General features: G+C 71.8%; 87 protein-coding genes (1 of these 87 running past the window's edge). 44 read left to right on the forward strand and 43 right to left on the reverse strand.

Features of this window, described 5'->3' with window-relative positions:
• Positions 1-269 precede the first annotated feature (269 nt).
• The 9 genes from mdlC (at position 270) to ACH4S7_RS32200 (ending at position 12861) form a co-directional block, all read left to right on the forward strand.
• Positions 270-1892 carry a benzoylformate decarboxylase gene (gene mdlC, locus ACH4S7_RS32160; RefSeq protein WP_398524897.1) on the forward strand — a complete coding sequence of 541 codons (1623 nt, stop codon included), beginning with the start codon at positions 270-272 and terminating at the stop codon, positions 1890-1892.
• 55 nt (positions 1893-1947) lie between these two features.
• Positions 1948-3357, forward strand: a complete 1410-nt coding sequence (locus ACH4S7_RS32165) for an FAD-binding oxidoreductase (protein WP_398524898.1) — start codon at positions 1948-1950, stop codon at positions 3355-3357.
• Positions 3354-4709 (forward strand): cytochrome P450, encoded by a 1356-nt coding sequence (locus ACH4S7_RS32170; protein WP_398524899.1) that lies wholly within the window; start codon positions 3354-3356, stop codon positions 4707-4709. The genes ACH4S7_RS32165 and ACH4S7_RS32170 overlap by 4 nt, the downstream gene beginning before the upstream one ends.
• Positions 4710-4844: 135 nt before the next feature.
• Positions 4845-6209, forward strand: a complete 1365-nt coding sequence (locus ACH4S7_RS32175) for an alpha/beta fold hydrolase (protein ID WP_398524900.1) — start codon at positions 4845-4847, stop codon at positions 6207-6209.
• A gap of 9 nt (positions 6210-6218) precedes the next feature.
• Positions 6219-8114: a peroxidase family protein gene (locus tag ACH4S7_RS32180; RefSeq protein ID WP_398524901.1), complete on the forward strand. Its 1896-nt coding sequence runs from the start codon at positions 6219-6221 to the stop codon at positions 8112-8114.
• A 63-nt stretch (positions 8115-8177) separates the two neighbouring features.
• A complete protein-coding gene (locus tag ACH4S7_RS32185) occupies positions 8178-8426 on the forward strand; it encodes a hypothetical protein (RefSeq protein ID WP_398524902.1) in 249 nt (82 codons plus the stop codon).
• 11 nt (positions 8427-8437) lie between these two features.
• Positions 8438-9211 carry a hypothetical protein gene (locus ACH4S7_RS32190; protein WP_398524903.1) on the forward strand — a complete coding sequence of 258 codons (774 nt, stop codon included), beginning with the start codon at positions 8438-8440 and terminating at the stop codon, positions 9209-9211.
• A gap of 446 nt (positions 9212-9657) precedes the next feature.
• Entirely contained in the window at positions 9658-12291 is a 2634-nt protein-coding gene (locus ACH4S7_RS32195) for a flippase-like domain-containing protein (protein WP_398524904.1), read from the forward strand.
• 225 nt (positions 12292-12516) lie between these two features.
• Positions 12517-12861 carry a hypothetical protein gene (locus ACH4S7_RS32200; protein ID WP_398524905.1) on the forward strand — a complete coding sequence of 115 codons (345 nt, stop codon included), beginning with the start codon at positions 12517-12519 and terminating at the stop codon, positions 12859-12861.
• Positions 12862-12951: 90 nt separating this feature from the next.
• Here the strand turns inward: ACH4S7_RS32200 and ACH4S7_RS32205 are convergent, their stop codons facing one another.
• Positions 12952-13746: an SAM-dependent methyltransferase gene (locus ACH4S7_RS32205; RefSeq protein WP_398524906.1), complete on the reverse strand. Its 795-nt coding sequence runs from the start codon at positions 13744-13746 to the stop codon at positions 12952-12954.
• A gap of 544 nt (positions 13747-14290) precedes the next feature.
• A complete protein-coding gene (locus ACH4S7_RS32210) occupies positions 14291-16090 on the reverse strand; it encodes a PucR family transcriptional regulator (protein WP_398524907.1) in 1800 nt (599 codons plus the stop codon).
• Between the two features lie 275 nt (positions 16091-16365).
• Here ACH4S7_RS32210 and dnaK point away from each other — a divergent pair, with 275 nt between their 5' ends.
• From dnaK to ACH4S7_RS32240, 6 genes are all read left to right on the forward strand, one after another.
• Entirely contained in the window at positions 16366-18249 is a 1884-nt protein-coding gene (gene dnaK, locus ACH4S7_RS32215; protein WP_398524908.1) for a molecular chaperone DnaK, read from the forward strand.
• A 9-nt stretch (positions 18250-18258) separates the two neighbouring features.
• On the forward strand, positions 18259-18843 hold the full coding sequence (locus tag ACH4S7_RS32220; RefSeq protein WP_398524909.1) for a nucleotide exchange factor GrpE: 585 nt from the start codon (positions 18259-18261) through the stop codon (positions 18841-18843).
• Between the two features lie 7 nt (positions 18844-18850).
• Complete coding sequence (locus ACH4S7_RS32225) at positions 18851-19894, forward strand: DnaJ C-terminal domain-containing protein (protein ID WP_398524910.1); 1044 nt, start codon at positions 18851-18853, stop codon at positions 19892-19894.
• A complete protein-coding gene (locus tag ACH4S7_RS32230; protein ID WP_398524911.1) occupies positions 19891-20277 on the forward strand; it encodes a chaperone modulator CbpM in 387 nt (128 codons plus the stop codon). The genes ACH4S7_RS32225 and ACH4S7_RS32230 overlap by 4 nt, the downstream gene beginning before the upstream one ends.
• Positions 20268-22919, forward strand: coding sequence for an ATP-dependent chaperone ClpB (gene clpB / locus ACH4S7_RS32235; RefSeq protein ID WP_398524912.1), 2652 nt, complete (start codon positions 20268-20270; stop codon positions 22917-22919). The genes ACH4S7_RS32230 and clpB overlap by 10 nt, the downstream gene beginning before the upstream one ends.
• Before the next feature lie 201 nt (positions 22920-23120).
• Positions 23121-23384, forward strand: coding sequence for a UBP-type zinc finger domain-containing protein (locus ACH4S7_RS32240; protein WP_398524913.1), 264 nt, complete (start codon positions 23121-23123; stop codon positions 23382-23384).
• A gap of 23 nt (positions 23385-23407) precedes the next feature.
• On the opposite strand, the gene ACH4S7_RS32245 is transcribed toward ACH4S7_RS32240, so the two are convergent.
• The 3 genes from ACH4S7_RS32245 to ACH4S7_RS32255 all read right to left on the reverse strand — a co-directional run bounded on the left by ACH4S7_RS32245 (position 23408) and on the right by ACH4S7_RS32255 (position 28205).
• A complete protein-coding gene (locus tag ACH4S7_RS32245) occupies positions 23408-24706 on the reverse strand; it encodes a lanthionine synthetase C family protein (protein WP_398524914.1) in 1299 nt (432 codons plus the stop codon).
• Positions 24703-27894 (reverse strand): lantibiotic dehydratase, encoded by a 3192-nt coding sequence (locus ACH4S7_RS32250; RefSeq protein WP_398524915.1) that lies wholly within the window; start codon positions 27892-27894, stop codon positions 24703-24705. The genes ACH4S7_RS32245 and ACH4S7_RS32250 overlap by 4 nt, the downstream gene beginning before the upstream one ends.
• Positions 27895-28028: 134 nt before the next feature.
• Entirely contained in the window at positions 28029-28205 is a 177-nt protein-coding gene (locus tag ACH4S7_RS32255) for a hypothetical protein (RefSeq protein ID WP_398524916.1), read from the reverse strand.
• 182 nt (positions 28206-28387) lie between these two features.
• Here ACH4S7_RS32255 and ACH4S7_RS32260 point away from each other — a divergent pair, with 182 nt between their 5' ends.
• Positions 28388-32236, forward strand: coding sequence for a hypothetical protein (locus ACH4S7_RS32260; protein WP_398524917.1), 3849 nt, complete (start codon positions 28388-28390; stop codon positions 32234-32236).
• A 367-nt stretch (positions 32237-32603) separates the two neighbouring features.
• On the opposite strand, the gene ACH4S7_RS32265 is transcribed toward ACH4S7_RS32260, so the two are convergent.
• The 4 genes from ACH4S7_RS32265 to ACH4S7_RS32280 all read right to left on the reverse strand — a co-directional run bounded on the left by ACH4S7_RS32265 (position 32604) and on the right by ACH4S7_RS32280 (position 37842).
• Positions 32604-33419, reverse strand: coding sequence for a hypothetical protein (locus ACH4S7_RS32265; RefSeq protein WP_398524918.1), 816 nt, complete (start codon positions 33417-33419; stop codon positions 32604-32606).
• 442 nt (positions 33420-33861) lie between these two features.
• The gene (locus tag ACH4S7_RS32270; RefSeq protein ID WP_398524919.1) at positions 33862-35670 is read right to left on the reverse strand and encodes a glycoside hydrolase family 3 protein; all 1809 of its coding nucleotides are present in this window, start codon (positions 35668-35670) and stop codon (positions 33862-33864) included.
• A gap of 55 nt (positions 35671-35725) precedes the next feature.
• A complete protein-coding gene (locus ACH4S7_RS32275; RefSeq protein WP_398524920.1) occupies positions 35726-37039 on the reverse strand; it encodes an MFS transporter in 1314 nt (437 codons plus the stop codon).
• 41 nt (positions 37040-37080) lie between these two features.
• Positions 37081-37842 (reverse strand): tyrosine-protein phosphatase, encoded by a 762-nt coding sequence (locus ACH4S7_RS32280; RefSeq protein ID WP_398524921.1) that lies wholly within the window; start codon positions 37840-37842, stop codon positions 37081-37083.
• Positions 37843-38019: 177 nt separating this feature from the next.
• Here ACH4S7_RS32280 and ACH4S7_RS32285 point away from each other — a divergent pair, with 177 nt between their 5' ends.
• Positions 38020-38826: a GntR family transcriptional regulator gene (locus tag ACH4S7_RS32285; protein ID WP_398524922.1), complete on the forward strand. Its 807-nt coding sequence runs from the start codon at positions 38020-38022 to the stop codon at positions 38824-38826.
• Between the two features lie 335 nt (positions 38827-39161).
• On the opposite strand, the gene ACH4S7_RS32290 is transcribed toward ACH4S7_RS32285, so the two are convergent.
• Positions 39162-39938, reverse strand: a complete 777-nt coding sequence (locus ACH4S7_RS32290; RefSeq protein WP_398524923.1) for a sulfite exporter TauE/SafE family protein — start codon at positions 39936-39938, stop codon at positions 39162-39164.
• 736 nt (positions 39939-40674) lie between these two features.
• Here ACH4S7_RS32290 and ACH4S7_RS32295 point away from each other — a divergent pair.
• Together ACH4S7_RS32295 and ACH4S7_RS32300 are read left to right on the forward strand one after the other, a co-directional pair.
• Positions 40675-44055, forward strand: coding sequence for a hypothetical protein (locus ACH4S7_RS32295; RefSeq protein ID WP_398524924.1), 3381 nt, complete (start codon positions 40675-40677; stop codon positions 44053-44055).
• 43 nt (positions 44056-44098) lie between these two features.
• On the forward strand, positions 44099-44533 hold the full coding sequence (locus ACH4S7_RS32300) for a hypothetical protein (protein WP_398524925.1): 435 nt from the start codon (positions 44099-44101) through the stop codon (positions 44531-44533).
• A 34-nt stretch (positions 44534-44567) separates the two neighbouring features.
• Here ACH4S7_RS32300 and ACH4S7_RS32305 read toward each other — a convergent pair whose 3' ends face one another.
• The 20 genes from ACH4S7_RS32305 to ACH4S7_RS32400 are packed head-to-tail and all read right to left on the reverse strand — an operon-like array spanning position 44568 to position 68867.
• Positions 44568-46673, reverse strand: a complete 2106-nt coding sequence (locus tag ACH4S7_RS32305) for an ATP-binding protein (protein WP_398524926.1) — start codon at positions 46671-46673, stop codon at positions 44568-44570.
• Between the two features lie 6 nt (positions 46674-46679).
• Positions 46680-48671 carry a hypothetical protein gene (locus tag ACH4S7_RS32310; RefSeq protein ID WP_398524927.1) on the reverse strand — a complete coding sequence of 664 codons (1992 nt, stop codon included), beginning with the start codon at positions 48669-48671 and terminating at the stop codon, positions 46680-46682.
• Positions 48668-49198 (reverse strand): hypothetical protein, encoded by a 531-nt coding sequence (locus ACH4S7_RS32315; protein WP_398524928.1) that lies wholly within the window; start codon positions 49196-49198, stop codon positions 48668-48670. The genes ACH4S7_RS32310 and ACH4S7_RS32315 overlap by 4 nt, the downstream gene beginning before the upstream one ends.
• A gap of 2 nt (positions 49199-49200) precedes the next feature.
• Positions 49201-50340 carry a hypothetical protein gene (locus ACH4S7_RS32320; protein WP_398524929.1) on the reverse strand — a complete coding sequence of 380 codons (1140 nt, stop codon included), beginning with the start codon at positions 50338-50340 and terminating at the stop codon, positions 49201-49203.
• Complete coding sequence (locus ACH4S7_RS32325; RefSeq protein ID WP_398524930.1) at positions 50337-52379, reverse strand: hypothetical protein; 2043 nt, start codon at positions 52377-52379, stop codon at positions 50337-50339. Before ACH4S7_RS32325 ends, ACH4S7_RS32320 begins: the two co-directional genes overlap by 4 nt.
• 2 nt (positions 52380-52381) lie before the next feature.
• Complete coding sequence (locus ACH4S7_RS32330) at positions 52382-53716, reverse strand: hypothetical protein (RefSeq protein ID WP_398524931.1); 1335 nt, start codon at positions 53714-53716, stop codon at positions 52382-52384.
• 12 nt (positions 53717-53728) lie between these two features.
• The gene (locus ACH4S7_RS32335; RefSeq protein WP_398524932.1) at positions 53729-55678 is read right to left on the reverse strand and encodes a phage tail protein; all 1950 of its coding nucleotides are present in this window, start codon (positions 55676-55678) and stop codon (positions 53729-53731) included.
• Entirely contained in the window at positions 55675-57705 is a 2031-nt protein-coding gene (locus ACH4S7_RS32340) for a putative baseplate assembly protein (protein ID WP_398524933.1), read from the reverse strand. Before ACH4S7_RS32340 ends, ACH4S7_RS32335 begins: the two co-directional genes overlap by 4 nt.
• A complete protein-coding gene (locus ACH4S7_RS32345; protein WP_398524934.1) occupies positions 57702-59648 on the reverse strand; it encodes a putative baseplate assembly protein in 1947 nt (648 codons plus the stop codon). The genes ACH4S7_RS32340 and ACH4S7_RS32345 overlap by 4 nt, the downstream gene beginning before the upstream one ends.
• Entirely contained in the window at positions 59645-60049 is a 405-nt protein-coding gene (locus tag ACH4S7_RS32350) for a GPW/gp25 family protein (RefSeq protein WP_398524935.1), read from the reverse strand. Before ACH4S7_RS32350 ends, ACH4S7_RS32345 begins: the two co-directional genes overlap by 4 nt.
• A complete protein-coding gene (locus ACH4S7_RS32355; RefSeq protein WP_398524936.1) occupies positions 60046-60747 on the reverse strand; it encodes a phage baseplate assembly protein V in 702 nt (233 codons plus the stop codon). The genes ACH4S7_RS32350 and ACH4S7_RS32355 overlap by 4 nt, the downstream gene beginning before the upstream one ends.
• Positions 60744-61925, reverse strand: coding sequence for a phage late control D family protein (locus tag ACH4S7_RS32360; protein WP_398524937.1), 1182 nt, complete (start codon positions 61923-61925; stop codon positions 60744-60746). The genes ACH4S7_RS32355 and ACH4S7_RS32360 overlap by 4 nt, the downstream gene beginning before the upstream one ends.
• Before the next feature lie 10 nt (positions 61926-61935).
• Entirely contained in the window at positions 61936-62607 is a 672-nt protein-coding gene (locus ACH4S7_RS32365; protein ID WP_398524938.1) for a LysM peptidoglycan-binding domain-containing protein, read from the reverse strand.
• A complete protein-coding gene (locus tag ACH4S7_RS32370; protein WP_398524939.1) occupies positions 62604-62789 on the reverse strand; it encodes a putative phage tail protein in 186 nt (61 codons plus the stop codon). Before ACH4S7_RS32370 ends, ACH4S7_RS32365 begins: the two co-directional genes overlap by 4 nt.
• Positions 62790-62794: 5 nt before the next feature.
• Complete coding sequence (locus tag ACH4S7_RS32375) at positions 62795-63313, reverse strand: phage tail protein (protein WP_398524940.1); 519 nt, start codon at positions 63311-63313, stop codon at positions 62795-62797.
• Entirely contained in the window at positions 63310-64803 is a 1494-nt protein-coding gene (locus tag ACH4S7_RS32380; RefSeq protein ID WP_398524941.1) for a phage tail sheath family protein, read from the reverse strand. Before ACH4S7_RS32380 ends, ACH4S7_RS32375 begins: the two co-directional genes overlap by 4 nt.
• A 1-nt stretch (position 64804) precedes the next feature.
• Positions 64805-65260, reverse strand: a complete 456-nt coding sequence (locus ACH4S7_RS32385; RefSeq protein WP_398524942.1) for a phage tail protein — start codon at positions 65258-65260, stop codon at positions 64805-64807.
• 19 nt (positions 65261-65279) lie between these two features.
• Positions 65280-67541, reverse strand: coding sequence for a phage tail sheath family protein (locus ACH4S7_RS32390; RefSeq protein WP_398524943.1), 2262 nt, complete (start codon positions 67539-67541; stop codon positions 65280-65282).
• A 10-nt stretch (positions 67542-67551) separates the two neighbouring features.
• Positions 67552-68292 carry a carboxypeptidase regulatory-like domain-containing protein gene (locus ACH4S7_RS32395; RefSeq protein WP_398524944.1) on the reverse strand — a complete coding sequence of 247 codons (741 nt, stop codon included), beginning with the start codon at positions 68290-68292 and terminating at the stop codon, positions 67552-67554.
• The gene (locus ACH4S7_RS32400) at positions 68289-68867 is read right to left on the reverse strand and encodes a DUF4255 domain-containing protein (RefSeq protein ID WP_398524945.1); all 579 of its coding nucleotides are present in this window, start codon (positions 68865-68867) and stop codon (positions 68289-68291) included. Before ACH4S7_RS32400 ends, ACH4S7_RS32395 begins: the two co-directional genes overlap by 4 nt.
• Before the next feature lie 184 nt (positions 68868-69051).
• On the opposite strand from ACH4S7_RS32400, the gene ACH4S7_RS32405 reads away from it, so the two are divergent.
• Positions 69052-69249, forward strand: coding sequence for a hypothetical protein (locus ACH4S7_RS32405; RefSeq protein WP_398524946.1), 198 nt, complete (start codon positions 69052-69054; stop codon positions 69247-69249).
• 157 nt (positions 69250-69406) lie between these two features.
• Entirely contained in the window at positions 69407-70174 is a 768-nt protein-coding gene (locus ACH4S7_RS32410; protein WP_398524947.1) for a BTAD domain-containing putative transcriptional regulator, read from the forward strand.
• 118 nt (positions 70175-70292) lie between these two features.
• On the opposite strand, the gene ACH4S7_RS32415 is transcribed toward ACH4S7_RS32410, so the two are convergent.
• The gene (locus ACH4S7_RS32415) at positions 70293-71987 is read right to left on the reverse strand and encodes a VanW family protein (RefSeq protein WP_398524948.1); all 1695 of its coding nucleotides are present in this window, start codon (positions 71985-71987) and stop codon (positions 70293-70295) included.
• Positions 71988-72383: 396 nt separating this feature from the next.
• Positions 72384-72764, reverse strand: coding sequence for a VOC family protein (locus tag ACH4S7_RS32420; protein ID WP_398524949.1), 381 nt, complete (start codon positions 72762-72764; stop codon positions 72384-72386).
• A gap of 199 nt (positions 72765-72963) precedes the next feature.
• Between ACH4S7_RS32420 and ACH4S7_RS32425 the strand changes: the two genes are divergently transcribed.
• Positions 72964-73827, forward strand: a complete 864-nt coding sequence (locus tag ACH4S7_RS32425; RefSeq protein ID WP_398524950.1) for a PhzF family phenazine biosynthesis protein — start codon at positions 72964-72966, stop codon at positions 73825-73827.
• A gap of 40 nt (positions 73828-73867) precedes the next feature.
• On the opposite strand, the gene ACH4S7_RS32430 is transcribed toward ACH4S7_RS32425, so the two are convergent.
• The 4 genes from ACH4S7_RS32430 to ACH4S7_RS32445 all read right to left on the reverse strand — a co-directional run bounded on the left by ACH4S7_RS32430 (position 73868) and on the right by ACH4S7_RS32445 (position 77668).
• Complete coding sequence (locus tag ACH4S7_RS32430) at positions 73868-74083, reverse strand: DUF5988 family protein (protein ID WP_398524951.1); 216 nt, start codon at positions 74081-74083, stop codon at positions 73868-73870.
• A gap of 269 nt (positions 74084-74352) precedes the next feature.
• Positions 74353-75321, reverse strand: a complete 969-nt coding sequence (locus tag ACH4S7_RS32435) for a carbon-nitrogen hydrolase family protein (RefSeq protein ID WP_398524952.1) — start codon at positions 75319-75321, stop codon at positions 74353-74355.
• Positions 75318-76223 (reverse strand): nitrilase family protein, encoded by a 906-nt coding sequence (locus ACH4S7_RS32440; protein WP_398524953.1) that lies wholly within the window; start codon positions 76221-76223, stop codon positions 75318-75320. Before ACH4S7_RS32440 ends, ACH4S7_RS32435 begins: the two co-directional genes overlap by 4 nt.
• A complete protein-coding gene (locus tag ACH4S7_RS32445; RefSeq protein ID WP_398524954.1) occupies positions 76220-77668 on the reverse strand; it encodes a purine-cytosine permease family protein in 1449 nt (482 codons plus the stop codon). The genes ACH4S7_RS32440 and ACH4S7_RS32445 overlap by 4 nt, the downstream gene beginning before the upstream one ends.
• A gap of 712 nt (positions 77669-78380) precedes the next feature.
• Between ACH4S7_RS32445 and ACH4S7_RS32450 the strand changes: the two genes are divergently transcribed.
• From ACH4S7_RS32450 to helR, 5 genes are all read left to right on the forward strand, one after another.
• Entirely contained in the window at positions 78381-79001 is a 621-nt protein-coding gene (locus tag ACH4S7_RS32450) for a helix-turn-helix domain-containing protein (RefSeq protein WP_398524955.1), read from the forward strand.
• A gap of 72 nt (positions 79002-79073) precedes the next feature.
• A complete protein-coding gene (locus ACH4S7_RS32455) occupies positions 79074-79415 on the forward strand; it encodes a DUF427 domain-containing protein (RefSeq protein ID WP_398524956.1) in 342 nt (113 codons plus the stop codon).
• 857 nt (positions 79416-80272) lie between these two features.
• Positions 80273-81742, forward strand: coding sequence for a diacylglycerol/lipid kinase family protein (locus tag ACH4S7_RS32460; protein WP_398525015.1), 1470 nt, complete (start codon positions 80273-80275; stop codon positions 81740-81742).
• A gap of 225 nt (positions 81743-81967) precedes the next feature.
• Entirely contained in the window at positions 81968-82549 is a 582-nt protein-coding gene (locus ACH4S7_RS32465) for a hypothetical protein (RefSeq protein ID WP_398524957.1), read from the forward strand.
• A 495-nt stretch (positions 82550-83044) separates the two neighbouring features.
• Positions 83045-85186 (forward strand): RNA polymerase recycling motor ATPase HelR, encoded by a 2142-nt coding sequence (gene helR, locus ACH4S7_RS32470; RefSeq protein ID WP_398524958.1) that lies wholly within the window; start codon positions 83045-83047, stop codon positions 85184-85186.
• Positions 85187-85739: 553 nt separating this feature from the next.
• On the opposite strand, the gene ACH4S7_RS32475 is transcribed toward helR, so the two are convergent.
• The 4 genes from ACH4S7_RS32475 to ACH4S7_RS32490 all read right to left on the reverse strand — a co-directional run bounded on the left by ACH4S7_RS32475 (position 85740) and on the right by ACH4S7_RS32490 (position 93172).
• Positions 85740-87887, reverse strand: coding sequence for an MMPL family transporter (locus ACH4S7_RS32475; RefSeq protein WP_398524959.1), 2148 nt, complete (start codon positions 87885-87887; stop codon positions 85740-85742).
• Positions 87888-88075: 188 nt separating this feature from the next.
• Entirely contained in the window at positions 88076-89320 is a 1245-nt protein-coding gene (locus tag ACH4S7_RS32480) for an NAD(P)/FAD-dependent oxidoreductase (RefSeq protein WP_398524960.1), read from the reverse strand.
• Between the two features lie 234 nt (positions 89321-89554).
• Complete coding sequence (locus ACH4S7_RS32485) at positions 89555-91405, reverse strand: bifunctional serine/threonine-protein kinase/glutamate ABC transporter substrate-binding protein (protein WP_398525016.1); 1851 nt, start codon at positions 91403-91405, stop codon at positions 89555-89557.
• A gap of 384 nt (positions 91406-91789) precedes the next feature.
• Positions 91790-93172: an MFS transporter gene (locus tag ACH4S7_RS32490; RefSeq protein ID WP_398524961.1), complete on the reverse strand. Its 1383-nt coding sequence runs from the start codon at positions 93170-93172 to the stop codon at positions 91790-91792.
• A 96-nt stretch (positions 93173-93268) separates the two neighbouring features.
• Between ACH4S7_RS32490 and ACH4S7_RS32495 the strand changes: the two genes are divergently transcribed.
• The 15 genes from ACH4S7_RS32495 (at position 93269) to ACH4S7_RS32565 (ending at position 110920) form a co-directional block, all read left to right on the forward strand.
• Positions 93269-94192, forward strand: coding sequence for a LysR family transcriptional regulator (locus tag ACH4S7_RS32495; protein WP_398524962.1), 924 nt, complete (start codon positions 93269-93271; stop codon positions 94190-94192).
• 562 nt (positions 94193-94754) lie between these two features.
• A complete protein-coding gene (locus ACH4S7_RS32500) occupies positions 94755-95060 on the forward strand; it encodes a hypothetical protein (RefSeq protein ID WP_398524963.1) in 306 nt (101 codons plus the stop codon).
• A gap of 181 nt (positions 95061-95241) precedes the next feature.
• On the forward strand, positions 95242-97101 hold the full coding sequence (gene asnB, locus ACH4S7_RS32505) for an asparagine synthase (glutamine-hydrolyzing) (RefSeq protein ID WP_398524964.1): 1860 nt from the start codon (positions 95242-95244) through the stop codon (positions 97099-97101).
• 183 nt (positions 97102-97284) lie between these two features.
• Positions 97285-98655 carry an aspartate aminotransferase family protein gene (locus ACH4S7_RS32510; RefSeq protein ID WP_398524965.1) on the forward strand — a complete coding sequence of 457 codons (1371 nt, stop codon included), beginning with the start codon at positions 97285-97287 and terminating at the stop codon, positions 98653-98655.
• Positions 98656-98716: 61 nt separating this feature from the next.
• Positions 98717-99685 (forward strand): ABC transporter permease, encoded by a 969-nt coding sequence (locus tag ACH4S7_RS32515; protein ID WP_398524966.1) that lies wholly within the window; start codon positions 98717-98719, stop codon positions 99683-99685.
• Positions 99682-100518, forward strand: a complete 837-nt coding sequence (locus ACH4S7_RS32520; protein WP_398524967.1) for an ABC transporter permease — start codon at positions 99682-99684, stop codon at positions 100516-100518. Before ACH4S7_RS32515 ends, ACH4S7_RS32520 begins: the two co-directional genes overlap by 4 nt.
• On the forward strand, positions 100515-102194 hold the full coding sequence (locus ACH4S7_RS32525) for an ABC transporter ATP-binding protein (protein WP_398524968.1): 1680 nt from the start codon (positions 100515-100517) through the stop codon (positions 102192-102194). The genes ACH4S7_RS32520 and ACH4S7_RS32525 overlap by 4 nt, the downstream gene beginning before the upstream one ends.
• Complete coding sequence (locus ACH4S7_RS32530) at positions 102191-103786, forward strand: ABC transporter substrate-binding protein (protein ID WP_398524969.1); 1596 nt, start codon at positions 102191-102193, stop codon at positions 103784-103786. The genes ACH4S7_RS32525 and ACH4S7_RS32530 overlap by 4 nt, the downstream gene beginning before the upstream one ends.
• A 120-nt stretch (positions 103787-103906) precedes the next feature.
• Positions 103907-105259 (forward strand): LLM class flavin-dependent oxidoreductase, encoded by a 1353-nt coding sequence (locus tag ACH4S7_RS32535; protein WP_398524970.1) that lies wholly within the window; start codon positions 103907-103909, stop codon positions 105257-105259.
• A gap of 253 nt (positions 105260-105512) precedes the next feature.
• On the forward strand, positions 105513-106214 hold the full coding sequence (locus ACH4S7_RS32540; protein WP_398524971.1) for a hypothetical protein: 702 nt from the start codon (positions 105513-105515) through the stop codon (positions 106212-106214).
• A complete protein-coding gene (locus ACH4S7_RS32545; protein ID WP_398524972.1) occupies positions 106214-107413 on the forward strand; it encodes a 3-deoxy-7-phosphoheptulonate synthase in 1200 nt (399 codons plus the stop codon). The genes ACH4S7_RS32540 and ACH4S7_RS32545 overlap by 1 nt, the downstream gene beginning before the upstream one ends.
• A 30-nt stretch (positions 107414-107443) precedes the next feature.
• The gene (locus ACH4S7_RS32550; protein WP_398524973.1) at positions 107444-108520 is read left to right on the forward strand and encodes an AMP-binding protein; all 1077 of its coding nucleotides are present in this window, start codon (positions 107444-107446) and stop codon (positions 108518-108520) included.
• A complete protein-coding gene (locus tag ACH4S7_RS32555) occupies positions 108520-109923 on the forward strand; it encodes an aldehyde dehydrogenase family protein (protein ID WP_398524974.1) in 1404 nt (467 codons plus the stop codon). The genes ACH4S7_RS32550 and ACH4S7_RS32555 overlap by 1 nt, the downstream gene beginning before the upstream one ends.
• A gap of 143 nt (positions 109924-110066) precedes the next feature.
• Complete coding sequence (locus ACH4S7_RS32560; protein ID WP_398524975.1) at positions 110067-110681, forward strand: GNAT family N-acetyltransferase; 615 nt, start codon at positions 110067-110069, stop codon at positions 110679-110681.
• Between the two features lie 32 nt (positions 110682-110713).
• Positions 110714-110920: a hypothetical protein gene (locus tag ACH4S7_RS32565; protein WP_398524976.1), complete on the forward strand. Its 207-nt coding sequence runs from the start codon at positions 110714-110716 to the stop codon at positions 110918-110920.
• A 185-nt stretch (positions 110921-111105) separates the two neighbouring features.
• Here ACH4S7_RS32565 and ACH4S7_RS32570 read toward each other — a convergent pair whose 3' ends face one another.
• Together ACH4S7_RS32570 and ACH4S7_RS32575 are read right to left on the reverse strand one after the other, a co-directional pair.
• Positions 111106-111654 carry an FABP family protein gene (locus tag ACH4S7_RS32570; RefSeq protein WP_398524977.1) on the reverse strand — a complete coding sequence of 183 codons (549 nt, stop codon included), beginning with the start codon at positions 111652-111654 and terminating at the stop codon, positions 111106-111108.
• Positions 111655-111869: 215 nt separating this feature from the next.
• On the reverse strand, positions 111870-112358 hold the full coding sequence (locus ACH4S7_RS32575) for a hypothetical protein (protein WP_398524978.1): 489 nt from the start codon (positions 112356-112358) through the stop codon (positions 111870-111872).
• Between the two features lie 266 nt (positions 112359-112624).
• Between ACH4S7_RS32575 and ACH4S7_RS32580 the strand changes: the two genes are divergently transcribed.
• Together ACH4S7_RS32580 and ACH4S7_RS32585 are read left to right on the forward strand one after the other, a co-directional pair.
• Positions 112625-113857 carry an MFS transporter gene (locus ACH4S7_RS32580; protein WP_398524979.1) on the forward strand — a complete coding sequence of 411 codons (1233 nt, stop codon included), beginning with the start codon at positions 112625-112627 and terminating at the stop codon, positions 113855-113857.
• Positions 113844-114776: a hypothetical protein gene (locus tag ACH4S7_RS32585; protein ID WP_398524980.1), complete on the forward strand. Its 933-nt coding sequence runs from the start codon at positions 113844-113846 to the stop codon at positions 114774-114776. The genes ACH4S7_RS32580 and ACH4S7_RS32585 overlap by 14 nt, the downstream gene beginning before the upstream one ends.
• A gap of 29 nt (positions 114777-114805) precedes the next feature.
• Here ACH4S7_RS32585 and ACH4S7_RS32590 read toward each other — a convergent pair whose 3' ends face one another.
• Positions 114806-115343: the final stretch of a prolyl oligopeptidase family serine peptidase gene (locus ACH4S7_RS32590; RefSeq protein WP_398524981.1), read on the reverse strand. It continues 1589 nt past the right edge of the window; 538 of the gene's 2127 nt are visible here — the last part of the coding sequence; the start codon falls outside the window, past its right edge; the stop codon is at positions 114806-114808.

Below are 115343 nucleotides of genomic sequence, written 5' to 3' on the forward strand. Positions count from 1 at the left end.
TTCCTCCGGCCCCCCCCCGGTGCGGGGCCCCCTAACCTCTTCTGGCGGCGGCCCCCGCCTTTTATTCCCCCCCCCCCGGGGGGGCCGGGGGGGCGGGGGCCCCCCCCCCCCCCCCCCCCCCCGCGCTGGGGTAGTTGGGGCGGTTCATCACCCGAACGACTGATTATCGGCTGAGATCTCCCCGAAAGGATCATCGGGATTTCACCTCGATGAACCCAATGTGATCAATTGCGCACGCACGGTTTCATCGATTTCGCGAAGGGGCCTCTATGCGTACGGTCCGACAGTCGGTGCTGGATGTTCTACGAGCGCGCGGAATGACCACCCTGTTCGGCAATCCGGGGTCCACCGAACTGCCCATGCTCAAACAGTTCCCGGACGACTTCCGCTACGTGCTCGGACTCCAGGAGGCCGTCGTCGTCGGCATGGCCGACGGATTCGCCCTCGCCTCCGGGACCACCGCCCTGGTCAATCTGCACACCGGGCCCGGCACCGGCAACGCCATGGGCGCCATCCTCAACGCCCGCGCCAACCGCACCCCCATGGTCGTCACCGCCGGCCAGCAGGTACGTGCCATGCTCACCATGGAGGCGCTGCTCACCAACCCGCAGTCCACTCTGCTGCCCCAGCCCGCGGTGAAGTGGGCGTACGAACCGCCGCGTCCCGCCGACATCGCGCCGGCCCTGGCCCGCGCGGCCCAGATCGCCGAGACCCCGCCGCGCGGGCCCGTCTTCCTCTCGCTACCGATGGACGACTTCGACGTCGTGCTCGACGAGGAAGAGGACCGGCGGGCGGCACGGACCGCGGCGCGGGTCGTCACCCATGCCGCCGCCCCCTCAGCCGATGTGGTCCGGGAACTGGCCGGCCGGCTGACGGCCGCCCGGAACGCCGTGCTCGTCGTCGGCAACGACGTGGACGCCGCCGGGGCCTGGGACCCGGTCGTCGAACTGGCCGAGCGCACCGGGCTGCCCGTCTGGTCGGCCCCCACCGAGGGCCGGGTCGCCTTCCCCAAGACGCACCCCCAGTACCGGGGGACGCTGCCCCCGGCCATCGCACCGCTCGCCCAGCGTCTGGCGGGACACGATCTGGTCCTCGTCATCGGCGCTCCGGTGTTCTGCTACTACCCCTACGTCCCCGGCGACTACCTGCCCGAGGGCGCCGAGCTGGTCCAGTTGACCCGGGACGCGGACGAAGCGGCCCGCGCCCCGGTCGGGGAGGCCGTGGTCGCCGATCTCGCCCTGACCGTACGGGCCCTGCTCACCGAGGTGCCCGGCCGCCCTGGGACTCCCGCCGCGCCGGCCGCCGCGCGCCCCGCCGTGCAGACCGGGTCCGCCGACGAGGCCGACGGGGCGCTCACTCCGCTCGCTGCGATGACCGCCATCGCGAAGGGGGCCCCGGAGAACACCCTCTGGATCAACGAATCCCCGTCCAATCTGGAGCAGTTCCACGAGGCGACCCGGATCAGCACCCCCGGCTCCTTCCTCTTCACCGCGGGCGGCGGCCTCGGCTTCGGCCTCGCCGCCGCCGTCGGCGCCCAGCTCGGCGCCCCCGGACGGCCGGTGGTCTGTGTCATCGGCGACGGATCGACCCACTACGCCGTCCAGGCGCTGTGGACCGCGGCCACCTACCGGATCCCGGTCACCTTCGTCGTGCTGAGCAACCAGCGCTACGCGATCCTCCAGTGGTTCGCCGAGGTGGAGCGGGCCCAGGGCGCCCCCGGGCTCGACATCCCCGGCCTGGACATCACCTCGATCGCCACCGGCTACGGCGTCCGCTCCCACCGGGCGTCCGGCGCGGGCGAACTCACCAAGCTCGTAAGGGAGTCGGCGCTCCAGCAGGACGGACCGGTCCTCATCGACGTGCCCATCACGACCGAGCTGCCCACCCTGTGACCATCGCGAGCCGCCGCCACCCTCCGTATCACAGCACCGCTTCGGAAGGCCGAGGATGACCCTCACCACCGACACCCCCCTCCTGCTCAGCCGGCTCGGCGCCGAACTCCCCGCCGACCGGCTGCTCACCGATCCCGCGACGCTCGCCGCGCACTCCCGGGACTCCGCGCCCTTCTCCGAGTGCGGAACCCCCGCCGCCGTCGCCGTCCCCCGTACCGCCGATCAGGTCGCGTTCGTCCTGCGCACCGCCTACGAACTAGGTATCCCCGTCGTCCCGCAGGGGGCCCGCACCGGACTCGCCGGCGCGGCGAACGCCGTCGACGGCTGTGTGATCCTCTCGACCGTCGCCATGGACCGCATTCTCTCCGTCGACCCCGCCAACCGGCTGGTGCGCTGCGAACCAGGTGTCACCACCCGGCGACTGGGCGAGGCGGTCGCCCACCACGGACTGACCTATCCGCCCGACCCGGCGTCCTGGGAGAGCTGCACCATCGGCGGCAATATCGCCACCGGAGCGGGCGGCATCTGCTGTGTGAAGTACGGCGTCACCGCCGACTACGTCCTCGGTCTCGACCTGGTGCTCCCCGACGGCCGGCGGATGCGGACCGGCCGTGACACCGCCAAGGGCGTCGCCGGATACGACCTGACCCGGCTGATCGTGGGGTCGGAGGGCACGCTCGCGGTCGTCGTCGGCGCCACCCTCGCGCTGCGGCCCGCCCGCCGGCCCGCGCTCTCCCTGCTCGCCCAGTTCCCCAGCCTGACCGCCGCCGGGGACGCGGTCGCCGCGATCACCGGAGCGGGCCACACCCCGTCCGCCCTCGAACTCCTCGACCGGGCCACCACCCAGGCCATCGTGGACCTCGGCCATCCCTTGCTGCGCCCCGGCAGTGCCGCCACCCTCATCGTGGAGAGCGACGCCGCCGACCCCGCGGCCGACCTCACCGCCATGAGACTCCTCTGCGAGACCGCTGGAGCCGGCCATGTGGCCACCGCGGCCACCAGCACGGAGGCCCGGCAGATCATCGAGGCGCGCCGGCTGGTCAGCCCCGCGCTCGGCGCCTACATGGCCTCCCGGGGCGGCGGACTCACCGCCTTCATCGAGGACGTGGCGGTGCCCCGCTCCGAACTCCCCCGATTCATCGGCCTCATCGAGGAGATCGCCGAACGCCACCGACTCAAGATCTTCACCCTCGGCCACGCCGGGGACGGCAATCTGCACCCCACGGTCGTCTTCGACGAGTCCGACCCGGACGAATACGCCCGGGCGCGGACCGCCTACGACGACATCATGGCCGCCGGGCTCGACCTGGGCGGCACGACCACCGGGGAGCACGGCATCGGCACCCTGAAGCGGGACTGGCTGGAACGCGAACTGGGCCCCGTCTCGCTGGAACTCCAACGTGGCCTCAAGCGGCTCTTCGACCCGAAGAACCTGCTCAACCCCGGAAAGGTGGTCACGGCATGACCCAGTCCACCCAGTCGCGGGACACCCGGGGGGACGAGGCACCCGGCGCGCCACCCGCCCGCGCGGGCCGGGCGGAGACCATCCGCTTCGTCGCCACCCACACCCTGCCCGTCTTCGTCCGCGGGGTCGCCAACCCCCGGTTCGGGGTCGTGGCCCTGTACGCGCGCGTCAACCAGCCCCGCTGGTCGACCGCGACCCTGCGCGCCATGAAGCTCCGGCACGGCGGCGCCCCCGTCCAGGTGCGCGCGCTCTCCGGCGAGATGCTCGTCCTGTTCGACCAGGCGGACATCAAGCGGTTCTTCGCGGAGCCCGTACCGACCCTCGCCATGGACGCGCCCGACAAGTACCGGAGCCTGGCCGTCTTCGAGCCCACCGGGGTCATCTGTTCGCACGGCACCCTGCGCGAGGAACGGCGCCGGATCAACGACGAGGCCCTCGCCGCCGATCAGCCGGTGCATCCGTGCCGGGCCTCGTACCAGCGGATCATCGAGGAGGAGTGCCGCACGCTCACCACGGGTGACACCCTGGACTACCCCCGGCTGCGCCAGGTCCTGAGCCGTATCTCGCGCCGGGTGGTCCTGGGTGACCGGGCGGCCGGCGACGAGGAGTTGGCCGGCTGGCTGACGACCCTGCGCGGCCAGGGCAACTGGATGGGCCGGAGCAGGGTCAAGCAGAACCAGGCGCTCTACGCGAAGGCGGAGGCCAGGATCGCCCGGTACGCGTCCGACGCACCCGAACACACCCTCGCCGCGCGGGCCCTGAGCCGCCCTTCGCCGGAGGAGACCGACCCGCTCGGCCAGACCCACCACTGGCTGCTCGCCATCGACGTCTGCGCGCCGATCATCGCCCGTACCCTTCTCCTCCTCGCGGCACACCGCGCCGAACAGGACGCGGCGCACGCCGAGGCCGCGTCCGCCGAGGCCGCGCACCTGCCCCGGCTGCGGGCCTGCGTCCAGGAGTCGGTACGGCTGTACCCGATCGTGCCCGATCTCGTCCGGGTCACCCGCGCCGAGACCGTATGGCGGGGTGTCACCTATCCGGCGGGCACCAGCGTCCTGGTCCCGATCGGATACCACCAGCGCGATCCGGACCAGGTCCCCGGCGGTCATCTCTTCGTCCCCTCGCGCTGGCAGGAGGACGGGGCCGACCAGGACACCCGGATGGCACCCTTCGGCCAGGGCGGCGCCCGCTGCCCGGGGGACCGGCTGGGCCTGCTGCTGTCGGCCGCCGTCTGCGCCGAGGTGCTGCGCGGCCACCGCCTCACCGGAGGGCGGCCGGCCCTCGACGTGGGGCGCCCGCTGCCCGGGGTCGTGGACACGGCCGGTATCCGGCTCCGCCTGGCCCCCCGCTGACCCGTGCCGTCGAGGTCCCGGCCGGGACCTCGACGGCACCACCCGAACCGCTTTCCCCCCGCCAGGGGGAAGCCCGTCCGGCCCCGGCCCACTCCCGCAGAACCCTGTCCCACGCCCGCCCCCGGAGGATCACCCATGCCCGAAGCCGTCAGGTCCGCCACCGAACCGGACGTCGCCTCCCTCCACCACATGTGCCGTGAACTCGGCGAGGCCGCCGACGCCGTGCGGGAGGCCGCGCGGTACGCCTCGGAGATCGCGCTCGGCCCCCGACTGCCGCTCGCCGCGGCCGGTTCCCGGCGCACCAGGACCGCCCATCTCACCCTGCTCAGAACCCTGATGGACCCCGAGGGGCTCGGCTGGGCCCCGCACGGGCGCACCCCGCTCGCCGGGGCCGTCTGGCTCGCCGGCGTCCTCACCAGCCGGGAGAGCCTCGCCGTCAGTCTGGCCGTCACCGGCCTCAAGGCGCGGATCAGGGCCGCGTCGGTGAGCCACCCCGAACTGCTCGACAACCCCACCACCTCCAAGGTGCTGCGCGCGATCGAGGAGGACCGGCAGACCGAGGCGGTGCGGGCCTTCAAACGCCTGCTCACCGAGAAGGGTGCCGAGTACGCGCTGGCCCTGCTCGCGCCGTCCTTCGCCGACATCATGGCCTGGAACGCGCTCACCGACGAGAATCCCTTCAATGACACCGCCGGCTGGCAGATCGCCACCGGGCGGGCGCTGACCTCGGAGTATCTGGTCGGCATCAGCGGCACGGTCTGGTCCTTCCTGGACCGCGGACCCGGCCGCGCCGAACCGCACACCCCGCCGGCCGGCCTGCTCGACGCGCTGGACACCTCCGGCACCGTCGTCGGCTACGTCCGCAACATCGACCTCATCGGCACCGGCGGCCTGCTGCTCGTCCAGGAGGTCGACGGACCGGACGGCGTACGCCGGTACGTCGTCCAGTTGGCGGGAATGTCGCGCGGGTTCAACGAGGAGAGCCCGCAGGACCTCGTCGGCGCGATCAGCGGAGTGGCCGGCACGGACACGACGTACACCCGGGCCGTGACCAAGGCGCTGCGGCACCTCATCCCCTCCGGGACGGAGATCGCGCTGGTCGGCCACAGCCAGGGCGGCATCACCGCCATGAACCTGGCCGCGAGCCGGGACTTCACCGCCCTCTACACGGTCACCCATGTCGTCGCGATCGGCTCCCCGATCGACCAGAAACGGCCCGCCGATCCGCGGATCAAGGTGATCTCGCTGGTCAACGAGCACGACATCGTGCCGAGTCTGGAGGGCCGCTCGGCGATCTCCCCGTACTCGCTCTCCGCCGAGTTCACCGAGTTCACCTGGACCGACGACAGCCATGCGTTCCCGCTCTGCCACGCGGCCGAGCGGTACGCGCACAACCTCCAGCACGACGTGCCCGACGTGCGCGCGCACGTCGACTCCGCACTCGCCGCGTTCCGCGGCCGGGTGTCCAGTACCCGCCTCTTCACCCTCCATGACCGCTGAGGACGACGTATGACCGACACCACCTCCCCCCGCACCTCGCCGAACGACGTCCCACCGCCGGAGCCGTCACCCGCGCCGGCGACCCCCCGCACCAAGGCGCCCGAGCCGTACGACCCTCCCGGGCTCGTCGAGCGTCTGGAGTCCGCGGCCTTCGCCAGGATCAACCGCAGCCGTGAGTGGTGGGAACTGCCCACCATCGTCGGACTGATGAATCTCAAGGTGCTCCGGGCGGACCTGCGCCGCGAGAACCTGCACGACACCTTCGGCGCGGGCGGCGAGCGTACCCGGCGCCCCACTCCCCGGCCGGCGCCGCACCGCTCGTACGACGGCTCCGGCAACGACCCGCACGATGTGGACATGGGCCGGGTCGGCACCCGGCTGGACCGCAACGCCCCGCTGGACATGGCCTTCCCGGACGCGGAGGCGGCGCTGATGGCGCCGAGCCCGCGCGAAGTGAGCCGGCGCCTGCTGGCCCGGCGCGAGTTCATCCCGGCGACCTCGCTGAATCTGCTCGCAGCGGCCTGGATCCAGTTCCAGAACCACGGCTGGGCCAATCACGGTGACAACGAGGAGGCGGAGCCCTTCACCGTCCCGCTCGCCGCCGACGACGACTGGGCGCAGTGCCCGATGCGGGTGAACCGCACCCGCCCCGACCCGGTGTCGCACACCACCCCCGACGCCCCGCCGACCTACGAGAACACCGTCACCCATTGGTGGGACGGGTCGCAGATCTACGGTTCGAACGAGGAGCGCTGCCGCTCGCTGCGCGCGGGCGAACGCGGCCATCTGCGGATGGAGGACGGCCGGCTGCCCGCGGACGCCCGCCCCGGGCTGGCCTGTCTGGACGCGACCGGTTTCAACAGCGACTACTGGACCGGGCTGTCCCTGCTGCACACGCTCTTCGCCAAGGAGCACAACGCGATCTGTGACCTGATCGCGGCGCGGCACCCCACCTGGGACGACGAGCGGCTGTTCCACACCGCGCGGCTGGTGAACACCGCGCTCATGGCCAAGATCCATACGGTGGAGTGGACTCCGGGGATCCTCGACACCCCGGTCGCCCGGCACTCCATGAACGCCAACTGGTACGGACTGCTGCCCCGCTGGGTCGGCAAGCGCTTCGGTCGCGTCTCCCGCAGTGAGGCGCTCAGCGGCATCCTGGGTTCGCCGACGGACCACCATGCCGCGCCCTTCTCCATGACGGAGGAGTTCGTCTCGGCGTACCGGCTGCACCCGCTGATCCCGGACGAGATCACGATCCGCGACCACCGGCGGGGCACCGCCCGCGAGGTCATCGGCTTCAACGACATGCAGGGCGCCACCACCCGCGGCGCCATCGACACGTACGGCATGAGTGATCTGTTCCACACCTTCGGCACCGAACACCCCGGCGCCCTCGTGCTGCACAACCACCCGGACGCGCTCCGCGATCTCGTCCGGCTCTCCGGCGAACACATCGACCTCGGCACCGTGGACATCCTGCGCGACCGTGAGCGCGGCATTCCCCGCTACAACGCCTACCGGCAGATGCTCCGCAAGCGCCCGGTCGACTCGTTCGAGGAGCTGACCGGGGGCCACCCGGAGGACACCTCACTGCTGCGGGAGGTCTACGAGGGGAAGGTCGACCGGGTCGACACCCTGGTCGGCAATCTGGCCGAGCCCCGGCCGGCCGGCTTCGGGTTCAGCGACACCCTCTTCCGGATCTTCGTCCTGATGGCCAGCCGACGTCTCAAGAGCGACCGGTTCTTCACCACCGACTACCGCCCCGAGATCTACACCGCCGAGGGGCTGCGCTGGATCGATGCCAACTCGATGACCACCGTGCTGCTGCGGCACCACCCCGAACTGGCCACCTCCCTCGACGGGGTGACCAACGCCTTCGCCCCCTGGCGGGGACGGTCCTGACCGCCACCGCCCCCCGCTGAGGGGGGCGTACCCCCCGCCGGACCCCATACGAGGAGATTCGAGATGAGCGAGTACCCCACCACCGCCGAACGGCGCCGGCCGGGAACGGCGAACGGCCTGCGAACCCATGCCACCGCGCTGCGCGAACGCGCCGAACGGCTCCGTACCGCCGCCGCGGACGTCGTCTGGAACGGCCCACAGGCCGACGCCTTCCGCTCCCGCGTCGAGGAACTCGCCCGGCGCTGTGACACGGCGGCCGACGGACTCGCCCGCTCGGCCGTCCGGTTCGACGACCGCCCGGGACGCCGATGATGCTTCCGGACATGCCGGCCAGCTTCGTCGTCATCCCCGCGGTGGGACTGCTCACCGTGGGGGGCATGGTCTGGCCCGGCCGTCCGCTCAAGGCGCGCTGGGGCGTCCGGCGCGGATCGGACGGCCCCAGCGTCGTCGAGTACGTGACCGCGATGATCGGGGTCATCTACGCCGTGGTGCTGGGTCTCGCGGTCATCACCGTCTGGGATTCGCTCAAGGAGGCGGAGAAGACCGTGTCGGCGGAGGCCAGTGCCCTGCGGGACGTGTTCCTGCTCTCGGCGGCGCTGGACGACCCGGAGGCCGTGTCGCGGGTGCAGACCATGGCGCACACCTACGCCCGCGAAGTGGTCGCCGTCGAGTGGCCGATGATGCGGGAGGGCGCCGGACTCGACCCGGCCGGCTGGCACCAGCTCGACCTCATGCGGAGTGACCTCGTCGCCGCGAAGGTGGAGACCGCCAAATCCACGGAGATCTTCGGGCAGGCGCTGGACAGTATGCAGACGGTGTACGAGTCACGCCGGGAGCGCGATATGCAGGCCGGTGTCAGGATGCCCGGACTGCTGTGGCTGGGGCTGGTACTGGGCGGTGTCATCTCGGTGGCCGTCGCCATACTGCTGGCCGAGTCGTTCTCCCGTTCCCATATGCTCCTGACGGCGGTCCTGGCGATCCTCATCGCCTTCCAACTCGTCCTCATCTACGAGCTGGACGTGCCGTACGGACACGGCATCCGCGTCTCGTCGGCGCCGTTCGACCGGGCCATCGACCGTTTCGACCGGCTGTCCTGAGGGCGGGGTCACCCACCGGCCCGTTCCGGTGCGACGGCATCCGTCGTCGCACCGGAACGGGCACCGTCACTCCCGGCCGGTTCCCCGTCGAGCCAGGTCCTGTCCCGATCACGTGACGCGCCCGCTGGCGCGGGGACCCCCGGCACCGGAGCGAACGCGCCTGAGATCATGGAGCCCATGACGAACCGGGGGCCCATCGCCGACGACCAGCGGGTGGCGCGCCGCACCGCGCGCCGCCCGCGGCGGGGGGCGGCGCCGCCCCCCGCCGCGCCCATCCTGACTGTGCGGTACGCGGCCGAACCCGGCAGCGTTCCCAGCGGGGGGCCGCCCGCCCCCGGTACCCGCCGCGCCGGCGCTGACCGGCGGGCCCGGGAGAAGGGCATCACCACCCCTGCGCCCAGGCCCGAACGCTGCCCGCCCTTCATCGGACCTCTCCTGTGACCCGTATGCCCCTTGCCCCGCCGCCGGCACCGACCGGGGGGCCGCTCGACGACCGACTGCTGCCGGCCCGGGCGCGTCGACCCGAAGCCGTCGTACGACTCCTCGCCGGACTGGCCCTGATCGGCCTCGTCCTGCTGACGGCGGGGGCGGGACTTGAGACCACCGGCGGGCTCGATGCCGATGTGGCCGAGGGCGTCGACGGCGCGCCACGACTGTTGCTGGGGGCGGCGGGCTCCGCGGGGGCGCTCGCGCTCGTCGTGCTGCCGGTGCTCTTCGCCGTACAGCGACTGGCGCACCGTCAGGAACGGCAGGTCCTGGACGGTCTGGTGGCGGCGCTGCTGACGCACGGCGCGGGAATCGCCCTCGGTCACGGCGGCTTCTCCGTCGCGCCCCTCGGGTACGCGGCCTGCGTCGTCGCCTTCATGACCGCGGGCGCCATGCCCGAGCGGAGTTGGCGTCCGGCGATGGCCGTCGCCCTCGCGCTGTACACACCGCTCCCGCTGGCGGACGGGCGGAGCGGGGTGACCGCCGTCGCGCTGGCCCTGCTGACCGGCTGGACCCTCGCCCACGGCACGATCTGCGTACTCGGCTCCCCCACGGACGCCCCCACCGTGCGGCAGTTGTTCGCGAGCCTGCGCCGAGTGGGATTCGCGCCCGCCTCCGCCCATGCGGTGCCCGAACCCGCGCGGGCGCGCCACCGTTTCCTGGTGCGGCAGCGGGACGGCGGGCCCGACCTGGATGTGTTCGTCCTCGACGGCACGGCGCGGGCGTTCGGTCTGCTGGGCCGGGCCTGGCGGTGGCTGCGGCTGCGGATCGGGCCCGGCGACCGCGACCGGCGTTCGCCGCGCGTGCGCGCCTCGTACGAGGCGCTGCTCGCCCACGCAGCGGCCGGGACCGGCGCGCGCACCCGGCGGCTGCTGGCCACCGCGGACCTCGGCGCTGACGCGGCCATCGCGGTGTACGAGCCCCTGGCCGGTCGGCGGCTGGACGAACTGGCCGACGCGGAGGTGACGGACGCGCTGTTGGCGGATGCCTGGCGACAGGTCGGGCTGCTGCACCGGCGCCGCACCGCGCATCGCGCGCTGGGGGCGAGCGCGCTGCTGGTGGACGGGGCCGGGCGGGTGCATGTGACGGAGCTGGCCGGCGGCGACATCGCGGCCAGCGACCTGGCGCTCCGCATCGACGTGGCCCAGTTGCTGACGACGACGGCGCTGCGGGTGGGGCCGCGCCGCGCGGTCGCGGCGGCGCTCGCGTCCCTGGGTCCGCACCGCACCACGTCGGCCGTGGCGCTGCTCCAGCCCCTGGCGCTGCCCCGGGCCACCCGTCGGAAGTTGCGCCGTCACGAGCGGCGGACCAGGGCGGACGAGGCCGGCGCGGGCGCGTCGCCGGGGGGTCCCGCGCCGGAACCGGCGCCGACCGGGGTGGTGCCGTCCGAAGGGGTGCCGTACGGGTCGGTGCCGTCGCGCAGGGCCGGTAGCCGAACCCCCCGGGCGGGCTCCGCCGCGACCACCGGCCTCTCGACGCTCCGTCAGACCCAGCAGGTCCCGGGCCCCGATAAAGCCTCGCAGCTCTCGCAGATTCCGCGCCAACCGGAGCACGGCGACGGCACCACGCCCGCCCCCGAACCCGGCGATCTCCTCGCCGAGATACGGGAGGAGATCCTCAGCACCACCGGCCTCCGTGCCCCGGTGCGCCCGGTCCGGTTGGAGCGGCTACGGCCCCGCACCCTCATCACCGTCATCGGGGGCGCGGTCGCCGGATATCTGCTGCTGCTCCAACTCTTCGGTGACAACGGCAACCCCCTCACGGCCATCGCACGGGCGGAGCCCGGCTGGGTCGGGCTCGCCGCGCTCCTGTCGGCCAGCCGCTACGGCGCGGCCACCCTGGGGTTCATCGGTTTCGTTCCCGAGCGGCTCAAGGTCCGGCGCGTCGCCCTCGTCCAGGTGGCCGGGTCCTTCGTCAATCTCGTCTCGCCCAGCGGGGTGGGCGGAGTCGCCGTCAATGTGCGGTTCCTGCAGCGTTCGGGCATCCCGCTGCGCCAGGCCATGGCGAGTGTGGGCGTCGCCCAGGCGGTCGGGCTCATCTTGCACGCCCTGCTCGTCCTGGTCTTCGGGCTGCTGGTCAGTACCCGGTACGACTCCTCGCTCACCCTCTCCCCCGCCGTGACCACCGCCCTGCTGACCGTGGCCGTCGCCGCGCTGACCATCACCGCCGTCCCCACGATCCGGCGCTGGCTCGGCGCCCGGCTGCAACCCCTGCTCGCCGGGGTGCTGCCCCGGCTGCTGGGCCTGCTGCGCCAGCCGTCCAAGCTCGCCGCCGGAGTCACCGGTCAGCTCTTCATCTCCCTCACCTCGGTGGCCTGTCTCTACTCCTGTGCCCGCGCCTTCGGTGAACAGCCCGGTTTCATGGAGGTCGCCGTCGCCGCACTCGTCGGTACCGCGCTCGGTTCGGCCGTGCCCACTCCGGGTGGTGTGGGCGGTGTCGAAGTGGCCCTCGCGGTGGCCCTGGAGCAGGCCGCGGGGATGGCGGAGGGCAGCGCCATCGCACCCGTACTGCTGTACCGGCTGCTGACGTTCTGGCTGCCCGTGCTCCCCGGGTGGTTGGCCTTCGCCCGGCTCCAGCGGCAGCGGGCGATCTGACACCGCGGCGGCGTCCGGGGCCGCGGGCGGAGGCGGAGGCGACGCACCGTCGGGCGGAGGCTCCGCGCCGATCCGCAACCGGCCGGCCGGGATTCTGGTATCTCTCCCGGAGGCGGTTCCCCGGGGCTGCCGTCACCGGCCGGTCCCGTGATCCGCTGGGGGGCGAAAGTGCCAGGCGGAGTGGTCGTCCCGCGGCCACTCCATCGTCTTACGGAGGGCCGCGTCATGAGATTCCCGCGTCACCGACTCACCGCCGCCGCGGCGGGCGTCCTGCTGGCCGGAGCCGGTCTTACGGCGGCCCCGTCGGCCGCGGCCGGGACACCAGTAGCGGCACCGGCACCGGTCACCAACGACTGGACCTGCGACACCACCACCCGGGTGGTCTACCCCTGGATCGGGCCGGTCGTCACCGGGCGGGACAACTGCGTGGGCGTGCACGGCCAGCCGGCCGGGACCGGCGGCGCGGGCACCATCCACGACCGGGGCACGGGGAAGTCCTATGTGTGTCTCCAGGACGTGCACACCGCCGACGCGCCCGCCCTGGTCACCGGCGCCCGTTGCGTCGGCTGATCGACGCGCTCACCCCCGCCGGTGAACGGTGGCTGCCCGGACCCCGCGCGCCCCGGCCCACCGGGCGGGGGCGCGCTGGAGCTGTCGGGCTCACGGAATGCGTGCGACGGCTCCCCAGCCGGCTCGCACCGTGGCGTTGCCGGTGGTGGCGTCGGGCTTCCAGTTGGGCCACGACACGAGCCCCGGTTCGACCAGTTCGAGCCCGGTGAAGAAGAGCGGGATCTCCTTGACGGGGTCACGGAAGATGTACGGCACGGCGCCGCTGGCGTTGTAGGCGTTCTGCGCGCGGGCGTGCTCGGGGCTGTCGGCGGTCGAGTGGCTGAGGGCGAGGAAGCTGCCCGCCGGAAGCCGGTTGACCAGGCGTTCGACCAGGCCGAGGGCCTCGTCGAAATCGACGATGTGGCCCAGCACGTCGGAGCTGATCAACGCGATCGGTCGGGTCATGTCCAGCGTTTCGGCGGCACGCGCGAGGACGGTCTCCGTGTCCTGCATGTCCGCCTCGATATACGCGGTGGCCCCCTCAGGGGTGCTGTCGAGGAGCGCCTGGACGTGGAGCAGGACCAGCGGGTCGTGGTCCACGTAGACGATCCGGGAGTCCGGAGCGATGCGCTGGGCGACCTCGTGCGTGTTGTCGGTGGTCGGCAGCCCGGCGCCCAGGTCCAGGAACTGCCGCACCCCCTCCTCGGCCGCCAGATAGGTGACGGTGCGCCGCAGGAAGGCACGCGATTCCCTCGCCATGACCTCGATGCGGGGGAATGCCTCGCGGTAGGCGTCACCGGCGACCTGGTCGGCGATGTAGTTGTCCTTGCCGCCGAGCCAGTAGTTCCACACCCGGGCGGAATGGGCGACCGACGTGTCGATGCGCCGTCTCGGGTTGTCCGTCATAACGGGTTCTTCTCCTCTGATCCAGTACGGGTGGTGGTGGGGAGCGGTCGCTCCGGGGACGGGGCGGCCGGGGACGCGCCGTCGGGGCGGGTGCGGTGCGCGGCCGGTGCGCGGGGCCGGCCAGGGCGGGAGGGCCAGGAGGCCGGGAGGCGGAAATCATCAACGGAGCTCGTGGGGCCGGGTGTTGGCTGCACGGCGCCCGAGCAGGGCGGCGTCCGCGAGCCGGCGCGGGCACGGCGCTCACCGGATCGCGCGGCCACCGGGGGGCGTCGGGTCCCCGCCGGGGGTGCCGGCGGCTCAGCGCGGCCGCGACGGCCGACCGACCGGCTCACCCGGCGATCCCCCGGGTGCGGAGCCGTACGGCTCCCGGCGACGGGGCTCCCGGCCTGTCCCGCGTCCAGCGTCGTCTCCCCTTCTCGGTCCCCGCGCCGGGATGAACGGTGACGGAGTACGTTCCCCCCGCGTCCGGAGGCCCCTGCGTTGGCGCACACCGGGGCGGTTTTATCACTCGGTCGGCCCAACGATGGTCAGCAACCTACCGCCTTCAACGGGCCTCGTCCGCCGGATCCGGGATCACCGGCTCCCTCCCGCCGGGAGACGGTCCCCGGGGACGGTCGAGCACATGGTGGATCCGGCTGGCCACATGGAGGTTGAGCCGGGTGTCGACATCGCCGAGGTCGTGACCGGTGACCGCGCGGATGCGCTGGAGCCGGTAGCGCACGGTGCTCCGGTGGACGCGCAGGGCCGCTGACGTCGCGTCGTAACTGCCGCCGTTCTCCAGGTAGTACGAGAGGGTCGCGGCCAGCTCGGTGCGGTGGCGGGCGTCGTAGTCCAGCAGCGCGCCGAGCCACTCGCGGACGAATCGATCGGTCTCCCGCTCGCCGTCACCGATGCCCATCACCCGGCAGAGGCCGAGTTCCTCGAATCCGGTGCCACCGTGCGGCTCATGGGATCTGCGCCGTACGGCGAGGGCGCGAACGGCCTCCTCGTACGAGTGCGGTAGCTCCGCGAAGCCGTCGCAGGGGCCGCCGACCCCGACGGCCCCTGAGTCGGTGCCGAGTTCGGCCGAGACCGCCCGGTACAGGGCGTCGCCCGCCGTCTCCCGGCCCGCCAACAGGGCGACGGCGGTCGGACCGCGTGAGCCGGTGAGGACGGCCAGCCGCAGCCGCCGGGCCGCCCGCTCGACGGCGTCGCAGACCGCTGGCCCATCGGGGGTGCCGGACCACCGCAGGACGGCGACCCGGTGCGGACGGTGCAGGTCATGGCCGAGCACGGCCGCCTGGCCGAACACGTCGTCGGTCGCCGTGCCGGAGATCAGCCGCTCGACCAGATCATGGCGCAGCCGGGGTTCCAGCTCGGCGAGTCTGCGCTCGTGCGCGAGGTGCGGAGCCAGGACCAGCGCGGTCTGTTCGAGCGCGGCGGCGTCCGCGTCCGTCGCCCGCCGATCGGGGTCGACCAGGGCGACCAGCCCGAGCGGGTCACCGGCCATCGCGACGGGGACGATCAGCCGGTCGTGATCGCGGACGGCCCCGGGCGCGCGGTGCGCCCCCGGCTGCCGCGCGCCCGGCGCGGGGCGTGGTCCGGACGGGCCGGGACCGGCGCGGGCGCGCGGGTTACCGAAGAGGTCCTCGGTGAGCGCGGGGAGTCCCGTGTGCTCGTACAGGATCCTGAGGATGCCCCGCTCGCCCTCGCCGGAGGCGGCGGCGCGGGCGAGGGCCTCGTGGAACGCGCTGCGGGCGGCGAGGCGGACGACGGTGGTGTCGAGGTCGGCGCCGGGTGCGGCCGGCCCGGTGCCCCGGGTGCTCCCCCGCTCCTCCCGCCCCGCCCGCATCCCCCGCTCGGGGGTATCCCGGTGCCGGGCGAGGGCCGCGCCGGCTCGCCGGGCGATCAGGTCGGCGTCGGCGGTCTCCCGGTCCGACGGGGTGGCCAGGAGTCGGACGGCGAGGTAGCCGAGACAGTGGTCGCGGTGACGCAGGGCGATGGCCCGTATCCGGGTGCCGTCCGGTTCGTCGAAGTACCGGCTGTACCCGTCCAAGGCGCTGATCAGCGGAGTGAGGGGGTCGGCCGGGACGGTCGCTCCGGCGCTGTTCGCGGACCCCGCCGTACCGCCGGACGGGTGAGGTGGTGGGCACCGTCGTGGGGGGCCGTGGCCGCCCGTCGTGTAGGCCGCTTCGGCGGCGAACGGTCCGCTGGCGGCGACCGCCGCCATGGCCGTCCACAGCGTCCCGCGCTCGTCACAGCGGTCGAGTATCGCCGCGACGAGGCGGGGATAAGCGGGCCGCGCGGCTGCGGGCCGCGATACCGGACCGGACGGCGCGGCCGTTCCGGAGGGGGCAGCGTCCATCGGTATCCGTTCGGGGTTTCGTGGCTCGTCCGACTCCGCCTCCCACGCTACGCCGACCGGCACCTGCCCTCATCAGCGAGCCCGGCCGCTGTCCTGACCTGGTGGACCGGATGGCCACCGTGGATTTGGTCCTGCCGGGCCGAAGAATCGGGACGGGTTCCACGTGACCCTCGGGAGAGGTGTGGCCGCTGTGGTCCGTGCTCTCCCCCCGGCGGTCCCGGCCGGATGCCGTCCGGCCGTGCCGTTCGGTTCGCGTCGCGACGGAGGAGATTCCCATGGCCAAGGCAGTCGGTATTGACCTCGGCACCACCAACTCGGTCATCGCGGCCTGGGAGGGGGGCGAGCCGGCCGTGATCCCGAACGCCGAGGGAGCCAGAACGACTCCTTCGGTGGTCGCCTTCTCCGAGACGGGCGAGCGGTTGGTCGGGCAGCTCGCGCGCCGGCAGTCGATCCTCAATCCCCAGTCCACCATCACCTCCGCGAAGCGATTCATCGGCCGCCGCTACGACGAGGTCTCCGACGAGTCCAAGGCGGTCGCCTTCGATGTGGTGGAGGGCCCCGGAGGGGTGGCCCGCTTCGATGTGAACGGCAAGCAGTACGCACCGGAAGAGATCAGCGCGCAGGTGCTGCGCAAACTGGCCGACGACGCCGGGAAGTCGCTCGGCGAACGGGTGACCGAGGCCGTCATCACGGTCCCCGCCTACTTCAATGACGCACAGCGTCAGGCCACCAAGGACGCGGGGAAGATCGCGGGTCTGGAGGTGCTGCGGATCATCAACGAGCCGACCGCCGCGGCGCTGGCGTACGGCCTGGACAAGAAGGGCCATGAAACCGTCCTGGTCTTCGACCTCGGCGGCGGCACCTTCGACGTCAGCATTCTGGACGTCGGTGACGGCGTGGTGGAGGTCCGTTCCTCGGCCGGCGACTCACATCTGGGCGGCGACGACTTCGACCGGCGGCTGGTGGACCATCTGGCGGACGGGTTCCAGCGGGCCGAGGGGATCGATCTCCGCAAGGATCCGCAGGCCCTGCAACGACTCTTCGAGGCGGCCGAGAAGGCGAAGACCGAATTGAGTTCGGTCACCCAGACCCAGGTGAGCCTGCCGTTCGTCACCGCCGACGCCGCCGGGCCGAAGCATCTGACGGAGACGGTCCGCCGCTCGACCTTCGACGAGATCACGGCCGATCTGGTGGAGCGCTGTCTGGGGCCGGTCAAGCAGGCCATGGGCGACGCGAAGATCACCGAGAACGATATCGACGAGGTCATCCTGGTCGGCGGTTCGACCCGGATCCCCGCCGTACAGGCGCTGGTGCGGCGGCTGACGGGTGGCAAGGACCCCAATATGAGCGTCAATCCGGACGAGGTGGTGGCGCTGGGCGCGGCCGTGCAGGCCGGGGTGCTCAAGGGTGAGGTCAAGGACGTCCTCCTGCTGGATGTCACTCCGCTCTCGCTGGGGGTGGAGACGGCGGGTGGCGTGATGACCAGGATCATCGAGCGGAACACCACCATCCCCGCCCGGCGTTCCGAGGTCTTCTCCACGGCGGAGGACAACCAGCCGGCCGTGGACATCGTGGTCCTCCAGGGCGAACGCGAACTGGCCGCCGACAACCGGGTCCTGGGCCGGTTCCGGCTGGCGGACCTGCCGGCCGCGCCGCGCGGCGAGACCCGGATCGAGGTCACCTTCGACATCGACGCCAACGGCATCCTCAAGGTCGGCGCCAAGGACAAGGAGACGGCGGCCGAACAGTCGATCACGATCAGCGAAGGCTCCAACCTCGACCCGGCCGACGTCGAGCGGATGATCGACGAGGCCACCCGCAACCGCGATTCCGACCTGGCCCTGCGTGCGGCCGTCGACGCCCGGAACGAACTCGACGCGGTCGCGTACCAGGTGGAGCGCCGGCTGGGTGAACTCGGCGACGCCGCTCCCGCGCACGAGCGGGCCCGCGCGGAACTCCTCACCGGTGAGGCGCGTACCGCCGTCGAGGAGGAGGCGCCGCTGGACCGCGTACGCCCCCTGACCTCCGAGCTCCAGCAGATTCACGCGTCGCTCGCCGCCCACTCCGCAGGGCCGGACCAGGCCGCCGGTGCGGACCGGCCGGGCGACCCGCCCGGTGGCGACGACGATGTCATCGACGCCGAGTTCGACCGGAGCTGAGGGGGCGCCATGTCGGACGACAACCGGGACCGTCCCGCCGGAGGCACGCCCCCGCACGGCCCCCCGCCGACGTCATCTCCGGAGGCAGCGCCGGAGTCACCGCCCGAGCTGTGGCGGGACACACCGGAATCCACCGCACCCGCGGCACCGCCCGTACCGCCGGAGTACGACCCGGCGGAGCTGACGGACCGGTGGCGGCGCGCCCTCGCCGATCTCGACAACCTCCGCAAGCGCCACGCGCGCGACCTGCCGCGGGAGCTGGCGGCCGAGCGCGCCAGGGTCGCCGCCGCCTGGCTCCCGGTCGTCGACAACCTCGAACTGGCCCTCGCGCACGCCGACGCGGAGCCCGGGGCGGTCGTCAGCGGGGTGCGGGCCGTCCGCGACCAGGCCGTGGACGTGTTGAAGGGCCTCGGGTATCCGCGCGACGACGAGACCGGCATCCCGTTCGACCCGCAGCGGCACGATGTCGTCTCCGTGGTCGACTCCGCCGACACCGCGCCGGGCACCGTCGTCCAGATGATGCGCCCCGGCTATGGCGAGCCGGGGCGGCAGCTACGGCCCGCCACCGTGACCGTGAGCCGGAAGCCCGAGTGAGCCCGCCGTGGCACGCGACTACTACGAGGTGCTCGGCGTCCCCCGCACCGCCGACGCCGCCGAGATTCAGCAGGCGTTCCGCACCCTGGCCCGCCGCCACCACCCGGACATCAACCGCGATCCGGCCGCCGAGGAACGCTTCAAGGAGATCAACGAGGCGTACGGGGTCCTCTCCGACCCGGACACCCGGCAGCGGTACGACCGGTTCGGCCCCGACTTCCGGCAGATTCCGGAGGATTACGACGAACGTGTCGCCGCCGCCCAGGGCTTCGGCGGCGGTACGTACGGCGGCGGCCCGTTCGGGGGGAGCGGCGGGCGCCGGGGACCGGCCGGCGGCGGTACCGGCGGGTGGTCGGACGTCGGTTTCGACGCTTCCGGCTTCGACACCTCCGGCATCGACTTCGAAGACCTCTTCGGCGGCGTGTTCGGCGGCCGGGCGGCCCGGGGCGGCGGACCGGCACCCGGCGCGGACCAGGAGGCCGAACTCACGCTCACCGTCGAGGACGCGTACCACGGTGGTCGCCGGAAGATCACCCTCGGTGGCCCCGGCGGCGAGCGCGGCTATGACGTGAACATCCCGGCCGGGGTGGTCGACGGCCAGCGTGTCCGGCTCGCCGGGGAGGGCGGCCGGGGCCGGGGCCGGGGTTCGGCGGGTGATCTCTACCTCGTGGTCCGGGTCGCCCCGCACCCCCGCTACCGGCTCACCGGCCGGGACCTCCACGTCGATCTGCCGGTGACGCCCTGGGAGGCGGCACTGGGCGCGACCGTGCCGGTCACCGCCCCCGGCGGGACCGTCAAGGTGCGGGTGCCCCCGGGCAGCTCCACCGGCCGCCGACTGCGGTTGCGCGGCGAGGGGATGCCCCACCCCAAGGGGACCGCCGGCGACCTCTACGCCGAGATCCAGGTGGCGGTGCCCTCCTCGCCGAGCCCGCGCGAACGCGAGCTGTTCGAGGAACTGGCCGCCGCCTCGTCCTTCGACCCGAGAACCCCGAGCGACCCGAGAACCCCGGGCAACCCTGGCGACCCGGAGAATCCGAGGAAGCAGCCATGAGAGCCGATGAGCCGTTCCCGGCCGACGAGGCCGGCCGGGGCGATCCCGCCGCCCGCCGGTACCCGCTCGTACGGATCCACCGGTCCACCCCCTACCTGCTGCCCCTCAGCGGTGTCGCCCGGCGCAGTGGTCTGCCGCCCGACATGGTCCGCCGGTTCGTCGCCCTCGGACTGGTCGACGCCGAACGGGACGCCGCCGGGCGGCTGTGGTTCCGTACGACCGCCCCGTCGGCCGTCGCCCGGGTGCAGCGGCTGCGCAGCGGACTCTTCCTCAACTACGCCGCCGTCGGGGTCGTCCTCGATCTGCTCGACCGCATCGAACGTCTCGAAACCGCGCTGCGGCAGAGCGAACGCGCCGCCGAGGAGCGAACGCCATGGACATGAACCGCCTCACCCAGAAGTCCCAGGAGGCTCTGCAGGAAGCACGGAGCCTGGCAGTGCGGTCGGGACAGAACGAGGTCGACGGGGAGCACCTGCTGCTGGCCCTGCTCGATCAGCGGGACGGCCTCACCACCCGGCTGCTGGCCGGCGCGGGCGCCGACCCGGTCGCGCTGCGGGACGCCGTCGAGGGCGATCTCGCCGGGCGCCCGCGCACCACAGGACCCGGGGCGACCCCCGGACAGCTGATGGTCACGCAGCGCCTCGCCCGGGTGCTGGACACGGCGGAGCGGGAGGCCAGGCGGCTCAAGGACGAGTACGTCTCCACCGAACACCTGGTCCTCGCCCTGCTGGACGAGGGGCCGGCCACCGCCGCCGGCCGGCGGCTCGCCGAGCAGCACGTCACCAAGGACGGCTTCCTCGCCGCGCTCACCGGGGTGCGCGGGAACCAGCGGGTCACCTCGGCCACCCCGGAGGCCGCCTACGAGGCCCTGGAGAAGTACGGGCGCGATCTGGTCGTGGAGGCCCGTACCGGCAGGCTCGACCCCGTGATCGGCCGGGACGCCGAGATCCGGCGGGTCATCCAGATCCTCAGCCGCAAGACCAAGAACAACCCCGTGCTCATCGGTGAGCCCGGGGTCGGCAAGACCGCCGTCGTGGAGGGGCTGGCCCAACGGATCGTGCGCGGCGACGTACCGGAGGGGCTGCGGGACCGGACGGTGTTCTCGCTCGACATGGGCTCCCTGGTGGCCGGGGCGAAGTACCGGGGGGAGTTCGAGGAGCGCCTCAAGGCCGTCCTGGCGGAGGTCAAGGGGGCCGAGGGCGCGATCCTGCTCTTCGTGGACGAACTGCACACCGTGGTCGGGGCCGGGGCCGCCGAGGGCGCCATGGACGCCGGCAACATGCTCAAACCGATGCTGGCCCGTGGCGAGCTGCATATGATCGGCGCCACCACGCTCGACGAGTACCGCAAGCACATCGAGGCCGACGCCGCCCTCGAACGCCGCTTCCAGACCGTCCTGGTGGACGAACCGACCGTCGAGGACGCGATCTCCATCCTGCGCGGCATCCGCGAGCGGCTGGAGATCTTCCACGGTGTCAAGATCCAGGACGGCGCGCTGGTCGCCGCCGCCACCCTCAGCCACCGCTACATCACCGACCGCTTCCTGCCCGACAAGGCCATCGACCTGGTGGACGAGGCGTGCGCCCGGCTGCGCACCGAGATCGACTCCATGCCGGCCGAACTCGATGAACTCACCCGCCGGGCCACCCGGCTGGAGATCGAGGAGACCGCGCTGGCCGAGGAGACCGATCCGGCCAGCCGCACCCGGCTGGAGGACCTGCGCCGCGAACTGGCCGACCTGCGGGGCGAGGTGGACGCCAAACACGCGCAGTGGGAGGCCGAACGCCAGGCCATCCGCCGCGTGCAGGGACTCCGCCAGGAGTTGGAGGGCGCCCGACAGGAGGCGGAGGAGGCCGAACGCGCCTACGACCTCAACCGGGCCGCCCAGCTCCGCTACGGCACCGTCGGCGAACTGGAGCGCCGCCTCGCGGCCGAGGAGGAACGGCTCGCCGTCCGGCAGGGCGAGAGCCGGCTGCTGCGCGAGGTGGTCACGGCCGACGAGATAGCCGGCATCGTCTCCGCGTGGACCGGGATCCCCGTCACCCGGCTCCAGGAGGGGGAGCGGCGGAAGCTGCTCCGGCTGGACGAGATCCTGCGGGAGCGGGTCGTCGGACAGGACGAGGCCACCCAACTGGTCGCCGACGCGGTGATCCGGGCCCGCTCTGGGGTGCGCGACCCGCGCCGCCCGATCGGGTCGTTCATCTTCCTCGGCCCCACCGGCGTCGGCAAGACGGAGCTGGCCAAGACCCTCGCCGCCGCGCTGTTCGACAGCGAGGGCAACATGGTGCGCCTGGATATGAGCGAGTACCAGGAACGACACACGGTCAGCCGGCTGGTCGGCGCGCCGCCCGGATACGTGGGCTACGAGGAGGGCGGCCAGCTCACCGAGGCGGTGCGCCGCAAACCGTACTCCGTGGTCCTCTTCGACGAGATCGAGAAGGCGCACGCCGACGTCTTCAACACCCTGCTCCAGGTGTTGGACGACGGGCGGATCACCGACGCCCAGGGGCGCACCGTCGACTTCCGGAACACGGTGATCATCATGACCTCGAACCTCGGCTCCGGGTACCTGCTCCAGAACGCCGGCGACGACGGCGGGATCGCACCCGAGGTCCGGGAACGGGTGATGGGCGAGCTGAACGGTCACTTCCGCCCCGAGTTCCTCAACCGGGTGGACGATATCGTCCTCTTCCACCCGCTCGGCCTCGCCCAGATCGAGCGGATCGTCGATCTGCTCATGGACGAGCTGCGCCGGCGCCTCGCCGAGCAGCGCATCTCCCTGACCCTCACCGAGCCCGCGCGCCGGCTGATCGCGAGCGAGGGGTACGACCCGGTCTACGGGGCCCGGCCGCTGCGGCGCTTCATCTCCCACGAGGTCGAGACCCGGATCGGGCGGGCGCTGCTCAGCGGAGAGGCGCGGGACGACGTGACCGTCCTGCTCGACGCCCGGGACGACGACCTGACCGTCACCTTCCAGGAGGACGGGGCCAGGGAGCCTCCGGCCGGGGCCGGGGTGTCCTCGTGAGAGCGCGCCCGGCCGGCGGTACGGTCCGCCGCGGCGTCCACGACCGGGACCGCCGGTCCTCCCGCCGGCGCGAAGGACCGCCCTGGGTGCGGCGACCGCCGTGCCGTGCTCCCCCGCATCGCACCCGTGTCGCGCCTGGAAGAGGGGAAGGCGCTCACTGACCACTCGTTCACCGGCTGACCCCCTGCACCGGAGGCCATCATGACCATCCCACTCGACCCGCACCTCGCCATGATCCGGCCCGTCGAGCCCAGAACTCCGGAGGGCTGCGAGGACTGTCTGCGCGAGGGAACCGCCTGGGTCCATCTGCGCCTCTGTCTGACCTGCGGCCACGTGGGCTGCTGTGATTCCTCCCCCATGCGGCACGCCCGGGGGCACGTGGAGACCTCGGGGCACCCCATCGTGCAGTCCTTCGAACCGGGCGAGGACTGGCGCTGGTGCTTCGTCCACGAAGCGATGGTCTGAGCGCGGGCTGTCCCCCGGGGGGCTCAACTGAGCATCAGGGCGCGCTCCCACGGGGTGGCCGGGGCGGTGCCCGATGCCCAGGCGTGCAGTACCAGGGCGATCCCCGCGGCTCCTTCGAGGAAGCCCGCACGGTCGACACCGCGCTGTCCGCCCGCGCCGTCACCGCGGTAGCCGAACGGCGCGGTGGGGTCGAAGCGGTCCAGTATCCGGCCGGCGAGTTCCGGGAGGCGGTCGGTGAGTCGCTGGTCACCGGAGTCGCGGGCGGTGCGGGCGGCGATATGGAGCAGGCCCGCCCACCCGTGGCACAGTCCGCAGTCGGGCATGGCGTCCGTCCTCCGCAGCGCCACCGCCAAGGCGTCGACGGCCGTGCGCCGCCAGTCGGCGCGGTCGAGCGCCCGACCCGCCAGGAAGAGCGAGCGGGCGACCCCCGCCGTCCCGTAGCACCACGCCGGCCCGGTGCCCGAGTCGACGAACGCCCCGGTGACCTCGGCCTCGAACGGAATGGCGGACGGCCACTGTCCGTCGCCGATCCGCCGGTCCAGAACCCAGTCGGCGATCCGGGTGATGGCCTCGGTCTGCCCCGGCACCTCGGCGCCCGCCTCGTGGGCGAGGGCCAGCAGGGTCATCACGCCGGGGACTCCGTGGGCCATGCCCAGATTGAAATGTCCCTGAGGGTACCGCTCCCGCTGCCCGAGCGCCGGCGCCCCCAGTACCCACCAGCCGGGGACGACGTGGCCGTGGGCGGGGACCGGATCGGTCAGCCGCACCAGATAGGCGAGGGTGTCCAGCAGCAGGTCCCGCTCGGCGGGCAGCCAGTCGAGCAGATATCTCGCCAGCCCGCAGACGCCGCCGATCACGTCGTAGACGGGAGCGGGCAGGCCCGGTTCCCCCCGGTCCAGCCGTCCGGTCTCGATGGTGAGGCGCGCCCGGAGCCCCGCCGTCAGGTGCTTCTCCAGCCGGGAGAGGAGGGTGGCGTAGTCACGGGGCGTCCGCTGCGCGCAGCGGGCCGCGAACGCCACCGCGGGCAGTCCGGCGAACAGTGCGTCGGCGGGGCCGGTGACCAGTTCACGGGCCGCGGCGACCAGTTGCCGGTGCGTGTGCTCCCGGTACCGGGGGTCGCTGTGGGCGAGTTCCGCGAAGAGCAGCGCGATACCGGGGTGTCCGTCGGACAGGGACAGGGACGACCACGGCGCGCGCGGCAGCATCTCCGGGGGGCGATCCAGGTTGCCGTCGGCCGTGACGACCGCGATCACCCGGGCGGTGTCGGTCAGCCGCTCCGCGATCTCGGTCACGGTCCGTCGCGCGACGGCGTGCGCGGTCATCGTTCCGCCCTGCGCCGGGCCCGGTGGGCGGCGATGGCGCCGCGTGCGACGGCCCGGGACCGCAGTTCCGCCTCCCGGTCCAGCCCCACGAGACGGTTGTGGTGCATATGTGTCAGCGAGGCCAGGATCGCCGCGGGTGGCGGGCCCGGGCGGGCCTCCCGTTCGCCCGGGGCCTCCCGCAGGAGGCGTCCGTAGTGGGTCACCGCCTCGGCCCGCGCCGCCCAGGAGTCGAGGACGGCCTCCCCGCCGGGGACGGCGCGCAGCCCGGCCCAGTTGTCGTGCGGGCCGATGAGTTCCAGGGCGGTCCTGCGGCAGCGTTGGAAGGCGCGGTGCTCGGTGGTCCCGGCGAAGGTGCTCACCACCCAGTCGGCCCCCTGTTCGGCGTCGGACCAGAACCGCGCGGCCAGGTCGACGTAGTTGGCCGCCGCGAGCAGGACCGGATCGACGTCGAGTCGGCCCGAGGCGAGCAGCCGGAGCTGCTCGATGACGGCGACGCTGTCGGCGTGGAAGGCCCGTTCGGCCGCCTCGATGGCCGCTGGTCCGCCGTACCGCTCCACTTCGGGGTCGTAGGTGTCCAGTACCAGTTTTCGGGCCATGCCGCTCTCCCGCAGCGTGGTCGTCCAGGCCGTCAGCCGCGGCAGCACCTCTCCGGTGACCACGGCGGGGGAGCCGTGGAAACGCAGCCGCAGATGGTGGTCGGGATCTCCGTAGCGCAGAAAGAACCAGCGGTCGACATCCAGGCCGGCGGTCAGCGCGGTTACGGCGGGCAGTAGTTCGTCCTGCCGTTCGGAGGTGCAGTACACCGACGCGTACAGCCATGCGCCGCCGGGCGGGTGGCCCGCCGCCGCGGGACGGCCGCGGCCGGTCGGCCGGCCGGGGGTGGTCGGCCGGCCGGGGGTGGTCGGCCGGCCGGGGGTGGTCGGCCGGCCGGGGGTGGTGCGTTGGGCGGGGGTGGCCGGTGCGGCGGTCACCAGGGGGAACACCACCTCGTTGCGGTGCGCGCCGTCCGGCCCGGTGAGCCATCCCGTGCCCGCTCCGGTGTCGGACGGCAGCTCGGTCAGGGTGATGTGGTCGCTGCGGCGCCGGAGCTCGTCCCGGAGCAGCCGTTGGTGTGCCGCTGCACCGAGGTCCAGTTCGATCCGCTGGTCCGCGTAGCACAGACAGACCCCGCCGGGCACCCGCCAGCGCTCCCGCCAGGCCGCGAGGCCGGCGGCCCACTCCGCGAACGGCGCTTCCTGGTCGCACAGCCGGTCGGTCGGCCGCCATCTGGCCGGCGCGAGCACGCTGCGGCCGTACCGGACCCGGGGGGTGTACGGCAGCGCGGCGAGGCCGCCCCAGCTCCAGGGCGTCCAGCGGCGCACGCCGACCGCGCCGACCTCCCGCAGGAAGCGGACCGTGTTCGGCGCCTCGTTCTCCGCGTTCAACAGATGGAAAGCGGTCGGTGCGATCTCCCCACCGGTACTGGTGTCGATCACATACATCCCGTGGACATCGCCGCCGACCGCCAGATCGCCGAGCCGGCACACGGACGGATCACCCGTCTCTGCGAACGCCGCCACCGGCAGGAGGTCCGGCGCCCAGCGCGGCACCTGCGACACATTGGCACCGCGCGGGGTGCGCACCTGGTAGGTGAGTTGCACCGGCCGCGCCCCCGGCACCCGGGTGGCACCCGTGCGGGCGACGGCGCCGCACTCGTCCCGGGTGGCGTCGTCGAGCAGATGGGCGAACCGGCCGAAACTGGCCGCGGCGGGCCCGAGGCCGCCGATGACGACCAGCCGGAAGTCTCCCTCCCGCAGGGCCTGTACCGAGGGGGCGATCAGATGGGTGTGCAGGTCGAGCGAGGCCGGGGGCCGGCCATCGTCGGAGGTGAACCGGGTCAGCAGGGGATGGTCGTCGGTCAGCTCGATCTCGGTCCGGCCGGAGAGCATCGCCTCCTGGGCGAGTTCGGCGAGGGCCCGGTCCCGGTCGATGTCCCGGGTGTCCTCCGGACGCCGGACCCGGGGGGTGGGTGGCATCAGATAGCCGGCCGGGGCGCCGAGTCCGATGTCGGGATCGAGTAGTTCCCGCAGCGGGACCAGCCGGTCCCGGCCGTACCGTTCCAGGAAGTCGTTGTGGTACTGGCGCAGTGTCGCGGTGCCGGGCTCCCGCGGCGCGAGCCGCCACAGCAGTGTCGCGGCGCGTTCGGCCTCCGCCGCGACGGCGCGCGGCAGGGCCACGTCCGCGTCGAGCGCCAGGTCGACCTGGACGAGTCGTTCTCCCGGTGCGAGTCCCCGCATCCGCTCCCGTACCGCCGCCAGTGCGGGCCGCCCCGCTCCGAGCGGTCGCGCGGCGTAACGGTCCAGGTCCTGGCGGAGGGCGACGAGTTCATAGGCCACGGTGCCGGGGGTGGCGGTGTTCACGACCCGGGTGACATGGTCGAGCGGGTCGAGGGTGTCCATCCCGGGCCGTACCTCGGTGAGCAGGAACTCCTTGCCGATGAGCTGCCGGAGCATCCCGTCGATCGTGGTGCCGGGCACGGTGGGGAACGTCCCGGCCAGTCGGTCCGCGAGGTCGCGGTAGTGGATCGGCGTATCCGTGAGTCCGGCGACCGCCCGGATCGCGGAGGTGTGGCGCACGCTCACCTCCTGTACGGCCGTCCGGGTCCGCCTGGACTCCGCGCTGTTCGGCACGTACGGCAGGACGAACCGGTCCCCCCGGACGAAGCAGAGGTTGTTGAGGACGACCCGCAGCCCCTCCGGCCGCAGTTCGTACGCGCGGACGACGCCGTTCAGCCACTCCAGATCCGGCCGGACATGGCGGCGGTGCCCGGTGCCGAGCCGGACCTTGGCGTCGGCGGGATCGTCCACGAATTCGATCTTCGCGACGCCCGCCATCAGTCCGAACGGGGTACATCGAGTCGCCATCCGGAGTCGGTAGCTCGTCAGCGCCCGCAGCGCGCGGCGCACATCGGCCGGGCGGTGCACGGCGGTGCCGGGCGCGAGCAGGGCGTCCAGCCGGTGCGCCAGCGATGGGCTGGAGATCGCGAGCGCCTCCCCCACCAGCGGATCCGCCAGCAGTTCGGCCAGCGCGCCGACGCCGTCGTCCCGCCCGTCGGCGGCCGTACCCCGCCAGGAGGCCCGTGCGACCGGATGGACCGGCGCGCGCAGCATGGCGACATCGGTACAGCGGAACAGTGGTTCGCGGGTCATACCGGCTGGTCCTCCACTTCCGGGCGGGTCCTGTCCGGGCGGGTACGGAGAGCGGACGCCCACTCGTGCGAGGGGGCGCCCGCGACCCCGTCATACGCGGCCGGCCGACGGGCCGGTCGCCAGCGGAGTGTCCGTCAGCAGCCGCCGCCGGTACAGGACGTTCCACAGGTCAGCGCCGGACAGGTGAACAGCGTGCAGGTCAACCCGGTAGCGGTCACCTCCTGCCCTTCGTTGATCACCTTGATCTCCCGGACGTCCAGGTCGAAGGGGTCGTCCAGCGACTGCTCCGGCATCGTCGCCACAGGTGGCATGACTGGTCCTTTCGGTCGAGGGGAACGGCGCGATCGATGACCGATCCGTACGTCCCCGGCCACAGAGGTGACGACCGGGGCCGCCCCGTCTGTATAGGCCAGTCACGGTGTTCGCTGTCGACACCCCTCTGCCGAACGACTAAGTTCCGCACCGTAGACCACCGAGGGACGGGGGTTGATCAGTGCCTCGTTACGAGCGGCCGCTGGACTGGGGCGAGGGCGACGACGACGTACTGACCTTCGCGGCCGGCCTGCGCGGTCTCCGTCAGGCGGCCGGCAACCCGCCCTATCGCGAACTCTCCCGGCGCGCCCACTACTCGGCCGGGGCACTGTCCGACGCGGCCGGCGGGCGGAAGCTCCCGAGCCTGTCCGTCACGGTGGCCTACGTCCGGGCGTGCGAGGGGGACGTCGGTGCGTGGGAGCGGCGCTGGCACGAAGTCGCCGCCGCCCGGGCCGCCGCCACGGCACGGGCCGAGGACGACGGCACACCGGCGCCATATCCGGGCCTGGACGCGTTCCAGTCCGATGACTCCGACCGGTTCTTCGGCCGTGAGCGGCTCACCGACGAACTGCTCGCGCGGGTCTCCAGCGACCGGCTCGTCGCCGTGGTGGGCCCGTCCGGTGTCGGCAAGTCCTCCCTGCTGCGCGCCGGTCTGGTCGCCGGCGCACGGGACCGCCCCTGGACCGTCCTGCTGTTCACCCCCGGCGCCGAGCCACTGCGGAAGTGTGCGGAGCACGCCGCCGGAGCCGTGGGGGACGTGCCGGCCAGGCTCCACGAGGAGCTCCGCGCCGATCCGCGCGGGCTGCATCGAACGGTCCTCCGGGCGCTGGCCGGACAGTCGCCGGACGGGGAACTGCTCCTGGTGGTCGACCAGTTCGAGGAGGTCTTCACCCGCTGCCATGACGACACCGAACGCGCCGGGTTCACCGAGGCACTGATCGTGGCCGCGCGGGCGGCTGACAGCCGCTGCCGGATCGTCCTCGGCGTCCGGGCCGACGTCTCGGCACACCATGCGCTCCCTTCCGGTCTCGTCCCGGCCGTGCGCGACCACCCCCTGACCGTCGGCCCGATGAGCGCCGACGAACTGCGTCTCGCGATCATCCGGCCGGCCGCCGAGGCCCGCTGCGCCGTCGAAGGCGCCCTGCTGGCCGCGCTCGTCGCACAGGCGAGCGGACCGCCGGGCGCCCTCCCCCTCCTGGCGCACGCCCTGCGGGAGACCTGGCACCGGCGACGCGGCAACACCCTGACGCTCACCGGTTTCCAGGCCGTCGGCGGTATCGACGGCACGCTGGCGCGGATCGCTGAGAACGCGTACGGAACGCTCCCACCGGGACGCCGGGAGCGGGCCAGGAACGTCCTGCTGCGCCTGGTCGCACCCGGTGGTGGCGCCGGGGAGGACACGCCGCGTCGGATCCGCCGGAGTGATCTGGATGCCGGTACCGAGACCGCCGAAGTACTGGACGCGCTGGCGCGGGCGCGGCTGCTGACCCTGGGCGACGACCGCGTGGAGATCGCCCACGCGTCCCTGGTCCGCGGCTGGCCACGGCTGCGCGACTGGCTGGCCGAGAACCGCGAGGGAGGCCGGGTCCACCACCGGCTCGCCGAGGCGGCGGGTGACTGGGAGGCGCTCGACCGGGACGCCGGGGCCCTCTACCGGGGGACCCGGCTGGCGGTGGCCCGGGAGTGGGCTGCGCGCCGGGACACCTCACTCCTCCCCCGTGAGCGGGGGTTCCTCGAAGCCAGCATCGCCGCCGAGGAACGGGAACGGTCCACCGCCGGCCGGGCCGCCCGCCGATTCCGCCGGCTGGTCGGCGTGCTCGTGGTGCTGCTCGCCCTCACGGTGGGCGCCACCGTGGTCGCCGTCCAGGAGGCGGACGACGCCGCTCGGCAGCGGAACGCGACGCTCTCCCGGCAGATCGCCGACGCGGCGCGGGCGTTACGCACCGCCAAGCCCGCGCTCGCCGTACAGCTCGGCCTCGCCGCGTACCGGCACTCCCCCGGTCCGGAGGCGCGCGGGAGTCTACTCAGCTCCTTCGCCACGCCCTACGCAACCCGGCTGACGGGCCACCGGGACGTGCTGCGCGCGGTGGACTTCAGCCCGGACGGGCGGGTCCTCGCGACGGCGGGCGCCGACGCGGTACGGCTCTGGGACGTCGGCGAGCGGCACCGCGCCCGGCAACTGACCACCCTGACCGGCCCGGACCTGCCGCGCGGTGCCCAGGAGTTGATGGTCTCGCCCGGCCGGGTGGAGGTCACCGCTTCGGTGGCGTTCTCGGCCGACGGGACACTCCTGGCGACGGCGGGCGAGGACCATATCGTCCGTCTGTGGAACGTCACTGATCCCCGGCGTCCGGTCAAGGCCGGCCATCTCGCGGGGCATACGGGTGTCGTCACATCGCTGGCGTTCTCCCCCGCCGGCCGTACCCTCGCCACGGCCGGCGCGGACCGGACCGTACGCCTCTGGGACCTGTCACGGCCGGCCCGGCCCGGTCAGCGGGCCGTACTGGCCGACCCCACCGGCATCACCACGGCCACGGCGTTCTCGCCGGACGGAAGGACGCTGGCGGTGGCCGGCTCCGGCCGGGCGGTCCGGCTGTGGGACGTCGGCGATCCGGGCGAGCCGGCACGGCTGGCGGTGCTCCCCGGCCGGGGGACGACGACATCGGTGGCCTTCGCACCAGGCGGGATGGTCCTGGCCACGGCGGGTGCGGACCGGACCGTACGCCTGTGGGACGTGACCGACCCCCGGGATCCTGCGTCGCTGACCGTCCTCTCCGGGCACACCGACGCCGTCCTGGCCGTGGCCTTCAGCCCCGACCGGACCATGCTGGTCACCACGTCGGGAGACCGCACCGCCCGACTGTGGAACGTCGCCGACCCGCGCCGCCCGAGGGAACTGGCCACGCTCTCCGGGCATATCGCCGGTGTCGTGTCGGCGGCGTTCAGCCCGGACGGCCGGTCCGTCGCGACCGTCGGCGACGACCAGACGGCCCGGCTGTGGGACATTCCCGCCCCGACACTGTCCGGCCACGGCGGACCCGTGTACGGGGTGACCTTCGACCGGTCCGGTCAGCGTCTCGTCTCCGTCGGCCGGGATCGTGTCGCCCGACTGTGGAACGTCGCGGACCCGGGCCGCGTCACGGCCACGGCCACCCTGGGCGGCGCGGTCCACGCGGCGGCGGCGAGCCCGGCCGGGGCCACGCTGGCGACCGTGGGACTCGACCGTACGGCCCGATTGTGGAGCATTCGCGACCCGGGGCGCCCGGTCGGACTGGCGACCTTGACCGGCCACACGGACGAGGTCTACGCCGCGGCGTTCCGCCCCGACGGCCGGCTGCTGGCCACCGCCGGCGACGACCGCACCGTACGCCTCTGGGACCTCGCAGGACCGAACCGGTCGCCGGAGCTGGCGGAACTGTCGGGCCACACCGACAGCGTGGGCGCGGTGGCCTTCTCGCCCGACGGGAGGACGGCCGCCACCGCGTCCTGGGACCGTACCGCGCGGCTGTGGGACGTCACCGACCCGCGCCGCCCGAGGGAACTGGCGACGCTCCGGCACACCCACCGGGTCCAGACGGTGGCCTTCAGCCCCCGGGGCGGTCTGCTGGCCACCGCGGGGGACGACCGCACGGTGCGGTTGTGGGACGTACGCGGCGGGGGCGGCCCCCGACAGCTCAGCGCGCTGCCGCAACCGGCCACCATCAACGCCGTCGCCTTCGCGCCGGACGGACGGACCCTGGCGAGCGCGGGCCAGGACAGCGGTGTCCGGCTCTGGGACCTCGAAACCCCACACCGTCCCACGCACCACGCGACACTCACCGGTCACACCGACACCGTGCAGGGTGTGACGTTCAGCCCGGACGGCCGACGGCTGGCCACGGCGAGCAACGACACCACGGTGCGGCTCTGGGACCTGGACGTCGAGCGGGTCGCCCGGCGGATCTGCCGTACCGCCCATCCCCCGGTGACACCCGCGCAGTGGAGCCGGTATGTGCGGGGGCTCCCGTACTCCCCGCCCTGTGGTTCCTGACGCGGCGTGGGGAACGGTCCCTCGTCGGAGGCCCCGAGGGCGGCCGGAGACACCTCGTCCGTGCGGCTGTGTCCGTACCGGACGGGGTGCATGACACGGAGAATCGTGCGGCCGTGACCGACTGCGGCTGGAGCGCCGTGGTGTCGTGGACCGCTCATCGCCACGGGCGTGGCAGGCGCGTCCGACCGGCTGGTGCGGACGGGCGCTGCGGCCGTCAACCGCCGTGGAAACGACGGGGGGTCAGGGGAACTTCCGGTCGACTTCCCCGGCCGGGGCCCCCGTCCCGGCACCAGGACGGCCACCGGCCGGGGGTGGCGGCGGATGCCGGAGCCCCCGGCCCCCGGCACTCCGCCTGCCACCCGTCCGGTCAGACGCCGGCGGTGACACTCTCCTCGGCCGCCGCGGGGGCGTCCGTCGGCACGGACCCGGCTCCATCGGAACCGACAGCGGTGTACCACACCGCGTTCTGCCGGTCCTCACGTTCCACCCGGCCCTTCGCCACATGGGCGTTCAACGCGTCCCGGACGACGGCGAGGGTCGGCGTGAACTGGGGGTAAGCCCCCGTCACTCCCTCGGTGACCTCACGGGCCGTACGGGGCTCATGGTGCTGCCGCAGCAGCTCCAGGACGGCGGCGCGCAGCGTGAGCTTCGCCTCCGTCGCCACCACCGCGTCGGGCTTCGCCGTGGCGTCCGCCTTCGCCGTAGTGCCGGTCTTCGCCTTGGTTCCCGTCTTCGCCTTGGTACCGGTCCTGGCTCGGCCAGCCTTCTTCGTGGTGTCGCTCGCCTCGCCCGCTTCGCTCTTCGCCTCGGCTTCGCCCGCGGGCTGTGCGGCCTTCCGCGCCGTTCGGCGCTTCGGGGTACCGCTCCCTGCCTCGCGTGCCCGCCTCGGCCGCGGAACGACCGTGACCTGCGCGGTCTCCACGGCCGCTGGGTCGGCCCCGGACTCGGCCTGCGCCGGGGGTGCGTCGGCCGCCGGTGCGGCGGTCGGTGCCACCACGGCACCCCGCAGCGTCGACAGCAGGGCATGGTCCTTCTCCAGCAGGCTCAGCCGGGACTCCCATTCGACCAGCCGGGTACGGATCTCCTCCTGTTCCCGCACGTTCGCCGCCAGGTCGTCCGCGAACTGTGCCGCGTACCGGTCCCTGACCTCGTTGATGGTGGCACCGTCGGGCTCGTTGGACATCGCCGCTCGCTCTCCGTCGTACCTGATGTGGTGCCGCATAGTACTCATGCCCGAGCCCGACCGCCGCCCCCCGGGTGACGTGCCGGGAGCCGGGACGGCACACGACGGAGGACTCCGTCCCCCGGGCACGGTGTCACCCGTCCGGCGCGGTGTGCACACCAACATCCTTGCCCGGAAGAGTGGTTGGTACGCGTCGGTTCGCGCCCACGACCGTGTCATCACCCCGACAGGTGGCCGTGCGCCCCCCGGCGGGAGAGGTCTCCCCACGGGCTTTCACGGACGAGTGGGATCGGGCGCGGAAGCGTGACACGGGCGCGGTGGGCGGGCGTGCCGGTCGTTCCGCCGCACACCCCCGGTACGGCGGACCGTGCTACCGCCTGGGGGAGTTCGAAGGCCGCTCAGGACCGCACCGGAGGTCCCCCCCGGCGGGGGGCGACCTCCGTCAGGTGGGCCGCGCTGGTTCCGGCGTCACCCGGTGGCCGCACCGGAAGAGCGGGTCCGGGGTGCTGAACGGCACGTCCTCGGGGGAGGATTCGACGGCTCGCATCGACGACGGGAGATCGAAGGGCAGCACTCCCCCGGCCACCGAGCGCCCGAACACCACGTCCAGCACGAGATCGTCGTACGCCCCGAAGCTGCCCGTCAGGAGGGCCGTCTGGGAGGCGATGCCGGTCAGGATCGCGGGCCGGTCGAGGAAGACGTCGACGGCGGTGGGTACGGTGGCGCAGAGCGCACCGAGCCGCTGGAGCTCCTCCGGCGGGAAGTCGAGGGACCCTGCGTGGAAATGCTGTTCCATGGGTGACTCCCGCTGTTCGTAAGGGGCCTGGAGGCGTACGACGGCGAGGTCGGCGTCCTCGGGGCGCGCGACGACCCGGCCGTAACGCGCGGCCACCTCCGGGTCCATGTTCTCCACGTACAGCGCGGGTGAATCGGGGAGCCCCGCGAACGCCTCCGGGCGGCGGACGAGTTGGACCAGGGAGCGGCGCTGCACCTGACGGCCGAGCGCGCGGGTTTCGGTACTGCCGACGAGCGCGTCGGCGGCGTCGGGGTCGACATAGGGGTTGTCGAACAGGCCGAGCCGGAACTTGTCCCGCAGGATGCGGCGGGCGGACCGGTCGATGCGCTCCTCCGCCACCGTGCCGGCGCGTACCGCCTCGATCAGCGGTCCCGGGTCGGTCTCGCCGCCGAGCTGGTCGACTCCGGCGTCCAGCAGCATCAGCAGTCTCTCGGCCGTCGAGAGGTGCTCCACGCCCCAGGGCCGGGGTGGCACCGATCCGATGCCGGGGATGTCCATGCCGGTGAGGACGTTGAAGTCGGTGCAGACCACGCCGTCGAATCCGTAGTGACCGCGCAGCAGTCCGGTGATGACCTCCCGGCTGAAGCTCGCGCCGACCTCGGGCAGTCCGCTGCCGGACGGGATGGAGTAGCAGGGCATGATCTGGGCGGTTCCGGCGGCGAAGGCGGCTTCGAAGGGCCGCAGGTGGTAGGCGAGATTGCGGCCCGGGAAGGACTGTCGCCTGCCGTAGGCGAAGTGCGGGTCCTCGCCGCGCTCCTGCGGGCCGTGGCCCGGGAAGTGTTTGGCCATACAGGCGACGCTGTCGGGGCCGAGGGTCTCGCCCTGCATCCCGCGGATGTAGGCGCTCAGGATCCGGCCGGCGCGGTCGGCGTCCTCGCCGAAGGTGCCGCTGATCCTGGCCCAGCGCGGTTCGGTGGCCAGGTCCGCCATCGGGTGCAGGGCCAGCCGGATGCCGACGGCCCGCAGTTCCCGGCCGACGGCGGCGGCGAACTCCGCCACGAGGGCGGGGTCGTCAGTCGCCGCGAGACCGATCGGTTCCGGGCCCGGGCTGAATCCACCGCCGGTGTGGGCCGTGGCCGGGTTGGACACGAAGCCGTGCCGGGGGTCGGACGACAGGGTGACCGGGATGCCGAGCCGGGTGGCGGCGGCGAGGTCCTGGACGTGGTTGTTCCAGCGACTCATGGCGCCGGGTGACGGCACCCGCATCATCGCGAAGTGCGTGAGGTGGCGTTCGGTGATCAGTTCGGCCCCGGAGGGCAGCGGGCCGTCGTCACCGGCGAGCATCCGGCCGTGGCACATCAGTCCGGCCTTCTCCGCCAGGGTCATCCGGGCCAGCAGATCGTCAACGCGGTCGGCCACGGGCAGCCGGGGGTCCTCGTACGGCTCCATGGTGCCGTTGTGGTTGAGGTCCCGGAACGGTGTTCCGTCGTGGTGGTGCAGCGTGGGTACGGGCACGGTCGGGTCTCCGGGGGGTCGGGGCATCGGGCGGGGGCGGTCGGTCGGTGGCGGGTCAGTCGCGGGTCAGCCGCGGGTGGCGGATCAGCGGGGTCAGGGCGGTGGCCAGGAGCGCGGCCAGCGCGCCGCCGAGGAAGAGCGCGAAGTAGTTCTTCTCCGGGGACGCCCCGACCGGGTCGGTGCCGAGGGCCAGCAGCAGGGGTGCGAGCAGCGGCGCCAGGGTCTGGGGCAGCGCCTTGGCGATGTTGAACACCCCGAGGTAGCGGGCGGAGTCGCCGTCCTGGGGCATCACCCGGAGCACCAGGGCGAGATCGACGGCGTAGAAGGCGCCCAGTCCGATGGCGGCCAGCACGGTGGCGAGATAAACCGGCCACACGGACGCGGAGACCATCTTGATCACCATGGCGGTGGTCATCAGCACGCCGGAGCCGACGATGAAGGCCCGGTAGGCGCCGGTCCGGGAGGCGAGTCTGCCGAAGACCGCGGCTGCCACCACGTTTCCGGCGAGGGAGAGGAGTCCGGTGGCCGAGAGCAGTGCGGCGGCCTGGGCGGTGGTCATATCGAGCCGGGACATCAGGAAGTACAGGCCGAAGGTCCCGATGAGCGCGTTGGCGAACTGGAGCAGGAAGCGCTGGCTCCAGACCACCGCGAAAGCCGGGGCGGTACGGGGGTCGAACAGGAGGCTGCCGAGTACGGTGCGTACGCTCACCGGCGCGGCGGGGGCGGCGGCCGGCGTCGGGGGCTCGCGCAGCAGGGTCCAGGCGAGCGCGCCGCCGACCACACCTGCCGCCGCCGGGATGAGGAACAGCGCGGTGGTGTTGCCGGGCAGCAGCCCGACGAGGACGAGTCCGGGCACCACGCCCGCGAAGGCGGCCGAGCCGAACAGGCCCGACACGGTGGCCTGCTGGTGGGGCGGTACCCGGTCGGCGATGACGGCGGACAGCGCGGCGAGCGCAGCGTTGTAGGCGGCCTGGGCGAGCAGCCAGCCGGCGATCAACTGGGTGGACGTGGTGGCGGTGGCCATCACCGCGGTGGCGGGCAGGCCGGCCGCCAGTCCGCCGAGGATCCAGGGCCGGCGGCGGCCGAACCGGCTTCTGGTGCGGTCCGAGAGATGGCCGAAGACGGGGTTGAGCAGGAAGGCGGCGACGGCTCCCACCGCCATCACCAGGGCGAGGACCTCTTCTTTCCGGTCCGGTGCTATCTCGTTGACCTTCAGGCCGAGGGTGGCGACGATCGGCGTCGCGAGCGCGAAGGTGATGAGCAGTTCGGTGCTGACCAGGGCCACGATGATCCGGCGCGGGGCGGCGCGCGGGGTGTCCGGCGCGGGGCCGGCCGCCGGCGCGGGGAGGGTGGTCAGGGTTCCGTTCATGGGTGGGTCCTCCTGGACGGTCGCGTGGTGAGCGGGAGCGGTCAGCGACCGGGGGCCGTGCCGGCCGGGACGGCGGCCTTCGCGCGGAACGCGGCGAGTGCGGCGGCGTCGACACCGTGGCTCCGCAGGAACTCCCCGGCGCCGCCGTGGCGGGTGCGGACGGTGTCGAGGAAGACCCGGATCGCGGTCGGCGGGGCTTGGAGCAACGGGGCGGGGACCGTGCGACCGCCGACGGCGGGGGCCCGGTCGTTCAGCGGGGCGGCTCCCGCGGCGCCGGCCAGGGCGGCGAGGACCCGCGGCAGATCGTCGGCGGTGCGCGCGTAGTCGGTGACGATCCCGTCCTCCGGGACGTCGAGCAGTTCGAGCAGCAGCGCCACCAACAGGCCCGTACGGTCCTTGCCGGCCGCGCAGTGCACGAGGACGGCACCGGGCCGTGCGACGGCGGAGACCGCGTCGGCCAGCGCGCGGGGTGCAGAGCGGGCCAGCGCGAGGTAGAAGTGGCCGAGGTCGGCGTCGGTGACCAGCGCGAGCGGATCGGGTCCGGCGCCGGCGCCGGTCGCGTCCAGCGGTGCCCGGACGACCGTGATGCCCGCTCGCTCGGCGGCGGTCCAGTCGTCCGGCCGTCGTTCGGAGGCGCCGCGAAGGTCGACGATCGTCCGCACGTCCTCGGCTCGGAGCAGGGCCACGGTGCCGGGGCCCGCCACGGGGAACGGCTGGGCGGAGCGGAAGAGGACGCCCCGGCTGATCCGGTCCCCCCGGGGGTCGGCGGTGCGGGCGGGGTCGCGGAAGTTCAACAGGGACATGGGGGCCTCTCAACGGAAGGGCGACTTCGGACATCTAGATGTATAGATGTCGAAGAGTGGCTGTCCCGCTCTCCCGGGTGAGCGGGACATGAACATCCGGCGAAGGCCGGATCCAGCACCCCCGGACGAGCCCCGTCCGGCCCCCTCGGCGGTGCGACGGCTCCGTAGGATCCAGGGGTGACGAGCCACCGAAGGACCATCCCGCGCTATCTGCAACTGGCCCGCCTGATCCAGGAGCGCATCGACACCGGGGAGTTCCCGGTGGGCTCCCGGCTGCCGAGCGAGCCGGAGCTGTGCTCGGAGTTCGAGGTCAACCGCCTGACGATCCGTGAGGCCGTCGCCGAACTGGAACGCGCCGCCGCGATCGAGATCCGCCGCGGCATCGGCACCTTTGTCCGCCCGCCCGTCGCCCGGGTCTCGATCGCGGTCGACCCCCGCAGTCAGGTGGTCGACATCGGCAGTGTGCACGCCTCACTGGCCGGCCCCGTCGACGGCGGGAACCCGGACTTCGGCGAGCTGATCACCGCCGTACGGCACGGCTCCGCGGGCGCCGTGGACGAGGAGGCGGCACGCCATCTCGGCCGTACCGTCGACGGCCTGACGCGGGTCGAGACCGTGGTCTCCCTCGGCCGTGAACCGTGGGGCGTCAGCAGTTACTGGATGCCGTCCGCGCTGTTGCCCGGGGAACTGGCGACACCGGGGCGGACGGACAACGTGGTGCGCGCCCTGGCCGGGTCCGCCGGCATCGTCCTGGAGTACGACTGGCGCGCGTTCAGCGCCATCGGGGCGGACATCGGCGACGCCGACGCGCTGGGCGTACCGGCCGGCAGTCCGCTGCTGGTCCGCGAAGGCGTCAGCGGTACCCCGGCCGGCGAGCCCGTGCTCTACGTACGACGGCGCATTCACGGCGAGCGGGCCCGCTTCGTCCTGAACTTCCGCCAGCCGGGCGCCACCGGGGGCACGGCCGCGCCCGACGCCGGCTGAGCCTCCGCCGTCCGGCCGCAGCGCGGGGCGAACGGGCACCGACGTGCGGATGACGCACGCCTCACCAGCCCGGGGGCGGGACCGTGGCAACCGTGGCGGCCGGCGAACAAGGCACCACTCTCACCCTGAGGTTTAGCTTCAGGGATAGCGTACGAGGGCGGTGCGGAGGTGGTGGTCGTTCCCCCCGCCCGGAGGACTGGGGTTCACCCTCGATCCCCCCGTACACCTCGTCCGGGAGGCACCGGACCGGCTGGGAAGTTCACTCCCTCCAACGATGTGACGAGCCCTCGGAGGGCACCCCCGGGGGATGGGGAGTGACGGTTCGGCGGTCGGGGTCAGCCCAGTACCCGCACGGCGTACAGGGCACCGATCGAGGCGGCCAGGGTGCCGAGCAGGAGCCGCAGTGCCCGCTCGGGCAGATGGGGCTGGAGGCGGGCGCCGAGATAGCCGCCGATCAGCCCGCCGAGACCACAGGCCAGGCCGAGGGGCCAGTCGGGCGCCACCTCCCCGCCGTCCACCAAGGACAGCAGGGCGAACGTCGCGGCGCCCGCGACCGAGGTCACGAAGGTCGACGCGAGGGCGGCCGGGGCCACCTGGGCGACCGGCATTCCCCTGCCGACGAGCATCGGCCCGAGGAGGGAGCCGCCGCCGATCCCATAGATTCCGCCGACGACGCCCACGGCGACGGCGAGCGCGGTGACCGTACGAGGCGCGGGCTCGGCGGCGGGTCGGTCGCGTACGGGGCGGAGCGTGCGCGCGATCAGCCATAGGCCGAGCGGGAGCAGCAGACCCGCAATGAGGAGCCGGAAGACGGTGGGGCCGGGCAGGGCGACGACTCTGATGACGGCGCCGATGACGACTCCCGGCAGCGTGCCCAGGACCAGACGCCGGGTGAGTGTGCCCCGCAGGGCGCCGGTGCGGCGGTGACGCCAGAGGGCGCCCGGTCCAGCCACCACGTTGAAGAGGAGATTCGTCGGTGTGACCGCGGGGCTGGGCACGGCGAACACGCTTAGCTGGACCGGGAGCAGGAACACCGCGCCCGACACCCCGACCGGCGCGGTCACGAGCGCGATCAACAACCCCGCGAGCGGGCCGCCCAGCCACCAATCCATCGTCGCCCCCGCACCGGAATCGTCGGGTCAGTATCGGTGCGGGCCGCTCTCGACCAACACATCGGCAACACGATGTTCATGAACGGAGGTCAGCGGAGGTCAGGGGGGCGCGGCCATGCTCCGTCCGCGGAAACCGACCTCACACTGACCGGACACCTCGCTGGCACCGCCCTGGCAACGCTTCGGCGACACGGGGACGACGGCCCCGTCACGCCCCTGCTGTCACGGTGGCGTGAGGAGTGTCCGGGCGACACCGGGTTCCGTCGGTGTCGACGCAGCGTGGGGAGGCCACCGCCCGATGCCACCGGCGAAGGCACTGACACCGCGGCCCGCGGCATCGAAGACGGCATCCGTGTCCCCGGCCGAAGACCGGCCCGAGGCACGTCACCCCGCGGCACGCTCCCACCCACCACTGTCCAACGCGGCGGTGACGGCGGCTCTGACGGCCGGGCCAGGACCCGCGTCGCCACCGCGCTCCCCGGATCGGCCGCCGGGCGCTCCGTCCGCCCGGCAGGACCGGGTCGGCAACAGCGCGGTCGCGGCGGCCCGGCGTACGGAACCCGGGCCCGGGAAGCCGGGTGCGGCCGACGCGCCATTGTCGAAGGGGCAGCCGGGCAAGGGGGAGTCGGCTGGTGGGGCTTCGGGTCGTGGGAAGGGTGGTCGGGCGCGGTCGGGGCCGGATGGGGATCCGAAGTTCGTGGCGTTGAAGAGGGATGTGGGGCGGAAGGGGCGGGCGGTGGCCCGGTCGCATCCGCCGGCGCGGGTGGAGGCGGTGGCGGCGCAGGCCGCGGCTCGTGCGCCGCAGGGTGATGAGGAGGCGCAGGGCAAGGCCGCGAATGCGGAGAAGATGCATGAGGCGAAGCCGAAGGAGTTCGATCAGGGCGCGTTCATCCGGGCGGTGGAGCAGGCGATCGCGGAGAAGGCGCCGAGGAACCTGGATCAGGCGGACAAGTTCGCGGATTCGGGGAAGGCGGACGAGGTCCGTGATCAGGTGCAGGGGTCGGTGGGTGCGGGGAAGCAGGCGTCGGCGCAGGAGATCGCCTCCACGACCGCCGCGCCCCCGGACACCGCCGCGGCCGTGACGAAAACGGTCGTCCCGCTCACTGCCGACCGGCCCCCGGGGACTCCCGGCGCCCCCGACCCGCGGGGCGCCGTCCCCGACAAGCTCCCCGCGTCGGCGACGGATATGTCGGCCGGCCCCGCCCAGGTGACGGGGGAGATGGCGGACGCCCAGGTGACCGAAGCACAGTTGCGCCGTTCCAACGAACCGTCCTTCGCGAAGGCGCTGGGCGCGAAGAAATCAGCGGAGCGTCACTCCGAGGTGGCCCCGGGGCGGTTGCGCAAGCACGAGGCGGGTGAGCTACGGGCCGGCACCGCACAGGCGCAGCAGACCGGTACCGCGGCGATGGGTGCGATCGGGGCCGAGCGGGTGGTGACCGGGCAGCGGGTCGGCGCGGGCAAGACCGGCGCGAAAAGCCGGGACGAGGAGAAGCGGGCTCAGGTCACCACACTCTTGCAGGGCGTCTTCGACACCATGAAGCAGGACGTCGAAGCCATCCTCACCGGGCTCGACAAGCGGGTGGACGACAAGTTCGGCCGCGGTGAGAAGCAGGCACGGGACTGGTTCACCCGTGAGCACCGGCAGAAGATGGACGAGTACAAGGACCGGCGGTACTCGGGCAGGTGGGGGTTGATCCGCTGGGGCAAGGACAAGCTTCTCGGGCTGCCCGCGGAGGCGGACCGGATCTTCGACCGGGCGCGGGACGGTTATCTGCTGCGGATGCGGCAGGTAATCACGGACGTCGCGGGGACCATCGGATCGGAGCTGGACCGGGCGAAGCGGCGTATCGCCCAGGGCCGCACCGAACTCCAGACCGCGGTGAAGAAACTCCCCGCCGATCTGCAAACGATCGGGCGGGAGGCGGCGGCCGAGTTCGAGGGGAAGTTCGATGAACTGACCCAGTCCGTGGACGACAAGGGCACGCAGCTCGTCGACACCCTCGCCACCAAATACACCGAGGCGTTGAAAGCGGTCGATGACGAGATCGCCGCCGAGCGGGAGAAGAACCAGGGCCTGGTCGACAAGGCCGTCAACGCGGTGAAGTCCGTCATCAACACCATCCTCGAACTCAAACGCCTCCTCCTCGGCGTGCTCGCCAAGGCCGCCTCCGCGGTCATGCTCATCCTCAAAGACCCCATCGGATTCCTCCGCAACCTCGCCCACGCCGTGGGTGCGGGGCTGCGCCTGTTCCTGCGCAACATCGGCCGCCACCTCCAACAGGGCATCATGTCCTGGCTCCTGGGCCGCGCCACCGAGGCCGGACTCCAACTCCCCGCCAGGTTCGACACCCGGGGCGTGTTCACCATGCTCGCCTCACTCCTCGGGTTGACCTGGCCGGCGATCCGGGCCCGTCTGACCCGGCGGGTCCCCGAGCAGGCCGTCGCCGCCGCCGAGACCGCGGTCCCGCTGGTCGCCGAAGTCCGCCGGCGCGGGGTCGCCGGCATGTGGGACGACCTGCGCCACCGCGTCGGCGACCTCCGCAAGAACCTCATCGACAAGGTGATCCAGTACGTCACCCCCACCATCATCACCGCGGGCATCACCTGGATCCTCTCCCTGCTCAACCCCGCCTCCGCGTTCGTCCGCGCCGTCAAACTCATCATCGACATCGTCACCTTCATCGTCACCCAGGCACGCCAGATCATCGCCTTCGTCAACGCCGTGCTGGATTCGGTGATCGCCATCGCCAAGGGCGCCACCGCCGGCGTCCCCGCCATGATCGAACGCGCCCTCGCCCGCTCCATCCCCGTCCTCCTCGGCGCCCTCGCCGCCCTCCTCGGCGTCGGCGGCATCGCCTCCCGCGTGAAGACCATCGTCCAAGCCATGACCCGACCGGTGAACCGCGCCATCGACCACGTCATCGACAAAGCCGTCGGGCTGGTCAAAAGGCTCTGGGCCAGGACCAAGTCCACGTTCGACAGGAAGGGATCCCGGAGCGGGAAGTCCACATACCCGAAGGGTCTGCGCAAATCTCAGCCATCCGAACACCGAAGCCGGCGAATCGGTCGCAATGACCAGAAGAAGCCGTCACGCCTCTCCGCCGAGCCGTCGGACAAAAATAACCTCCCGAACAAAGTAACTGGGCTCCTTCGAAAGAAGGCTTTCTCTCTACCGGAGGAGAAGCACACACTTACCGCCAAGGGAGACGAAGATCGCATTGTCATCCTTATCGCCAGCAGCAACGCGGGGGACATTGACGCAATCCTCATCAGAGCAATCTCCGCCGCCGAAAAGAACATGCCGGAAGCCAGAAAGAACGGAATCATCTCGGTTCTACGTTCAGCCCTGACCGCAGCAGACCTCAATCTCTTCAAACAAGAGTTTTCGAAGCTGTCTGGCCATAAGCGAACCAGAGCCGGCAGTTACCGAAGCCTCGGCTCTTTCACTCGGGCGCGAGCTAATATGCAGGATTACATTGACGTTAGACTCGCGGAAATTGCCCGGGAGATAACCTCCCTGAGAGGCTTGGGGATCAACAGCCTCCAAGAGGTCATGGCACAGAAGGTACCCAAGGAACGCGGACTCCCGCAAAGTATCGACGTTCGTTCTGCACTGTATTTGAGAGGCTCCGGATGGGAAAGGGTGAAGAAGAGCGTAATCAAAGAGGACAAGGCAGCACTCGGGATCGAGCTGGACAAGGTCAACAAGCTGACAGACCGGACGAAGGCCATCGAGATACTCACCAGACTGGCAAAGGAAGGAGTACTCCCGGATACAGCTACACAGACCTACCTCAGTGCGGGTAAGTTCCTCATCTCCGACATCAGGGGGGTGAAATATCAGGTAGACCATATGGACTCACTCGCGCAACATTGGGTCGACATCGGGCATGATTCCGGCGATGGTGCGCGATGGACAAGGGCAACCGATCGAAAAAACCTCCGATGGGTGACCCAAAGATACAATCTCTCCAAAGGATCTCAGAACTCGGCCGGCGAGCGGGCAACATACGCAAGTAAATTCTGGGTCGGCCCCGAGTTTGTCAGTATTTTCGCCGAAGGCGGGATCAAGAACGCGAAGAAAATCAACAGCGTCCCCTTCATTCAGATGCCATGACCGCACGGCGACCGAAGGTCGAGAAAAACAGAGGACGGAAAGCATGAGTGAACAGCGGACATACGGATCCCTCAACCGCCTGATGGAACAACATCAACAGATGGAGAAGCTTTCCCAGGGACTCCATGGCACTGACCCAGAAAGAGCACTGGACCGGTTGATTCTACTGATGAAGCTCCATGAGAGGGCAGAATCACCCGTAATGAAAGCAGCTCGGAGTTCACTGACGCGAGAAATGGTAACCGTACCCGAGGAGAACTGGCGGCTGCTTCGTCAACTGACTGCCGATATGCGAGGGACTGAAAATCCACCACCGGACAGAGTCGACAAGATCAAATCCATGCTGTACGACCATACCATTGACCTTGGAACTTCCATTTTTGCCCACCTCTATCTCACTCTGAACGACAACGAGTTCTCCGAGATGAAATCGGATATTCTCAAAGAAATCGCCAGCACAGACACCAAGCACTGGTGAAGCGGCCGAAGAGACCCGATGAGTAACAGCCCCCTCACCCCCGCGCCCCGCCCTCCCCCAGCAGATCCGCGTACCGACCCAGTTCGGACGGCCTCAGTAGCCGGGCCTCGCGTTGGAACTGGCGGGAGGCGCCGTGGATGGCGTGGCGCATGTCGATCGTGGGGCTGCCGCTGTCGGCCGCCGCGAGGGCGGCCGTGCGGGCCGCGGCCGTGATGCCGGCGCCCGTCATGTCGAGGCGGGCGAGGATGTCCAGGTCCACATCGGGGGCGAGCGGGGCCTCGGGGGGAAAGGCGAGGCGCCAGAGTCTGCGGCGTTCGGGGATACCCGGCCGGGGGAAGTGGACGACGAAGTGGAAGCGGCGGGTGAACGCCGGGTCGATGTTGTCCTTGAGGTTGCTGGTGAGGATCACCAGACCGTCGCTGCTCTCCAGGCGCTGGAGCAGGTAGCCGACCTCCATGTTGGCGTACCGGTCGGTGCCCTGCTTCACATCGCCGCGCTTACCGAAGAGCGCGTCCGCCTCGTCGAACAGCAGGACCGCATGGCTCTCCTCCGCCTGCCGGAACGCGGTCTCCATGTTCTTCTCCGTCTCCCCCACCCATTTAGAGACGACCTGGGCGAGGTCGACCTTCAGCAGCTCCAGGCCGAGGATGCCGGTGACGATCTCGGCGGACATCGTCTTCCCGGTCCCCGGTTCGCCGGTGAAGAGGGCCTTGACGCCCCCGTGGGCCTGGCTGCGGGCGAAGCCCCAGTCCTCCGCGATACGGGGCCAGGCGCGGAAGGCCGAGGCGATTTCCAGGAGCTGCCCCAACTGGGTCTCGGGGAGGACGAGATCGTCGACGGTGCGGCGGGGCACGATCGAGCGGACGGCGCTGCCGCTGCGGCCCCGGGTCACGGTGGCGATGGCGGGTTCGACATGGTCGGCGACCGGTTCCGGGTGGCCGTTGCCGGCGAGGCGCGCGCCGGCGTCGGCGACCGATGCGACGGCGCGCAGTTCGCCGCCGCTCATGCGGTACCGGACGGCCAGGTCCTCCAGGAAGGCGCCGTTCAGATGGGGCAGCGCGGCGGACCACATCGCCCGGCGGTCGATGAATCCCGGTTTCGGGACGGTCAGTTCGGCGTAGGTCCGCGCGGCGAGCAGACCGGCGGGGCGCCAGGGCTTGAGGCCGGTCAGACAGACCGGGGTCCGGGAGCGGAGCAGCGCGGCGGTGATCGCGTCGGAGAGGGGGCGGCGCGGCTCGGTGTGCAGGTCGTCGGTGGGGATCCACAGGATCGCGCCCAGCGCCGCCGCCGCGCGTACGTCGGTCTCGGGGTCGGAGGTCAGACTCCGCAGCCGGCTGCCCGACGCATCGGCCAGGGCCCGTACCGCGTCGAGCTGACCGTCGGGCGGGCAGCCCCACAGGCCGACGAGGTCGATATCGCCCGCGCCGAGCGCGCCGCCCAGCCGGGTGAGGCGGTCCGACGACAGATACGGGGAATGCACCGGCCGGTCGGACGGCGCGACGTCGCCGGGGTCATGGCCGAGCAGTCCGACATCGCCGCCCCAGCCGAGCAGGAACTCGAACGTCCCCGGTCCGAGGACGAGTTCCTGGGCGAGGTCGATCGGGGCCTCACCGTACGCACGGAGGAGTCCGTACCGGCGCAGCGGTGCCGTCGGGCCGAGGGCGCGGCGGCGGGTCAACCGTGCCGCGGGCGTGCGGGCGCCGACGGTGACCAGGAGTTCGACACTGGGCAGCCGTCGGTTGAGGTTGTCCACGATGTAGGCGTAGATCCGTTCGTAGCCCCGGTCCAGTTCGGGCGCGGCGACCAGGAGGAGCGCGTCCTGGTCGGCGCGGGTGAGGCCGTACCGGGTGGCGAGCGCGTCGAGCGGGAGGGTGACGCCGTCGGCCGATGCGCGGCGGCGCAGCTCCTGTTCGGCGACCGGTTCGAGGGGTGTCGCCCGGTCCGGTTCGGACAGGGCGCCGGTGAACGCGGTCACCTCATCGAGCAGCAGGCCGACGTGTTCATCGGTCACGCAGTACGGGGTGAGGTCCGGCCGGGTGAGCCGCGCGGCGATCCCCGCCTGGTGTTCGACGGCGGTTCGCAGCGCCGGGTGCAGGCAGGTGAGCCGGATCCGCAGGTGTTCCACCGCCAGTTCGCTCATCGTGTCTCACCCGCCGGAGAAGGTCAGGGTCCGGCCGCCGAGCCACACCACGTCGGGTACGTCGGCCAGCAGGCCGGAGCGGAACAGGTCGGCGTGGCGACGGCCCATGGGGACGCGTACACGCACTGCCGCGGGGTCGAAGCGGACGGTGGCCTCCAGGTCGGCGAAGCGGGTCAGGGCCAGCAGTGGGTCAGGTGTCTCCCGGTCACGCCAGAGCGTCCAGGCGATCGTGCTGAGTCCGAGGGCAGCGGCGAGGGTGACGCCGCGTTCCAGCGTGCCGTCCTGGGCGAGTGGGACCGCCCGGCGTTCGGCGACCAGGGCGCGGACCAGCTCTTCGAGGCGTTCCGTATGGCCGGGCAGGGCGGCGGCCATACGGGGGTCGGGGTCGGTACCCCGGCCGGCCCACAGGGGCGTGCGCCAGGGCAGCCGGGTCACCGGGTCGCCGCGCAGTGGCCGGACGGCAGTCAGGAACCGTACGCCGGCGACGGCCAGTTCCCGGAGGACGCCGGGGTGTGGTGGCGCCGCACACAGCAGGACGGGCGGGCGCCCACAGATGCGCCAGTACGGGAGGAGTTCCGCCGTCGTCGGTGCCCAGGCGATGGGGAACATGCCCTGGGCGTCGACGAGCAGCAGCAGATCGTCGGCGGCCGTCAGCAGCAGGGGGTCGGCGGGGTCGTGCCCCCGGCACACCGAGAGCGCGAGCACGCCGTCGAGCACCGGGAGCGCGGTGCGCGCCTGGCGGGCGAAGGCGACCAGCCGTTCCTCGGGCACGGGTGGGTCGAGTCCGGCGAAGGCAGCCGCGGCTTCCTTGTCCTGTTCGGCGCGGCGCCAGCGGCGTCCGGTCGGGCCGAGGACCTTGTACGCCAGTGCGGTGGCGAACAGGGGCGCGTCGTCTTCCAGCTCCAGTCCGGCCAGCGCGGGGCCGATCGCGTCGAGGTACCCGATCCGCGCGAGGGGTCCGGCGAGCAGGAACGGGAGGACGGACCGGATCCGTGCCTCTCCGGTCGGGCGGGACGCGAGGGCCGACCGTGCGGGACCGCTGTCCGGGGGGCTGCCGGGGGTACCGGCCGACGGGCTCCACCCGTCCCGCCCGCCGTCGCGCTCGCCGGTCCGGGTGGCGGACGGGGAGAACGACGGCGGGAGAGTCGAGGAGGGGGTGGCGGCGGGGGACGGCTTCGAGGGCTGGGCAGGACGGGCGGCGGTCGTTGCACCGTGCGGGACGGGCAGCGCATCGGCCAGCCGGACGAATTCCTCGCGGTCCGCCCGCGCCATGAACGCGGCTATCAGAGTGGTCAGTTCGCCCGGCTCCAGCGGGGCGCCGACCGTGCCCGGTGCGGCGCCGGGTGCCGCCTGATCACCCGGCGCTGCCGACAGGAGCCCGCGCACCCGGTCCGGCGGCGCGCGCCGGGCGAGTTCCGCGAGCAGCCTGCCGGCCAGGGCGTCGTCGGCGCCGAGCAGCGCGAGCGCGTAGGCCCGTACCGACGCGTCGGGCAGCAGCGCCAACAGCGCCTCCAGTTCGTCCCGTTCGGCGAGTTCGCGGAAGAGCGCGGCGGCCGGGGGCACGGACCGGGGTCGCTCCGTCGTCGCGAAGGAATCGGCGAAGGAACCGGCGAAGGAACCGGCGAAGGAATCCGCGAACGACGCCGCGAAGGAATCCGGGCCCGACTCCGGGCCGGTGCCGGGCGCCGCGGGGGTGGTCTCGGCCACCACGGGGGCCGGTGTGACCTGTACGTCGAAGGGCGGCCCGGCACCGCCTGACCACCGGTGCGGCGCGGCCCGGACCGTCACCGTGACCGCCTCGGTGATCTCGACGTCCGGACCGTCGCCGGTCAACTGCTCCGCGAAATGCTCCAGCAGCAGGTCGGGCAGTGCGGCCACGACCTGGTCCACCAGGTCCCGCGGAGCGGGCCCCCAGCTCCACCCGCCGCGCCGGGCCACCGTCACCACGCACTGGTGCACGGTGATCTCGCCGGTGCTCCGCGAGGCGGGTGCACTCACCGTACGGCCTCCTTCGTGAGCCGTCCCGCCCAGCCGGCGACCAGGACCAGCAGACCGTGCTCGTCCCCCGCGGAGAGCGTCACCGGGAGGGTGACCTGGGTCCCCCCGGACGCGATCACACCAGCGAGGACATGGGTGTCCTGGTCGTCGGAGATCAGCGCGACCACGGGGGTGACACGGTCGGTGGCGAACGGCAGGGTCACGGTGAGGCCGTCCTTCGCCAGGCTCAGTCCCTTGACCCACGACTTCAGGCGCACCAGGGTCGGTTTGGGCTTGCTGTCGGGCGTCACCTCGACGCCGAAGGCCAGGGGTTCGGCGAGGGCGCCGGGTTCGTCGTCGGCGGCCACGACGGCGAGTCGCCGGTCCGGCAGCGGAAGGGACACGGTCCTGCCCGCACCGAGGGAGACCCGTACCGGCAGGGCCCGTCCGACCAGCGCCGCCACGTCGGTGGACGCGTCGGCGCCGGTCAGGGTCAGCGCGCCCACCACATGGCCGGTGTCGGCCACATACACCGCGGAGAGACTCATCGTCAGCCATCGCCTTTCGTCGCCGCGACCGTCGCCAGGACCAGGAAGTCAACCGCCCCGGGCTGTTCGACCACCGTGGCACCGGTCGCGAGCGGGTCGAAGAGGCGTACCCGGCACCGCACCCGGCGGTCGGCGTCCACGGCGGCCTCCACCGGACTGTGCAGGGTCGAATCGGTCGTGGTGGGCGGCGTCCGGGGCGTCAGTTGGACATGCAGTACCACCCGCCCGTCGGCGATCTGTTCCGGTGTGACCCCCGACGGCAGCGGCAGCAGCATTCCGTCGGTGGCCGTCCCTGAGGTGACCAGGGTGCTGCCGGCCGACATCCGGCCGGTGAAGCTGCCCGCGATCGTCAGGTTTCCGTTGGCGGCCACGGTCATCAGCGGGGCGACCGTGCCGCTGCCCTGGTAGAGGCCGAAGACCAGGCTCGGCGGGTCGCCGCCGGAGAGGACGATCGCCGGTTCGCCCTCCTGGACCGTACGGGTGGTCCGCAGGGTCAGGGAGCCCGACCGGGCGGAGACGGTGTCCGCGCGGACACCCGCGTAGCGCGGCCCGACCCCGCGGGCCCGGGTCTCGATGCCGGTGAAGTGACCGTCGGTCCAGCGGACGTAGCCGAGCAGGACGAGCCAGCGGGCCGGTGGATCGGCCGGGAGCGCACCGACCTCGGGGGGTTGCTGTTCGGCGACGAGCCGCTCGTCCCCGAGGCGGCCGAAGAGGATCTGGTACGACTCCTCCACCCGGGTCGGCGCGGCGGCGCTGCCGCACGAGTCCGGCCGGGGGGAGCCCGCCGGGTCCCGGTCGGCGGAGGTGAGGAAGACCGGATAGGGCTCGTCCGTGGGCCGGTCGGCGCCGTTGACCTCGTCGAAGGCGCTCTCCCGCAGGACGACCGGCGCGGCGACGACCACCTCGCGGCCGGTTCCGTCGACGGCGATCCCCGTCGAGACGCTCACCTCGACGTAGCGGGCGTTGGTCAGCGGATCAGTACGGGGGTCAGCGGTCAGCCCGAGCCCTTCGGCGATACCCCACTCGTGCAGGTACCGCGTGTGCCGCGCGGCCACGCCGCGCGCGTACTCCACCGTCGCCGACAGGTCGGCGGCGGCCAGGATCTGGCCCTCGTGGAACGTGGGGCGCAGCGGGCCCGTCATGCCGTATCACCGGCCTCACCGGTTTTCGGAGTGCGCGGGGACCGTGGCTTCCTGGCGGGCGGTTTCGCGGGAGCGGGAGCGGGCGCCGACGCGGGCTCCTGTGCCGGCCCTGACTCCTGTCCCGCACCCTGTTTCGGCCCCTGCTCCGGCGGGGCGCTTTCGAGCTGCTCCAGACGTGGGCCGAGTCGGTTCGGCATCTGCTCGCGGACCTGGCTCACCTGCTGCTGCGCGCTGCCCAGTTGGGCCCGCACACCCTCCAGCGCGGCCGTCAGATCGGTGACCCGGTTCTGGAGCACCGCCAGTTCCCGCAGGCTGTCCGTCACTTCGCTGGGTGTGGTGTAGACCTGCTCCTGGAGCGCCTTCGGCGGTGTCTCCCCCGGTGCGGGTGTCAGCAGCAGGGACAGCATCTCCTCCAGGTCGCCGGTGCGCGGCCAGTCACCGAGCAGTCCTTCGGCGTACGGCCGGGGCACCGGGCCCTCCGTGGGAAGCACCGGCTTCTGGTACTCCGGCACCGGCCGGCAGCACAGGCGCTCGGCCAGCTCGCGCAGCCGGTAGAGCTTCGGCAGCCATTCGCCGTACGCCGAGCCGCCGGGCAGGACCTGTTCCCGGGTGGCGAAGCAGACCCGTACGACGTCACAGCCGTCGATTTCGAGATGGGCGAGGAGCACATCGGTGTCGGCGCAGTCGACGCACGGCGGGCTCAGCGTCGAACAGGCCGCCTCGGTGGTGAATCGGCGTACGGCGGTCGTGAGCGCGGCTGCCGCGTCCGCGAGTTGTCGCAGCTCGGCGATGGTCACCTTCTCGACGCTGTCGGGCGGCGGGGTCGGCAGCGGCGTCGGCACGTCGACGCCGACGACATCGGCGCGCAGCGCGCAGTCCGCGAGCCCCGTCGACTGTTCGAGGCGGCCGAGGAGCCACTCCCGGATCAGTTGGAGGTCCGACCGGAACTCGGCCCGCAGTGCGTGGCTCAGGGGTGTGCCCTGGGCCAGCAGCCGCACTTCGAGCGGCGCGTCCCGGTCTCCCGACCCGGGGACGATCCGGGCCCTGGTCTCGGTGACGACGGCGCGGGCGATCGAACGGCGCAGCGGCTCCGGCCACACCGCCTCCGTGTCGGTGCCGGTGAGCCGGTCGCACGCCGCACCGAGCACGGCGCGGGCGTCCTGGACGCCACCGAGGTCGGGGTACTCCCGGACGAGTTGGGCCTGTCCGGCTCCGTCGTAGGTGTCGAACCGGGCGATGGCCGCGGCGAGCGCGCGAACGTGCTCGGTGGCGGTACGGGCCACCGGCGCGGGCAGCGGCCCCGTACCGCCGGTGTTCTCGCGCAGCCAGCCGAGGCCGCCGGCGTACCGTCGCGCGTCGGCGGCGTCGAAGCGGACCGTCCGGCCGGGGCCGAGGGCGGCGGTGAACATCGCGTCGATGTAGTGTCCGAGCCGCCGGTCCCGGCTGCGGGCCCGGTCGGCACCGGTCAGGTCGCCCAGGGCCGCCAGCAGCCGGGTGCCGGGATTGTGCCGGTGGTCCTCGACGTCATCGCATTTGACGAGGAACCGGAACCCTTCCTGGATCCGGGACGGCACGCATCCCGGCGAGGGACAGGGTTCCTCGGTGGCGTACGGCGTCACGGGTTCGACCGAGAGCTCCTCGTACCGGATGAAGAGGCCGTAGCGGCGCGCGCCGTCGTCGTCGCACGGGTCGCCGCAGTCCACGCCGAGCGACGCGATCCGTTGTTCCCGCACCAGTCCTCGGACGTCGACCCGTTCGGCGCAGGGCACCACGATGTCGTGGCCGGCGCAGTCGAGTGCGTGGCCGGGCCGTACGACCACGGTCCCGCCGCCGCAGGGGTCGCAGGCGACATCGAGTCCGCAGACCACCCCCGGCCCGGAGAACGACCGGTTGTGCAGTCTGTTCTTCGCCGTCAGATAGTCGACCAGCAGGCCCAGATCGTCCTCGGTCAGCAACTGACCGGCGAAGAACCGGGGCCGGACGAAGGCGGAGGGCCGCGTCGAGGCGCCCCCGCATCCGCATCCGCATCCTGTTCCCATGATCAGCGCTCCTTCACGAAGAACCAGCTCTCGAACACGTCCCCGCCAGCGCCGGTGCCGGACGTCCAGGGTCCGATGCCGGACGGGGGGAGGACACAGCCGTCGCACTCCGCGGACTCGTCCGAGCCGCCGTCGATCAGCGGTACCCGTCCGCCGACGTGGGTCCCGTCGACCGGATGGCAGCAGCGGTCGAGGAGGAAGGCGGAGCGTACGGTGATCAGCACCCGGTCGCCGTCCTGGAGCGACTCGCGGGTCGTCTGCCGGTAGCGGAAGCAGTCGGTGAACTCCGCCGAACCGGTCGGCTCGGCGAACTCGCCGCCCATGTACCAGGTCGAGGCGTTGCGGCCGGAACCGCCCTCGATGACCTGGATCTCCACCACGCCCGGCTGGAGCGAGTCGACCCGGACGCCGTCGGAGAACCGTACGACCAGACCCGCATCCTCGTCCTGGGTGCCGAGCAGCGCCTTGGCCTCGTCGATGGTGTACGTGTGGCCGTGGATCCAGTTCAGGCCGGTGATCACCGTGGGGACCCGACGACCGAAGGGGCGGCGGACGTTCAGATGGATCTGGTCGGCGCGGACCGGCTCGTACCGGTTGACGCAGTCGATCCTGGCCAGCCAGAGCACGGTGTGCTCGCACCGGGAACAGCAGGTGTCGCAGCGTTCGTCCGGTGGTGGTTCGCAGCCGGTCACGCGGACGACATGGCACTCCTCGGTCCAGCCGTACTCGCAGTCGGCGGTGTCGGCGCAGCCGTCGTTGTAGACGGCGCGGGTGGGCTCGACCGGCCGTTCGGCGTAGGCGACGCCCACCCAGACGGTGTCGGTGTCCCGTTCGTCGGGGGGCAGCGCCTTCCAGAGGTCGACGACGCAGCCGCCGCGGACCACGACCTCGTTGCCGTCGCAGTCGACGGCGAGCCCAGGAGTGATCCGCACCCGGGGCCCGCGCCGGCGGCGCCGGGGGCCGTCCGTGCCGCCGTCACCCGCATCCGCTGCGGCCCGCGCCGCGGACTCTTCGGACCCGGTGGACCCGATGGACTCTTCGGGCTCTTCGGGCTCTTCGGGCTCTTCGGACGCGGTGGAGTCGTGCGGGGGCGCGGTGGCGGCGGTGTCGTCGGACCCGTCCGGACAGTCGTCGTCCGGTGGCATCGGTTCCACGTACAGACCGCACACCACTCCGTAGCCGAGCAGCGCGCGCATCCGCAGCTTCAGCTTCTCGCGGAGGTAGTCCTGTTCACGCTGGAAGTCCCTGGCCCCCAGCATCTGGCCGTGGAAGTACCGCAGCCTACGCAGCGGGGGCGCGTCGAACCCCGCTGTCCGTTCCGTCTCTGTCTCGGTCATCGCCCCGTCCTCTCAGAACACCTGTGTGTGCACACCGACGGCGGAGACGGCTCCGACGCTCACCCCGTGGCGCGACCCTCGTGGTCCCGGCCTGAGCACTCCGTCGTGGTTCAGCCGCAGTGGGCGCTCGCCGCCCAGTACCGGTGGTGGCAGCGGGACGAACGCGGTGTCCACGCCGACCGTCGAGCGGGAGCCGACCACGAAGCCGCCCCCGCCGGTCCGTACCGATCCGACCGTGTGCGCGGGCGCCTGCCGTTCGACCAGCCGCCGCAGCGCCGTCCTGTCCGCCCGGCCGGCCGGCAGCAGCAGCCGGAACCGGTGCGCGTGCGCGGTGAGCGGGTCGGTGTCCGGGTCGCCGAACGCCCGCAGCGGCGCGGCGCCCAGGGCCGAACCACCCACCCGGAACCGGCTCGCCGACCGGCCGAACAGCCGGACGGCGCCGAGCCCCGGTCCCGTACCGACGGCGGTCCCGCGGACCTGGGCCCAGCGGCGGTCCGTCGCCAGTTCGTCGATCACCGGTTTCGCCCCGAAGACGATGGACACGGCCTCCTCCAGCGCCCAGGGCGTGCCCCGACGCCGGTACAGCTCCGGCGCCGCGGCCAGCAGTGCGCGCCGGGTCCGCGCATCCCAGCCGGCCTCGAACGACAGACCCAGCAGACCGGCCAGCCACGGCAGTACGCGGTCCGGGACCCCGGCCGAGTCCAGCAACGCGGGATACCGCTCGATCACCCGGTCGAGTTCGTCCAGCGAGGCGTCGAACAGCGACAGGAACCGCTCGGTGAAGTCGTCCGCCGCGGGATCCTGCCGGAACGCCGGGGGCAGCAGGTCGGCGCTGGTGGACCGGGGGAAGTCCAGCCGGATCCGGCGTACGACCGGGGTGTCGGCGCCGTCGCCCGACAGCCGCAGTCGCAGCCGCAGGAAGCGGCCCGGCGGCTGGTCGACGAGGAAGTCGGTGACGCCGGGGGCCGAGGTCTGCCAGTCGGTTGCGGCGTACTTGTCGTCCTCCGACACCACGATCCCGACGGTGACCGCGGTGCCCGGCGGAATGTCGGCGTCCACCCGGACCCGGTGCCAGCGGCACCGCGAGATACCGCTGTCGATCGGGGTGGAGAGGTACGAACCCGAGGTGACATGGTCGGCGGGCGCCGCCGGCGGGGTGTCCCTGGGGCCACCCAGCCAGGTGAAGCAGGTGGTCACGGCGGTGTCCGGGCCGTCCTGGCGCAGACAGAACCCGTCCTCGTCGGCCGAGACCAGCGGGCTCGGCGGCAGGGCGGCGGCGAGTTCGTCCATGGTGACCGGGTGGAAGGGCCGCCGCCGGCCGCCCCGGTGGACGCTCAGTCGGACGCCGTCGTCGGTGAGCAGCCAGATCGTCCGGCCCGGCCCGGTCCGCAGTCCGATGATCTCGCCGGTCACACCGGTGCGGAGCACGCCACGGAACCGTCCCACCGAGCTGAAGCGGCGCAGGCGGGTATCGCCCTCGCAGGCCACCAGGACCTCGTCGTCGGGTGCCGGTGTCGCCCACCGCGCCCGCGCGATCCGGATCACACCGGCGAGTTGGTCACCCTCACGGCGCCACACCCGTACCCGGCCGGACTCCACCACGGCCAGCCGGTGCCCCCCGGCGGCGACGGAGAGCGGCCCGCGCCCCGGGCCGGGGTCGCAGCCGGCCGGCCAGGCGGGCCGCCACGCCCCGTCGCACGCGTCCCGGCGCAGCAGCCAGGGCCGGCCGGGCACGAGCAGGTACCAGGTGCAGGGCCGGCAGCCCGGCGCCAGGCGGCGGTCGGGGAACCAGGGCAGCAGTTGGCGCCTGGTGGGGCCGTCCGGCGAGGAGCCGCGGTGGGCCAGCCGGACCCCCGCCGGGTCCTCGAAGCCGACGAGGCCGTCCGCTGTGTCGGGCTGTACGTCCCAGCCGACCTGGGCGTCGAGCAGACGGAAGGTCGCGGGTGTCGATGCGCAGGTCATGGGCGGTCTCCCACCGGGATGAGCAGCGGACGCTCCGGCCAGACGAGATGGTGCGGCGGGATCGCGTGGTCGGCGCAGGGCGGCAGGCGCACTCCGTCGACCACCAGGGAGAGCTGGGAGACGGCCAGGACGCCGTCGACCGCCAGCAGTCGGCGCACCAGGGGCGTGTGCCGCAGGGCGCCGCCGAAGGGCCAGCCCGCGCCGTTCTCCCCGCCGCGCAGCGGATCCAGATAGGTGGTCACCGCGTCACCGGCCCGTGCCAGCACGGCGGCACGGTCCTGGTCCGGATCCGGGGTGACCCACGCCTCCACGGCGACCCGTCGGTACCGTACGGGCCCGGCGACGACGGTGACACCGGCCGGGGCGGCCGAGCGGGACAGATGGTCGGCCACCGCCCGCAGGGTCGTGGCCGTGGGCACGGGGGGTTCGCCGGAGTCGTCCCCCGGCGGGACGACCAGGACGCCGACGACACCGGGGATCGGCACCCCGGCGAAGTCGGGGTGGAGTCCGGGCACACCGTGGGCGCGCGCCACCGAGGCGCCGGGCGTACGGGTGGCGAGCATCCCGTAGTCGGCGGGGGCGACGGCCCGGCCGCGGGCGCGCAGCTCGCCGACGCCGCGGCGGATCGCGTCGGCGTCGGGTTCGGGGTCGGTCCCTCCCGTGGCGGGGAAGGGGTTGTTGACGCCGGTGACGTACGGCAGCGCGGTCACCACTCCGTTGATCGCGCCGGTGCGCACCGCGCCCGCGGCGCCGCCGCCGACCCGGTACCGCACGGCGCGGACGTTGCGGAAGCCCGGGGGCACGGCGGCGCCGTGCACGCCGTCCCCGAAGGTGACCTCACCGGTGGCGTGGTCCACGGTGAAGACCCGGTCGTCGGCGCCGTACGCGGCGAGGCTGTCCACCTCCCGCCACCGGGACGCGGCGCCGGCCGTCGTGCCGAACACGTCGGCGCCGGGATCGTCGTCGACCTCCACCACCAGCGTCCCGGCGAGGATGGGCACCTGACTCAGCTTCATCCGGCGGCGGCCGGCCGCGGCCGGGTCCTGGAGCGGTTGCAGGGGTTCGTCCCTGATCGTGCGCGCTGCCGTGGCCGCGACCATGTTCAGCCGCAGTCCTGACAGCACCGGCGCCGGTCCGGTGAAGGCGCCGTGGGCGATCTGCAGCCGCAGCCACCGCAGCGGGCCGCCCGCCGGGAACCCCTCCGGGTTCCCCGGCGACCAGGAGCGCGGCACCCGCAGGACGACGGTCCCGCTCGCACGCAGCCCGGCCGTGCCGTCGCGCACCACCTCGGCGGGTACGAACCGGCCGCCGTCGAGCACGTCCCAGCTCAGCAGGGGCGCGGTGGACGGGAGGACGAGTCCGCCGGCGCTCGCGGGCGCGGGCGGCAGGGCGACGACCACGAACCCCAGGGAGAGTAGCGGATAGGGTCCGGCCGGGCCGGCCAGTCCGATCCACAGGCCGTTGCCGGGCGCGGGGTCGCGGCCGAACGGCGCGAACGGGCGGCCGGGTCCCGAGGGTCCCAGCGGCAGCGGCTCCGGCGTGCCGGCCTCGCGTACGGCGAGCGCACCGAGTGTGGCGGGCGTGGCGTACAAGTCCTCGTCCGTCTCGTAGATCACCTGCCCGGCCGGGCCGGAGGCCGCGCACTGGAAGCCCGCCGGGACGAGCACGGACGCGCCGTCCGGGGGGTTCACCGTGAACTCCAGGAGCGCGGCGGCGGCGCCGGCCGGCCGGCGCCGCACACCCGCCGTCGCGAGATGTTCGGCCAGCACCTTCTCGGGCAGCCGGTTCACCCGGGTGAGGACGGGTTCGAGCTGGGTGCCGAAGAGCCGGACCAGCGCGACTCCGGCGTCCTGGCGGTCGGGGTTGGTCCAGTCGGGGGTGTAGCCGGCGATCCGGCTCCGGACGGCCGCGCGGACCGCCTCCCGGGTGGCGTCGGTCAACTCCGGCTGCACGCCGGTCGGTCCGGGGCCCGGCACGATCCGTCCCTCGGTCCGTGCGTCCCGCCCCCACCACACGTCGTCGTTCACGCCAGCCCCTCCCCCGGCTCGACGGCGGGCACGATCCGGGTCCGGATCACCCGTGGCACGGGCAGGTCACCCGGGCGCAGCCGTACCTCACGGCAGTCCTCGCCCGCCTCGGCGCCGTCGACTCCGATCGCGACCCCGGCGACGTCCGCGAGGTCTCCCAGGGCCCGTTGGGCGGCCCGCAGCAGGGCGGACGGCCGCAGCGGTTCGCCGAACGGCCAGCCGTCGCCGGTCTCGCCGCCGATCAGCGGGTCGAGATGGCGCCGCAGCGCCGCGGTGACCACGGCGGACACCCGGGCCCGGTCGGCCGGGGCGCCGGAGAGGTCGACCCGCAGCGCGACGTCGCGGTAGCTCGGTCCGCGGACGAAGACCTCGGAGGTGAGCAGTCGGGCTTCGGCCAGCCGCCGGGCGACCGCGCGCACCGTGCCCGGGTCGGGCCGTGGCGCGGCGACGAAGTCCCCGCGGTCGAGGTCGTCCCGGGGCACCGAAGGGACGATGTGGACGGTCACTGCGCCCGGCACCGCGTCGCAGGGGTGGCCGGGGTGCTCGCCGAGGGAGGCGTAGGCGCGGGCGACGGCGACGCCGGGGGTCGTACGGGCGAGGGTGACGTAGTCCTCGGCGGTGACCGCGCGGGTCACCTCCCCCAGGGATCCGGCCGCGCGCCGGCGTGCTTCGGTGACCGTCTCCGGGTCCGTGCCGCCGGACGCCTGGACGAGGTTGGCGGCCGTGAGCCCGTCGTGGTCGGTGTCGTCGTCGACCGGTAGCCAGTTCGCCGTCAGTCCGCCGTTGCCCGCCCGGCCGCCGCCGATGACGTAGTCGACGGAGACCTGCGGGGTCGGGTGCGGGATCCGCCCGGTGAGTCCGTCGCCGAACACGAGCGCGCCTTCCGCCCGGTCCAGGACGTAGCTCCGGTCGGTGGACGCGCCGAAGGTGAAGTCGGGTGCCGGCCGCCATTCGTCCCCGGCGAGCCACAGGGTCGCTTCGAGCAGTCGGTCCGCGGCATCGGGCAGGACGAGGTGCTGGCCGGGGAGTCTCAGCCAGGCGCGGATCTGCTCCGCGAGGTCGGGCCCGGTCGCGGTGCGCCGTTCGCGGTGGCGGGCCACGGACACGTTGACCGCCAGGCTCAGCAGGCGGGGTGGGGCCGCGAAGGTCGCCGCGGGGGTCGACACGAGCAGTCCGGCGTCCCGGGTGGTCCAGCCGCACGGCGGGTGCAGCCGGACGACTCCGGACCGTCTGAGCCCGGCGGTGCCGTCCTCGACCTCGTCGCACGGGACGGCGCTGTCGGCGCCCGCCTGGAACCAGGACCAGGTCAGTTCCGCCGGCGGGGGGACGCAGGGGTCGGGATCGGTGAGCCACGACGGCTGGACGGCGGCCGGCGCGTCCACCTCGATCAGCAGGGAGACCGGGCCGGGCGCGGGCAGCCCAGCGGTCAGCGGGAGGGTGAACCGGGCCTGCGCGGGGCCGCCGTCGCTCGCCAGCAGGGCGACCCCCCGACGGGCCCGTAGGTCCGCCGTACGGTCGCGGTCGGTCCATACGGTGACCTCGCCGTCCGGGTCGAGCGGGAACACGGCCACCTCGTCGTCGAGGCTGAACGCGACCTTCCCCAGCGGGTCCCGGGACAGCACGGTGCCGGCGGGGACCACGGGGACCCTGCTGTCCGGTGCGCCGGTGGCGAGCCGCAGGACGGTGGCCGCGGCCCCGGCTGGGCGTGGTGGTTCGATGCGGAGCAGCCGCAGGACGGCGACCACCAGGGTGTCCGGCACCTGATCGAGCCAGTAGAGCCGCTGTTCCAGCAGGTAGGCGAAGAGCTCCAGCAGGGTGACACCGGGGTCGACGGGCGCGTGCAGTGTCCAGGTGCCGCCGGATTCGGCCGGGATCCGACGGCGGATCGCGGCCATCATCTCGGCCCAGGTGAGATCGTCCAGCTTCGGCGCGGGCACGGTCATGGTGTGCTCCCCGTGAGGCCGAGGTAGTACGGGAACACCAGGTTGGCCTTGGTGTTGCTCTGCCGGGTCCGGTAGACGACGGTGACGGTGACCCGGGTCTCGTCGGTGGGGTCGGTCTCCGCGCGGACCTCGTCCAGGGCGACCCGGGGCTCATGGACGCGGACCGCGTCGGCGATCGAGTTCTCCAGGTCGCGGAGGCTCTGGACGCTGCCGGGCGCGAACACCGATTCCTGCGCGCGGGTGCCGAGATCGGGCCGCATGACCCGCTCGCCCACGCCGGTGAGCAGCAGCGCCCGGAGACAGTGTTCGATGCTCTGCTCGCCGACCGCGTAGCCGAGCCGGCCGGCCTCGTCGGGCAGGATCGGGAAGCGCCACCCGGTTCCGAGGAACTCCTCGCTCATGCCGTTCTCGCCTTCTTGGCCAGCACGGCGGCCGTGAGCGGTGGTGTCGGCGGACCGGTCGGCCCGGCCGCTGACGGGTGCGTGTGCAGGTTGTACGCCGCGAGCAGCGCGTTGCCGAGGACGAGGGGTTCGGTGGCGCCGCCGCCGAGGTCGATGTCGGGTGCGTCGACCGTCACCTTCGGGGCCTTGAGGGTGATCTCGCCCTGTGCGGTGACGGTGACGCTGCCCCCCTCCGCGGCGGTGATCCGGATCGCCTTGCCCTGGTCGTCCAGTTCCACCACATGGCCGGCGGCCGAGGTGATCCGCACGGCGGCCTTCGACTCGGTGTCGTCGAACAGCACCTGATGGCCGTGTCTGGTCCGAATGATCTTCTGGTCCCGGCCTTCGGTACGGGCGGTCGGTGGTTTGTCCTCGCCGTTGTAGAGGCCGCCCAGCACGATCGGGAATCGCATATCGCCGTGGACGAAGGCGACGAGCACCTCATCGCCCACTTCGGGGACGAAGAGGGAGCCGTAGCCGTTGCCCGCGTAGAGCTGGCTGACCCGGCACCAGTCGGTGACCGTGCTCTGGTCGAACCAGGGGAACTTCAGTTTGACCCGGCCCTCGTCATCGCCGTCGCTCTCCACCACGAGCGCTTCGACGACGCCGTAGTACCGCTGGTCGGTGCTGCGGGAGCGCGGCGTGGTCCTGGTCGTCACTGGTCCCCCTGATGGATCCGTCGGCCGGTGAACTGGGTGAAGAACCCGCTGGTGTTCAGCGTGTGCTCGACCCGTTTGACGAAGTACGTGCCGGAGAACCGCCGCCCGAGACCGTAGATCTCCAGGTTGTCGCCCGGCCGCAGCTCGGGGAGGCCCGCCACCCGGCCGGTCGCGGTGATGAACTCGTACGCCCGCTCGCGCAGCAGGCTGATCGCCAGCTCGCGGGCCTCCTGGTCGCTGGTGACCGGCGCGTCGACCAGGACGTCCTGCCGGCCTCCCAGGGTGCTCTCGGCGACCTGTGGCCCGCTCTGCCCGTCGGCGGTGTTCTGTCCGGCCGGCAGGTTCTCGGCGGTCGCGGTGAAGGCGATGGGCTGTTTGGTACGGGGGTCCCAGCCGCGCACGGTGACTTTGCCGACCTGCTGGGACACCGTCAGCGTCGGGGTGAAGTCCAGCAGGTTGGGGATCAGCCCCGCGGGCTGGGCGGTCGGGCCGGTGGTCAGGCCGGGCGCGTAGGCCAGCCGGTACACCCGGATCGGGCGGCCGTCCCGGCCGTCGGTCGGCCGGATGAAGTACAGCGTGTCCTCGCCGGAGACCGGGTCCGGCAGGATGTAGCAGTCGAAGTCCAGCCGTTTCGCCCGCTCCAGCAGGAAGCTGGCGTCGTCCTGGTTCTTCTGCACCACCTGGTCGTGGACGGGGCCCTCCCGGGTGACCTCGATCCGCAGGTGGTTGCGCTGGGCGATCTGCTCGGCGATCCGCCAGTCGGGCTGATTGCGGTAGATCTTGACCTCGTTCTCGGCCGGTTTGCGGTCCTTGAGCCGCAGCAGCCCGTCCACCCCGCTGACCGCGACGGTCGGGGACGCGCCGTCGGTGAACTTGGGGCTCAGCGTGCTGATCGTCCCGGTGGCGACGGTGAGCAGCTTGTCGGCGTAGCCGAGGCGGACCGAGACCCGGCCGCCGAGCCGGAACGCCGGTGAATCGCTGTGTTTGAAGGTCAGGTTGGCGTCGTCCCAGTTGTTGAGGGTGAGGTCGAAGCCTGACATCTCGTCGATGTCCCGGTTCACCTTGATGTCGATGATGTCGTTCTTGGTGGTCGGGTCCATCGCCAGGCCCTCGACCCGTACCTCGAACTCGGGCGCGTACCGGTCCGGAGAGGCGACCTCCGGTGTGGGGCTGCTCATCGCGCCCTCCTCACGGCAGCCGGGGACAGGTCAGTACCCGGCCCGGCCGGAGATCGCGGGGGTCGCTGATGCCGTTGGCGCGGGCGAGTTCCCGCCAGGCGTCGGGCCGCCGGTAGACGGCGGCGGAGATGCTGCTCAGGGTGTCGCCGCGGCGCACCACGTAGTTCTTCTCCACCGTGGGCGACGACCGCGGTGTCTCGGCGACCTGGAGGGCAGCCGGGCGGAACTCCTTGAGCGACAGGTCGAGGAGCGCGCGCAGCGGCACGCCGTCCGGCCGGAACAACTGGTAGTTCACATCCAGTTTCTCCACGACACCGGTGAACACCGATTCGTCCCAGACGAACCGGACGACCGGCGGGGCGTGTTCCCGGCTGTCCGGACGGAGCAGATTGCGCAGCGCGTCGACGTAGGTGGTGCGGACGTTCTCCAGGGTGTCGGAGGTGTCGACCAGCGCCTGCACGGTGAGGGTCTCGGAGCCACCGCGGACGTATTGCAGAGGTGGTGTCTCAAGACCGGGGATGGTGATCTCCGCGAAGGTGTTGCTCTTGCTCAGCTTGTAGTCGGTCGGGTTGAACCGCAGGGGGATCCGTCGCTGCCGTTCGTCGGCGATCACCGGCCGGACGATCTCCAGCCGGGCGCGGGCGGCGCCCTGCCGGGCGAAGGACACGGGCGTGACGCTCACCGCCGGCCCTCCCCGTCGCCGAACCGGCGCTCGGCGTCGGTGTGCCCGGCGCGGGCGCGCGCGTCCTCGTACAGCCTCGCCCACGCCTGGATGTGCTGGTTGAACAGGCGGGTGAACACGGCACCGTCGTCACCGTCCACCTGGAACCGCACTTCGAGATGGTGAATGGTCAGTTTGGGCACGTCGGTCACCTCCTTCGATTCGGCTGCGTCAGCGTGGTGGGCACGGCGTACCCCAGGACCTTCGTCAATCCCTCGTGGGCGATCTCCAGTGACTCGATGGCGACCGCGTTCTGTTCGGCGTGCAGGTCGGGGCCGCTCCACTTGGCGGCGAGCCCGCCGTGGAAGGCCCAGGCCGCGCCGGGGACCCCGTCCGGGCCGAGCACGATCACCGCGCCGTCGCGGCGGGCGCCGAGCGAGTCGGCGAGACCGGCCTGGTACCAGGACCACAGCCCGGGATCGCGCACCACACCGCGCTTCAGGGTGATCCGGTTCCAGGAGTGGCGCAGGGGCAGTTGGTGCACCGAGTCGTTACGGCCGCCCTCCGGGTAGCTCGTCACCTCCAGTTGCGCACCGAGCCCGGTGACCTCCTGGAACGCGCCGGAGGCGACCAGGGGCAACAACAGCGCCTGGGCCGGGGGCAGATAGGCGTCCCCGGGGTCGAGCGTGACCAGGAAGCGGTACTTCGGCAGGGGGTCCTGCGTCATGCCTCGATCACCTCCAGTCCACGGTCCTGGCCGAGTACCAGCCGGAGCCGGATGAACTCCATCGGGGCGGCCGGGGCGACGTCGATCTCGCAGACCACCCGGGCCGGGTCCTGCTCCGGCGGGTTGTTCGTGTCGTCGCACACCACCCGGAACGCCTGCTCGGGCCGCGCACCGGCGAGCGCGCCGGCCCGGAAGGCGGAGAGCAGCACCGAGGTCAGCGCCCGCACCAGGGTCAGCCGCAGTTCGGGCGAGTTGACGTCGAAGACCAGGGGGCTCGCGACCCGTCTGATCGCGCGCACCAGCAGGTGGGTCAGGCGGCGGTGGGCGATGTGGCGGGTGCGCGGGTCGGTGGAGAGCGTACGGCCGCCCCAGACCATCAGCCCCCGGCCCCGGGTGCACCGCACGAGGTTGATGCCCGCGTCGAACAGGCGGACCTGTTGTGGCTCGGGGAACGCGACCGCGAGATCGACGGCCTCCAGGATCACGGCATTGGCAGGGGTGTGGTGGGCACCGCGTTCGGCGTCGAGCCGGGCGATCACGCCGAGTACGTGCCCCGAGGCCGGGACGGTCCGGGTGCCGCGCCCGTCGGGCGTCCGCAGCGGCGGATGGTAGACGGCCGCCGTGGCCAGCAGTTCGTGGTCGCCCGCCGCGGTGAACGACCCGGCCCAGGCCACCGCGGCATCGACCGATGTCAGGGTGGGCGGGACGTCCAGGACGACGAGCCGGTCCGCCAGCGGGTGGACCGTCCGCAGCAGTTCCAGCACCAGCTCGGTATGGGTGCCGCCGGTGAGGTCCGTGCCCAGGTCGGGCAGGGCCAGCAGCGCGGGTTCGGGGAGTTCGGCCTGTCGGGTCACGGCGTCGGCGTATGCGTCCCGGCCCGGCGGGGTGTCGGTGCCACCGCCGAGGGTCAGCTCCCACGAACGGGAGATCGGCCCCGGCTCCCCGGGGGGTGGCGCGGTTCCGTCGGGGACCAGTCGGATCAGCCGGGACGCGGCCAGTCGGTCGACCACTTCCCCCGGCGGCAGCCCGGGGAAGGTCTCCGGGGGTTCGCCGGGCACCATCACCCGGACACCCACCGTCGGCGGACCGGCGACCGTGCTGGACCGGTACCGGATGGTGACCCGGGCGCCGTTGGCCCAGGCTCCCGGGCTGCTGGCGACCGCCCGGTACCGCTCGGCGGAGAATCCGCCGGCCCGTCCGACCGTCCAGGGCGCGCTCGCCGTGCCGGCCGGACCGGCGACGCGGAGCACCCACGCCGTACGGCCGCCGTTCTCGAAGAAACCGCGCACCGCGTACGGGGTGGCGGACGGGCCGTCCGGGGGCCCGAACGCGCCCAGGACGTCGTTCCAGCTCTCCACCCGGACCGGCGTGTCCATCGGCCCCCGGCGGAAACGCCCGATGAACGCGGCCACGTCGGTGCGCAACGGCTCCTCGTCGGAGCCGTGCGGCACGAACGTCAGGGTTACGCCGGGGAGCAGGTCGCTGGTCATGTCAGACGTCGATCTCCAGCTTCTCGACCGCCAGGACGAGTGTCTCCATGGCGATCTCGTTCTTCGTGGCGCTGAGCGTCGGGCCGGTGTACTTCGTCGGCCAGCCGCGGTCGAAGTTCCAGCGCATGGCTTCCTGGCGGTTCTCGTCGAGCAGCACGATCGAACCGGAGGTGCGCCGGACCTTGCCGTTGAGCGCCTCGACCACCCAGTTCCAGAAGCCGGCGTGGCCAGTGATGCCGCGCTTGAAGGTGAGGTTGGTGTACTTCTTCAGTCCCGGGATCTTGCGGACGGTGATGTCCTCGCTCCCGTTGCGGTACTCGATCGGCGGGATCTCCAGCTCCAGCCCACTGGCCTCGGTGAAGGATCCACTCACCGCGACGCCGTCGTCACTGACGTTGGTCACGATGATCTGGAAGTTATAAGCGGCGTAGGGATCTTCCCTGGTCACGGGCGGCATGGTGGCCTCTCGTCAATGCTCAGGCGAGCTGGTTCTCGCGGGTCTTCTGCTGGATCCGGAAAATCACGAACTCGGCCGGGAAGACCGGCGCGACGCCGATCACACAGATGAGCCTGCCGTTGGCCAGATCGTCCTCGGTCATGGTGGTGCGGTCGCAGGCGACGAAGAACGCCTCGTCGGCGGTGGTCCCGGCGAGTGCGCCGCTGCGCCAGACGGTGGTGAGGAAGTTCGTGACCGTCTGCCGGACCAGGGCCCACAGCGCCTCGTCGTTGGGTTCGAACACCACCCACTGGGTGCCCTCGTCGATCGACTCCTCCAGGAAGAGGAAGAGCCGCCGGACGTTGATGTACTTCCACGAGCTGTCCGAGGACAGCGTGCGCGCTCCCCACACCCGCTGGCCGAGGCCGGGGAAGAAGCGCAGTGCGTTGATGCCCCGGGGGTTCAGCAGGTCCTGGTGCCGCTTGGTCACGTCCTGGGCGATGCCGTCGGTGAGCCGGATGCCCCGGATGACCGTATTGGCCGGTGCCTTGTGCACGCCTCGTTCCACGTCCACCCGGGCGTAGATACCGGCCAGATGGCCCGACGGGGGTACTTCGACGTCGCGGTTGGTCAGCGGGTCGCGGGTGACGAGCCACGGGTAGTAGAGCGCCGCGTACTTGGTGTCGAACCGTTCGCGGAACGCCTGGATGCCCTCGATGTCCAGGCCGTCCTGCGGGTCGAGGGTGGCGAACCGGTCCTTGAGCAGTTCGCAGTGGGTGATCAGGGCCGATTCGACGGTGCCCGACCACACGCCCGGCACCGCGCAGATGGCGATCTCGTCGATGTCCTCCAGGGCGACGATCCCGGTGCGTTTGCCGCTGCCGCCGTCGGTGCCGACGAAGTCGGACACGCTCAGGCTGGCGTAGGCGTCGTCCCCTTCCGCCAGGGTCAGCCAGGACCCGACGGCCGGTACCGGGAACTCCGCGGGGTCGCCGGTGAGCCCGGCCAGCGCCGTAGCCCGTACCAGCTGGGAACGGATCGCCAGGGTGTTCGCCACCTGCGCCGGGGTGTCCCCGGTGAGTCGGAGGTTGTCGAACGTCTCGGTCACCGCGGCGCCGGCCGGGTCGGTGAACCGGGTGCTGACCTGCGCCTCGATCAGATGGATCCGGTCGGTCTCGAAGAAGGTGCCCTCGACCTCCCGGTCGAAGGAGACGACGCCGTCCACGATGGTGTCGACGGTCAGCACGGTCAGGCGGGCGCCATCGTCGAGCTGGACGACAGCGCCCTCGTACAGCCGGGTCGCGCCACCGATCCGGAGCTTCCGCCCGGCCGCGATGTTGCCGCGGCGCACCCGGCGCACCGTCAGCCCGGTCCGCCACTGCGGATGCCGGGTGCCGGCCGGGAGGGACAGGGTGACGGTCCCGTCTGCGGGTACGCTCGCCCGGGCCTCGAACCGTTCGGTGCCGATCTGCACCCAGAAGACGGTGGGTTCCGCGAGGTCGAGTCCGGTCACGACGGCCACCTTGACCGTCTCGCTGTTCGCCGCCGCGTCCTCGGTCAGCCGGGTGACGAAGAGCTCGCCCTCCTGCGGGTCGGGCAGCACCGGCAGCGCGGCGCCGACCGTCGGCCGGATCCGCACCTGGACCGCGCCGCCCCATGCGCCGGGGCTGACGGCGGAGAACCTCAGGGTCTGTTCCGTGTCGCGCGCCCCGACCTGGACGTAGTCGCCGCGGGCCGTGCGGACTTCGGCGGGCAGCTCCGTGTCCAGCTCCAGCCGGCGCGCGGTCCTGTCATAGCCGACGACCTCCGCGGTGTGGATCACCTGCTGGTCGTCACCGCGGAAGAGCTGGATCTGCTGCTCGACGCCGGTGAAGCCGATCAGATGGGCGAGTTCCAGGCTGGTCGCGCCCTTCGCGGCGTCGGTGGCGATCTCGCTCACCAGTCCGCGGCCGAGCGCACCCGCCGCCGCCGTCGCCCCGGTGCTGGCGACCCGCTTGATGTAGAGGCGCTGGCCGCCGTTGTCGAAGAAGCCCTTGACCGCGAGCGGGAACAGCCACCAACGGCCGCCCTCGTCCGGGTTGTTCGCCCAGGCGTCCCGGACCGGCACGTCCGGTTCGGGGAGGAAGCCGCCGAACGTGTTCTGGAACTCCAGGAAGTTCGTGACCAGTTTGGGTTTTCCGGTGTACGGGCCGCGAGCGGTCACGCCGACCATGCCGGCCGTGCTCGTGCTCACTCCCGCGATCGGCCGTGGCCCCGCATCGACCTCCTCGATGTAGACCCCGGGGCTCAGATACTCCGCCATGGACGGCTCCTCACTGCTCGCGGATCTCGATGTTGTGTCGGCTCCCTGCGTCCTGGGGCAGCCGCACGGTCAGCGAACCGGCCCGGCCGGGCCGTTCGGTGGCCTGTAGACGGAACGTCTCCCCGACGGGGTCGGCGGCTGTCCGTTCGCCCTCCCACCGCAGGGCCAGCCGGAAGGCTCCCGAGGCGTCGGAGAGAGTGCGTTCGTGCCACGGCGTCAGGTCCGGGCTCGTCTGTCCCCTGGCCTCGACCAGCGCGTTCGCGATCGGTGCCCGGGTGACCGCGTCGCGGACGACACCGTGCGCGGTGCGCAGGCCCGGGGGGTACGGGAAGGAGACGCTCGGCAGCAGCCGGACCAGCCGGGGCACGATCGGTGGCAGCGGCGCGCCGGCACCCGTGGTCTCGGTGTCGTGGTACGGATGCACCAGGAACTCGACACCGACCAGGCCGGCGTCGAACGGCCGGCCGTCGGCGGGGTACAGCGGCTCGTACCCCGCGGCGGTGAAGCGCGCCCGGTGGCGTTGCGGACCGATCGCCGCCGGTGCACGGTGCCTGCCGAGACCCGGATAGGCGATGGCCGCGCTGGGCGTGCGTACCGCCGCGTCGTCGAGCGGCAGCCAACCGCCGTCGGAGAACCGGTCCAACCGGACCGTCACCCCCACGGTGCGGACCCGTTCGGCGTACTCGTCGTAGGGCACGAACCACACCGGGCTGTGGCGCGTGGACCGTTCGAGCGGCAGGAATCGGCTCACGGCGTCGGCACACCCTCGAAGACCCGGCTCCGCACCGGTCGGACCTCCGTCGCGGCGGCCGAGTCCAGATTGACCACGCGGACCTCGTAGTTCAGCGAGAGCCGGTAGGGCTTCTGGATCGCGTACCAGATCCATGACTTCTGGTCGAGGGTGAGCGGGGTGAGGCTCACGTGCAGCGCGTCGTTGGTCGCCGCCAGGCTGCCGGTCAGTTGGACGCCGTCGAGGATCGCGTCGTCGTAGAGGGCCTGCAGGGCGCGGCCGAGCATCCGGTGCTGGGTGGGCGGGTCGCCACCCCAGGGGGTGACGAGATAGCGCAGCAGCAGGGCCATCGGCGGCTTGCGGGTGGTCGGCGCGTCGGGGGGCAGGGAGCGCACCGGTGGCCGGTTGCGTGAGGTCGGGTCCTCGGCGATCTCGTAGAGGAACACCGTGAGTTTGGGCGGCGACGTCTGCACCGTCTCGGAGAGGTCGTTGAGTTCCGCGATCGGTGGGTCCACCTGGCTCAGCCCGCGCAGGGACCGTGTCAGGGTCTCCACGATGACCGTCGAAACATCTGAGATGACGCCGAAGTCCCCCATGCGCATCCTCCCCATCGGCCCCGGTGTTGACGGCGGGTGACGACAGGATGCAGACCCCTACGTGGCCGGGCCGCGACCCATGCGTCACACCGGCGTCACCGGTCCGTTTCACCCTCCGGCCTTGACCTCACCGAACACGATTCGACAACGCCTGGGTGACATCGGTGCGTCACCCTTGCCTCTTGTGGAGACTCCCCCAGAGCACACCGGCGTACTGATCCTCCGGGTATGGACGGAGGGTGACGGGCGGGACGGCGTACGGGCCCGCATTCTTCGGACGGTCAACGGGTGCCAGGCTCCCCCCGCCGCGGCGAGCGGGGTCGACGATGTGGTCACGGTCGTGCGCGCCTGGCTCGATCAGATACTCGAACCGGGTGAGTGACGTGGGAAGTGACGTTGTCGTGGCGTTCCGGTGATGGCTCCATAACGCCGTCGCGTGAACACAGAAACCCACGATCATGGTTTGTTCGTAATATGCTCGTCAGTATCCCGGGAGCCGTACGTAAGATCACTGGAACTGACATCGTCCGGGGGAGCCGATGAACGAACCAGCTCACGTCATCACCTTGAGACTACTTAAAGGCTTTGCGCTATCGGTCGATCAACTACGTGTTCCGATCTGCTCCAGCGCACAGCGACTTATCGCATTCCTCGCCCTGCAGGACATGCCGAGAACACGCACCTATGTGGCCGGAACACTGTGGCCGGACGTCACGGCGTCCCGGGCCCACGCGAATCTCCGGTCGTCCCTGTGGCGCGCGACGCGGTCCGAGCACCACCTCATCGACGCTTCGGCGCGTGAGCTGGCGGTTTCCCCGCACATCACCGTGGACCTGCACGAAGCGGTGGCCCGCGCGCACCGGTTGCTCGATATCGCCCACGCCTGCGACGACATCCTCACCACCCAGACGCGGGTGGACCTGTCGGCCGATCTACTGCCGGAGTGGCCGGAGGACGAGTGGGTGCTGATCGAACGCGAGCAATATCATCAACTCCGGCTGTACGCCCTGGAGGCAATGACCGATCGGCTCACCGAAGCCCGTCGTCACGGTGAAGCGGTCGCCGCCGGACTCGCCGTCGTCCGTGCGGAACCACTACGGGAAAGCGCCCATCGCGTACTCGTGAAAGCACATCTCGCGGCCGGAAATAGAGTCGCGGCGCTGCGACAATATGAACAATGCCGCCGCGTCCTTTTCGAAGAACTCGGACTGGAACCCTCGCCGGCGCTCAAGGACCTGCTGCCCTCACACTCCGAGCACCAGGGACGGCGACAACCGCCGTCATACCGACACGTATCCACCCTCTGACCGGGGCCCGCGCACCGGGGCGCGGGAGTCGGCGGGAGGCTCGGGCACTCCACACGCGCCGGTGCCGCTCCACCGGTCGTGGTGGAGCGGCACCAGGCGTTCAGCGGAGTCAGCGGAGTCAGTCGCAGGTGACCTTGTCCCGGGGGGTGTACCGCGTGCGGAAGGGCTCCCGCTTCAGCTCCTGGCCGTCGTCACCGCGGAAGATGCGCTCGACCGTGACATCGAACCCCTCCAGCGGGGTCTGCGGCTGGCAGTCCTTCGCGGCGCCGGGCCGGGTACCCGGTTCCTGCACGTTCGTGCGGGGGCCCTTGCTCGCCTCCACCGCCGCGTACTTCTTGGTGCCGAGGAAGGTGACCGTCACCGAACTGTCCGTGGACTCGGCCAGGATGTAGATGGCGTTGCCGGAGTCGTTGGTGAACTTGAGGTCGAGGTTGCCCCAGGCCACCGTGGCCTCGCGGCCCTCCGGGTAGCGCTCGATGTAGAAGGAGTGGGCGCCGTACTCGACGGGCTTCACACCGGCGAAGAACATCGCGTTGAACATGGTGGTGGCGACGGCCGAGACACCGCCGCCAGCGGCCTTGGCGTACTGGTCGTTGAGGATGATGGTGCCGTCGACGAACCCGTTCTCCTTGGTGCGTTCGCCGACGGTGCGGTTGAAACTCCACGTCTCGCCCGGCAGCACGACCGATCCGTTGATGAGTTCCACGGCGCGGCCGATGTTCTTCGTGCGGTACTCGGCGGGCTCGAAGTCGACGGTGAAGGAGGACATCTTCTCCGTCAGCCCGAGTGCGGCCAGCTTCTCCTTGGTCACCTTGGGCTGCGTCGTCTTCGTGACCACCTCGCCGGTGCGCGCCGCCCCCGACTTGGTGAGCAGCGGCAGCACCGCGTCGGAGACCGCCTTGGCGGTGAACTCCCGGCCGGGCTTGCCGTCGGTCACGGCCTCGACGCGCGCGCCGTTCAGCCGCAGTTCGGCCTCGACGGCCTCGTTGGTCGCATCAGCCACCGGACCGGCCACCGCGGGATCGTCGAACAGGGCCTTGCCGTCGAGCTTGGGCACCAGCCGGTCGCCGGCGCCGGCCCGCATCGTCAGATGCTCGCCGAGGACGGTGGGGGTGATCGTGATCCGCTCGCCGCCCGAGGTGAGCGTGACCGGCCCGGACATCGCCGGCCGCGCGAACTCGCGCAGGGCGCGTTCCGTCTCGGCCACATCGACGCGCGGCGCCGTCTCCCGGGTCGGGAGGTCCGCCGGCTCGGACTTCGTCGCGAGGTAGGCGGAGCGCAGGACGTCGATCGAGGCGTCGATGTTCAGGGCCTGCCCGGCGCGCGGCGGCACCTGCTTCGCGGTCCCCTTGTCGAAGGCTATGCCGCCCTCGCGGACCGCGCGGTCGTGCTTCTTGGCCAGCCCCGCCAGGGCGGTGCGCGCCTGCCCCTCGTCCTGTCGGACGACGGGATCGACCTCGCCGCCCCGGGCGAAGAGGCCACCGATCACGGTGACCGGACCGAGCCCCGGGCGGACGGCGTGGGCGGCGGTCTCGTCGGTGTCGACGCGGAGTCCGGCCGTACGCGGATCGACGGTGTCCGCGCGGTCACCGATCCGCACCGCCAGCGGCGCGGAGCCGGCCGCCGCCGCGAGCTCCCTGTCCAGGGTCTCCCGGGCCTGTGCCTGGCTCATGCCCCCGATGTCGACACCGCGCACCCGGGTGCCTTCGGGTATCTCCTCGCCGGTGAGCAGCAGCCCGGCGAGGTAGAGAGCCCCCACGCCGACGACCACCGCGCCACCCGCCGCAGCGGCGGGATGTATTCGGCGGCGCATGTGACTCCCTGAAGACGACCGACACGCGTCCGGCCGGGCGCTGGGCCCGGCCGGACGCGACAAGTCTGAGCGACGCTACCACGACAGAGATAAATTGACTATAAGCGACATTCCACCTTGCCCATACGGCTCTTGGTGCCACCTGGGCCACGCCCGCACGCAGCCTTTGATCCGCCGGGGGGTGGCGTGACGCTCCGCGTGTGAGCCGTGGCGGTGAATGACATCGCCGTACGGGGTCGGGGGTGGCCCGCAGCGCGGAGCGCAGAGGCGACGGAACCTTCGGTGACCGTACACGCACGGAATGTTCGTGCACCCCCGTCGAACGGGGCTGCTGGGACCCACCGCACTCAGGGACGGGGCACCCCCGCCGGGCAGGACCGGACGGACGCACCGCACTCAGGGACCTGGCGCCTCCAGCACGGCGAGGATGTTCCCCGCCGGATCCCTGAACCAGGCGATGGGCGGCCCTCCGGAATCGCGCGCGATGCCCTTCCCGTCCTGGGTGAAGCCCTGGTACCGCTCGAATTCCACACCCCGCGCGATCAGTTCGTCCACGGCCTTCTCGATGTCGTCCACCGGGAAGTTCAGCAGGGTGAAGACCGCCGGCGTGTGATCCGGTTTCGGATAGACGAGGACGGCGGTTCCCCCACCGAGCCGCAGGGTCAACAACCCGTTCTCGTCGGTGACTTCGAGGCCGAGGGTCTCCCCGTAGAAGCGCCTCGCCGTGGAGAGGTCGTCGACGGCGAATCCACTGAATGCCCTGGTGTCCCGGAACATGTGCCGCACCTCCGCCCAGCGCCGATTCCCCCTGCCCTTCCGCTCCCTTCCCGCCCCTCCCCCATCGTCCCTCCGGAGCGCCATCCGGGCGACCGAGGGAACGCCCGGGGCAGGCGGACCGGGAGAATCCCGGGAAATCAGTCCACGTAACCCGGATTGGACTGGGCCACGTGCCGATCGGCCTGGTTACGTTTCTCCCATGAGAATCCATGTCGTCGATGCCTTCACCGACCGCCCGTTCACCGGAAATCCGGCCGGCGTGTGCCTGCTGCCCGCCGGGGAGTGGCCGGAGGACGCCTGGATGCGGCAGGTCGCCGCCGAGCTGAACCACTCGGAGACGGCGTTCGCGCTCCCCCTGACCGACCCGACTGATCCGACCGACCCGGCTGATCCGACCGACCCGACTGCTGCTGACTGGTCCATCCGCTGGTTCACCCCGCTCGTGGAGACCAATCTCTGCGGCCACGCCACCCTGGCCACCCGGCACGTCCTGCGCACCGAGCGCGGGCTGCTCGGACCCGTCCGGTTCAGCAGCCGGTGGAACGGTGTCCTGGTCGCGCACGCGGACGCGGACGGCGTGATCACTCTGGACTTCCCGGCCGCTCCCGCCACTGAGGTACCCGTACCGCCGGGACTGGCGGCGGCACTCGGCGTCGCCCCGGAGGCCACGTACCGTACCGGCGCCCTCGGCGATCTGCTGACCGTCCTGCCCGACGAGGCCACCGTCCGCGCCGCGACGCCCGATCTGGCCGCGACGGCCGACCTCACGCACACCGAGAAGCTGCGCGGTGTCATCATCACCGCCGCGGCCGCCGGCGCCGACCCGGGGTATGACTTCGTCTCCCGGTTCTTCTCACCCGCCGAGGGGATCCCGGAGGACCCGGTCACCGGCAGCGCCCACACCGCGCTCGCCCCCTACTGGTCGGCGCGGCTCGGCCGGAACGGCCTCACCGGTCTCCAGGCGTCCACCCGCTCCGGCCTGGTGCACACCTCCGTGCACGGCGACCGTGTTCATCTGCGGGGCAGCGCGGTCACGGTCCTGGACGGAACCCTGCACGGCTGAGCCACGGCCCGGCCCGGGCGGGGGAACCGTCCCACAGGCGCTACTCGGCGACGTAGGTGCGGTAGGACCAGCGGAACACCCTCAACTTCCGGCCGTCGATGACAACGCGTTCATCGACCGGCTGGAAGTGTTCATACCGATTACCGAGGAGGAGTTTGAATTTCGCATTCTCGTCCGGCGTGTAGCAAACCCTCATTTGCTGCGGGACGAAATTCGGGGAACCACCTTCGAGGACAATGTTCGGTGTTTCATCCATGCGCTCACGGTAGCGACGAGGACACGGGGCGAAGAACCCCTAATGCGCCGGCGCACCCCTAGGGCTCGCACCGATACCCCTAGCAAGGCGAAACCGGTGCTGCGCTAGGGGTTGTTGGCCCGGGACCCGATCCCTACGGTGAGCATCACCTTCGCCCGGGACGGCCACGGAGGCATTCAATGTGCCGACGATACCCCGCCCGCAGCGGACGCTGTCACCGGGATCGGCCCCGGGCGGCCGTTCGGCCCGTCGCTCCGTCGCTCCGTCAGTCAGTCCGTGAAGGTGACTCCGGTGGTGCGGCGGCGGTCGACGGAGAGCTGGAAGACGTCGGGCCGGGCGTAGTGGCCGGCGACGTCAAGATCGAGCACTTCCTCGTAGCGGCGCCCGATCGGCACGGTCGCCGTGATGACACGGGCCTCGCCGAAGACCGGCGCCACGAGCCAGGATCCGTCCGGGCCCGCGATGCTCGAACCGCCGTCGAAGAGCAGTCCGCTCTCCGGGGCGTCCGGGCCGACGCCCGCCCGGTAGGCGTCGAGGAGATCGGCCGGTACGTCATCGGTCGAGAGGATCAGCCCGGCCGAGACGACGAAGCAGCGTCCCTCCAGCGCGTACGACCGCGCCGCGATCAGATGGCTCTCGGGCATGTCCGGCCAGACGGCGACATGGATCTCCTCGTCCTGGGCGTGCAGCGCCTGTCGTGCGAGCGGGTGGAAGTGCTCCCAGCAGACGAGACCGCCGACCCGCCCGGCCGGGGTCGGGACGACCCGGATGCCCGCTCCGTCGCCGGCCGCCCAGACGATGCGTTCGGTGTGGGTCGGCGACACCTTGCGGTGCAGGTTCTGGGTGCGGCCGTCCGGGCCGATCGTGAGGAGTGAGTTGTAGAGCGAGCCGCTGGACGGCGACGGGCGCTCATTGAGACCGAGGACGACGGTCGCGCCCGCCTCGCGCGCCGCCGCGCGCAGCGGCGCGAGGTCGTCGTGGTCACCACCGCTCGGATCGAGGACGGGGCTCTCTTCCAACAGTCGCGCGTGCCAGCGCTGCGCCGTGCTGTCCCGCCAGCCCGCCAGTCCGAACACCCAGGCCGGGTAGCCGGTGAGCCAGGTTTCGGGGAAGACGATGAGGGTGGCGCCCGAACCGGCCGCCGTCAGTACGTGGTTGGTCGCGCGGCGTACCGATTCCTGGAGGTCGAGCAGTGCGGGCGGCTGCTGGACCACGGCGACGACGGGGCTCGGCGTCATGTCTCTTTCCCTCCTCGCGCGTACAGCTCGGGACGCCGGTCCCGGTGCACGTCGTTCAGTTCACTGATCGCCTTGGAGCGGGCCTCGGCGAGGTCGATCGTGGCGGTGACGATCGCCGGCTCGCCCAGCCGCAGAGCGGTCGCTGGGTATCCGTCGGCATCGACGATGACGGTGCCGCCGAGCCAGTCCTGTCCGCGTTCGGTGCCGGTGCGGTCGGCGACCGCGACGAACATGCGGTTGACGGCGGCGTCCGCCTGCACGCGGACGATCTCGCCGGGGCGTTCGCCGTCCGGCCGGGGGTAGAGGGGCCAGTTCACCGGCGCGCACAGCAGCTCGGCGCCGTCGAGCGCGACCAACCGCACCCACTCGGGGAACTCGACGTCGTAGCAGACCATCACGCCGATCCGGCCGTACGGGGTGTCGAGCACCGGCGGGGGGTGTGAACCCGGTGTGAACCCGTAGGTCTTCTCCGCGTTCCACAGATGGGCCTTGCGGTACGAGGCGCGCAGCCCGGTCTCGTCGACGAGGACGGCCGTGTTGTAGGCGCGCCCGTCGGTGCCGAGTTCGGCGAAGCCGCTCACGATCACCACGTGGAGTTCGGCGGCGAGCGCCTCCCACTCCCGGATCGTCGCGCCGTCGAGCGGTTCGGCGGTCGCCAGCAGCTCCCCGGGGCTCTCGAAGACGTATCCGGAGTTGGCCAGTTCGGGGAGGACCACGATATGCGCGCCCCGACCCGCGGCGGTGCGTACCGCCTCACGGACGCGCTGCCGGTTTTCCTCGACGCGGCCGACCCGGAGCGCGAGCTGACAGCAGGCGACCGTGACGGACGACGGCCTGGTCTCATCCGCGAACGCAGCCTCGGATGAGGTCGGGGAGGCCAGCGGGGTCAGAGGGGTGGTCATCGGGCGGATCCTTCCAGTTCGGCCTGGCTCGCCGCGCGCGCCGCCGCCTCCGCGTCGTGGTCGATGCTCCGCGCGAAGATCAGGTAGAGACCCCCGGAGACGATCAGTCCGACCACGAAGGAGAAGTCAGCGCCGCCGAGGGCGTCGGCCACCGGTCCCACATAGAAGCTGCTGGAGAAGAACGGGATCATCGCCAGGAATCCCACCGCGTACGCGACGACACCGCGCCAGGCCCAGCGTCCGTAGAGACCGTCGGGCTTCAGGATCTCCGCGACCGCGTAGCCGCCCCGGCGCACGAAGTAGAAGTCGACGAGGTTGACCGCGGTCCAGGGGACGAGGAAGTACAGCATCAGCAGCACGAAGTTGTTGAAGCTGCCGATGTAGTCGTCGGGGATCAGCAGCGCGACGACGAGGGAGGCGATGCCGACCACCGTGAGACCGATGACCCGCAGCCGTACCGTCGGTCGCACCCTCTTGAAACCGTCGACCGCGCTGGTGCCGGTCAGCATCGCGCCATAGGCGTTGACGCCCATGATGGAGATCAGCGCCAGCACCGAGACGAGCACGACCACCAGCCCGAAGCCGGGGAAGAGCAGGTCGCCGACCTGGCGGAGGGCCAGGATCGGGTCGGGGTCCGGGAGATAGCTGGACAGGATCGCGCCGAGCGACATCAGCCACACGGCCGAGAACGCCGCACCGGCGTAGACCGAGGAGATCAGCTTCTTCGCCGACACATCGGCCGGGAGGTAGCGGGTGTAGTCCGAGACGTACACCGCATAGCTGATGTTGTATCCGGCGGCGAGCGAGAACTGCACGAGGAACGCCGTGAGGTCCCAGCCGGCGGTGGCCGCGGGCGCGCCCGGCGCGACCGGGTTGCTGGAGAAGTGGACGATGGCCACGATCGTGAGGATCGCGAACACCACGATGAGCAGGTAGGTCAGCCAGCGCTGGACGAAGTGGAGCAGATCGTGCCCGACCACCGCGATGACGATCGAGACCGCGATGAGCACCGGGTACCAGAACAGCTTGATGTCGGGCAGGACGAGGCCGAGGCCCTGGGCGGCCAGGATCGTGTCGAAGACGAGGAATCCGACGTAGACGAAGACGGTCGCGGCGAAGGGCACGACGACGCCGCGACTGCCGAACTGCGCCCGTGACTGGATCATCTGCGGCAGGCCCATGCGCGGGCCCTGGTTGGCGTGGAAGGCCATGAAGAAGGTGCCGAAGGAGACGCCGAGCAGTACGGCGAGCACGCTGTACCAGACGCTGAGTCCCATCGCCGGGCCGACGAAGCCGGTGACCATGGTCGGCAGGACGAAGTTGCCGGTGAACCAGAACGGGCCCTGGTGCCACACCTTGCCGTGGCGCTCGGAATGGGGCACGTAGTCGATCGAATGCTGCTCGATCACGCCTTCGCGCGGGGGTGCGGTCTCTGGTGAGGACATCGCTGTCTCCTCGGGGGTGGAGCCGGTCAGCGGGCGGATGCCGGTGCGGTGGGGGGCGTGGCCGGGGGGACCCGGTGTGCCACGGGGAAGGCCGCGACAGGCGTCGGCCGCGCTAGGTCCTGTCCGGGCGATCTTCGAGGGTCAGCCCGCGGCGTCAGATGCATGGAGTCTCCCCAGGCCCGCAGGGGCCGTGGCATGGGACCTGCCCAGGCCCGCAAGGGCCGTGGCATGGGGTCTCCCCAGGCCCCCAAGGGCCGAGGGGACGTGCCGTAGCCGTCGTCGTGGCCCCGACAAGATCGCCCGGACAGGGCCTAGGTCGGGGGCGGGTATCACCTCGACGGAGCCGGCCGGAGGGACGGCGCGCGGTGGGCGGTGTGTGGCGGGAGGTTCACTGCTCGTCAGGCCCCGGGGGACGGCTGCTGTCGGCCGCGGACGCGCGGCGGTTCTCCCGGTCCGCGCCGCCCCGGTGAGACCGAAGGGCACGGTGGCGACGGCGGCGCGGGGCGCGGCCTCCGGGCACGGCGGCGCGAAGGTAGCGATTCCGGCGTGGCGGGGAGTGGTGCCGGCGTCGGGAGGCCAGGCGGGCCGCTCGGCAGCGTTCATCGCGTTCTCGGCTCTTTGCTGAAGGGAAGTCACCTATACGCAACAAAGAATGCTTAATAGGCAACTACGGTTCCGGTAGTGTTGCTCCGCGTTATCAATCCTGTCAAGAGTGGCCAACGCATCGATCGAGCGACGCGAGGACTTCATGAAAGCTCTGCATCCGACGCCATCCGCGCTCCCGGTCCGTGTCGGCGCGCGACTGCGCGCCAGCCGGCAGGCGCAGGGGCTGACGATCGAGCAAGTGGCCGCGGCGACCAGCTTGACCAGGGGATTCATCAGCCGGGTCGAGCGGGACGAGACCTCCCCGAGCGTCACCACCCTGGTCACTCTCTGTCAGGTACTGTCGCTGCCGGTGGGTTCGCTCTTCGAGGACGCCGAGACTGCGGTGGTACGTCTGGACGACGCGCCCCACCTCAACATGGGCGGCCGGGGCGTCGTCGATCGCATGATCACACCACGGGGTCAGTCCCGGGTCCAGGTCCTGCGCTCCCACCTCGAACCCGGTGCCGACGGCGGTGAGGACCTCTACACCATCAACTGCGATGTCGAAGTGCTCCATGTGATAGCCGGGGAGGTCTCGGTGCTCTTCACCGGGCACACGCAGCGGCTGACGGCGGGCGACACCCTCACTTTCTCCGGTCGGGAGCCGCACAACTGGCGGAACACCGGCGCGACGGCGGCGGATGTGCTCTGGACGTTCGTGCCCGCCGCCTGGAGCGGTTCCCGCTGACACGGTCCCCGCGCGCGGGGGGCCCGCGGAGGCAAGGGGAACAAGCCCCCGCCGTCGCGCGCTGAGGCGGATATGACTCGTGGACACCGCATCACCATCGAACAAGGCAGCGAACACGTACGCGTCGTTCGCGACGGACAGCTCATCGCCGAGAGCCGACGACCCCTCGTGCTGCGCGAGACGGGCTGTCCGGTCCGCTACTACCTGCCCCCCGAGGACGTCCGGACCGAACTGCTGACCCGTTCGGACACGCACACCCACTGCCCCTTCAAGGGCGACGCGGACTACTGGTCGGTGCCCGGCGCGGACGACATCGTATGGGCGTACCCGGTGCCGAGGCCCGAGGTGGCGCAGATCAAGGACCACTTCTGCTTCTACGACACCGAGGCCGTCCGCGAGCCCGGGACCGCCTGACCTGACCTGACCACCTGACCTGAAGTGACCGCACCCGCCCGTACCCGCGCAGGGTGCACCGTGCCGCGGTAACGGCCGGGCGCAGCCCCTCACTCGGGTGCGGGCGGGCACCGGCTCACGGTCGTCTCGTACGGTCGGCGAGGACACGTGCGAGGCGTCGAAACCGCCGCCGGCCGGGAGTGGGTTCCCGACAGGTTATGGCCGGCATTCCGTCTGTTCCTGCTCTCGCCCCGTCGGGTTTGATGGGAGCGCGTACCGCTACGGCATGCTCCCCGCCCCGATCGGTCATCCGAAGAGGGTTCGGGTGCACTGCCTTCGGCCCACCCGGCCCTTTGCGCACCGTCGGAACCACCGGCACCCCAGAGCGTTTGACCCACGGGACCGCGATACGCAATCGGCAGCACACCCTCACGCGCCGACCGCGTATCGCGACACGGCTGCCACCGCCGGCACCGCCGCCCCGCAGAATCTTCCGGACTCTCCCGGCCGGGGGCCGCTCGCCACGGCGCCGCACCGGGAGACGCACGGGCGCTCGTCCCCCGCCGAGGTGGGGGACGAGCGCCCGTGGCGGGGGCACGGTGGCCGGCCCGCGCGGTCAGGGCGACGGGCCGCCCGGCGGACGACAGGGTGTGCGCATCCCGTCGGGCGCGCTTCCCGCCACGGGCAGGGCCCGGGTGCGACCCTGGAACCGGAGCTTCCCCGGGCCCTGCCCGGCCGGACGAGCACCTGATCCCGATGGAACAGCGCGGATCCGCCGGGGGGGCCGTCCGACCCAGGGCCGTGGCGGTGCGTCAGGTGCCCTCGTGGACCGGGCGGTCAGGTTCACACACCGCGGCCAGGGGGCCGCTCCCGCACCGATGTGGCGCTGGTACGAGCGGGAGAGGGTGGTGGCCGTGGCCGACCCAGGGACGCTGCGTTGGGCGCGAGTGCTGGCCCGACTTGCGCTGGCCGGCGTGGCGGCGGCGATCGCGACGCTGGTGTCCGTGGTCAGCGCGGGCGGTCTGCTGATCGTGGCGGGCGGCCTGGCGGGACTGGCCCTCGCCGCCGTGGGGACCTGGTGGGTCCTCGCCTACCGCGGACCGTACCGGCTGTTGGGCGCGCTGCTGGTGCTCGCGGCGCCGGTGGCCGTGATCATCCTCTACACGGTCCACGGGCTGTGGGGCCCGGCGCTGGTCGCCATGGCACTGTGGGGCGCGGCGCTGGGCTGCGCCCGTTCCGCACTACGGCGGGCCCGGCCACCACGCGGACCGCGGGCACGGTACCGACGGCCCCCGCGCCACCCGGTCCTGATCATGAATCCGGTGTCGGGCGGAGGGAAGGTCACCCGCTTCGGGCTGGTCGAGAAGGCCGAGCGGCTGGGCGCGCGGGTGATCGTCCTGTCCGTCACCACCCGGGTGGATGTCACCGCGCTCGCTCGACAGGCCGTGGCCGACGGCGCCGATCTGCTCGGTGTGGCGGGCGGCGACGGCACACAGGCCCTGGTGGCGGCCGTGGCCGCCGAGCACGATCTCCCGTTTCTGGTGATCTCCGCGGGTACCCGCAATCACTTCGCCCTGGATCTGGGTCTGGATCGACAGGATCCCTCCCGGTGTCTGGACGCCCTGACCGATGGGGAGGAGATCCGGGTCGATCTGGGCTTCGTGTCCGGCCGTCCCTTCGTCAACACCGCGTCGTTCGGGGTGTACGCGGAGATCGTCCAGAGTCCCCGGTACCGGGAGGACCAGGCGGGCACCGCCCTGGACGCCCTGCCCGATCTGCTGCTCAAGGAGCCGGGGAAGCGGCTCGACGCGACCGTGGACGGCACCCGGCTCCCCTCCCAGCAGGCACTGCTGGTCAGCAACAACCCCTACGCGAGCGGCGATCTCCTGGGCGCGGGTCGGCGGCTGCGACTGGACGGGGGAAGGCTGGGCGTCATCGGCATCCGAGTGGACGGCGCGGCCCAGGCCGCCCAACTCGCGCTGCTCGGCGCGCAGGCCACGGGGCTGACGGTCCTGACGGCCCGGCAGGTACGGGTCACCGCCGCCGCTGCTGCTTCGGACCTGCCGGTCACCACCGCTTCCTCGGAGCCACCCGCCACCGCGGGCGCATCCGAACCGGCCGTCGCCGCGGGCGCCTCGAACCTGCCGGTCGCGGTCGACGGTGAAGCCCTGACCCTGCCCGCACCGGTCGTGTGCTCGATCCACCCCCGTGCCCTGCGGGTCCTGGTCCCCCGGGGCCGGCCGGGCGCCCCCATGAGCCGGCCCCGGCTGAACTGGCGGCAGATCGCCCTGCTCGCGCTCGGCAGACCGGTCCCCGTATCGGACCTGGCCACCCACCGTCCGGAGTGAGCGCCGCCGTATCGGGCTCCTGAGAGGGCCCTCCGCCACCGCGACCACGGCCCACGCGGTCAGCGCGAAATCGCCGCGGGAGGTGGCTGGTTCACTCCGTATCTGCCGGTGTGCGCCGGTGGTACGTTCCGTGCCACGCCCGCCCTCCCACATGTCCGCCCTCCCACATTTCCGCGCCCCGGCACTTCCACGCTCCCGCGTTTCCGCGCTCTCCAGGAGGCAGTGTTGATCAGGTACAGGTTCGCGATGCTGGCAGCCGCCACCCTCGGGCTCTCCGCCCTGACCGCCCCCGCACAAGCGGCCCCGGACACCCAGGCCCCGCCCAGCGGTTGCACGACGTCGGTCGAGTGGGTCAGGGAGGGCAATCACTACTACCGGGGCCGGGGCAACATCCAGTGCGACACGGGCAGTTACACCGCCAAAAACGTCTGTCGCAATCTCCAGACCGGCAAGGGGTACGTCGTCTACGGCACGGAGGTGGTCAACGCACCCGGCGTGGCCACCGTCACCTGCAACACCGGTAACGTCGCGGAGAGCGTCCACGCCGTGGAATCGCCGCCCGTCGGTGGTGTCAGCGGATGTGTGAGCTGGATCGAGTGGGTCCACGAAGGCAGCCACCACTACTACGGCCGGGGCAACGTCCAGTGCGACACTGGCCGTTACCAGGCCAAAACCCTCTGCCACAACCTCCAGACCGGCCAGGGGTACGTCGTCTACGGCACGGAGGTGGTCAACGCACCCGGCGTGGCCACAGCCACCTGCAACAGGGGCAACCGCGCGCAGAGCGTGCACGCCGTGCCACAGTGACGCCCCTCCGTGCCAACGGACCTGGCGAGCTGAGCAACTGAAACCCTCGGGTCGGTGGGGGCCATCCGCACCACCGACCGCCGAGGGCCGCACACCACCCGCGCGGGCGCCCGGGAACCCTCCCCCCGCACATGCGGGACACACCGCCGTACCCGGCGCGGCACCGCCTGTCGGGGTGGCTCACCGGCTGAGGATCGCCGCACTATCGCTGGCGGGGGCACCGGGGGAGTGGACGGGGAAATCGACGAGGAAATCATCCGACTGGACCGGACGGTGGAGGGGCAAGAGGGAATACCCAGTCGTTGCCACTTTTAACTTATAGCGCACCGGGGGGCTTGCGGCAAGGCCCCGGTCGTGCCGCAGAATCGTCGGCCATGGCCAGAACAGAAGAAGCACGCGAACCCGCGTCCGCCGACCGGTGACAGGACGCCCCGGGCGCAACCCGCCCCCGCCGCGTGCCATGGCCGCAAGCCGCCACAGATCGGAACCGATGCCGTGACCCCCCTCACCACCAGCGCGTTCGACCTTCCCGACCGCCTCTCCCCCAAGGCCGACCCCACCCTGATCGCCGGTGACGAGCAGCACTTCGCGGCCATCGCGGAGTGCCTCACACAGTCGATCGCCGACCTGTCCGACAGTCTCGACGCCGAGCGCAGGGCACCCGGCGGCATCGGCCGACAGGCGATGGACCGGGACATGGAGATCCACCGGCTGACCTCCCGGCTGCGCGCGCTGCGTCGGTTCGGTCTGGATCTGTGCCTCGGTCACATGGTCGGCGCTGACCACCCGGAGCCGGTGTACGTCGGACGATTCGGCCTCACCGACAGCGCGGGGCGTCGGCTCCTGCTCGACTGGCGCTCCCCCGCCGCCGAACCGTTCTTCGGAGCAACCCACGCCAACCCGATGGGTCTGGCGAGCCGGCGCAGGTACCGCTGGACCCGCGGCCGGATCAGCGACTACTGGGACGAGGTGTTCACCTCGGACGGCTTCGCCGGCCATGCCGCGCTCGACGACCAGTCCGCCTTCATCGCGAGCCTGGGCGGTGACCGGTCGGCACGGATGCGGGACGTGCTCGGCACCATCCAGGCCGACCAGGACGCCATCATCCGCGCGGGATCCCGCGGCGCCCTCGTCGTCGACGGCGGTCCGGGTACGGGGAAGACCGTCGTCGCCCTGCACCGTGCCGCCTACCTCCTGCATGCGGACCCCCGCCTCGCCCACCGCCGGGGGCGGGTCCTGTTCGTCGGTCCGCACCAGCCCTACCTGGGCTACGTCGCCGATGTCCTCCCCAGCCTCGGTGAGGAGGGCGTGCAGACCTGCACGCTGCGGGAGCTCGTCCCCGAGGGAGCCGCGGCAGCGGTCGAGGTCGACCCGGACGTGGCCCTCCTGAAGTCGTCCGCGGATGTGGTGCGGGCGATCGAGCCGGCCGTCAGGTTCTACGAGGAGCCGCCCACCAAGGGAATGACGGTCTCGACCCACTGGTCCGACATCTGGCTGAGTGCCGACGACTGGGCCGTGGCATTCGAGGCGGCACCGGGCACCCCGCACAACGAGGCACGTGACCAGATCTGGGAGGAGTTGCTCACGATCCTGGTGGACAAGCACGACGACGACGCATCGGCCGGCCCGCTGCGCACGTCGCTGTCGCGGAACAGGGAACTGGTCACGGTCTTCGACCGCGCATGGCCGCTACTCGAAGCGGCCGACCTCGTCGGAGACCTGTGGTCGGTACCCGCCTATCTGCGGAAGTGCGCTCCCTGGCTCAGCCCCGACGACGTTCAACGGCTCCAGCGGGAGGACGCCCATGCCTGGACGGTGTCCGACCTTCCACTCCTGGACGCGGCACGGCAGCGGCTGGGCGACCCGGAGGCGTCGCGGCGCAAGCGCCGGCACAACGCCTCGGTGGCCGCCGAACGCGAGCACATGGCCAAGGTCGTCGACGCCCTCCTTGAGGCCGATGACGACGGCGAAGGTGTCCTGACCATGCTGCACGGAAAGGACATCAAGGACTCACTGGTCGACGACACCGCACCGCCCGACATCGAACCGGACCTGCTCGCCGGCCCCTTCGCGCACATCGTCGTGGACGAGGCCCAGGAACTGACCGACGCGGAGTGGCAGATGCTGCTGCTCAGGTGCCCCTCCCGAAGCTTCACCATCGTCGGGGACCGCGCCCAAGCCAGACACGGCTTCACGGAGTCGTGGCGGGAACGGCTCGAACGCATCGGACTCGACCGGATCAACCTGGCCTCACTGAGCATCAACTACCGAACACCGGCCGACATCATGGCGGAGGCCGAGCCGGTCATCCGGGCCGTGCTCCCGGACGCCAACGTGCCGACCTCCATCCGCGGCGGCGATCCCGTCGTCCACGGATCGGCTTCGGATCTGCGCGCGGTCCTCGACACCTGGCTCGCCGACCATGCCGACGGGATCGCCTGTGTCATCGGCGATCCCGCGTTCCAGACGACGCCCCGCGTCCGGTCGCTGCCCCCAGAGCTGTCCAAGGGGCTCGAATTCGACCTGGTCGTCCTCGTCGACCCGGAGTCGTTCGGCAAGGGCGTCGCAGGGGCGGTCGACCGCTATGTCGCGATGACCCGGGCGACCCGGCGACTCGTCATCCTCACGAGCCCCTGACCCCGGCCGACACCACGCCGGACGGCCGCCCGCACCGCACGTCCGGCACGACCCGTCGGCCGTGCCCTAAGTGTTGCGGGGCCGGCTGAGCCGGGGGCAGACACAGTGCAGTTCGCCGCAGACGTGGTGGGGGCGTTCCCTGCGCCGTACGGGTTCGTTCACAAGGCTCGCCGTGTACGCAGCCGGGGGCTCTTTGTACGGACTGCTGGTGTGGCAGCCGATACACGACCAACGCCCGAACAGTCCCTTCACGGGAGCGCCGCAATTGGTGCACTCGTGCTCGGTGATCTCCGGAAGCATAGGACCTACCTGGGAAGCTGTAGCTGGGGGCAGCAGCAGTGGTACTGCTCGCAGCGCGGGCATGTCGGCTTCGGCTGAGGGTTCGGATTCACAGGCTCGGATGTGCCCTCCGCCATGATGAAACGGCCTCTCTCTCGCCTCTGTCGCCGTCCTGCACCGACAGTACCCACTGACGGGCCAGTAGCACGACTTCGGCGGCACACTGGTCGCGGACGCATGGGCGCGCTCCGACAGTTGGCCCAAGGCCCGGTCGCTACTGCGGAGCTGACCCGGGGAGGCGAACCGCGCCGTCCCCGGCTCCGGGGCCGGCCGTCATCCCGGACGGACGGCTCAGCCTCCCCGGCCACCAGGCGAGCCGCCCGATGTCCCGTACCAGTGCGGGCACCAGCAGCGACCGGACCACCACCGTGTCGAGCAGCACCCCGAAGGCGACGATGAACGCGATCTGCACGAGGAAGGCCAGCGGGATGACGCCGAGCGCGGCGAAGGTCGCGGCCAGCACCACGCCCGCCGAGGTGATCACCCCGCCGGTGGCGACGAGCCCCCTGAGCACTCCTTCCCGTACCCCGTGGCGCAACGACTCCTCGCGGACCCGGGACATCAGGAAGATGTTGTAGTCCACACCGAGTGCCACGAGGAACACGAAGCCGTACAGGGGGACCGACGGATCGGTGCCACTGAAGCCGAGCAGGTGCTCGAAGACCAGCGCCGAGACACCGAGGGTGGCGAGGAAGTTCAACGCCACCGTCGCCACCAGAAGCACCGGCATCAGCAGGGAGCGCAGCAGGCCGATCAGAATGACCAGGATGATGGCGAGCACCACCGGGACGATCAGGGTGCGGTCCCGTTCCGCGGTGACCCGGGTGTCGTACTGCTGCGCCGTGTAGCCGCCGACCAGGGCGTCCGCGCCGGGTACGGCGTGCAGGGCGGTACGGAGCCGGGCCACGGTGTCCTTGGCCGCGTCACTGTCCGCCGCGTCCTTGAGCGTCACGTCGATGCGGGCCCGGCCGTCGACGACCCGAGGGGCGCCGTCCCGGCCGGTGACCGGCGCGACGGTGGCCACCCCATCGGTCTTCCGCGCCACGGCCGTCACCTGCCCGGCCCGGTCCGCGTCGGCGATGACCACCGTGGGGTTTCCCGAACCGCCCGGGAAGTGCTGCGCCAGCACCCGCTGCGCGGAGACCGACGGTGCGTCGTTGACGAAGATCTCGTCCAGCGGTACGCCCTTGGAGGTGAGCGCGGGTGCGAAGGCCGCGCAGACCAGCAGTCCGGCCAGCGTGAGGGACCAGACCCTGCGGGGTGCCCGGTCGATCAGTGCCGCCACCCGGCGCCACACTCCGTCGGCAGATCCCTGCTCTTCCGCGGTGCCACCCCCGGCGGACGGAGGCCGCGCGGGCCAGTAGGCGGCCGGGCCGAGGAGCACCAGAACGGCCGGCAGAAAGGTCAGGGTGCTCAGCACGGCGCAGACGATACCGATGGCGCCGACCGGCCCCAGCGCCCGATTGTTGGTGAGATCGCTGATGAGCAGCGCCAGCAGGCCCAGCGCGACGGTCGCCGCGCTGGCGACGATCGCCCCCACGGAGTGCCGCAGCGCGGCCCGTACGGCGGCGAACCGGTCGACCTGTACGGCGAGTTCCTCCCGGTAGCGGGCGGTCAGCAGCAGGGCGTAGTCGGTGGCCGCGCCGATGACCAGGATCGACAGGATGCCCTGGACCTGGCCGTCGACCCGCACCACGGCATGGTCGGCGAGCACGTAGACGGCGGCGCAGGCAAGGGCGAGGGCGAAGACCGCCCCGGCGATGATGACGAGGGGGAGCAGCACACTGCGGTGGACGAGCAGCAGAATCATCAGCACGGCGATGAGGGCGACCCCGAGCAGCAGTCCGTCGATCCCGGCGAAGGCATCGGAGAGGTCCGCTCCCCCGGCCGCCGGCCCCGCCAGCCGGACGTCGGTGCCGGGGACCCGTTCGGCAGCCTGTTGGATCCGGTCGAGCGCGGGCCGCAGTTCGTCGCCGAGGTCGGGCCTGAGCTGTACCACTCCCTGGAGGGCCTGCCCGTCGGCCGAGGGCAGGGCGGGGGAGATTTGCCCCGTCACACCGGGTATCGCGGCGAGTGACTCCAGCGCCGCACCGGCCGCGTTCCGCTGTTCCGTTCCCAGCGGGCCGCCGTCGTCAGCGGTCCAGACGACGATCGCGGGCACCGTCTCCTTCTGCTGGAACGCCCGCTGCGCCGCGATGACCTCGGTGGACTCCGCGCTCCGGGGCAGGAAGGCGGCCTGGTCGTTGGTGGCGACCTCGCCGAGCTTTCCGGCGTAGGGCCCGAAGGCGCCGCCGATGCCGAGCCAGGCGACGAGCAGGATGACGGGGACCAGCCAGCGGGCTCGTCGCGGGGTGATGGACATCGTTCTCCCAGGTGCACGGTGACTGTCTGGGCGGCCGTATGAGGGGCCGACCACCCCCCGGCGGACAGGTGCCGCAGATTGTCCACGCGGGACCGGGCGGCGAAAGGGAGCCGTCCGGTACTGCTACTTCTTGCCGGACCGGCCGAATGGATGCGCGAGATATGGCCGGGATGCCCGGGCCGATGGGCTCACCGGCCCAGGTCACGCAGTACCTCACGGGCCGCCCGCGCCCCGGAGGCCAGCGCGCCCTGCACCGAGCCGGTGGCCCGGTGGTCGCCGCAGACGTACCGCCCCGGGCCGACCCTGGCCGGCCGGTTGAGCGGTTGCGGCGGCGGCATGGCGGGCAGGGCGTCGGGTACGGTGCGCACCGTCAGCAGTTCCCAGTCCGCCGTTCCGGTGCCGTACGCCTCCGCCAGTGCCTCCCGTACCCGGGCCTCACGACCCGGCGTGTCCATGCCGAGCACTGATGTCGCGATCAGGTTGCGGCCCGGCGGCGCGTACTCGGGCACCACATCGCTGAGCACACAGGTGTTGAGGAATCGGCGCCGGCCGTCGGTGAGCAGGATGGGTTCGCCGAGCGACGCCGACCCGCCCGAGTGGTAGTAGGTCGTGACGACCCGGTACGGCGGCAGGTCGACGCCGGGCAGCAGTGCGGCCACCCCCGCGGGGCCCGTCGCCACCACCACGGCGCGCGCGGCGATCTCGCGGCCCGAGCGGAGCAGGACACCGTCGTCGGTGAGCCGCTCGACCGGGGACTCCAGTTGCACCGCCCCCGCGGGGAGCGCCTCGGCGAGTTGGGCGGGCACGGCGCCGATACCGGCGACGGGCAGACAGAGGGTGCCGCGCAACATACTGCGCCACACGAGGTGGAAGACCCGGCTGGACGTCTCCAGCTCGTCTTCCAGGAAGACACCCGAGAGGAAGGGGCGGAAGAAGCCCTCGACGAACTCCTCGGAGAAGCCGGCCGCCGCGAGCGCGGTCAAGGTGGTGTGGTCCTCGGCGTGTTTCAGCGGGCGTACGGGACCGAGCATGTCCCGCGCCGACAGCACCCCCAGTGCCAGCAGGTCCCGGGCGGCCACTCCGCGCACCGGCATCGGACCGGACAGCCGTCGGTGGCCGCGGGTCGGGTCACTGAGACGGAGCCGGCCGCGCTCGGTGTGGACCAGGGCTCCCGGGGTGAAGGGGCGCAGTCGCAGTCGGCGGAGGGTGAGGCGGCGCCTGGCCTGGGGGTAGGAGGTGTTGAAGACCTGGAAGCCGCGGTCGATGACGAATCCCTCGTGCCGGTCGGAGCGCATCCGTCCCCCGACGCCGTCCGATGCCTCCACGATCCGGACCACGATCCCGGCCGAGCGCAGGTCCTGGGCACAGGCGAGCCCGGCGAGCCCCGCTCCGACCACCAGCGCGTCCGGCGTACCGGCGTTAGCCACGGGCATGGTGACCGCCCTTCTTCCCACGGGGCCGACCGGCTTGCCCCGGCCGTCTGCTGTCCCGTCCGTTCTTCCCGCTGTCCGGCACCGGCGGATGCGGGTCGGCCCCGGCCGGATCGACACCGTGGCGGGGACCGGGGTACCGACTCTAGGGTCGGTCCCCGCCTCTCCCCCGCAGCAACACCGCCGGGGGGCGGAAACTTGGGGCCACGACCGATCACCGGAGGGACACGGCCTGCCTCAGGACAGGGGTGTGTCCCGGCGCAGCAGCGGGAGGTTGGTCGCCAGCGCCTTCTTCCAGGAGCCGTCCGCGACCATCCTGTCCAGTGCGGCCTGGATCCCCGCCTTGAGGTGGCTGCCCTTCGGGACGCCGATGCCGTACCGCTCCTCGGAGAGCCGGAAGCCGCCGAGCCGGTACCGGTCGGGGTTCTGGGCGGCGTATCCGGCGAGGACGGCGTCGTCGGTCGTGACGGCGTCCGCGGCGCCGTTCACCAGATCGGTCAGACACCGGGCGTAGGTGTCGCGCTCACGCATCTCGGCCTCCGGTGCGACCAGCGTCCGCAGGGCGAGGGAGGAGGCGGAGCCCGTGGTGGCGCAGACCTTCTTGCCGTTCAGGTCCGCGGGTCTGGCGATGGTCATATCGTCCACGCGGGTCAGGACGTCCTGCCGGGCCACGAGATAGGGGCCGACGAAGTCGACCTCTCGCTCCCGCTTGTCGCTGATCACGTAGGTGGCCACGACGAAGTCGACGTCTCCGCTCCGGAGCATCGATTCGCGGTCGGCGCTTCTGGCCTCCTTCCATTCGACGTCGTCGGGGTCACGGCCGAGGGCACGGGCGATGTAGCGCGCCACATCCACGTCGAACCCCGTGTACCGGCCCTCCGAGGTCTTGAGCCCGAGGCCGGGCATATCGAACTTGATTCCGATGGTGAGCTTCTGCCCGTCGTTCGATCCGGTGTCCGGTGAGCCGCCCGAACCTCCGTCACCGCCACCGTCCGGGAGCAGGTTCCACAGGAGTGCGCCGCTGAGCGGCAGGACGGCGAGGGCCGCCGCGTACGCCCAACCGCGCCTTCGCCAGGCCGACACCGGCCGGGACGGTACGGACTGCGGGGAGGTCGGTGCGGGCTGCGGGGAGGGGGCGGGTTGACGGGACGGTGCGGGTCGCGCGTGGGGCTGCGGGGTGGGGACGGGCGGGAGCGGGGCCGGTGGTGCGAGGGGGTACGAGGTCGGAGTGTCGGAGACGCCCTCCGCCACCTGCGGGAGTCCGTCCGCCGCCCCGGCCGCCACCGCCTTCAGCAGTTCATCCAGCGCCCCGGCGTCCGGTCGCGCCTCCGGGTCCCGTACCAGTACGGCCATCAGTGCCTCGGCGAGCGGACCCGCCCCGCGCGGCGGCGGGACATCCTCGCTCAGCACCGCCGCCAGGGTGGCCAGCGCGTTGGCGCGGCGGAGCGGGTGGCGCCCCTCGACAGCGACGTACAGCATCAGGGCCAGCGACCAGAGGTCGGCCGCCGGACCGCCGTCCTGGCCGCCGACGCGTTCGGGAGCCATGTAGTCGGGTGTGCCGATGAAGGAACCGGCCGCGGTGAGGGCGGTGGAGCCCTGGATCGCCGCGATGCCGAAGTCGGTGAGGAGTGGCCGGCCGTCCGGCCGCAGCAGGACGTTCGCGGGCTTGATGTCCCGGTGCTGGATGTCCGCGGCGTGCGCGGCCCGCAATCCGGCCAGCACCCCGCGCCCCACCCCGGCCGCCTCCCGGGGGGAGAGCGGGCCGTCCCTGTCGAGCCGCTCCTGGAGCGAGCCTCCGGTGACCAGTTCCATCACGAGCCACGGAAAGGTGTGCTCGCCACCGTCCACGATGTGATGGATGGTGACCACATTGGGGTGGTCGATCCGCGCGAGTGCCCTGGCCTCCCGCAGGACGCGAGCGCGCAGCGCGCGGGCACCCTCCGGGTCGTACTCGGCGAGTGCCGGGTCGGGTGGGCGTACCTCCTTGAGCGCCACCTCACGGTGGAGGGCGAGATCACGTGCCCGCCACACCAGTCCCATGCCACCGCCGCCGAGCCGTGCCAGCAACTCGAAACGGCCGTCGATCACCTGCGCCACGCGGTCCCCCTCAACCCCCCGGCCGGGGAACCGGACACGATTACTGCACGCCCCCGGGCTCACCGACCCCACACTGCCGCCCGACTCTGCCACACCCATGAGGGGCGCCGACAGTCAGCCGGCCACCACGGCCGGAGCATGGGTGGTACGTCATGAATGACGACGATACGCACCCGGGCCGGGCGAGGGCTCACCCATCTCCCGGGCGACCCTCGCCAGGGCGCGCGGGAGGACGGCGCATGACGGGCGACTGCATATGATGGATGGTCAGCATGCCCTGGGGAATGCGCGGTTGGCGCGACCGGGGAGAGGGATCCCCGACCGCGCCACCCTCGATGTCAGGCTGACCTGCGGGTGTCGGAGGTCAGGGCCGGCTCATGACTTCGACTTTCCGCTCGGTGCGACGGCAGGCCCGGCGGGCGCCGCCGCAGCAGGCGCCCCAGCGGACGACCCGGCCGGCGACTCGACGGTCCGTGCGGCGTCCGGTTCGGCCGGCGCGCTCCCGGGGGATCCTTCCGGCGTGGCGGCGGGATCGGCCGGGTCTCCCGGCAGAGCGGTCGGACCGGGGCCGATCAGACCGACGGCGAGAGCCACGACCGAGAGCCCGGCCGCGCTCCACAGCAGTGGGGTGATGCCGCCCGATTCCATGATGGTGCCACCGAGGAAGGCGCCCAGGGCGATGGCGGCGGTGAAGACTCCCACATAGAGCCCGGTCACCTGCTCGACGCGGTGCGGGGCGGACTGGGTCATCCAGATCTGGGCGGCCACCGAAAGGCCGCCGTACGTCAGGCCCCACAGGGCGACGCTGACGCCGGTGAGACTGCCGATGGTGCTGAAGATCGCCAGCAGTGCGATGGCCGCGCCGATGCCGACCGTCAGGCCCAGCACCGTGACACGGGCGCGGCGCGCCGCCAGGGCACCGGCGGCGAAGTTACCGACCAGCCCGAAGACTCCGTAGACCAGCAGGACCAGGGCGACGGCCCCCGGGGACAATGCGGTGCGCTCTTCGAGGACGGGCCTCACATAGGTGTAGGCGCCGAAGTGCGCGGTGACGAGGAACAGGATCAGCACCAGGCCGACGGTCACCGAGCGGGTGCGCAGCAGCGGTTCGTGGGCATCCCGGTCGCTGGTGCCGGCCGGCACGGCGGGGCGGGGAAGGCGGGGCAGCGACAGCAGCAGGCCCGCGGCGAGGACCACCGCGGCGACGGACAGGGCGGCGAACGCTGCGCGCCAGCCGAAGGAGTTGCTGATGAGTGTGCCCAGGGGCACGCCGACGACCGAGGCCGCCGCCACCCCACTGACGGCGGCGGACACCGCCAGCGCGGCGTTACGGGGGGCCACGAGGCGCATCGCGACCGCGGCCGCCAGGCCCCACACCGCCCCCATCCCGATCCCGAGGACGATCCGGGAGACGACCAGCAGGCCGAAGCCGTGCGCCACCGCGCTCAGCGCGTTACCGGCCGCCAGCACCAGCATCGCCACCGCCAGCACCAGGCGCCGGTCGACCGCACCCAACAGGCGCGGCACCGCGGGGGCGGTGACCGCGGTCACCAGTCCGGTGATGGTCAGGCTGAACCCTGCCGTGCCCGAGCTGATCCGCAGGCCGTCGGCCATCGGAGTCAGCACCCCGACCGGCAGCATCTCGGAGGTGACGACCACGAACGTACTCAAGGACAACACCACGACCGCCACCCACTGCCACGGTGTGGTGCGATCCGGATCGGGGTCGGTGTTCTTCACCGGTGCATACGAAACCATGACACCAATCAAGCAGCGCGCCTGAGCGGGAACAACAGCGATCTCCTCACGGTTCGATAAGCTGGAGTAATCGATGAGAGGGAGCGAGAGGACACGATGAACCAGGTTCACGTCCAGGAGATCGAGTGCCTGCTCGTACTGTCCGAGGAGTTGCACTTCGGCCGGACAGCCGCCCGTCTGGGCTGTTCCCAGAGCCGGGTCAGTCAGCTCGTCGCCGCCGCCGAACGGCGGGTCGGCGTGCGCCTCGTCGACCGCACCAGCCGGAGCGTGGGGCTCAGCCGGTTCGGCGCCCAATTCGTCAACGAGGTGCGCCCGGCGTACGAGGCGCTGACCACGGTGATCACCCAGGCCCGTGAGCGCGCCAGCAGCGGCACCCTGCGCCGACTGAGCATCGGTTTCCACGGCAGCGTCTACGAAGAGGTCACCGAGGCGTTCCGTCAGCTACGCGCCCACCACGACGTCACGATGGTGTTGAGCGAGATCCCCATCGGCTCACCCTTCTCCGCCGTGCTCGCCGGCCGGCTCGACGCCGCCGTGGTCGAACTCCCCGTCAACGAGGCGGCACTGACGACCGGCTTCCGCTTCCCGCCGCAGGACCGGCTGCTCGCGGTCGCGTCCTCACACCCCCTCGCCGGCGCCGGCCACGCACACGTCGAGGAGCTGGCGGGCCTGGATCTCCTCCATCCCACCGGGGACGCCCCCGACTACTGGATGGTCGCCCGGGTGCCCCGCTCCACACCCGCGGGCGCCCCCATCCGCTCCACCACGGGGATCACCACCGTCCAGGAGGGACTCGCGCTCGTCGCCTCCGGCGAGCACGGCATGCTGGTCTGCCGCCCGCTGGCCGAGCGGGCCACCCGCAGCGATGTGCGCTATCTCCTGATCGACGGCCTTGACGAACCTTCACAGATGGGCCTGATCTGGCGGACCGACCGCACCACCCGGCAACTGACCACGCTCGCCCACCTCCTCGACGAGGAGTTCAGCCGGGCGCGGACCCCCGAGCGACTTCCCGTCTGATCCGGTCCGGCCGGGGGCTTCGCCCCCCGGCCGGTCCGACCGACCGGCGATCGTCCCCGACCCCCCGCCGGGAGCGGTCTCCCGGGCTCCCCCGCTCCCCCGACCGGACTCCGTCCGCGATCCCCCGGACCAACCGGCTCCGACGTGCCCCGCGCGCCTTCCGAACGGCGGATCAACAGGCCGATCAATCCACACGGTTGGCCCCCGGGCCCGAGGTCGCCGACGCCCGTTCTCATCGCGCCGTCCGCCGCAACTGTCGCCGAACACACCTGCGGTGAGACGGAGTTCGTCAGCATTAGCCGCTGGTGGAGCCCATATCGTCTCGGATCGTGGGACGTTGGCGAGCACTCCTTGCGTCGGCCCGCCGCCTGTTGCGATCATCGATTCATGAGCACTCCGACCCGCACCCCTGACACGCCGCCCGGCGTGCGGCGCGGTGCGGTCATGTGCGTCTGTTGTCAGACCTGAACTCTTTTCCAGTTTTCCATGGTTCGGTTCTCGACCTCTGCTGGTCCGCCACGCGTCACGCGTCGCCACCGGCACTGACGCACCCGGAGTAGCGATGGCGAACGGCTCCGCTCCATCCCGTACGAGACAGTGGCCCCAGGCGGGGACCTCCGTCGACGCGTGCTTCGTGCTCCACCTCCACCCCGGCTCCTCCATCGACGGCCACGCCGTCGGGCATCGTCATGCCACGCCCACCGAGGCGCCGAACGCGTTCGACGGCCACACCTCCGCGACCGGTGATCTGGCGGAGCGGTCCGAACTCACCCGTGGGCTCAGCCGTCGCCACGTGCTCTCCTTGCCCAGCCTCTCGGGATACGAGGACCGGATGATTCCGTTCGGCGAAGGCGACTGTCGCCGATAAGGCAGCACGTGACGGTGTGACCGGTGCGCCGCGTCCGTGACCCGGTACGCCGCGTCTATGACCTGGTTCATCACGTCCGTGACCCGGTACGCCGCGTCCGCGGCCCGGTTCACCACGTCGACGTCACGATCACCCCGGCGCGAATCCATTACGAGGGATACAAGAAACAAGGGGATTTGTCATGTGCGGAATAGCCGGATGGATTGATCTGTCTGGGCTCGGTCCGGACGCGCAGACCATTGCGGAGAAAATGAACGACGAGCATGCGCTCCGCGGCCCTGACGGGGCCGGGGTATGGCTCTCCCGCTATGCGGTGATCGCACACCGAAGACTCTCGGTGATCGATATCGAGAACGGCGAGCAGCCCATGCTTTTCCCCGCATCGCCGGGTTCCGAAACCCGCTGGGCGCTCACTTACAACGGTGAACTCTACAATTATCAGGAGCTACGCCGAGAGCTCTCCACTCGCGGCCACACGTTTCGAACGTCGAGCGACACAGAGGTGGTTCTCGCCGCCTGGGTGGAATGGGGCGCGCGCGCCGTCGAGCGCTTCAACGGGATATTCGCTTTCTCGGTCTGGGACAACCAGGAAGAAACGCTGTGGCTCGTCCGCGATCATCTCGGCGTGAAGCCGCTGCACTATTACCACGACGGCGGCAGCCTGATCTTCGGGTCCGAGGCCAAATCGATCCTCGCGCATCCGGACGTGGTCACGGCGGTCGACGAGGACGGCCTGCGGCAGCTCGTGCTGCCGTTGCTGAAGTTCCCGGGCACCAACCCGTACCGCGGGATCTCCGAGGTGCTGCCCGGCCAGGTGCTGGAGTTCTCCCGACGGGGCATCCGCACGATCCGGTACTGGGACGTCAAGGATTTCATCGGTCAGCCGTCCGAGGCGAAGGACCTCGACGAGGCCGTCGAGCGGTTGCGCTCGCTGCTGGACGACACCGTCACCAGGCAGACGATCGCCGATGTGCCGCTGTGCACGTTCCTCTCCGGCGGGCTGGACTCCTCGGCCGTCACCGCGATAGCCAACGGTCTGCCGGGGCGCGCCGGGGTGAGTTCGTTCTCCGTGGACTTCGCGGACGCGGCCGATTCGGTCGACTCGCGGTCCGCCCTGGACCGTCGGTTCGCACGGGAGGCGGCGGACCACATCGGTTCGCGGCACGCCAACATCGTCCTGGACAGTTCACTGCTCGCCAGTGAGGCCGTGCGCGATGCCACGGTGCGCGCGCGGGACCTCCCCAACGGATTCGGTGACCTCGACACGAGCCTGCTCCTGCTCTGCCGCGAAGTCCGCAAGCACGCCACGGTCGCCCTCTCCGGCGAGGCGGCCGACGAACTCCTCGGCGGCTACCTGTGGTTCCACGAACCCCGCGCGGTCTGGGCCGACACGTTCCCGTGGATCGCGGACAGTCCTGCCCACGGCCATCTCCATCAGCGGGTCCTGAGCACGATCGACCCCGATCTCGCCCGGACGCTGCGCCTGGACGAGTATCTGCGCGACGCGTACGCCACCGCGCTCGGCGGGCTCACCTTCGAGTCGGGGCTGAGCAAGGAGGAGCGGCGCCACCGGGAGATCATCCACCTCGGCGTCTCCTACTTCCTGCCGATGCTGCTGGACCGGAACGACCGGCTGAGCATGGCCAACGGTCTGGAGGTACGGGTCCCGTTCACCGATCACCGGATCGTCGAGCACCTGGTGACGCTGGACCAGGGGATCCACAACGCGGGCGGCCGGGAGAAGGGCGTGCTGCGCGACGCGGTGCGCGATCTGCTCCCGGTGGGCGTGTTGGAGCGGAAGAAGTCGCCCTACCCGACCACACCGGACCCGGACTACTCGCGCAAGCTCGAACAGCAGGTCGCGAGCGTACTCGCCGACCCACCCGACGGGCTCGCGGACATCTTCGCCCCGCGGGTGCTGGCTCCCGGCGGGCTGACCGACTCGGCCAGGTCACACGGTCTCGTCAGCAACTTCGAGGGCGAGGTCGTGCTGAACTTCGCCTCCTGGCTGCGGCAGTACTCACCGAAGCTGGCGATCTAGCGCAGCCCCACACCGACCCGCCCGCACCGCGCCGCGCCGCCGACACGGCCTCTCCTCGGCGCCTCGCCCGGGCGGGAGCCCCCGGCAGCCCCATCACCATCCGTCACACCACCATCCGTCACACCACCGGCTGTCACACCACCGGCTGTCTCACCGCGGAACAACACCCCCTGGGAGCGCGACTTGTCCACCACTGACGTCCAACAGCAGACCCGTGACCATCTCTGGCTGCATTTCACCAATCACGCGAAACTCACCGCCGGCGGCGAGGTCCCGGTCATCACCCGCGCGGAGGGCGCCTACCTCTGGGACGACAAGGGGCGTCGGATCCTGGACGGCCTCTCCGGGCTGTTCGCCGTCAACGTCGGTCATGGCCGGCCCGAACTGGCGGAAGCAGCCGCGAAGCAGATCCGGGAACTCGACTACTTCCCCATCTGGAACGCCGTTCACCCGCGCGCCGCCGAGCTTGCCGAGGCCCTCGCGGAGCGAGCGCCCGGCGATCTGAACCGTGTCTTCTTCACCAATAGCGGCAGCGAAAGCGTGGAGACGGCCTGGAAGCTGGTCAAGCAGTACTTCAAGTCCATCGGCCAGCCCGGCCGCCATAAAGTGATCAGCCGTACCATCGCCTACCACGGGACCACGCACGGCGCCCTCTCCATCACCGCGCTGCCGGGTCTGCGCGCGCCCTTCGAACCGCTCGTACCGAGCGGGCACAAGGTGCCCACCACCGATATCTACCGCGGACCGGAGCATCTGCGCGACGACGAAGAGGCTTTCGGGCGCTGGGCGGCGGACCGGATCGCGGAGGCGATCGAATTCGAGGGCCCGGAGACCGTGGCCGCGATTTTCCTCGAACCGGTACAGAACTCGGGAGCGGCGATCCCACCGCCCCGGGGATATTTCGAGCGGGTCCGCGAGATCGCCGACAAGTACGGGGTCGTCCTGGTCGCCGACGAGGTCATCACCGCGTTCGGACGCATCGGCGACTTCTTCGCGATCAATCGCTTCGGCATCACACCCGACATCATCACCGGCGCCAAGGGCATCACATCCGGCTATATCCCGGCCGGTGCGACGATCGTCAGCGACCGTCTGTTCGAACCGTTCACGAAGAAGGAGAACACCTTCGTGCACGGTCTCACCTTCGGCGGTCACCCAGTGGCGGCGGCCGTCGGTCTGGAGAACATCGCGATCTTCGAGCGCGAGAAGCTCAATGAGAACGTCCGCGCGAACGAGGACCTGTTCCGCTCGACCCTGGAGAAGCTCCGCGATCTGCCGATCGTGGGCGATGTGCGCGGGGCCGGGTACTTCTGGGGTGTCGTGCTGGTGAAGGACAAGAACACCCGGGAGCCCTTCACCCCGCTGGAACGCCGCCGTCTCCTGGACGAACTGCTCGGTCCGGCGCTGAGCGAGGCCGGTCTGCACGCCCGTCTCGACGAACGGGGAGACCCGGCGATCCTGCTGGCTCCCCCGGCCATCGTCGGTGCGCCGGAGTTCGAGTTCATCGAGCAGGTGCTGCGCACGGCTCTCACCGACGCCTGGGCGAGGTTCTGACAGCATGACGAAAACCCCGCACCCGGCCGGATCTCGGGTCAGCTCCCTGAAACGGCCGGCCGTGAGTCGATCGACCGCCGTGTACGTGCTGCGCCGCTGCGGCTACTTCGTGGTCGTGGTGTTCTCGGTGTACACGCTGTCGTTCTTCCTTCTCTACGCCCTGCCGAGTGACCCGGTCGCCCTGATGCTGGAGCGCCGGTCCGCGGGTGCGGGGGGCAGCACATCCGAACAGGTCGAGGCGCTGCGCGCGCAGTACGGACTCGACCAGCCGCTGCTGGTCCGCTACGTCGAGACGCTCGGGCAACTCCTCGGTGGGGACCCGGGCACCTCCTTCCAGTCGGGCAAGCCAGTGCCGGAGATCCTCGCGGCGGTGGCCCCGAACACGCTTGCCCTGGCGGGCGGCGGGCTTGTCATCGCGATACCGCTCTCTGTCGCCCTGGCACTGATGACCTCCTGGCGGCGGGACAGCGTCCTGCACCGGACCCTGGTGAACGCCCCCGCGCTGATCGCCGCGGTCCCCGCGTTCTGGCTCGGACTGCTGCTGCTGCAACTGTTCTCCTTCACCCTGGGATGGGTGCCGTCGGCGGGCGGGACCGGTCTGTCCGGGCTGGTGCTGCCCGCCGTCGCACTCGCCCTGCCGGTGTCGGCCTCGCTGACGGCCGTCCTCGTCCGGAGTCTGGACGACGTCCAGGGGGCGAGCTTCGTCGAACTCCTCCGGGCCCGAGGACTTCCCTGGTCCCGCGTGTACCTCACCCATGTGGCACGGAACGCGCTGCTTCCCTTCGTCACCCTGGCCGGACTGACCGTCGGCGGGGTGCTGGTCGGCACGGTGATCACGGAGACGGTGTTCGCGAGGGCGGGGCTCGGACGGCTACTCGCCTCGTCGGTGGAGACGCAGGACGCGCCGGTGATCCTGGCCATCGCGGTGCTCGCGGCCATGCTCTTCGCCGCGGTGAACCTCGCCGTCGACCTTCTCTATCCCGTCCTCGATCCGAGGATGCGGCACCGAGGCAGTGGAGCGTCCGCATGACCGTCCTGACCGTCCTTCCCGCCCGATCACGGCCGCGGAGCTCCGCCCCGTGGATCGCACTGACCACCCTCGGCCTCACCGGAGCCGCCGCACTGCTGCCGACGGTGGCCGCGCCCGGGGATCCGTTCGCCCAGGACGTCTCCGAGCGGCTGCGTCCGCCGTCGGCCGGGCATCTCTTCGGTACGGACGAACTCGGCCGCGACCTGTTCAGCCGGGTGGTCCACGGCACCCAGGCGAGCCTGTCCATAGCCCTGCTCGCGCTGGCGTTCGCCTTCGGTCTCAGTGTCCTCATCGGCCTGGTCGCCGGCTACTTCGGCGGTATCACCGATCGCGTGCTGATGGGCACCGTCGATGTGCTCCTCGCCCTGCCCTCGCTGCTGATCTCGCTGTTGATCGTCTCGGGCCTGGGCACCGGTCCGGTCAATCTGGCCGTCGCCGTGGGCATCGCCTCGGTACCCTCCCTGGCCCGGGTCACCCGCGCGGAAGTGCTGCGCGTCAGCGCGCGGACGTTCGTCGAGGCGGCGAACGGCTACGGGCTCCCCCGCCACCGCGTCCTCCTGCGGCACGTCCTGCCGCACGCCCGGGGCCCGATCACCGCACTGGCCGCGCTGGAGCTGGCGACGATGGTGCTGTCGGTCTCCGCCCTCAGCTTCCTCGGTTACGGCACCCAACCGCCGGACCCGGAGTGGGGGAACCTCATCGCCGCCGGCCGGGACTACTTCGCGACGTCGTGGTGGCTGACCGTCCTCCCCGGCGCGGTGCTCGCGGGTGTCGTGCTCGCGCTGCACCGGGTGGGACGCGCCCTCGGCGCTTCGGAAGCGGGGCCGGTATGACCGCCACCATCGAAACGGCGACGGACCGGAGCGCCCTGCTGCGGCTCGAAGGACTCCGGGTGACCTACCCGGAGCACCGGGGACACGACGGCCCGGTCGCGGTCGACGGTCTCTCCGTCACCGTCCCTCCGGGCCGGGCGGTCGCCATCGTCGGCGAATCCGGCTCGGGCAAGTCCACCACCCTGCACGCACTGCTGGGCCTCACCCCGCGCACCGCGCGTGTCAGCTTCGAGCGGCTGGAGTTCCTGGACGACTCCGGCGCCGTCCACCGTGTGGACGATCCCCGTGCGCTGCGCGGCCGGTCGGTCGGGCTCGTCCCCCAGGACCCGGTCCGCGCGCTGGACCCGCTGATGCGGATCGGAGCGCAGTTCGCGGAGTTGCACCGACACTTCCTGGGCCTCACCGACAAGGAGGAGAGCCGGAACCGTACGGTCGCCGCGCTCGAATCCGTCGGCATCGACCGGCCGGTGCTGCGACTGCGCCAGTACCCGCACGAACTGTCGGGAGGGCAGCGGCAGCGCATCCTCATCGCGCTCGCGCTCGTCGGCGAGCCGCGTCTGCTGCTGGCCGACGAACCGACCTCCAACCTGGACGCCACCGTCCAGCGGCGGGTGCTGGACCTCTTCGACGAGATACGGGCCGAACGCGGCCTGTCCGTCCTGCTGGTGACCCATGACATCGCCGTGGCCGGGGAGCGTGCGGAGCACCTCATCGTGATGCGCGCCGGACGCGTCGTCGAGTCCGGGCCGACCCAGGACATCCTCGACGACCCGCAGGACCCCTACACACGTCAATTGCTGACCTCGCTGCCGAGCGGACTGCCCACCCGCCCCGCGTTCCGGCCGGCGTCCCCGCCACAGGTCGTGCTCGCATCGCGCGGACTGGTCAAATCATTCGCCGGTGGGAGGGGCCAGCCGCCCGTCGACGCCGTACGGGATGTGAGCCTCACCCTCCACCGGGGCCAGACGGTCGCGGTGGTCGGCGAGTCCGGCGCGGGGAAGTCCACCCTGCTGCGACTACTCACCGGGCTGGAACGCCCCGACGCCGGAGCGGTGTTCCTCGACGGCGCGGAGGCGCGCGCCGGCCGGAGGGCCCGCGCGGACTTCGCCCGCCGGGTGCAGCTCGTGTACCAGAACCCGGCCCGCAGCCTGAATCCGTCGTTCCCCGTCGGGCGCGCCATCGCGGAGCCCCTGGAGGCACACCGCGTCGGCGACGCCCGATCGCGGGCCCGGCGCGCCCTGGACCTCCTTGAGCAGGTGGAACTGCCGGCCGAACTCGCCGAACGCCGGCCTGCCCAGCTCTCCGGCGGGCAGTTGCAGCGGGTGGCGATCGCCCGTGCACTCGCCCTGGAACCGGACGTCGTCGTCCTGGACGAGCCCGTTTCGGCGCTCGACCAGGCCGTGCAGTTCGCCCTGCTGAAACTCCTCGGTGAGCTACAGGAACGACTCGGTGTCGCCTATCTGCTCGTCTCGCACGACCTCGGTGTGGTGCGTGCCGTCGCCGACGAGGTGATCGTCATGCACCGCGGCCGGGTCGAGGAACACGCCCCCACCGCTGCCGTCTTCGAAGCCCCCACCAGCCCCTGGACCCGTGCCCTGCTGGACGCGGTCCCCACCCTCCGGCTGCCGGCCCCCGTCACCCCCCTCCCCTCTCAAAACAGGAAGAAGCAACCATGACCCGCGCGCCCCTGACGCGCTTGTTCGCCGCCTCCGGAGCTGCCGCGCTCCTGCTGACCGGCTGCACGAGCGGAGCCGAGACCTCGGACACCACGCATCTGCGTGTCGCCTACGGCTGGTATCCGACCTGCTTCGACTACGCCCAGTCCAACCCGTTCGCGCTCTTCGGCAGGCAGGTGCTGGACACTCTGCTGAGCCACAACCCGGACACCGGCAAGCTCGAACCGTATCTGGCGGAATCCTGGAAGAACCTGGACGGCGGGCGCGCCTACGAGTTCACCATCCGCGACGGAGTGACGTTCAGCAACGGCGAGAAGCTGACCGCCAAGGTCGTCGCGGACAACTTCGAAACCCTGTGGAACCATGCCGAGCAGGGCGTCTCCCCGACACCCGGCGCCTATCTGCGCGGCTACGACCACGCCGAGGCCGTCGACGGGCGGACGGTGCGCGTCGAGTTCACGAAGCCCAACGCCGGTTTCCTCCAGGCCAACACCGAGGGCCAGTTCGGCATCATCGCCCCCGCATCGCTCGCGAAGTCCCCGAAGGAGCGCTGCGCCGAGGGAACGGTCGGCTCGGGACCGTTCGTCCTCAAGGAGGCCGTCCAGGACGAGCGCGTCGAGTACGTCAAGCGGGAGGGGTACGACTGGGCCCCCGCGGCCTTCGGACGCGAGGGCGCGTCCGCGGTCGACCGGGTGACGATCCAGATCGTGCCCGAGGAGAGCGTCCGCGCGGCCGGTGTCGTGGCGGGCGAGTACGACCTCGCGTACTCGATGACGGAGAAGGGGCTCTCCCAGGCGGGGAAGCAGGACGGCGTCCGGACCGTCCTCGCCGCCGACCGCAGCGTGGTGAACACCTTCGTCGTCAACACCGCCGACCCGGTCCTCGCCGACCCCGCGGTGCGGCAGGCGATCCAGCACGGCATCGACCGGAACGAGTTCGTGGACACCTTCTACGGCGAGGGTGTCGAACCCGCCACCGACGTGGTCTCCCGTGGTCACCCCAGCTACCGGGACAACACCAAGCTGCTCACCCACGACCCGGCGCGCAGCCGTGCCGTCCTCGACCGGGCCGGCTGGGTCAAGGGAGGCGACGGCATCCGGGCCAAGGGCGGCAAGAAGCTACGGGTGGCGCTCACCTACTCGAACTCGGACATCGGCGCCGCGGCCTCCGGCTGGGAGTACGTGAAGGACAACCTCGCCGAGATCGGGGTAGCGGTCGATTTGAAGCCGGTGTCCGACGCGGCACAGGCGGACCTGCGCAAGTCCGGGAAGTGGCAGCTCGCGGTCTACCAGGGGGCGAGCCGCGGTGACGCCGACGGGATCGCCGCCTTCTACCACACGGAGTTGGCGCCGTGGGACGGACAGGCCCCCCGGCCCGAGGTCGACCGACTCCTCACCGAGCAGGCCGCCACCGTCGATCCGGCGAAGCGGAACGCCCTCGTCCAGAAGGCGGTGACGACGATCCTCCAGCAGGGCCACGGGATACCGCTGTTCGACTCCGCGCAGGTTCTGCTGGCGCGCACCTCGGTGCGGGAACTGACCTTCCCGGTCAACTCATGGGAGCCGATCTTCCACCGCGTCGAGAAGAACTGACGTCCGCGCACGCCGCACCCCCCGCCCGGAGAGCCGGGGGGTGCGCACGCCGGAACACTCCACGCCGCCGTCGCGCACCCGCTCCGCGAGCGGCCTGGACAGACCCATCGAGAGGAAATGATGACCACCTCGTCACCCACCGGCACCGTGTCGGCCGGCGCCGGACGGCGGACCGGCGCCACGCCGACCGTGCTGCTCAACGCGCAGTATCTACCGACGAGTCGGGACTGGCGGACCGCCGCGGGCCGTGCCGATTCCCCGTTCGAGCTGGACACCTTCGTACGGGCGGCCCAGCGGGCCGAGGACGCCGGGTTCGACGCGCTGTTCCAGGCCGACTTCTCCGGTGTGAACCGTGCCGGGTTGCGCGCGGGGCCCCCGCTGACGGTCTTCGAGCCGTTCCAGGTCGCCGCGATCGTCGCCGGCGCCACCTCGCGGCTCGCGGTCATGCCGACCGTGTCCACGCTGCACACCCATCCGTCGTCGTTCGCCCGCGGGCTCGCCAGCCTGGACCGGATATCCGCCGGCAGGGCGTGGGTCAACGTCGTGTCCTCCTTCCGGTCGGGTACCGCGATCGGTGTCCAGCGTGCCGTCCCGCGCGAGCGACGGCACATACAGACCGAGGAGTTCATCCGGGTCGCCCGGGAGCTGTGGGCGAGTTGGCCGCCCGCGGCGAACGTCCCCGACCCGGCGACGGACCGCTTCATCCGCGAGGACCTGATCACCGACGTCGAGCACCACGGCGAGTTCTACGATCAGTCGGGGCCCATCGACATGGCGCCGTACTCGGCCGACTTCCCGTTCACCCTCCAGGCCACGTCGTCACTGGAGGGGCTGCGGCTGGCGGCCCGTACCGCGGACGGCGTCTTCGCCGGAACGGCCACCCTGGGCGCGGCGCGGGAGCTGCGCCGCATCCTCCGCGAGGAGACGCGGCGGGCCGGCCGGCCGGCCGACAGCGTGGCCCTGCTGCCGGGCAGCTACATCCATGTCGTCGGCACCCGGGAGGAGGCCGAACGGCTGTCACGTGCGCAGTACCACAGCATCCACGCCTTCGGCGGACAGCGGGCGCTGGACGAACTGCGGACCCGGTACCCCGGGCTGCGTCTGGACGGCGTGAGCCCCGGCGGCCGGCTGCCGCCGGGCGCGCTCCCGGAGGATCCGGACGAGGTGTTCGCGACGTTCGGATCGCGCTATCTGCCGCTGTGGGATCTCGCCCGGACGCCGGGGCGGACCGTGGCGGAGTTCGCGGCGGAGGTGCTCACCCTCAGCGAGCACGCGCGATTCATCGGCACACCCGAGCAGATCGGGGACGAACTGCGCCGCTGGTACGACGCCGACGGGGTCGACGGCTTCCAGATCATCCTCGGCAATGACTTCGACGCGCTCTGTGAACGCGTCATCCCCCGGTTCCGCGGCGACGACGCGCGCGTCCCCCGGGGCACCAGCACCCGCCCGCTGTCCCAGCGCTCCGGCTGACCGGACCCTTCCGGGATCACGGCGGGCGCCGACGACAGCCACCGCGCCCCCGCCGCACCGTCGGCACGCCCGCACACCTTCATTCTGTCCACATATCTCCGCTTTCCTTCGCGCCATATCCGGCGCCGCCCGCTGATCCACCCCATCCGGAACAGTGCCTAGGTCCTGTCCGGGCGATCCTGTCGGGCCCGCGACGATCGCCCGGACAGGACCTAGCGGAGCAGGTCTCACAGAGCAGGAGAGGCAATCACGCATGACCGAACGACAGCACGCGTCGGCCTCCGGCGCACGCACGAGCACCGTCCCCCCGTCCGACACCGCGCGCCGCACCGCCCTGTGGAAACGCCGCCTCTTCGAAGCGGAGGCGGGGCTGACCCGGTTCCTCGTCGAGGCCCGGGCCGGCGTGCACATGCAGGAACTCCTCCAGGTCAAGCAGGCCATCTTCGAATCGCTCCCGGAGGGCGAGGAGGAGCAGGACTGGAAGGCGGCCTTCTTCCGGGGGCAGGCCCTGATGGAGCAGTTCGTGGTGGCCCACTTCGGTCACGACGACCTCAGCGCCTGGGCCGAGTCCAACAGCACGATCTACGCGGCCGTCGACCCCGGACCCAAGCACGACGCCGTCGTCCCCCTGGAGCGGCTCAACGCCCAGGCCGACCTCTACGACTCCGACACCGAGTGGGTCGAGCACGGTGCCGATCGTGCCGTCCTGCGCATCCGGCACTGCGCCATCTGGGACTACCGGGAGCTCGCCCGGAACCGCGGAGTCACGATCACCCTCCGATCCCCTTGCGAATACTGCGTCCCCGCCACGACCGGGATGATCACCAACAAGGGTCTCAGCGCCACCCATGAGCTGACCGAGGACCAGAGCGGCCGTGGATGCGTCTGGACCACATCGCGCAACCTTTCCCGGCCCGCCGAGGGCCACCGCACCGTCTCCGAAGGACAGTTGTGATGACTCGACAGACCGGACACATCGAACTCGACCCGAACGCAACGGCGGAGACCGGCTGGGACCGCTTCCGTGGGCTGCCGGCCCGCCAGCAGCCCGACTGGCCCGACCGGGAAGCACTGCGCGAGACGCTCGGCTCGCTCCCGCCGCAGGATCTCGTCAGCCGTGCGTCGGTGGACGAGCTGAAGCGCGAGCTGGCCAACCTCGACGCGGGTGGCGGACTGATCCTGCAGCTCGGCGACTGCGTCGAGAACATCGAGACCGATGTGAACGCCAACACCCGCAATATGATCGCCTTCCTGACGCACTTCCGGTCGCATCTGCGCACCCGTACCGGCCGGCACGTCGTCGGCGTCGGCCGGCTCGCCGGGCAGTACGCCAAACCCCGCTCACAGGATCACGAGGTGGTGGGCGGGGTGACCCTGCCCAGCTTCCGCGGCCCCATCATCAACTCCCCCCAGCCGACCCCCCAGGCACGTAGGCCGTCCCCGGACCGCATCGCGCAGGCGCACGCCGCGGCGCAGACGTCCTACGCGGCGATAGCCGACTACCACCGGGCCACCGCGAACCTCGATCCGATCTGGACGAGCCACGAGATGCTCCTGCTGGACTACGAGCTCCGTTATCTGCGCGAGGGCGAGGACGGTCACCATCTCGCGACCGCGCACTGGCCGTGGATCGGGGCGCGCACCCGGCAGTTGGACGGGGCCCATATCGCCGTCGCGGCCACCTTGAGCAACCCGGTCAGTGTGAAGATCGGGCCGGACACCGCACCGGAGGAGGCGGCGGAACTGGCGGCCACCCTCAATCCGCGCGACGAGCCGGGGAAGCTCACCTTCATCGCCCGGCTGGGGCACCAGAACGTGGAGCGACTGGGCCCGATCGTGCGCGGTGTGCACCGCCGGGTCGAGAACGTGCACTGGATCAGCGACCCGATGCACGGCAACACGGTCCAGGGCGCGTACGGCTTCAAGACCCGTCATGTCGAGCACATCATCGCCGAACTGACGCGGTTCCAGGAGATCGTCGTCGCCAGCGGCCGGCGCCCCGCCGGTCTGCATCTGGAGGCGACGCCCGAGGACGTGCACGAGTGCACCGAGAACTCCGACGAGCCGCGCGACCCGGCCCGTTACCGCACGCTCCTGGACCCCCGCCTGAACCCCGAGCAGACCGCGCGCGTCCTGAGCCACTGGTCCGTGTGATCCGGCCCGACCACCCGAATGGGAGCACCCATGACACGTTCACTCCTCGACCTCGAAGACGCCGCCACGATCGACCCGGACGCATACCTGCGGGCCGCCCTGGTCTGGCACTTCTCGGAGGACACCGGGTCCCGGCTGTGGCTGGACCTCGCGAAGGAGCTCGACTTCGACCCGCTGTCCGACATCCGTTCCTACGACGACCTCGCCAGGTTCCCGGACATCGCCGAACATCTGCGGAACAGACCGGTGGCGGATCTCGTGCCGAGGGGGCTGGTCCATGATCCGACCCCCTCGGTGTTCGAGACCGGCGGCACGACCGGCGCCCCCAAACGCCTCCTCTACACCGAGCGCTGGATCCGGCGGGCCCTCGGCTGGAAGACGGCCGAACTGCGGGCGGCGGGCTTCCCGGCCGGTGAGCCGTGGCTGGTGGCGATGCCCTCGGGCCCCCATGCCTTCGGACACACCACCCGCCTCCAGGCGACGGCACTCGGATCCGTCCTGCACACCGTGGATCTCGACCCGCGCTGGGTGAAGAAGCTGATCCTCGCGGGCGGCAGCCCCGACGCGTACCTCGCACATCTGATCGACCAACTGGGGCACATCATCCGCACCCAGAACATCGCCGCCATCACGATCACACCGCCGATCTTCTCCGAACTACTCCTGCACGACGAGCTCACCGACCGGCTGCGGCACAGCCTCAAGTACCTGGCCTTCGCCGGCGCGCATCTCGACGACGACACGCGCGACGTCATCGCGGAGCTCCTGCCCGACACCGTGATCCAGAACATCTACGGCAGCACCATGGTCCTGACCACGGCGAAGGTCCGCGCCGGGACCGAGGCGTCGTCCACCGTCTACGACGGCTACTCGCCCTTCGTCGTCTTCGCCGTCGTCGACCCCGAGACCCGGCGCCCCGTGGCGTACGGGGAGCGGGGCCAGGTGCGCATGACCCACATCAGCAGCGGGGTGTTCATCCCGAACAACTTCGAGCGGGACTCGGTGATCCGCGTGCCCGCCCCCGAAGGGTCCGTCGGCGACTCCCTGAGCTCGCCCCAGCCGCTCGCCGCGTTCGACGGGGAGCCGGTCATCGAGGGAGTGTACTGATGTCAGCCCCACCGGACGGCGAGGCCGAGGCCGACGACGTCATCGTCGAACTGCCGCTGCTGACGCATCGCGGTACGCACAGCACCCGTGCCCGGGAGACCCTGTACGGCATCGACGGGGGACCGGTCGCCTCCCTCTCACTCAGCCCCGACCTGCTCATCTCGCAGAGCCTCATCGCCCAGAAGCGTGCCGCCCCGCTCTCCCCCGACGAGCGCGCGGAGCGACTCTCGGAGGCATCCCGGCGATTCCTGGACGATGTGTTGGGTGGGCTCTCGTTCACGGAGCACTGCGCCTACGTCAACCGGGTGTCCGGGCACAACGTGCCGCTCACCGAGGCGCTGAGCCGTGCCGTCGCCGTGGCCATCGCCGAGGCGCCGGTTCGCGCCGACCGCGCGAGGCCGACCGGTTCGCTGCGTTCGTGGGAGGAGGCCCGCGACGGGGCCGGGAGCGGCGTCTGGACACGGCGCGGCGAGACCCTCGCCGCCGTGCTGTCGGGTAACGCGCCCACGATCCAGAACGGCTGGCTCCAGGCCCTCGCGCTCGGGTACCGGGTCGCCGTACGGCCCTCGCGCCGTGAACCGTTCACCGCCTACCGGGTCGTCCACGCACTCCGGGCGGCCGGGTTCCCCGACACCGCCGCCGTGTACCTCCCCACGGCACACCAGGGGGTGTCCACCCTGCTGGGCCGGGCGGACCTCGGTCTCGCCTACGGCGGCGCCGACCTCGCGTCCACCTACGGCTCCTCGCCACAGATCAAGGTCGGCGGCCCGGGCCGCTCCAAGACCCTCGTCACCCAGGACCGCGTCTCGTCCACGACCCTGAGCTCCGTCGCGGAGTCGGTCACCGCGCTGTCCGGCGCGGCCTGTGTGAACACGACCGCGGTACTCGTCGAGGGTGACCACGAACAATTCGCCCGTGACCTCGCCGGTGTGCTCCGCGATCTCACCGGTGCGCGGCAGACCACGGATCGGCACCTCGGGCCCCGGGTGCCCCGGGAGTCCGCGGACGCGCTGATCGGGTATCTGACGCGATCCGCTTCCCACGCGCGGGCGGAGATACCGCTCCAGGAGGTGGCGACACCGCATCCGGACGGCGGCGTCGTGCTCGGCCCCGCCGTGTTCAGCGTCCCGGACCCCTATGACAGGCTCATCGGCACCGAGTTGCCGTTCCCCTGTGTGTGGGTGGCGCCGTGGACCAAGGCGGACGGTGTCGGTCCGTTCCGCGAATCGCTGGTCGTCAACGCGATCACTCAGGACGCGGACCTCATCGGCGCGCTGCTGCGCGAACCCGGCGTCGGGAACGTCCATATCAACGCACCGACCGTGCACAGCGACGGCAACCTTCCGCACGAGGGATACGTCGGCGATTTCCTCATGCGGAACAAGGCTGTCGTGTCCCGCTGACCGGCCACGGCACCGTTCCCCCGCCGCATGGCAGGGGAACGGTGCCGGTCCGGGGACCCGGCGGGGCCTCCGCCGTGGGCGGGAGGACCCGGAGCGGAAAACGCCGTGCGACCCCGCCACGCCGTGTGATAGTCACCATGGCCATGAGCGATCTCGTGACCGAGCGACTGGTGCTCCATCCACTGACCGTCACTGAAGCCGAGGGAGTGATCGCGGGCGTCCCGGAGGGAAGCGCTCGCTGGGCGGCCGGGTACCCGATGGAGGGAGACGTGTCGGCGGCCAGGCGCGTCCTCCTTTTCCCAGCGGAGGGTGGCGCCCGGCATCTCGGCGCCTTTGAGATCCGGCGCCGTACGGACGGGTACGCGATCGGCGGCGTGGACTTCCACGGCCCCGCCGACGACAACGGCAGCGTCACCATGGGGTACGGCCTGGTGCCGGCCGCCCGCGGCCAGGGGTACGCGTCCGAGGCGCTGCGGGCGTTCCTGGCGTTCGCGCGCGGTCTCGGCATCACCTCCGTGCGGGGCGACACGGACCATGACAACATCGCGTCCCAGCGGGTGATGGCCGCGGCCGGGATGCGGTGGGTCGCGGAGGACGAGCGGGTGAGGTACTACGAGACGGTCTGGGCCGACCCGCCGGGGCGACGGACACCGACCCGGCCTCGTAACAGTCCCGTGAGCGCGGGAAACGACTACAGAACCGGCGCAACCGCACCTCTTTCTCCCCCTTTCATCGGATTCGACCCGGGGGCGGCCTGACAGATCGGCGGCGAGCGGGGAGGATTGGCGTCATGAACACCGCAGAGATATCTGATCATCCACCGATCTACGAGCGTTTGGTACGCGAGCGGGGCGACGTCCTGGCCGAGGCCCGGAAGGCGGCCGAGCACACCCAGCACCAGGCGCGGCAGGCGCTGGACTGGAGCGGGTTGCGGCGTTCCCACGGGGAGCGTTCCCACGGGGAGAGGGACGAGCGCACGTTCTCCGCGTTCGGCTGAGCGAAGATCGATCCAGGCGGTTCAGGGCCGGCGCCACGACCGCGTGGCGGAAGCGGGAGCGGTGGTCACCTTTCCGGTGCGCTCCGGGCTCCGCCCCGACGGGACCGGAGCGGCCGACAGTCGTACGGAGGAGGGGGCGGCCCCATCAGGCCGCCCCCTCCTCCCCTCACTCCTCCACCACGGACCTAGGTCCTGGCCGCGCGCCGGAGGCGGGCCGACAGGTGGTGCCCCAGTGGCTGACCGACCGCCGCGAGGTCGTGGACGAAGTCGAGCGTGTCCGCGTCGGTCAGGGTGTAGCGGCGGCGGGTGCCGTTGACCTCCTTGGCGGTGGGCGTGAGAGCCACCTGATGGGTGCTGAGGTCGACCGTGTCCCCGTCGGCGTGGCCGACCGAGATCTCCGCGATGCCGGTGGGCTGAGTGATCAACGCTTCCACCCGCCCATCGGGCTGCGGTCGCCACCAGCCGCTCTCCCGGGCGGACGGCCGCAGCGGTTCGCCGTCCGCGTCGAGCAGCCAGGCGCGCGCCTCGTAGTGGAGGAAGGGCCGCCCGTCATGGCTGAAGGTGACCTCCTGCGCGTAGGCGAACTCCTCCGCGAGTGTCGGGTACTCGCCCCGGCCCCGACCGACCCAGGTGCCCAGGAACCCGATCAACGGCGCGAGCAGCGCATGCGGCTCGGGTGCCTCGTCCGGTCGGAGGGCGTCGGGATACGGGTACTGCCGCACGGAGTCGGTCATCTGCTGCGCTCTCCTCGGTCAAGCCGGTGCCGGGTGTGCAGCCTAGGGCCTCGCCCCGGCCGGCGAAACACGCCGGGCGCACCGGTGTCCGTGCGGACCGAGAACGGTTGAAGGACAGGTCGGGGGCACGCGTACGGCCGCCGCCCCTGGCGGCGGACAGCGGTGCGCCCGCGCGGCAAGGCGCGAGCGCACCAGGGAACCTCGGTGACGGAGACTCAGCAGAGCACCAGCACCGTGGCCTGGATGAAGCTGTCGTCCTTGAAGGCGGCGACCACGGGGCCGAACGCCTCGGACGCGGTCAGCGGGGCGGGCTCGGGGCTGCCGACGCTGAAGTCGTGGGACTCGTCCAAGGTGGCCCGTACCTGCTCGCCGGGGCAGTGAACGCCCTTGTTCGACACGATGACTTCGGTCAGCCGGGTGACGAGGTCGCCCAGGCTGTCATCCTTCCAACTGGCGACGGTCCCTTCCGGGTCACCGAGGCTGAAGCGTTCGAAGACATGGGCCTCGGCGCGGCCCTCGCCCTGAATCATCAACATATAGACGCGACGCTTGATAAGGGATTCGGGAAGACTCGCCAGGTTCTCGGCGACTTTCCCCGGTGCTCCGTAGAACGCGTGGGTCTGACAGTCCCATGCGGCGGTCACACATGCGGCAGCCTGGGGGTGGGTGATGGGCTCGTGCTGAGTGAGCAGGTTTTCGGACAAGAGCTCGGCTCCTTCCGGGATGTGGTCGCCCGGAATCACTGTTCGCCACTGTGGCGGTGGGCGGTTGTGGATACCGTAGTGACGCTTGTCCGCTCCGTCGATCAGGGGTTTCCCCTACCGCCGAACACCTCACAGGTGGCTACTCCCTCACCGATCGTCGCGGTCCGTGACGGCGGTGCGCGCGTGGTCGACGGTGTTGACCACGGCTGACACCGACCGGACGATGAGTGCCCCGACGACCGCAGGTTGACGTGAGGAGGCCGCGTATGGGAGCGATCACTCTGTACCGAGCAGCGCTCGGGGTTCCGGGGATTCCCCGGGTGGTGGGCGCTCTCTTCGCCTGCCGGCTGCTCGCCGGAATGGTGAGTCTGGCCCTCCTGCTCGCCGCCGAGGACGCCATGGGCAGCTTCGCGGGGGCCGGGCTGGTGGCGGGCGCGTACGCCGTCGCCCTCACCTTCACCGCGCCGGTGTGGGGACATGTCACCGACATCCGGGGGCTGCGGAGATCGCTGCTGCTGGCCACCGTCCTCCAGGCAGCGGCCTTCACCGTCTTCCTGCTCACCGCGTCCGGGCGGGCCCATCCGGTTCTGCTCGCCGCCGCGGCCTTCGTCGTGGGCGCGTGCACACCACCGTCCGGCACGGTCGCAAACAGCGTGTTCGCGGGCCATGTGACGGGTGAGGAGGAGCGCAAGACGCTGCTGGCGCTGTCCGGCCTGCTCACCGAGAGCGTGTTCATCCTCGGACCGCTGATCGTGGCCGCGGCGGTGCTGCTGTTCTCGCCGCTCGCCGCCGTCCTGGTGACCGCCGTGGTGTCCACCTGCGGGGCGCTCTGGCTGGCCGGCGCGTCGGCAGTGGCCGCCGTCGACCGGGAGAGCGCCCGGCGCACCGTACGGAACCGGTTCACCTGGCCGCCGGGGCAGATCAGGATCCTGCTGACCATCGCGCTGGGGGCGATGGCGATCGGGGCGGTGCAGGTGACCACCGTCGCCCACGCCGACTCCATTGGGACCAGCGCGGGTCTGCTGATGGCGGTCACCGCCTGCGGTGGCGTCCTCGGCAGTCTGCTCTACGGGGGCACCCGGCTGCCCGGCGCGCAGACGACGCATCTCATCGTGGTCCTCGCCGTCTACGGTCTCGCCATCGCGACCCTGGGTCCGGAACCCGGACTAGCCCTGAGTCTGCTGCTGTTGTTCGTCATCGGGTTCGCCAACGGCCCCGCCGACGGCATCGAGGCGGCTCTCGTCTCCGAGCGGGCCTCCCCCGAGACGCGCGCCCGGGCGTTCGGGCTGCTGGTGTCGGCCAACTGGATCGGCTTCGCGGCCGGTTCCGCGATCACCGGGTACGCCGTCGAGCACCTGTCCACCGGTGTCGGCGCGCTCGTGGGCTCGGTGGCCGCCCTGGCCGCGGTCTGCGCGCTGCTGGAACGGCGACGCGCCACGGCACCGCCGGCCGACGGCCCCGTACCGGCCGGAGAGGAGAGGGATCGTGCCGAATCCTGACGCGCCCCCGCCCGCGGACCCGGCAGCCCCGCACGAGCACGTCACGCTGCACGGCTGGTCCGGCCAGTGGGAGGAGGTGGCGAGAAGGCTCTTCGCGGTCCCGGGCGACCTGGTGGCCGCCCCGTACGCCGCACTGCTGCTCCAGGACGGCGGCCGGGCGGACATCTATGTCTTCGAGCGGGATGCGCACGGCGGACGGGAGGTCCGCACCCGCGTCTGGACCGGTTCCGGACTGGGGACCCTGCCGGCCCGTCTGACGGGACTGGTCCTGGCCGGCTGCGGCACGCACGGGGTGACGGCTGCGCTCGGCGGTATCGGCCCCTTCGCCGACCTGGGGGTCACCCCCGCGCCGCCGAGCCCCCGGGGCGCCTTCGGCCATCCGCTGCGCCACTATCCCGAGGACGGCCGCCTCGACGCGTATGTCCTGGCCGGCCGCCGGAGCGAGCCGCGGTACGTCGCGGAGGCGTTCGCCAAGGGGCCGCGCCGGGAGCCGCGGTGGGAGCTGTGCGCGGTCACGGGCGTCCGGCGCACCGTGGCGGGAGCGCTGTACGGGCTCCCCCGTGAGATCGCCCTCCGGGACCGCTGTCTGCTCTTCCTCCGGGTCGAGGGGGCCGCCGAGATCCACCACTTCGCACGCACCGCCGCCGAACCCGGTTCGGTCACGGTCCGGGTGTGGCGGGGCGCGGCGCTGGGGGATGTGCCCGCGCGCTGCCTCGATCTCCTCTCCCGCGGTGCGGCCCCGGAGTCGGCGGGCGGGGCCGTGGGGGCGCTCCTCGCCGGCCTCGGCGGGTGGACCGCCGCCCCGCCCTCCCTCGCCCCGATCTCACCGCGCGGCGCCTTCGGGCTCCCCCTCGACACCCTGCGGGCCGCCCGGCCCACGGCGGCCGACGCCGTCGGTGCGGCGGTTCTGGTCCACTGACCGCCGCCCGGCCGGCGCGCGGGTCCGTCTCACCCCTCCCCCGCCATCGGGAGCCGGGGGACGTCTTCGGGGTCGAACCCGAAGAGCTGCCCGTAGAAGGAGAGTTCCGCCTCGTAGCAGGCGGCGATGTTCGCCTGGTCGCGGAAGCCGTGGGACTCACCGGCGAAGGGCAGATAGGCGTACGGGAGGTTCCGGCGCGCCAGCGCGTCGGCGAACCGCTCCGACTGCGCGGGCGGCACCACCGGATCGTCGAGCCCCTGGATGAGCAGGACCGGGCAGCGGACCTGCTCCGCCCGGCCGAGCGGTTCCCGCTCCCCGTACACGTCGGGGTCGTACGAGCCGACGAGTTCGAAGATGTACCGGGATTCGAAGGAGTGGGTCTCCATGCCGAGCGTCCGCAGTGAGGAGACGCCGAAGTAGGAGACGCCTGCGCCGAAGATGTCGTACGAGGTGACCGCGGCCAGCACGGTCCAGCCGCCGGAGCTGGCGCCGCGCACCGCGATACGGCCCGGGGCGGCCAGCCCGGAGTCGACCAGGTCGCGCGCGACGGCGACGACGTCCTCGACC

Origin of the sequence: Streptomyces sp. NPDC020965 (assembly GCF_044333555.1) — a bacterium.
Taxonomy (GTDB): Bacteria; Actinomycetota; Actinomycetes; order Streptomycetales; family Streptomycetaceae; genus Streptomyces.

Coding starts and splice junctions, on each gene's coding strand:
- ACH4S7_RS32190 (WP_398524903.1), top strand. CDS start 8,438: ATGCCGGCCAGCTTCGTCGTCATCCCCGCGGTGGGACTGCTCACCGTG.
- ACH4S7_RS32540 (WP_398524971.1), top strand. CDS start 105,513: ATGACCGAACGACAGCACGCGTCGGCCTCCGGCGCACGCACGAGCACC.
- ACH4S7_RS32385 (WP_398524942.1), bottom strand. CDS start 65,260: ATGCCGCCCGTGACCAGGGAAGATCCCTACGCCGCTTATAACTTCCAG.
- ACH4S7_RS32420 (WP_398524949.1), bottom strand. CDS start 72,764: ATGTTCCGGGACACCAGGGCATTCAGTGGATTCGCCGTCGACGACCTC.
- ACH4S7_RS32375 (WP_398524940.1), bottom strand. CDS start 63,313: ATGACGCAGGACCCCCTGCCGAAGTACCGCTTCCTGGTCACGCTCGAC.
- ACH4S7_RS32570 (WP_398524977.1), bottom strand. CDS start 111,654: ATGACCGACTCCGTGCGGCAGTACCCGTATCCCGACGCCCTCCGACCG.
- ACH4S7_RS32305 (WP_398524926.1), bottom strand. CDS start 46,673: ATGAGCGAACTGGCGGTGGAACACCTGCGGATCCGGCTCACCTGCCTG.
- ACH4S7_RS32315 (WP_398524928.1), bottom strand. CDS start 49,198: ATGAGTCTCTCCGCGGTGTATGTGGCCGACACCGGCCATGTGGTGGGC.
- ACH4S7_RS32220 (WP_398524909.1), top strand. CDS start 18,259: ATGTCGGACGACAACCGGGACCGTCCCGCCGGAGGCACGCCCCCGCAC.
- ACH4S7_RS32265 (WP_398524918.1), bottom strand. CDS start 33,419: ATGTCCAACGAGCCCGACGGTGCCACCATCAACGAGGTCAGGGACCGG.
- ACH4S7_RS32350 (WP_398524935.1), bottom strand. CDS start 60,049: ATGAGCGAGGAGTTCCTCGGAACCGGGTGGCGCTTCCCGATCCTGCCC.
- ACH4S7_RS32290 (WP_398524923.1), bottom strand. CDS start 39,938: ATGGATTGGTGGCTGGGCGGCCCGCTCGCGGGGTTGTTGATCGCGCTC.
- ACH4S7_RS32425 (WP_398524950.1), top strand. CDS start 72,964: ATGAGAATCCATGTCGTCGATGCCTTCACCGACCGCCCGTTCACCGGA.
- ACH4S7_RS32495 (WP_398524962.1), top strand. CDS start 93,269: ATGAACCAGGTTCACGTCCAGGAGATCGAGTGCCTGCTCGTACTGTCC.
- ACH4S7_RS32435 (WP_398524952.1), bottom strand. CDS start 75,321: ATGACGCCGAGCCCCGTCGTCGCCGTGGTCCAGCAGCCGCCCGCACTG.
- ACH4S7_RS32330 (WP_398524931.1), bottom strand. CDS start 53,716: ATGACCGAGACAGAGACGGAACGGACAGCGGGGTTCGACGCGCCCCCG.
- ACH4S7_RS32205 (WP_398524906.1), bottom strand. CDS start 13,746: ATGACGGACAACCCGAGACGGCGCATCGACACGTCGGTCGCCCATTCC.
- ACH4S7_RS32230 (WP_398524911.1), top strand. CDS start 19,891: ATGAGAGCCGATGAGCCGTTCCCGGCCGACGAGGCCGGCCGGGGCGAT.
- ACH4S7_RS32400 (WP_398524945.1), bottom strand. CDS start 68,867: ATGGGGGACTTCGGCGTCATCTCAGATGTTTCGACGGTCATCGTGGAG.
- ACH4S7_RS32410 (WP_398524947.1), top strand. CDS start 69,407: ATGAACGAACCAGCTCACGTCATCACCTTGAGACTACTTAAAGGCTTT.
- ACH4S7_RS32165 (WP_398524898.1), top strand. CDS start 1,948: ATGACCCTCACCACCGACACCCCCCTCCTGCTCAGCCGGCTCGGCGCC.
- ACH4S7_RS32525 (WP_398524968.1), top strand. CDS start 100,515: ATGACCGCCACCATCGAAACGGCGACGGACCGGAGCGCCCTGCTGCGG.
- dnaK (WP_398524908.1), top strand. CDS start 16,366: ATGGCCAAGGCAGTCGGTATTGACCTCGGCACCACCAACTCGGTCATC.
- ACH4S7_RS32250 (WP_398524915.1), bottom strand. CDS start 27,894: ATGACCCGCGAACCACTGTTCCGCTGTACCGATGTCGCCATGCTGCGC.
- ACH4S7_RS32460 (WP_398525015.1), top strand. CDS start 80,273: ATGTGGCGCTGGTACGAGCGGGAGAGGGTGGTGGCCGTGGCCGACCCA.
- ACH4S7_RS32445 (WP_398524954.1), bottom strand. CDS start 77,668: ATGTCCTCACCAGAGACCGCACCCCCGCGCGAAGGCGTGATCGAGCAG.
- ACH4S7_RS32360 (WP_398524937.1), bottom strand. CDS start 61,925: ATGAGCAGCCCCACACCGGAGGTCGCCTCTCCGGACCGGTACGCGCCC.
- ACH4S7_RS32300 (WP_398524925.1), top strand. CDS start 44,099: ATGAGTGAACAGCGGACATACGGATCCCTCAACCGCCTGATGGAACAA.
- ACH4S7_RS32580 (WP_398524979.1), top strand. CDS start 112,625: ATGGGAGCGATCACTCTGTACCGAGCAGCGCTCGGGGTTCCGGGGATT.
- ACH4S7_RS32530 (WP_398524969.1), top strand. CDS start 102,191: ATGACCCGCGCGCCCCTGACGCGCTTGTTCGCCGCCTCCGGAGCTGCC.
- ACH4S7_RS32455 (WP_398524956.1), top strand. CDS start 79,074: ATGACTCGTGGACACCGCATCACCATCGAACAAGGCAGCGAACACGTA.
- ACH4S7_RS32475 (WP_398524959.1), bottom strand. CDS start 87,887: ATGTCCATCACCCCGCGACGAGCCCGCTGGCTGGTCCCCGTCATCCTG.
- ACH4S7_RS32200 (WP_398524905.1), top strand. CDS start 12,517: ATGAGATTCCCGCGTCACCGACTCACCGCCGCCGCGGCGGGCGTCCTG.
- ACH4S7_RS32320 (WP_398524929.1), bottom strand. CDS start 50,340: ATGACGGGCCCGCTGCGCCCCACGTTCCACGAGGGCCAGATCCTGGCC.
- ACH4S7_RS32440 (WP_398524953.1), bottom strand. CDS start 76,223: ATGACCACCCCTCTGACCCCGCTGGCCTCCCCGACCTCATCCGAGGCT.
- mdlC (WP_398524897.1), top strand. CDS start 270: ATGCGTACGGTCCGACAGTCGGTGCTGGATGTTCTACGAGCGCGCGGA.
- ACH4S7_RS32415 (WP_398524948.1), bottom strand. CDS start 71,987: ATGCGCCGCCGAATACATCCCGCCGCTGCGGCGGGTGGCGCGGTGGTC.
- ACH4S7_RS32210 (WP_398524907.1), bottom strand. CDS start 16,090: ATGGACGCTGCCCCCTCCGGAACGGCCGCGCCGTCCGGTCCGGTATCG.
- ACH4S7_RS32380 (WP_398524941.1), bottom strand. CDS start 64,803: ATGACCAGCGACCTGCTCCCCGGCGTAACCCTGACGTTCGTGCCGCAC.
- ACH4S7_RS32480 (WP_398524960.1), bottom strand. CDS start 89,320: ATGCCCGTGGCTAACGCCGGTACGCCGGACGCGCTGGTGGTCGGAGCG.
- ACH4S7_RS32335 (WP_398524932.1), bottom strand. CDS start 55,678: ATGACCTGCGCATCGACACCCGCGACCTTCCGTCTGCTCGACGCCCAG.
- ACH4S7_RS32390 (WP_398524943.1), bottom strand. CDS start 67,541: ATGGCGGAGTATCTGAGCCCCGGGGTCTACATCGAGGAGGTCGATGCG.
- ACH4S7_RS32170 (WP_398524899.1), top strand. CDS start 3,354: ATGACCCAGTCCACCCAGTCGCGGGACACCCGGGGGGACGAGGCACCC.
- ACH4S7_RS32520 (WP_398524967.1), top strand. CDS start 99,682: ATGACCGTCCTGACCGTCCTTCCCGCCCGATCACGGCCGCGGAGCTCC.
- ACH4S7_RS32565 (WP_398524976.1), top strand. CDS start 110,714: ATGAACACCGCAGAGATATCTGATCATCCACCGATCTACGAGCGTTTG.
- ACH4S7_RS32555 (WP_398524974.1), top strand. CDS start 108,520: ATGTCAGCCCCACCGGACGGCGAGGCCGAGGCCGACGACGTCATCGTC.
- ACH4S7_RS32255 (WP_398524916.1), bottom strand. CDS start 28,205: ATGCCACCTGTGGCGACGATGCCGGAGCAGTCGCTGGACGACCCCTTC.
- ACH4S7_RS32535 (WP_398524970.1), top strand. CDS start 103,907: ATGACCACCTCGTCACCCACCGGCACCGTGTCGGCCGGCGCCGGACGG.
- ACH4S7_RS32345 (WP_398524934.1), bottom strand. CDS start 59,648: ATGACCGTGCCCGCGCCGAAGCTGGACGATCTCACCTGGGCCGAGATG.
- ACH4S7_RS32175 (WP_398524900.1), top strand. CDS start 4,845: ATGCCCGAAGCCGTCAGGTCCGCCACCGAACCGGACGTCGCCTCCCTC.
- asnB (WP_398524964.1), top strand. CDS start 95,242: ATGTGCGGAATAGCCGGATGGATTGATCTGTCTGGGCTCGGTCCGGAC.
- ACH4S7_RS32240 (WP_398524913.1), top strand. CDS start 23,121: ATGACCATCCCACTCGACCCGCACCTCGCCATGATCCGGCCCGTCGAG.
- ACH4S7_RS32180 (WP_398524901.1), top strand. CDS start 6,219: ATGACCGACACCACCTCCCCCCGCACCTCGCCGAACGACGTCCCACCG.
- ACH4S7_RS32245 (WP_398524914.1), bottom strand. CDS start 24,706: ATGACCGCGCACGCCGTCGCGCGACGGACCGTGACCGAGATCGCGGAG.
- clpB (WP_398524912.1), top strand. CDS start 20,268: ATGGACATGAACCGCCTCACCCAGAAGTCCCAGGAGGCTCTGCAGGAA.
- ACH4S7_RS32430 (WP_398524951.1), bottom strand. CDS start 74,083: ATGGATGAAACACCGAACATTGTCCTCGAAGGTGGTTCCCCGAATTTC.
- ACH4S7_RS32560 (WP_398524975.1), top strand. CDS start 110,067: ATGAGCGATCTCGTGACCGAGCGACTGGTGCTCCATCCACTGACCGTC.
- ACH4S7_RS32490 (WP_398524961.1), bottom strand. CDS start 93,172: ATGGTTTCGTATGCACCGGTGAAGAACACCGACCCCGATCCGGATCGC.
- ACH4S7_RS32545 (WP_398524972.1), top strand. CDS start 106,214: ATGACTCGACAGACCGGACACATCGAACTCGACCCGAACGCAACGGCG.
- ACH4S7_RS32325 (WP_398524930.1), bottom strand. CDS start 52,379: ATGGGAACAGGATGCGGATGCGGATGCGGGGGCGCCTCGACGCGGCCC.
- ACH4S7_RS32195 (WP_398524904.1), top strand. CDS start 9,658: ATGCCCCTTGCCCCGCCGCCGGCACCGACCGGGGGGCCGCTCGACGAC.
- ACH4S7_RS32280 (WP_398524921.1), bottom strand. CDS start 37,842: ATGTCCCTGTTGAACTTCCGCGACCCCGCCCGCACCGCCGACCCCCGG.
- ACH4S7_RS32185 (WP_398524902.1), top strand. CDS start 8,178: ATGAGCGAGTACCCCACCACCGCCGAACGGCGCCGGCCGGGAACGGCG.
- ACH4S7_RS32550 (WP_398524973.1), top strand. CDS start 107,444: ATGACACGTTCACTCCTCGACCTCGAAGACGCCGCCACGATCGACCCG.
- ACH4S7_RS32275 (WP_398524920.1), bottom strand. CDS start 37,039: ATGAACGGAACCCTGACCACCCTCCCCGCGCCGGCGGCCGGCCCCGCG.
- ACH4S7_RS32500 (WP_398524963.1), top strand. CDS start 94,755: ATGGCGAACGGCTCCGCTCCATCCCGTACGAGACAGTGGCCCCAGGCG.